Raw genomic sequence first — 88,963 nt, 5'->3', positions numbered from 1 at the left:
CACATCGATCTGTGATTTTTAACGTGACACAGAATTTTGAACACCCTCGTATAAGTATGTAGATCCGGATGGGGAATTTGCTGTTGTGGCTGTACCTATTGTTGTTGGTATAATTGCTACGGCTGGAATGACACACCAAAGCGGTGGGAAGGTTAAAACTCCAAATATAACTAAGCATGACGCAATCGCTGGTGTTGCGAAAATTGCTGGAGCTAACAACCCCGTAATGGCTGTCGTTTCGATTATATTGACAGCGAAGGAAAAATCTGAAGAGCAAGATACACCTGATGAAGATAAATCCGCTGAAGAAATTCTTGAAGAAAAACGAACAAGAAGACAAGAAACCATAGATGACTATGCTGACGGATATTTGCCTGATGTTCATGATAATCATGGAATAGAAAGAGAAAATAATAAAAAAGAAGATCAAGAAATGCCTAAAAAAGATCCTGAAAGTGATAATAAGTAAATAGATTTAGTTATTTGCAGTAGAGGAGTGAGCTATACTCATCTACTGCAAATTTTAATAAGGAAGATTGTTTTTAAATTAGTGTGAACATAAGTGTTTTTGATTGGAATAGAAAGATAATTTTTATGGTTTTATAATTAACAGAGGGTCTTAGATGTTTTTGAAAAGTGTGGAATTGAAGCGTGAAAAAATTAACAATTGGGATCTATACCCATTTAATATTGCATCAATTTCAAAGCTTCATAAGTTGACATTTACTTCTAATTTAACTTTTCTCGTTGGAGAAAATGGAAGTGGGAAATCAACAATGATTGAGGCTTTAGCTATAGCATTAGGATTCAATAGTGAAGGTGGAACTAAAAATTTCCAATTTTCGACGCGCCAAACTCATTCGGAACTATATCAATATCTTAGACTTTGCTTTAATTTGCAAAAACCACAAGATGGATTTTTTTACAGAGCAGAAAGCTTTTATAACGTCGCTTCCAATATAGATGAATTGAACATGTATGGATTAAAGTCACTGTTACCAAGTTATGGAGGAAGGTCATTGCATGAACAGTCTCATGGGGAGTCTTTCTTGAGTTTAGTGCTTAACAGGTTTTCAGGTAACAGCTTGTTTATTTTAGACGAACCTGAAGCTTCACTGTCACCAACTAGACAGATGACATTCATGGCAACCATTAATCAGCTGATTCAAAAAAATTCACAGTTTATCATAGCCACACATTCCCCAATTCTTCTCTCTTATCCCAATTCTACTATTTATCGAGTATCTGAAGATGGATTTAATCTCATAAACTATGAAGAAACAGATGCCTATCAAATAACACAAGCTTTTTTAAAGAATCCTAATCGTATGTTTAGAGAATTGTTTAAATAAAAAATAAATTTATCGATGACTTAGCTAAATGTTATTGCATTACTTTGAACTAAGTCTTTCGATGTGTTGATGTAAATTTATGCCCTCATCTTTTTCACTTGGGAATGCGGTTTTGTATATTTCTCTAATCTTATTGTATTCAGATTCTCCGCCACTCATTATGTTAAAGCTTACATCTTTTTTACCTACATAATCATGAAGTTCTAAACTATTAAATAATAGAGATTTTGTAGCGTTCAAAAGCTCTTCTTTATACTTCTCTGAAATGCTGTCATCATTCTTTATTTCAGTAATTGCAATATGAAAAACTCTTTCTAATGGCACTGAAAGATTTGCTAATGATTCAAACAATGCACGAATATTAGTCGGATTATTCAAGATTACTACCTATTTGTTGTGTACTTGGGTGAGCTTAACCTAACATATATATTAAAAAGAATGAAGTAATAAAAGGCAAATATAAAAGATGGGACATTCAAATCTTTCATAAGCCCTGAAAAATCTATAAGTAGGTCTGTAAATTGTGGCCAGTTTTGGCTTTGTTGCGTAATTCGGACAGGAAACCAAACCGCCTGAAATTGAGCAATTCCTATACAACATACTGAGTTTCAGGCATACCAAGCCCTGTAAGCTTGTTCAGCGCTTTGATCATGGCGTAAGTCTCGCCAACCTGAGCATTGTAACTTCTTAAGCTTAATTTCCCACCTAGCAGCTGTTTTACTCGGTACATTGCTGTCTCTGATAGCGAGCGCTTATGATAGCCATACCGCTTTTTCCACTTCTTGTTGGAGCCGTAGAGCTTTTGGCAACCTACCGCTAAGTTACGAGGATGCCCTTGTTCCCAGAAGGCTGCTCCCTCTCTTGGCGGGATGAGCGCAACAGCTCGCTTGACCCGTATGGCATCATGGCAATTCCTTGTGTCATAAGCACCATCTCCTGATATCTCAATGATTTTACGACGTGTCTGCTTAAGCAAGTTGGGAAGTACTTCGGCATCGGTTACGTTAGATAAGCTCAGCTCTGCTGCGACTATTTCGTGGGGAAAAAATACAGGACAGCCATATCTTTTTGATGTTTCACACAGCTTTGACTAGGCTTTGAAATACCCATCAAAGCTCAGTCGAGGTTGGTTATGACCACTGCCCGTCGCCAGTTGATAGATGCTGAAAGTACGCCCTTTTACCACGTGATTAACCGTTGCGTCCGAAGGGCATTTTTGTGTGGTGAAGATGCACTGTCGGGGCGCAGTTACGAGCATAGACGTGGCTGGATAGTGGATAAAATCAGGCAGTTGTCGTCAATATTCTGCATCGACGTTTGCGCTTATGCGGTTATGAGTAATCACTACCATTTGGTGCTCAAAATCGACCTTGCAGCGCAACAATCGTTGTCACCATTTGAAGTCATTGAGCGTTGGACAGGGCTCTTTAGTGGTAATCCTGTGGCGGCAAAGTTCCTCAAAGAAAAATACAGGACAGCCATATCTTTTTGATGTTTCACACAGCTTTGACTAGGCTTTGAAATACCCATCAAAGCTCAGTCGAGGTTGGTTATGACCATCGCCCGTCGCCAGTTGATAGATGCTGAAAGTACGCCCTTTTACCACGTGATTAACCGTTGCGTTAGAAGGGCATTTTTGTGTGGTGAAGATGCACTGTCGGGGCGCAGTTACGGGCATAGACGTGGCTGGGTAGTGGATAAAATCAGGCAGTTGTCGTCAATATTCTGCATCGACGTTTGCGCTTATGCGGTCATGAGTAATCACTACCATTTGGTGCTGGCATCCAAATTCATCCACGGATAAGGTCTGCTCACCATCCTTGGCTCACATAAGCCCACTCGCCGCTGGCCACTTTAATTTGCGTCAACAGGCTCTCGGCAACGCCCAAGTGCAGCGCAATTTTGTAAGTCTAAATTCGTGAGTTTAGGATGTGTGTCTATTCCTCGGTGCAGGTTCGCACCTTCCTTAGTTTCAATACAGCTTAAAAAAGACTAGGATCCAGTAGCTTGTCTAGTTTTTAACAATTGTTTCGACAGGCCTTGGAGGCCTTGCGCCGCTGCGCAGCAAGGTTAACTGGTGGCCGACAAGCGAGGATGATATCCTTTTTGCTCAGGAATTAGAGTTTTTACTCTAGGGGTGTAGATGAAATTGACCAAATTTGCCTGGTTGCTGTTGTGGCCGCTGGCGGCTCAGCCTGCGCTTGCCGCAGACTATAGTTTTGCCTCGGCCTGGCAACAGTTGCTGGAGGTGAGCGATAAGCTGGCGGCCGAAGGCCAGGAAGTCAGCCGCGCCGAGGCGCAGCAAGAGGCCGGGCGCGACCTTAATCTGCCATCGCTCAACATCAACGGCAGCTATACCAGGCTGGAAAAACCGATAGAGCTGGATCTTAGCGATCTCAATCCACTCGCCTCTATGGATCCCGCCACTCTGCCGCCGGCCATAGGTGGCATTATCGGCTCGCTTCCCGGCTCGATGTTTGTGACTCCTTTCACCGAGCAGGATGTGTTCCGAGCCAGCTTACAGGCGATGTGGCCGATTTATACCGGTGGCCAGATCTCTGCCGCTCAAGGCATTCAGGCGGCTCAGGTGGCTGAGAAGAAGCAGCAACTGGAGTTGGCGCGGCGTGAGCTGTTTACCACACTGGTAGACAGATATTATGCCGTCACTGTGACCCAGGCTTTGGTGCAAACCCAGGCTCAGCTGGTGGCATCGCTGGAAAAGCATTACAGCCACGCTGAAAAACTGGAACAACAGGGGCAGATCGCCAGAGTCGAGCGCCTCAATGCCCAGGTGGCACTGGATCAGGCCAAGGTCGACCTCGGCAGTGCCAAACGCCGCCATGAGATGGCGCTGATAGCCTTGTCACGCCTGTTGCACCAGACTGATATCGCCACCAAGTCACCGCTGTTTATGGCGCCAAACTCCCCTTCATTGCCGCAGTTGACTGAGCTGACACTGAAGCAGCATCCAGCCTTGCGCTTGCTGGAAGCGAAAGAGACCCAGGCTCAGGGCCTGGTCGATATGGAAAAGGGAAAATACTTCCCCACGGTTTTCCTCTACGGTAACTACACCCTCTATGAAGACGACAGCCTGTTTTCCAAGGTCGAACCCGACTGGATGGTAGGCGTCGGGGTCAAGGTGCCGCTGCTGTCCCGTGATGGTCGCAGTGGCAAGGTGCAGGCGGCCAAGAGCGCCCTGCTGCAGGCCAGATACACCAAGGCACAAACCCGTCAGGATCTCAGTCTGTTGGTGGATCAAAGCTATCGCCAACTGCTGCAGGCCGAAGAGGAGGTCAATGCCTTGAACAGTTCTCTGGCGCTGGCAGAGGAAAACCTCAAGCTGCGGGAACTGGCTTTCAATCAAGGGCTGTCTACCTCTATCGACAGGGTGGACGCCGAGCTCAAGCTCAGTGCCGTACGCACCAAGCAGTTGGCGGCTCAATATCGTTATGTTCAGGCCTATGCCCGCTTGATGGCGGTCAGTGGCCAGTTGGATGAATTTATCGGACGCAGTGACAAGCAGGAGATACAGGATGCGGGTTAATCCTTTAGTGGCCATAGTGGCCCTGGTAACCATAGTGGCGGCGCTGGTATATGGGTTGATCCTGGCTTACTCCCCCAAGCCACAGCTGTTACAGGGGCAGATAGAGGCCAGGGAATACAATGTGTCTTCCAAGGTGCCGGGCCGGGTGGAACAGGTGTTGGTGCGCCGCGGAGACAGTGTCAGTGAAGGGGATCTGCTGTTTGCCATCGACAGCCCCGAGCTCAACGCCAAACTGATGCAGGCCGAGGGTGGCCGTGATGCCGCCAAGGCGATGCAGCAGGAAGCCGACAGCGGTGCTCGTAAGCAGCAGGTTGCCGCCTCCCGCGAGCAGTGGCTCAAGGCCAAGGCCGCCAGTGAGCTGGCCAAGACTACCTTCGACCGGGTAGAAAACCTGTTCCGCGATGGCGTACTTGCCCGGCAAAAGCGTGATGAAGCCTTTACCCAATATCAGGCCGCCAAGTATACCGAGCAGGCCGCCTATGCCATGTACCAAATGACCGAAGAGGGCGCCCGGGAAGAAACCAAGGCCGCCGCAGCCGGTAATGCCCGTATGGCCGAAGGCGCGGTGAAAGAGGTCAGTGCCATACTCGCCGACAGCCAGATGCGCGCGCCCAAGGGCGGTGAAATCACTGAGGTGCTGTTGCAGGTGGGCGAGCTGGCACCCAGTGGTTTCCCTGTGGTCAGTTTGGTGGATATGACAGATGCCTGGGCCGTGTTTCAGGTGCGAGAGGATCAACTCAAGCAGTTCAAGAAGGGCGAGCGTATGACCCTGACACTGCCGGCGCTGCAACGCAGTGTCGAGTTTGAGGTCAGCCACATCAGTGTGCTGGGCGACTTCGCCACCTGGCGGGCGACCGAGAGTGGCCACGACTTTGATATGCGTACCTTTGAAGTGGAGCTCAGGCCGCTGGAGCCGGTGGCCGATCTACGGGTGGGCATGTCAGTATTACTTGAAAAGTCTTGATTATGAATAAGTTGCTTCGGCGAGAGTGGCAGGCTGTCTGGCGCGATCCCTGGCAGCTGGCACTGATAAGCTATCTGCCGCTTATCGGTGTGCTCTGTCTTTGGTGGTTGTTTTCCGCCGGGTTGCCCAGGCAGTTGCCGGTGGCGCTGGTGGATCAGGACAATTCCAGCCTCAGTCGTGAGCTGGGGCGTCATCTTGAGGCTAATCCTGTCACCGCCCCCAGGCGCTATCTGGCGCTGGACGAGGCGGTCGAGGCGATGCGCCGCGGCGAGGTCTATGCCTTGGTTATCTTGCCCTATGGTCTGAAACAGGAACTGCTGACCGGGCATACTCCCACCATAGACCTGCGCTACAACGGCCAGTTTTTGCTGGTGGGCAAACTGCTGGCCAGTCAGTTGCAACTGACCCTGGCCGATGGTTTGCAGCAGGTGGCCAGGCTCAAGCAGCTGGCGGCCGGTGTCAACCCGTCCCAGGTTGAGGTTCACCTCAGCCCTGTAAGCACCCAAACCACGGCACTGTTCAACCGCAATAACAACTATGTCGGCTTCCTGGTGCCGCCTGTGCTGATAGCTCTGTGGCAGTTATTTGCCATGCTGGCCTTTGCCGGCAGTCTCAACCGTGAGCTGCGCCAGGATACTCTGGGCGAATGCTTCCGCCTGGGTATGCCCTCGGTGCTGCTGAGTAAGTTTATGGTCAACGGCGCCTTTATGTTGCTGCACGGCGGCTTTATTTTGGTGCTGCTGTATCAGCTGCTGGGGCTGCCGATTGCCGGGCAACTCCTGTGGCTGCTGCCGATGCAACTCTTGATGTTGATGGGCGTTTGGCTCTGGGTGCAGGGGATTTTCTTTATGCTGGCCGACTGCGCCAGGGTGATCAGCTTTTGCACCGCGCTGTTTGCACCCGCCTTTGCCTTTATGGGCATTACCTTCCCGACCGGAGAAATGCCGCTGCTGGCGCAGTGGTGGCGTCTGTTGATGCCATCAAGCCACTATATAGAGTCCCATGTTGCTTTGGTGAGCTATGGCGCCGGGCCGGCCAGCTTGCTGCCTCAGGCGCTGGGTTATCTCGGCTTTCTGCTGCTGTTGATCCCCAGTTGGTTCTTTGCCCGTCGTTATGCCAGGGTGCTGCAGTCGCAGTTGCCGCTTGAGGAGAGGTTATGACAGCCAAGTCCCTTTCGTTATGGCAGTTGATCTGGTTGGATTTACGCGCCTTGGTGCGTGACAAGGCGATCTCTTTGACCCTGTTTGGCGGCGTGCTCTTCTATGCTGTGCTCTATCCCTTGCCTTATCTGCATCAAGTACCCACAGAGCAGCAGTTGGTGGTGGTGGATCACGATAACTCTTCGCTGTCACGGCGGCTTATCCGTCACGCCGATGCCAGTGCCCGTATTCAGGTTGTCGGCCGGGTCGGCTCCATCGACGAAGCCAAGGCCTGGGTCACCGATGGCCGCGCCCATGGTTTATTGGTGATCCCGTTTGATTTTCGCCGCGATCTGTTACTGGGACGGGGCGCGACCTTGAGCTTCGGCGGTGATGCCAGTTACTTCCTGATTTATTCCGCCGTGGTAGAAGGTTTGGTGAGTGTCGGTATGGATGCCGGCAAGCAGATCCAACTCAAGGGACTATTGGCCTCGGGCCAGAGCCCGGAGACCGCTGCCCAGAGTCTGGCGCCGATTAAACTCAATGCCGTGCCCGCGTTTAATAAAGGTTTGGGTTATACCCCCTATGTGGTGCCCGGCTTGTTTCTGCTGATTTTGCACCAGACCTTGTTGATAGGCGCAGGCATACTCGGCGCCGGGCAATGGCGTCAGCCGGGCTATTGGAACCGGGTCAGCCCCTTGATGCTGGTCAGTGCGCGGGTGTTGGCCTTCAGTCTGCTCTATTGCCTGTTCAGTGCGCTCTATATTGGCTGGTGTTACTACGTCTATCAGGTGAGTCTGCAGGCGAGTCTGGGGCAGGTGTTGTTGCTGATGTTGCCTTTTCTACTGACCACGGCCAGCGCCGGGGTGGCACTCAGCTGCCTGTTTGTGCGGCGCGAATTGCCGACCCAGGTGATACTCTTGGTTTCTATGCCTATTCTGTTTGTCAGCGGCTTTGTCTGGCCCTTGGCGCTGATCCCTGAGCCCTTGGTGTGGCTGTCGCAGGTGATCCCGGCGGTACCGGCGATTATGGGAATGTTGCAGTTGAATCAGATGGGAGCCGAGTGGGCAGCCATAGCCCCCAAATGGTTACAGCTGTGGGGGCTATTGTTGCTGTTCTTCCCTCTGGCGGTTTGGGGCGTTAGTTGGCGTCGGCGTCAGCTGCCAGCAGCGGCGCACTGATCCGCTTCAGCACCCCACTGGCCTTGGCTAGTACCAGCCCGTAGTTGGTGATGGCGACGCCGCGGCGGCGACATTCGAGAATGCGCCGCTGCATCTCTGCCCGACCCAACATACAGGCGCCACAATGGACTACCAGTTTGTAGCGTTCCAAATCGGCCGGAAAGTCATGACCGGCACAGACGCTGAACTGCAACTGCTTGCCGGTCAATTTGCCGATGGCCGCCGGGATCTTTACTCTACCTATATCTTCATCCTGCACCTCATGGCTACAGGCTTCGGCGATCAATACCCGATCGCCATCCTCAAGTTTTTCGAGCATCTCGGCGCCTTGCAGCTGCGCCGGTAGATCGCCCTTGGCCCGGGCAAACAGGGTGGAGAAGGTGGTCAGCGGAATACTGTCGGGTACCTGAGCGGCCACTTGTCTCACCGCCTGGGCATCGGTTACTACCAGTGCCGGTGGCGTGGGCATGGCGGCCAAGGCCGTGGCCAGCTCAGACTCACGGCAGATGCTGGCGATGGCACCGTTATCCAGCGCTTCTCTGAGAACCTGCACCTGGGGCAAAATCAATCTGCCCTTGGGGGCGGCTGAATCTATCGGGGCGACCAGTAGCAGCTGCTCTCCGGTGCGGTAACAGTCGGCGGCCAACACGGGATCGCGGCGAAAATCGGCCGGTACCAGTTGAACCAGCAGCTCGACCAAGTCTTCCCGGTGTTTTGCCTCTTGGGTCGACAGGCATAAGAACTTGATGCCTTGGTCGTTGAGCCAGTGCTGATGCTCTGCGGGCAACGGCGCCAGATCTTGCTTGTTCGCTACCACCAGGATCGGCAGTTGCCAGCTTTGCAGCAGTAACAGCCAGTCGCGGTCAAACTCATCCAACCCCAGTTCATCCAGCACATAGACGGCGATATCGGCCTGTTGCAACGCCCGGCGACTGGCGGCTATTCGCTGAAGCCCCAGGGCGCCGGTATCGTCCAGTCCGGCGGTATCTATCAGGGTAGCGGGGCCGACCGGATGCAGCTCAAAGGGCTTGCGCACCGCATCTGTAGTGGTGCCCTTGGTCTCAGAGACTATGGCACTCTGCTGGTTGGATAAGTAATTGAGCAGGGAGGATTTCCCGGCGTTGCGACGACCACACAATACTATGTGCAGTCTGACTCCGCGGGGGGCTGCATTGGGGGCCGAATTACACATTAATTTGTCTCCTGGCGTTGCCTCTGTCCGCAGAGCAATGCAAGCCGCGGGCTTTGAGGCTGAGTTTGATATCGGCGAGACGCTGTTCCAGCGGGCAGCCGGAGGCATTCTTGCCGGGGTAAATAAGGTATTTACTGCTGTCTTTCTGTGGTGTGAACGAGGGCATAAGCACATTGCAGCCGCGGCTCAGGGAGTCGAGCCTAGCGCCGCTTTGCAGGGCATCCAGGGCGCTGGTGGCCGGTATGTTGGCACCGGGGTTAAGCAATCTGAGTATGGCGCAAGCCCGTTGGCACTCAAGCACATTGCCATTGGCCGTGTTTGCCAGCGGGGTTTGTGGATGACTGACGAAGGGGCCGACCGCCAACATCTCCAATTCCATGGCTGAGAGCGCCAACAGGGCGTCAGCCAGGGCATCGCTCTTGCTACCCGGCAGGCCACAGATAATGCCGCTACCTGTCTCATAACCCAGGCTCTTGAGGGTTTCCAGTAGCTTTAGGCGTTTGTCCAGCACTCTTCCCGGACGCAGGCGGCTATAGAGCTCGGCATCCAGGGTTTCCAGTTTCAACAGATAGCGGTCGGCGCCGGCTTCGCGCCAGAGCGCCAGTTCACTGTGGCTGCGTTCACCCAAAGATAGCGTGATGGCCAACTGGCTTTGCTGTTTGATAGTGCTGAGGATGCGGCTTATGCCATCCTGGCGAAAGCGGCTGTCTTCACCGGATTGCAGCACCAGGGTACCGATGCCGGCTTTATCTACTTTGAGGGCCGAGTCGATGATTTCCTGGTGGCTGAGCCGGTAACGCTCAATGTCGCGATTGGCGGCTCTCAGGCCACAGTAGTGACAGTCGCAGCGGCAATAACTGGAAAACTCCACTATGCCTCTGAGCCAGATCTCTTTGCCAAAGTACTGGCGCTTGACCTCATCGGCACGGGCAAACAGCCAGTCATCGGCCTCTCCTGCCAATAACGCCTTGATTTCCAATCTTCCGAGAGTCTCTGCCGGTTTCATGCCTGGGCTCCTGCCTGTTTCAGCACTTGTGCCAGCTCATCGGCGTAGCGATATAACGCCTGTTGCCAAGGCGTGGCAGCGACCTTGGTGCGGCCTTGCATTCTTTGCCATAGGCCTGCCGGTGGCAGCCCCAGCTCGCGGCTGTCCAACTTGAGCCACAATCCCAAAGGCGCCAGATGTGGACTATGGGCATAGTGGCCGACAAACAGTTGATCATCGAGCAATAGCAGCGGCGCGCTGGCGGCCAGCTTACTGCTGACTGCTGTCACCTGCTCAGGCCAGGAGGAGGCGAGTTGCTTGCTCCAATGCTGAGACACCCGGTATTCCTCGAGGATTTCCATCTCGGTGGACTCAGGACGCAACATTTTGCCAAACGCCAGCCCGGCTTCGCTTTCCAGTTCTTGCGTCACTATCAACAGCTGCGACAGCTGGCGGCTTTGCAGTCTTTGTCGCAGCAGCTGATCTATCGCCCCTTCACTGAAATTGGCATAGTGGCCGGCATGCAGGGCCACTCGCCGGGCGCGGCTCAGTGCCGATTTCAGCTGTTGTTTTGGCAGCCCGGCATAGAGACGGCAGCCGGGTGCCAGTACCAGGGTACGACCTTTCACAGATAGATGTCCCTCTCGCCCGCATCGGTGCGCGTGAGGCAAGCCTCGATATTACGTCTTCTGGCAGGGCTGAGTTTATCCAGCTCGGCGGCTATCAAGGCTTCGCCGGCTTTGCGGGTCTGCTCGCTGGCGTAGTCGTTGAGGTATTCCTTGAAGGTGATCAGGGCATTGGGTTGGCAGAATTTGCCAATAAACTGCTGCTTGGCCAGGCCGATAAAGTGATCGCCGGTACGACCCTTACGGTAACAGCCGGTGCAGAATGAGGGGATGGAATGGCTATGCTTGACCAGATCCAATACCACTTCATCCATGCTGCGGTGATCGCCCAGGCTAAATTGGGCTGCATCGTCTTCCTGGTTGTAGCCACCTGGGGTGGTCCGTGAGCCGGCACTGATCTGTGAAACCCCCAGGCTCAGGAGTTCACGTCTGAGTTCGGCATTTTCACGGGTGCTCATAATCAGCCCTGTGTAGGGCACTGCCAGGCGGGTAATGGCTACCAGGCGCTTGAAGGTGGCGTCATCGACGACATAGGGAGGCTGCTCCGACAAGCTGGAGCCATCGGCGGGTTCAATCCGCGGGAAGGAGATGGTATGCGGGCCTATGCCGCAATCCTGCTCCAGTTGCTGTACATGGGCGAGCATGGCCAGCAGCTCGAATCTGTGGTCATAGAGACCAAACAGTACGCCAATGCCCACATCGTCGATACCGGCTTCCATGGCTCTGTGCATGGCGTAGAGGCGGTAGAGGAAGTCCTTCTTGCGGCCCTTGAGGTGCACCTGTTCGTAGGTCGTTCTGTGGTAGCTTTCCTGAAAACACTGATAGGTGCCTATGGCGGCTGTTTTCAGCAGCTTGAAGTCTTCTGTGTCCATGGGGGCGCAGTTGACATTGATGCGGCGGATCTCACCACCTTTGCCTTTGCGCACGCTGTACATGGTCTTGATGGAGTCGACTATGGCGCGGGCGTTATTGCGCGGGTGTTCACCGTAGACCGCCAGGATCCGTTTGTGGCCCATATCTTCCAGGGTTTCCACTTCGGCGATCAGCTCCTGCTCGCTCAGGGTCTTGCGTGGCAAGTCATGGTTGTCGGCGCTGAAGCCGCAATAACTGCAGGCGTTGGCGCAATAGTTGGAAACATACAGGGGTGCGAACAGTACAATGCGATTGCCATAAATGGCATCTTTGATGCCACGGGCAACGGCAAACAGCTCTTCGTCTACAGTGGCGTCCTGGTTTTGCAGTAAAACCGCCACTTCCTCCAGTGTCAGCCCCTGCAAACTGCGGGCTTTTTCCAACACCTGACGTACGATTTCTTTGTCGGGTTGTTGATTATTGTTGAGCAAGGCCCAGATGGCGTCATCATCAATAAAATTCACGGCGGGGTTATAGTCTTTGACTTGAATCGTCTCGGCATGGCCCGATACAAGCGGGTCTGATATCAAAGGGCCTGACATTTGTGGCTCTCCTGTGAAAAAAGGAGCACAGTCAAACTGCGCTCCTTGGAATTTGAAGAAGGGGAGGGTTACTCGGCGTGCTTGGTAGAGACCGGAACGACCTCCTCCTGTACCCATAGTGGCGTGTATTCGGCGGCGTCGTGATAAGGCACTTTACCGTGCAACATCATTGCCTTGAAGTCGTCGAAGCGGTAAACCGCCAGGAACAGGTGCACGGGCAAAAACGCTGTCAGCAGCAGGCCACAACCCAGGTGGATCATGCCCAGCAACCAAGCGGTATCACGTGGGATTGCATAGGGAACCAGCCATAGCGCCAGACCTGTGATAATCAGTGCAGTACCGCCGAGCAGAACGCAAACCCCGAAAAGCTTCTGTCCTGAGTTGTACTTACGCATAGGAGGTACGGCAACTTTCTTGCCCAGCAAAAACTTCTGTGGATAGCCACCGAGTACCTTGAACCAACCAACATCGTTGCCACCGAAGGTGAACACCCGGTTGGTGAACAGCACGACACGGTCGAATGCCATCAGGGTGAAAGCCACCGCATCCAGTGACATGATGACACCGGCGACAATATGAATGTCATAGGTCAGCCCCATGGCGCTGTCGCTCAAGGGTTTAAAGAACAACAACAGCCCGGTAGCCGCCAGTGGCAGGAAGCTCAGCAGCAAGATGTAGTGGAACACCCGAACATTCAGCGGGTGCTTGAGAATGGGACGATTGTCCTGATGCATAGCCGACTCCTTAGGACTTCAGTTTAGTGCGATCGACAAAATGGGTGTGCAGCAACTCGTGCGACAGATGCCCCAAGGGTTCACCGCCAAATTCGCTGTAATAGCGGGCAATGGCTGGGTTGGCGTGGCTGACGCGGTACTTGGCGATGGCATCATCCATATAGAGGGCATCGGCCCTGGCCTTGATGTATTCGTTGCGCTTGGCGATACGGCTGCCGAGCCAGCCCACAGGCAGGGCCAGTACCGCCAGAATGGCTGCGCCCACAGCCATGAAACGGCGCCGAGACAACAGAAAACCGTCTTCGGTAAATTGATACTTGTCTGTCATGAGCAACTCCTTACAGTTGGGCAACCCAGGATGTGCCTGAGCCGTTGATAGGTTGACCGCCACCGTTGACACAACCACCGGCGCAGTTCATCACTTCGATAAAGTGGTAGGGAGACGTGCCGGCCATCACCTGTTCCAGCAAGGGGCGGATATTGCGGCCCATGTCGTGCACCACGGCGACTTTCAGCTGCACATCTTGCTTAAGCTGTTTGTCATGAATGGTGAGTTCGGCTTCCTTGACGCCTTCCAGACCGCGTACCGGAGTCAGTTCCAGTTTGGCCAGTTCTTCGCCTGTGAGCACCTTGTGCGCAGTACGCACCGCGGCTTCCATCACGCCACCTGTGTTACCGAAAATAGTGCCGGCCCCTGTGTATTGGGAAAACAGGCTATCACCCTTATATTCGGTCACATCGGGTAGGTTGATGTTGAGGCGCTTGAGCAGCTCGGCCATCTCGCGGGTGGTCAGCACAGCATCCACATCGGCGTAAGGTGCGGCATCGTTGTCGTGTTGTTGGTGGAATTGCCAGGCTGATTTGAACTCTGGACGTGATGCTTCGAGTTTTTTCGAAGTGCAAGGCATAACCGCTACAGTGAAGATCTTTTCCGGAGCCATATCGTAGACTTTAGCGCCATAAGTTTTGGCGACAGTACCGGCCATCTGCTGCGGCGACTTGGCGGTAGAAAGATGTGGCAACAGGCTGGGGTATTCGATTTCCAGGAAGCGAACCCAGCCCGGACAGCAGGAGGTGAACTGCGGCAGCTTACCGGCATTTGGTTCCTGGCGCACATTGGCGTGCAGCCTGTGAATGAACTCAGAGCCTTCTTCCATAATGGTCAGGTCGGCGGCGAAGTTACAGTCGAAAATTTTAAATCCCGCTTGGTGCATGGCGCCATAGAGTTTATTGGTCAGCAGTTGCCCCTTGGGCAGATTGAAGGCTTCACCTATGGCAACCCGTACTGCTGGAGCCAGAATGCCGACCACTTCAGTGTTGGGATCCTGGAGCTTGGTTAATACTGTATCCAAGGCACTCTGGGTTTCATGAATGGCACCGAACGGACAGTTGATCAAACACTGGCCGCAGCTCAGGCAACGCTCTTCATCAATCTTATGGGGGGCACCGGATGCGCCCTCAATAGCATGGGTGGGACAGAACTGTTTGCAGGCGTCACACCCTTTGCATTTGAGCGCATCTATCTGGATCAGTCCGCGGATCTCTCCTGGCTGATAGCTGGTTGCTGTCATGGCAATGCGTTCCTTTTTACGTGAGAATGTTCTTATTTTCTAATTGCTTATGTAAAAGCTATGCCCCTTGGGAAAGGGCGGAAGGATTATAGGAAATAGCTGGCAGCTATCTGTGATCCAAAGCCGAACAAATTGGAGATTTCACAAGTTTTTACATGAAATATGATGAAATTAGCCAGTGAAACAGGGGCATGGGACTTTTTGACTTAGGCCCTGTTTCAGTTAATTTCACAGATGTGACGCGGGATAACACGGATATATCTAGTTGGGATGAGTGTTAGAAATAGAGGTTTTCGACTGTTTTACCGTCAACCAGAATCTCACACTTGTCACCATTGCTGGATTTTGAGGATTGTACCGCGCTGGCAATAATGCCAAATGCGCCGCCTTGACTGCCGAGTACAGACCCAAAGTAGCACTTGCCATCGATTTCCATCTCTTGATAACGACCACCCAGATTTTGGGTTGGAGTATAAGGAGGGAAGGTGCCGCGCATTATCGGGTCACCATTGACTGTCAGTTCCAGTTTCTTCTTATCGGAAAAGTAGCGTCCACCGAGCTTCAGCGTTTGGCCTTTCACTTCGACAGTTTTTTCCTGGGCTATGATGGGTTGCGGGGTTGAACTACAGCCTGCCAGCAGAGCGCCGGCGCAAGCTAGTGAGGCAAGGGTCAATTTACGCATTAATCCGTCCTTTGTTGGATTGTAAGGTATTACTTTTCCGTGTTATCCGCGCCGGATTATAACTTCTTGGCAACAAAGAACGCCAGCATCCTGGTTTAATTCCTTTTACTAAGTTGATCATTTTGATGAGCGTCGTTTTCATAACAAGGCATGCAACTGTTAGGGAAGGTGCGAATCAAGGTACCGTTTGCTTTGGCTAATACATGCTCCTGATAACACTTGAGCTGTAAACTTAAACAAATTGCGAGAGGGGGCGGGATTTTGCTTTGCCAGATAAAAAGAAAGGATCGAGTATTTCTCCGCTCGATCCCCATTATTCCGACCAAATATCCATCTAGATATCACTGTTAATGCTCATCTGAACATTACATAGAGCCGGCTTTGGAGTCTGAAAACGGCAGTCATAAGGCATTAGGTACGACAATAACCAGCAGACTCGTTACGGTATCAGTTGATTGTCGGTGCTGATTTTTTATTGTGCAGCACTTCCAACATTCTATCTTCCAACTGGAAGCGGGTCTCCAGGGCGTGCACCAATTCGGCGAGATCTTTATCCAGTTGATAGAGTAGATCGTCGCTTTCCAGCTCGGAGTATTTATCACTGAAGTCCAGAGCTTGATCTGTCGTCTCGACAATCTTGGGCAGTAATTGCTGTGCCAGTGCCTTGTTCGATTGCCCTTGTTCGTCACAGGCATCGACGACTCTATTGAAGACCTCGAAATGACCTTCTGAAACGTAATCCACCAACAGATTACAGAAGCCGCGAACCTGATCGACGCAGGGCAGGGACTTGTCACGGTTTTCATAGGGGGCCAGTCCGGCTAATTTGCAGTAATAAACCAGCAATTTCCTGCGGTTATTCAACCATTGATCCACCAAAGCATTGGCTCCGCCCCATTTTTGCTCGGCCTGTTCAAGTTGTTTCAGCATGATCTTCTCATCCTTATCGCCGCACCTGTACCTAATTTAGGTGACAAGTTAACCAGTGATCAACTCTTTTCGGCGTGTAAATGGTTTTTTTACTCATGGACAAACCAGTTGTTTTGTATACAAAAACAACTCAAATGTTAAATTGTGTATCCGGATGCGGATTGGAAAATAAAAAGCCCAGCGGTAGAAACTACAGCTGGGCGAGGAAAGTTTTAACGGGCTCGATGTGACGAGCTTCTTGATTGTTCTTGCTAGCGCAGACTTTTTATACCAAAGGGTGGGAACCTGTGCAACTTTTTTCTGTCATAAGACGTTCGGCTGACGCCTGGATCTTTATACTTTTGTTGTAAAAATGTGAGCTGGCGCAATTGCGTTGCCGTGTCTCGCGGCGCATTAAGTCTGTGGTGGCCGAGTCGTTAGTCTCTATCGTCAATTCGGTCATAAATTTGTCCATTTCAGTTGCCCAATAAAGCTTGGATGGGGTCAAACTCTTCTCCGGAATGGTATTTATCCATGCCTCTGGTCACATAAATACTCAGACACAGGTTACAATGCAGCCGCAAATGCTAAACTAGCGAACCAGCAGATCTCAATCGGAGTAGGAATAAGCCCAATGGCAGAATTAAAAAACGATCGTTATTTACGTGCGCTGCTCAAGCAACCTGTTGATGTTACACCAGTTTGGATGATGCGCCAGGCTGGCCGCTATCTGCCAGAATATCGCGCTACCCGCGCCGAGGCCGGTGACTTTATGGCGCTGTGCCGTAATGCCGAGCTGGCTTGTGAAGTTACCCTGCAGCCGCTGCGTCGTTTTGAATTGGATGCGGCAATCCTGTTTTCCGATATTTTGACTGTGCCTGATGCCATGGGTTTGGGCCTGTATTTTGAAGCAGGTGAGGGGCCTCGCTTTGAACGCCCAACCGATACCATTGACGCCATCAAGAAACTGGCTATTCCGGATCCGGAAGATGAGCTCGGTTATGTGATGAAAGCCGTTAGCACCATTCGCCGCGAACTTAAGGGCGAAGTACCGCTGATAGGTTTTTCTGGTTCACCTTGGACACTGGCTACCTATATGGTTGAAGGTGGTTCCAGCAAGGCCTTCGAAAAGATCAAGCGGATGATGTATGCCGAGCCTGCAGCATTGCACATGTTGCTGGACAAGCTGGCCGACTCAGTGACCCTTTATCTGAACGCCCAGATCGCCAATGGTGCACAAGCCGTGATGATCTTTGACTCTTGGGGTGGGGCGCTGTCACATGCGGCTTATCGCGAATTCTCCCTGCGTTATATGCAGAAGATCATCGATGGTTTGAACCGTCATGCCGAAGGTCGTCAGGTTCCTGTGACTCTGTTTACCAAGGGCGGTGGTCTGTGGCTTGAAGCTATGGCTGAGACAGGTTGTGATGCCCTGGGGCTGGATTGGACCATAGACATAGGCGATGCCCGTAAGCGTGTCGGCGATAAGGTTGCCCTGCAGGGCAATATGGATCCTTCGACTCTGTACGCATCGCCTGAGCGTATTCATGAAGAAGTGGCGCAGATCCTGGCCAGCTATGGTCAAGGTACAGGCCATGTATTCAACCTGGGTCATGGTATCCACCAGCACGTGGATCCTGAGCATGCCGGTGCCTTCGTTAAGTCGGTACATGAGCTGTCTGCCCAGTACCATAAGTAAGTTAGTATTCGTTTATTAAAAAGGCCCGCAGTGCGGGCCTTTTTAATGTTAAAACAATAACATGTTGTCCGGGCTTGCACCCTTGGATAACATTAATGCGACTGAGTGGCTGTGTCTTAGGGGGAGGACTAACCTGATTCTGCGGTGGACAGGAACCCATGCTGAATTACCCGGAATACAGATTTAGTTCCTTACCATTGATATTTTCAATTTGACAAATTGTGCTCCAAAGCACGTATCTATCTCTTTTTTCCTGCGCCAAATCAACACAAGCCTGTAAGAGTCAGGGCAAGCTGGTGCAGTTTGTCGCGGGCAAAGGGCGGCAAACTGGCGATGATGCCAGTCAAGAGTTTTAACCGGTCATTAAATGAGGTATGTTGCCTGCCGGAGTTCGGTCACTCTTGATATCCGATCACAATCAGCCGTGGTTTAAGATGCACATTGGCAAAAAAATAGGCGTGTTCATTCTGGGGTTCTGTATTCCGGCCCTGCTTGTGGTCGCCTACTGTTTGAATTTTTGGTTTGAATACAGTCTGGGTCAGTTCCGGCAGCAAACGCTGGAACATGAGTATGTCGGTATTGAACAACAGTTTACCCGAGAGTCCCGGCGTCTGCTGCAGCTGGCGCGTCTCTATGTCCCCATTCTCGAAATGCCGTCAGATTCATTGTTAGCCGGTTGGGTTGAGGGGTTACAGTCATCCAATATCAGTCTGTTTCATCTACATCAGGGCAAGGTAACGGCGCTGGCCAACGGCAAGACCCGGGTGCTTGAGCAAAAAGTTCCTCCTGCCGATATGTTTGCTGCTTTGGATAAAGAAGCGTTTGGCGCTGCTGTCGTCAATGGTCAACCGCTGCAGATTGGCTTCTATCGTTTTGACGATGACGAGGCTTTGATCGTCACTCGTTTGCTGACCCCTGTGCACCTGCAGAGTCTTGGGCAGACCAATCTTATCCAATCTGTGACCTTGGTTCCGCTGCGACAGCCTGTGAGTATAGGGCAGCATCTTAAGCTTTTCAGTCAAGTTCCCGTACCGACACTGTTGGACGAGCCTTTTGTATTACAGATCAGACAACAGAGCGATGCCTTTGAACGTCTGGAGTGGCAGAGTTTACTTGTGGTGATGCTGCTATTGCTCGGTGGCATGCTGATGGTCGCCATCGGTTATTTGTGGTTACGACGCGGGTTGCTAAAACCTTTCGACCGACTGATGACAGAGCTTAAGGAGATAGATCCCAGCGCCAGGCGTTATACCCATATTAGTGGTTGCGGCGGCGCTGAATTCAAGGTGTTGGCTGACAGGATCAACAACTTGTTGTTGCGGATATTTCAGCAAAACGAACGTTCCCGTATCACCCTTGAATCCATTGCCGAAGCGGTAATCCTCACCAACAATAAGGCCAAGGTTATCTACCTTAATCCGCAGGCTGAATGCCTGCTTGGGCTGCGCAGTCAACAGGCATTGGGGCGAACGCTGGATTCTCTACTCAAGAGTGACGATCAACTGGATGAAGAGTTACTCGCCTTTATGTCCAGTGGTAACCGACAGCCCGAGTACAGTAAGGTCACTCTGCAGATGCAGCAGCCGAGGATTATGGAACGGGCTGTGAGCAATCTCTGTAACCACAAAGGTAAAGTGATAGGTGCGGTGACAGTGCTGCGGGACATTACCCAAGAAGAAACCCTCAAACAGCAACTCAGGTTGAAGGCCAGTGTCGATGGTATTACCGGGCTTTATAATCGTAGCGCCTTTGAGGAACGCTTGCCCGGCTTTGCCGAAGGCGCCGATACCCTGGCGCTTTGTTATCTGGATTTGGAGCAGTTCAAGCTTATTAATGATAACTGTGGTCATGACGCCGGCGATCAGATGTTGGTGATGGTTGCCAGAGCCATAGAATCCTGCTTGCAGGGCGATGAAATGTTGGCCAGACTCGGTGGTGATGAGTTTGGCTTGGCTGTCCGTAACCGCAGTGCTCTTGAAGTCGCCAAGCTTTTGAAGCAGTTGGTGAAGCAAGTTTGTTTGCAGGTATTGCCTTGCGGCGGTGCCCATTACCGGGTGGGTGTCAGCAGTGGTGTGGCCTTCCATCGAGGCCCTTGCATGGCCCCGGCCGAACTGCTCAAGGATGCCGATATCGCTTGTCTGGCGGCCAAGCGCAAGGGCAGTAATCAAATTCACTTCTTTGATGATCGCAATAAAGAGCTGGCTAATGAGCGCAATGCCCCCAAGTGGGCTGTGCGTATTGCCAGAGCCATAGAAGACAAAGAGTTATTGCTCTATTTTCAGCCAATTAAAGGACTCAATGGTTGTTGTCGCCGTCAAAGGTTGGAGATCTTGCTGCGGATCCGCGACAACAGTGGCCGAATCTTGCCTCCGGCCCAGTTTATTGCGGCGGCGGAACGCTTCAAGTTAATGCCCGATGTCGACCGGGAAGTGATCCGCAAGGCTTTCCTGTGGCTCTCTGAGCATCCGCAGCTGTGGCCTGAGATCAGTATCTCTATCAACCTCTCGGGTAATAGTCTGGGCAGCGAGGGCATGCTGGACTATATCGCCGAGATGCAGGGGCGTTATGGTATTCCCAGCTCCTGTGTCTGCTTTGAGATTACAGAAACCAGTGCTATCCAGAACCGAACCCGGGCGATGGAAATGCTCAACCAATTGCGCCGCTTGGGATTTGCCTTCGCCCTGGATGATTTTGGCAGTGGCTTTGCTTCTTACGGTTACTTGCGGGAACTTCCGGTGGATTATGTCAAGATAGATGGTTGCTTCGTTCGTCATCTGGCCAGCAATGCCAAAGATTATGCGATAGTTAAATCCATTCATGATGTGTGCCGGGTCATGGGGATAGAAACTGTCGCCGAGTTTGTCGAAAACCAGGAAATAGTGGACAAGCTGTTGGAGATAGGGGTTGATTATGCTCAGGGTTACGCCATAGGGCGCCCCAAACCTCTGGAGCAATTTTATCAGTGGCAGAAGGCTCATGAGCAGCAGTTGCAGGGATTGCACTTGCAAGAGGAGTATGCGAGCTTAGCCTGATAACTTCGACTGACAATGGACTGTAGATGGAAGGACTCGCTAATAAGGTCATAGTGATTACCGGTGCCTCGGAAGGTATTGGACGGGCGCTGACGCTGGCATTGGCACCACTCGGTGGACAACTGGTGCTCAGTGCCCGCAACGAACCCAGATTACGTACCCTGGCGATGGAGGTCGAATCGGTCGGCGGTGCGGCGCTGGTGGTCTGTGGTGATGTCGGGCGACAACAGGACTGTGAAGCCTTGATAGCCACGGTAATCGAGCGCTTTGGTCGGCTGGATATATTGATTAATAATGCCGGCATGACCATGTGGAGCCGCTTCGATGAACTCAAGCAACTGGATATTCTTGAACAGCTGATGCGGGTCAATTATTTGGGACCTGCCTGGCTGACCCATGCGGCGCTGCCGCATCTGAAGGCTTCCCAAGGGCAAGTGGTCGTGGTGGCTTCCGTGGCTGGTCTCACTGGGGTGCCAACCCGCAGTGGTTATGCTGCTTCCAAACATGCTGTAGTGGGGTTCTTTGACTCTCTGCGTATCGAATTGGCCGAGGATGGTATTGCAGTGACAGTGATCTGCCCTGACTTTGTGGTTTCCGAGATCCATCGGCGGGCGCTGGATGGTGAGGGTAAGCCACTCGGGACTTCTCCCATGGCGGAGAGCAAGATCATGACTGCCGAAGAATGCGCGCAGATGATGCTGCCTGTCATAGCCGGGCGGGGCAGGATGCTAATTACCTCCTGGCGTGGTCGTCTGGGACGTTTTGTTCGCCTTATTGCTCCAGCATGGGTGGATAATCTTGCCCGCAAGGCAATAGCGTCCGGGCACTAGCCCAAAAATAGATAAGCCTCCGCAGTGGAGGCTTATTTAGGTTATTTTAGAGATTACTTTTTGTCGTTGAGGTGCTGGACTATGGTGGCCTTCGCCTCTTCATGGCTAGCCTTGGCAGCTTTGGCTTGAATATGGGCTGTGGCTTTGTGGCCGGTTAAATCCTCGGCGATATGTAGCCAATCCGGATGCCAGTAAAACTGGCTGCCTTCCAGGGTTGACCAGTTGTGTACTCCATGAGTTTCACCGTTATATACCAAGTCTTTGATTGAATATCCCATAGTCAGTCTCTCCAAGTCGGAATGGTATTATCATGCGGCCGTTGTGGCCGCTTGATTGTGACAAAGATCTCATTTTAGGTGCGAAAACGGCTGATCAAATGCGCCAGATTGTGGGCTAACTGACTCAGCTCCTGGCTGGATTGAGATACCTGCCCTGTTCCCATTGACACCCTGGAGGCGGCATCACTGATATTGGTGATGTTGACCCCCAACTCGCCGGTAACCGCTGTCTGTTGTTCGGTGGCACTGGCCACCTGAATCGCCATATCGTTGATGATACTGATGGCGGCACTAATCCTTTCAATCGCATCACTGGCCTCATTGGCACAGCGGACACTGCCTTGCATCCGCTCACGGCTCTTTTGCATCACTTCATTGGCATGTTGAGCCCTTTGTTGCAGCTGCTCTATAGTGCCTTTGATTTCCAGCGCCGAGCTTTGGGTGCGGCTGGCGAGGGTGCGTACTTCATCGGCCACTACTGCAAAGCCTCTGCCGGCTTCACCGGCCCTGGCAGCTTCGATGGCGGCATTGAGGGCCAACAGGTTGGTCTGGTCCGTTATCTGGGCGATCACTTCCAGCACCATGGCTATGGAGTCTGAGTCTTTCTGTAATTGATTTATCACTTCGCTGGCGGCGGTGATTTCTGCATCTGAACTTTGAATGGTATCCAGAGTTTGCATTACCACTTGCTGGCCTTCAGTGGTGGCTTGCACCCCTTGGTTGGCTTGATCGGCGGTTTGTGTGGTGTTGCGGGAGATGTCGGCAATCGAGCTCTGTAGCTCTGTCATAGCGGTGGCTACCTGATCGACCTCAGAGCGCTGCTGTTGCATCTCCTCGGCAGATTCAGCGGCGACAGCAGTCATCTCCTCCACAGCCGCAGCCAGTTGTACCGAGGCGGCGCCTATCTGGGAGATCATTTCATGCAATGTGGTACGCATCTGTCCCAGAGTTTCTGCCAAATGTTTGAATTCGCTGCCGCTGAATTTCTCCATCGGGATGGCGCTGGCGAGATCGCCCGAAGCGATTTTTTCCAGCACTTGCGTGGTGGCGCCAAGGGGGATAAAGATTCGTCGCAGCAGGAACCAGCCGGCTCCCAGTGCCAGGGTTACAAAGAGACAGAAGACGATAACCAGACTGCTGCTGAGGGATTGAATCGCCTGTTCACTGGCGCTTCTGGCAGAGCTGACCTTATTGGTTTCCAGCTCCATCAAGGCTTTGAGCTCGGTCTCGACATTGTTGTAAATATGCCAGGATTCCATGGAGGTCAGCATGTTGGCGGTGTTTTCCGCAAGGTCGTTGCTGTCTTGAGCCAAAAACTGCTTATGCAGTCCCATAAAGGCCTGCAGCGGCGCATCCAGCTTGTGCAGCTGCACCAGGGTATCTTGTCCGGCACCCTGTTTAAGTTGCTGTAATGCCGAGTTGATCGCCAGAGTCTGATCTTGAAGGTACTGACGTGACTCCTCACTCATGGGAGCATTCAGTACCCGTCTCAAGCTGTAACCCAGCTGTTCCCGTCTGAGGCCGGATACCAGTTGCAGTAAAGAGGCGGCCTGATCATTGCTGTGGTACTCACGTTCCAGCAGGCTTATTTGGCTTTTCACCTCCTCTAGGTGATAGCCAATGGTGCCCAATGACAGGCAAAACAGTGCTAAAAGCGCAGCAAACAAGGTGATTAACAACTTGCGCAAAGAAAGATTGGAAAAGATGGCTTGGTTCAAAACCCGGCTCCCAAACAAATGCATGAAAAATATAGTGAATGTTTCAAGATCCTAGGTCTTTGCTCTGTTATAAACTGTGAGTTGTGGCAATTTAATAGGTAAATGTTTTAACTTTTAGTATTTTTGATTGTTAATATTATTAAGTCGTTATTTAGTAATGATTTAATATGAACTTTTGAGACTGTATTTTGTTTTTGAACAAAGTAGGGGAAATACCGATGAAGCCGACTCTGTTTTGCCCTCTTACCTTGAGTCCGGTTCTATCAGTAGCCTGCCAAGGCGCGTAGGAGCAATGGGTCTTTCCTGCTATAATGCGCGCTCGTTTTTGTGGAGGCGCGAATGGACGTATCTTCTTTATTGGATGGCCTGAATGACAAGCAGCGTGAGGCGGTAGCCGCACCTCAATCGAGCATGCTGGTGCTCGCCGGAGCCGGTAGCGGCAAGACCCGGGTACTGACTCACAGGATTGCCTGGCTGCTGCAGGTGGAAAACCAGAGCCCGTACTCCATTATGGCGGTGACCTTTACCAATAAGGCGGCCGCCGAGATGCGGGAGCGGCTGGAGAAGATAGTCGGCAACCATATGGGCCGCATGTGGATTGGTACCTTTCATGGTCTGGCCCATCGTCTGCTGCGTACTCACTGGCAGGATGCTGGCCTGCCGCAGAATTTTCAGATCCTCGACTCGGATGATCAGCTGCGCTTGCTCAAGCGTATTCTCAAGAGCCTGAATTTGGATGAGAAGCAGTATCCGCCGCGGATGGTGGCCAGTTATATTAATGGTAAAAAGGATGAAGGTTTACGCCCGAAGCATCTTGATGGTGGGATTTTCCCCATGGAACAGAGGCTGATTCAAATCTATCAGGTGTATCAGGAATCCTGTGATCGTGCCGGGCTGGTGGATTTTGCCGAGATACTCTTGCGGGCTCACGAGCTGTTTCTCAACAAGGAACATATTCTGGCCCACTATCAGGATAGATTCCGCAATATTCTGGTGGATGAGTTTCAGGACACCAACGCCATTCAATATGCCTGGATCAGAGTACTGGCAGGCAAGAGCGCCAATGTGATGATAGTGGGCGACGATGACCAGTCCATCTATGGCTGGCGCGGCGCCCAAGTGGAAAATCTGCACAAGTTTTTGCAGGACTTTCCCAATGCTGAAACCATTCGCCTGGAGCAAAACTACCGCTCCAGCGGCAATATTCTCAAGGCCTCCAACGAACTTATCGCCAACAACCCGGATCGGCTGGGTAAACAGTTGTGGACCGAAGATGTCGATGGTGAACCCATCTCAGTTTATTGTGCCTTCAATGAGATGGATGAAGCCCGCTTCATCATAGGCCGCATTGGCGACTGGCAGGACAAGGGCGGCAGTCTCAGTGACTGCGCCATCCTCTATCGCAGTAATGCTCAATCACGGGTATTGGAAGAGGCCTTGCTGCACAAGGGGCTGGCTTATCGTATCTATGGCGGTTTGCGCTTCTTCGAGCGTCAGGAGATCAAGGATGCCATGGGGTACCTGCGTCTGATTGCCAACCGCGATGATGATGCCGCCTTCGAGCGGGTGGTCAACACTCCCGCCAGAGGTATAGGCGATCGCACCCTGGATATTCTCAGAACCACAGCCCGGCAGCAGCAACTCACTCTGTGGCAGGCCTGCGTCCGTTTGTTGGAAGAGAAGGTCTTGGCAGGCCGCGCCGCCAATGCGGTGCGTGGCTTTATGGACTTGATAGTGCAGCTGCGCAGTGACACCGAAGAGCTGCCTCTCTATCGCCAAGCGGATAGAGTGATCCAGGATTCCGGGCTCAAGGCCATGTATGAACAGGAAAAGGGCGAAAAGGCCCAGGCCAGAGTGGAAAACCTCGAGGAACTGGTCACCGCGGCGCGCACCTTCGAAGTGCCGGAAGAGCTGGTGGACATGGGGGAGTTGAACGCCTTCTTATCCCATGCGGCGCTGGAGGCGGGAGAAGGCCAGGCTGATGCCCACACAGATGCGGTGCAGTTGATGACGCTGCACTCGGCCAAGGGGCTGGAGTTCCCGCTGGTGTTTATGGCCGGTGTTGAAGAAGGGCTGTTTCCCAGTCAGTTGTCGCTGGAAGAGGGCGATCGTTTGGAAGAAGAGCGGCGCCTGTGTTACGTGGGCATGACCCGCGCCATGCAGCAGCTGTATATCACCTATGCCGAGTCGCGCCGCATCTATGGCCGTGAAAACTATTCACGGCCGTCGCGCTTTATCAAGGAGATCCCGCCTCAGTACCTGCAGGAAATTCGTCTCAAGGCGCAGGTGGCCACCCCCATGGCCAATAACAGGTTCAGCAAGTCGCAAAGCAGCTTCAACGACACGGGCTTCAATGTCGGCCAACGGGTGCTGCATCCCAAATTCGGTGAGGGGATAGTGACCAATTTTGAAGGCCAGGGCGCACAGGCCAGGGTGCAGGTGAATTTTGATGACTTCGGCAGTAAGTGGTTGGTGGTGGCCTACGCCAAGTTAACCGCGTGCTGACAGCCCGCATAGGAAAATTCGCGTTTTGCGGTGTCAATCACACTGTTGCTGAGTCATAATGCTTGGCAAATTTAAGGCTGAGATGTGTTGGAGAGCCTACCGATGAACTTGAGGGAAAAAATTGACGTCTATGCCCGTCTGTCGCGACTGGACAGACCCATAGGGACTTTTCTGCTGTTGTGGCCCTGTTTAATGGCGCTGTGGTTGGCGGCCGGGGGCTTACCGGATCTCAAGGTGTTGATCATCTTTATCATAGGTGTGTTTGTGATGCGCGCCTGCGGCTGCATCATCAACGACTATGCAGACCGTGAATTGGACACCTATGTCGAGCGCACCAAGGCCAGACCTTTGGCCAGTGGCGAGGTCACAGTCAAAGAAGCGCTGGGCTTGTTTGTCGTCATGGGGCTGTTTGCCTTTGGTCTGGTGTTGCTGCTTAACCCTCTGGTGGTGAAGCTCTCCCTTGTCGGTATGCTGCTGACTATCATCTATCCCTTCACCAAACGCTACACCAATATGCCGCAGATGTTCCTCGGCACAGTGTGGAGTTGGTCGATCCCCATGGCTTATGCCGCCCAGACAGGTGAAGTCCCTGTCGAAGCCTGGTGGCTATTTGCCGCTAACTGGTTCTGGACTGTAGCCTACGACACCATGTATGCCATGGTGGACAGGGACGATGATCTCAAGGTGGGGATCAAGTCCACCGCGATTCTGTTCGGCCGTTACGACAGGCAGATCATCGGCCTGTTTCAGCTGGCGGCGCTGGCCTGCTTTATGACTGCAGGTTATGTGGCCGAGCGAGGAGCCCTTTATCTGGTAGGGCTACTGGCCTTTATCGGCTTTGGACTTTATCAGCAGAAGCTGATTTATGACAGGCAGCGGGCACCCTGCTTCAAGGCGTTTCTCAACAACAACTGGGCGGGTATGGCTTTGTTTGTCGCCTTGGGGATGGATTACCTGCTCTGAACGACATTGAGTTTGACTATCAACGCCGCGATTCTCGCGGCGTTTTTGCTGGTGCAAACCACTGCCAACCGTTAGTCTGAACAGCCGGGTTAGTAAACCAAGCAGCGGCAAGAGGTGCTGCTGAGGACTGAAGCAAGAAGGAGTCTTGGTATGTTGATAGAACAACTCTTTGGTATTGAATTACCGCTTATTCAAGCACCTATGGCCGGTGCTCAGGGAGTGCCGCTGGCTTTGGCGGTCGCTTCTGCCGGTGCGCTTGGCTCCATTCCCTGCGCCATGTTATCCCATGACAAACTCAAGCTGGCAATAGAAAGCTTCAGGCGTCAGAGTGACCGGCCGCTGAACCTTAACTTCTTTTGCCATAAGCCACCCGAGGAACAACCCGAGCGTTTGCGTACCTGGCTGCAGCAACTGGCGCCTTATTACCGTGAATTCGAGGTCGAAGAACTCGGCGGCGGTGCTGAGCGGCGTCCCTTCGATGCCAAGGTTGCCGCGGTTATAGAACCCTTTCGTCCCGAAGTGGTGAGTTTTCATTTCGGGCTTCCCTCCACCGAACTGATGCTCAGGGTCAAGAGTTGGGGCACCAAGGTGATTGCCTCGGCAACCAGCGTCGCTGAGGCCAAATGGCTCGAATCCAGAGGCGTGGATGCCATCATAGCCCAGGGATTGGAAGCCGGTGGTCACAGAGGCCATTTCCTCAGTGATGACTTGACTGAGCATAGCGGTACTTTTGCCCTGTTACCGCGCCTGGTACAGGCGGTGAAGGTGCCCGTGATTGCCGCCGGTGGTATTGCCGACGCCGCCGGAGTGCAGGCGGCCATGGCTTTAGGGGCGGCCGGGGTGCAGGTGGGTACGGCCTATCTCCTGTGCCCGGAGGCCGAGATCAGTGAACTGCATCGCCAAGCGCTGAAAGATCCGCAAATGAATCGCCATACGGCACTGACCAATCTCTACAGTGGCCGTCCGGCCAGGGGCATAATGACCCGTTTGATGCGTGAGTTGGGGCCTTTGGGGCAAGCGCCGGACTTTCCACTGGCGGCCAATGCCATTGCGCCGCTGCGCGCCGCGGCAGAAGCACGCGACTGCTGTGACTTCAGCCCGCTCTGGTGTGGTCAGAATCCGGAGGGATGTCGGGAAATTCCCGCCGCCGACTTGACCCGTGAGTTGATGGCGGCCTTTATCAGGGCTTGAGCTTTTTCTGGTCTAGTGTATGTAACTGGTTGTATCATTGCGAATTAGTCACTCCTGCAACCGGTGGAGTGACCCTATCTTAAGATGGACTGCAATCAAAGCTTTGACTGCGGCGTAGAGCCGCAAAAGGGAGATATAGATGAAAAAATCACTTGCTCTGGCGCTGCTGGCCCTAATGGTCAGTGCCAACGCCGCGGCGCGAGATACCATAGCCCAATATCCGGTGCAGGAACTGCTGCAGACCGAGAAGGCCAAAGAAGCCCTTTACGATGTGCCACTGTATTTTGCCACTCAGGCGCATCCGGAGATCAGCAAGAGCTATGGCGAGGTGATCACCAATAAAAAGACCAATGCCTTTGGCAAGTCAGATCGCGAAGCTTGTGAGTGGGTGATGTTGAGTGCCCTAAAGGCGTTGCAGGAGCGCGCCGAGCGTGAGGGGATGGACGCTGTGGTCAATATCCAGTCCTATTACAAGAAGCGTGAGTTTGCCAGCGAAACTGAATATGAGTGTGGTGCCGGGGCTATCATGGCCGGGGTGGCGCTGAAAGGGACCTTGGTGAAGTTCTAACGATGAAGCACTCACAGTTTTGAACGCTGAAAAAGCAGACCTGGAGTCTGCTTTTGTGGGCGAGCGGTTGGGAACCTGTTTGGTTCCCCAAAGGCGAGTGCCAGTTTAGGATTGAACGCCGAGCGTTACACCAGAACCTTGAGGTTGGCTGGACGATAATAGACAGACTTGAGCACCTTGCCCTGGCGCACTGTTTTGCCGGTCATTTCCACATCTTTGGCGCACTTGGCTATCAGGAAGTCACCCTGACGGCTACCGACAATTTCCACCCCTTGCTTGGCATAGTGGGCCACGGTGTCGGCCAGTTCTTGCTCATTGCGGCACACCTTGCTCATGTTGCTGGCATGCACTTCATCCCAGCAGGGCTCAAAGTCGATAGCTTTGTTGGCGGCAACCTGCAGCAGCAGATCTATCAGGTAGCTGATCTCCAGTCGCTCCCCGACTTGGGTGCAGCCCAAGTGCACCAAGCGTCCCATCAATACATACACGCTGTCGACTATGGCGTCGGCCTGTTCAACCTTGTCGTCGGCTTCGGCCAGTTCGGTCAGCTCTTCGCTGATAAGTGAGGTGTGCAGAGTGTCTGCCTTGGCATCTAGGGTCTCAGGAGAGTCGACCGGCAGATCGAAGGTGGTTCGGAATTCGTGAATATCCCGGTAGAGCTTGCTGTATAGCTCTTGAGTCAGCAGAGTCAGTTTCATTGCTTGGGTTCCAGCTTGGGCAAAGGAGGGGATGATAAAGAATTACCGGGTTTGAGGCAAAGTTTGGCTACTGTGCCTGTTTAAAATCTGCCTTTGCTCGGCTTGATGCTGACACCCCAGGTTGTCACCTTTGGATTTTGTGCCAAGCTGAACTTTGTATCTGGAGTTGCCCTCGGACCGTTTTTTGGGCCCTTCCCCTGAGAAGCATTAATCACACTTGAGATACAAAGTTTGAATTTTGTACATAATTACATACAATCAAATTCATAGCTTTCGGGGATGTGACATCATGGATTTGAGTGAATTTATCCTGTTGGTTGATGACGATCAGGAATTAACAGAGCTGCTGAGTGGCTTTTTGACCAAGAATGGCTTTGAGGTCCGAACCGAAGCCAATGGTGTAAATGCCGCCAGACGCATTATTGACGAACGCCCCCGATTGGTGGTGTTGGATGTCATGCTGCCAGAGATGGATGGACTTTCTATCTGTCGCGAAGTTCGTAGTCGTTATCCCGGCCCCATCCTGATGTTAACCGGGTTAGGGGATGATATTGATGAAGTTGCCGGGCTTGAAACCGGAGCGGATGACTATATTGCCAAGCCGGTTCGTTCCCGGGTGCTGTTGGCGCGTATTCGCAGCTTGCTGCGCCGCTCGGAACGACAAGAAAGCCAAGTTCAGGAACCAAGAGCAAATCAGAGTGAGACCCATTTGGCTGTCAATGGTTTGCGTCTGGACAAGCTGGAGCGGACTGCAAGTTTGAATAACCAAGATCTTGAACTTACCCTGGCCGAGTTTGAACTGCTGTGGCTTTTGAGCAAACATGCTGGCCGGACTCTCGCGCGGGATGCTATTTGCGAACACTTTAAAGAGCTGGGTTATGACAGCACACCGCGCACTATAGATCTTCGAATTTCTCATCTGCGACGCAAGATGGATGATGATCCCAAAGAACCCTCCCTAATTAAAACGATACGTGGTCAAGGCTACGTACTGACCCTGAGTTAAGATGAAAGTCTTCTTGGTAGTTTCCAGATTTCAAGGCCGTTCTGGGGCGTTAATGCCCTGGCTCTTGGGATTGTTACTGCTGATATTGCTGCCATCTTGTCAGGAAGCGGAACGTTCATCTTTGGTCTCGGATGAGCATAGTCAAATCCTCGAACTGCTTGATTTGGCTGCCGCCTCACGCCATCAAGACCCAATCAAAACCATAGACTACAGTACACAGGCTCTGCGACTACTGGAAATTGAGCCTGACCCAGGTTCCGAGGTGATGGCGCTCAGTAATCTGGCCTGGGCGAAAATGATGTTGGGGGAGTTTGCCGAGGCTGCGGACTTTGGCGAAGCTGCGTTGACTTTGGCCGAGGAGCAGCAGCAAGCTGAGATCTTGGTGGTACCGCTCAATGTCGCCGGTCTGATTTATTGGCGTCAGAGTCAGTTGGATAAGGCTCTAACCTATTATCAGAGAGCGCTTACAGTTGCCAATAGCCTGAAAAACAGTTCTTTTGAAGCGACCACCTACAACAATATGGGTCTTATCTACAGTGATAAGGCTGAATATCAGTTGGCACTGGAGTGTTTTACCAAGGCCAGGGATCTACATAGAGGACTGGACGACTCAAGAGCATTGGCGCTGGCGTTGAATAATATTGCAGGTATTCATGCGACTTTGGGCGATTTTGGTGAAGCGCTGGCAAATCAACAGGAGTCTTTGAGGATCAGGGAGCAGTTGGATGATAAGTCAGGCGTGGCGGAATTGCATCACAATATGGGGATCACTTATGAGCACATAGGTGATTTGCAGGAGGCTATGGCGCAGTTGCAATTGGGACTGCAGGGATTCGAGGCCTTGGATGACAAGACCGGAATGGCACAGGCGCTGACAGCTCTCGGGACAGTGCAGCAAAAATTGAATAGAAAGGTGGCGGCCAAGGCTGCCATGAAACAAGCTCTGATCTATGGTGAAGAGCTTAAAGACGGTAATGTCACTGCCACGGCTTTAATGAGTCTTGGTAAGCTTTCCTTGGACATGGGCGAGTATCCTATTGCCCGGCGTTATCTGGAGCGAGGCCTGGCTACAGCCGACCGATTGGGGCTGGTCGCCTTGCAAGCCCAGGGAAGGCTGAGTCTCGCTGATTATTTTTTGGCGACCAACGATGTGGATATTGCCCGTGAAAGAGCCGAGCAGGCATTGCAATTGGCGCTTGCCAGTGGCGATCGTGGTCAGCTCAGAGATACCTATGAACTCTTGTCAAAAATACATGAACGTAAAGGTAATTATCGCCAGGCGTTGTTAAACCATAAAGAGTTTAAAAGTATCAATGATGCGCTTTTTAATGCCAACTCCAGTGAGCGTCTGGCATGGCTGCGCAGTTCATTTGAAGATGAAAAACGCCAGCGACAAATCACTTTGCTGGAAGGCGAGAAAGCCTTGCAACAAGAGGTTATCAAACAACAAAAGTTTACCCGCAATCTTTGGATCGTGGCGCTGGTAGCGGCTGCGGCTATTCTGCTGCTGCTCTATGGTCGTCATAGTCAATCGCGGGTAAATCAAGCCTTGCAACGTTCGATAAAGATGCAAAGCGATCTAATGCAGGCAGTGGCGCACGAGTTCAGGGCGCCACTGGCCAGGGTGCAACTGGCTTTTGATATGCTCATCGAAGCCGAGGTGGACGAAAGGCCGCAATTGGAAGACAGGGTACTGCGGGGCCTGGAAGAGTTGGATGAGCTGATCCGTGAAATCGTCAAGCTGATTAAAGCCGAAGGCAGTCCGAGGCGAGCGCCAACAGAGTCTTTGTCGCTGGCGCCATTATTGCAAACTTTGGTGGTAAGGCAGCATCCCTTGTTCCCCGAGAAAAAGATCACCTTAACGCCAGTCGATCCTGAAATATCTGTCATTGCCAGTAAGAAGCATTTGGAATGGGCAATAAACAACTTGCTATCCAATGCATTGCGACACTGCCATCAAGAGGTTCGGCTCAGTTGTCAGCTTGAACAAGGGCAGGTGAATATCATAGTGGACGATGATGGTCCCGGGGTGCCGACTTCAGAAAGAGAACGGATTTTTGAACCTTTCATCCGTCTCGATCCCAGTCGCACCCGTGCCACCGGCGGTATAGGCTTGGGGTTGGCCATCGCCCGACGATTGGCCGAAAATAGTCGGGGGCAAATTCGTGTCGGCGATAGTCCAATGGGCGGGGCGAGATTCGAACTCGTTTGGCCCTGTTAACTTCTTGTTCCTGCTAAATATACCTGCCATCAAATTGTATTTCTTTAGATACACTTCATAACATTCCTTGCTGTTTTTAAGCGGATCTTAGCGTTCTTCAGTTTTTTACCCTGGTGAGACTCAGCTAGTTTTTGCTGCTGAGGATCCACTTTGCTTGGAGTGATGGTGTAAGAACGCTATTGTTAAAAAAGTTTCTTTTTTGTTTGAATTTTGTTTGTTTCGTGTCTAGATTGTATGTGTTCGCATACATAACGATTATAGCGAGCACTCTTAATCACAGGAGACTACAAATGAGAAAGCCGCATACTCGCTTGAGCCGATTGACTTTGGCCATGCTCTCTACTTCCCTGATGGCAGTGACGGTTCCGTCACTTGCCGCCAAGAAACTGGAACCCAAACAAGACTTCGATAATGCCTCTGTTATTGTTAAATTCAAAGAAACCGCAAAGAAAGCGGACCGTAAGCAGTTAATGGCTCAATTCGGTTCTTCATTCAAAGATAAAAACCATGATGGCGTTGATGATCGATTTCGCCATATTGCCAAGGGTCGACTGGCTGAATTGACAGTTCCCCGGGGGCTGGATGCCCGCGCTATGGTGGAACGGCTCAAGCACAACCCCCACATCGAATACGCTGAACTCAACCACAGATTTTATCCTTCGGTTATCCCCAACGATCCAAGCTACGGCCAGTTGTGGGGTATGCCAAAAATCAATGCGGAGCAGGCCTGGGAGATGGAAATGGGCTCGCGAGAGGTAGTCGTTGGGGTGATAGATACAGGTTTTGACTACACTCACCCGGATCTGCGAGACAATATTTGGGTGAATCCCAATGAGGTCCCCAATAACGGTATCGACGACGATGGCAACGGTTATATTGATGATATTCACGGTATTTCAGCCATTAATGATAACGGCAATCCGCAGGATACCCATTACCATGGTACTCATGTTGCGGGAACCATAGGGGCGACCGGCAATAATGGCTCGGGAGTGGTTGGGGTCAACTGGAATACTGCCATGGTAGGTTGCTCTTTCCTGGGTAACCAAGGTGGTACCACGGCAGATGGTATTCAGTGTATTGATTACATGGTTGATTTGAAAAACCGTGGCGTAAATATCCGAGTGTTGAACAACTCCTGGGGCGGTGGCTCATTCAGCCAAGCTTTGGAAGATGCTATTACGGCAGCCAATAATGCCGATATTCTGTTTGTCGCCGCGGCCGGTAATGATGCGATTGATAATGATGTCAATGACAGCTGGCCCGCCAACCATGATGTACCCAATGTGATGGCCATTGCCTCTACTACTCGCGATGATGAAATGTCTTACTTCTCTCAGTGGGGGCTTAATACGGTTGATATGGGGGCTCCAGGCTCGGATGTTTATTCCACTGTTCCAGGGAGTGATTACAATACCCTGAGCGGGACTTCCATGGCGACTCCCCATGTGGCAGGGGCTGCCGCTTTGATTTTGGCCGCCGATCCAACCCTGACTACGGCCGATGTCAAGAATATCTTAATGTCTTCCGGTGACCCCATTGCCGCATTGGAAGGTAAAACCGTGACAGGTAAGCGCTTGAACCTGGAGAGTGCCTTGAACATGGCCGGTGCCGGTGGTCCTGGTTATTATCTGCTGGTGAGTCCTGCCAGTCGCACTGTGAACCAAGACTCGTCTGTGACCTTTGATATCGACATGAACGCCGTGGGTGGCTATAACGGCAATGCCAGTTTCAGTGCTGATGTGCCAGCGGGCTTGAATGCAGCGGTGAGCTTCTCCAGTAACACAGTACCGGCCGATGGTCGCACCACAATGACAGTCTCCACAGATGTCAATACTACCCTGGGCAATCACATCATTACTATTAATGCAGTTGATGGTGATATCCACAAGAGTATCGATGTCAGTCTGCTGGTGTATCCTGCCGGTACGTTCAGCACTACCTACAGCAATGAAAATCCGCTGGCGATCCCCGATGACAATGCCGATGGTGTAAGTAGCGTAATCAATGTACCAATCAACCTGACATTGACGGACCTCGTGGTCAATCTGGACATAGCACATACCTATATAGGTGATTTGCTGGTGACTTTGACTTCGCCCAGCGGTCGCACAGTTACCCTGCATAATCGTACCGGCGGCAGTGCTGATAACCTGGTAGCCAGTTATGCAGTGGAAGACTTTGATCTGGAAGAGGCTTTAGGTGATTGGATTCTTCACGTCACAGATTCAGGATTCCGTGATACCGGTACTCTCAAAAGTTGGAGCATGGATGTTACAGGTGGATCTCAGCCTGGTACCAATCTGCCTCCTACAGTGACTATAGGTGCTAACCTGCAAAATGCTCTATATTTGCCGGGTGATGTAGTCAATTTCGTTGCTGATGCAACCGACTCAGAAGATGGTGATGTTCGTGCCTCACTGGTGTGGACTTCCAGCCTCGATGGTCAAATCGGCACAGGTGGAAACTTCTCCCGCTCGGATTTGAGCCAGGGGACTCACCAGATCACAGTGACAGCCTTTGACAGTCAAGGTGTGGTGAGCAGCCGTGAGTTCTTTCTGTACATTGTTAGTGACGGCACCGTTGTTTCCTATGAGGACAGCAGGGTTCAATCCATCCCTGATATGGGAAGTGTGGTAGCTGAGATTAATGTTCCCCTTGGTGTGAAGATCAAGGACATGAGCCTGTTTGTGGATATTATGCATGGCTTCAACAACGACTTGTTGATCCATTTGGTGTCTCCGAACGGTACTACGGTTGAGATCTTCGATGTGCGCGGTCCGAACGATAACTACCGCGATCTGATTAAAACATTCTATCCTGTTGAGTTTAATGGAGAAGTAGCTACAGGTATTTGGCAATTGGTCATTAGGGATGAATGGAGCGGTGACGCAGGTCGACTGAACAAATGGAGTTTGACTTTTACCCACGACGGTATTGGTAGCACACCTGTTAACGCAGCTCCGGTTGTTGGTATTAGCGCTCCAGTGGGGGGCAGCAGTTTTATTGAGGGTGACACTGTGGCCTTTATGGGCTCTGCCAACGATGCGGAAGATGGTGATGTAGCTAATACCCTGGAGTGGACATCCGATCTGGATGGCCTGATTGGTCAAGGCGCGTCCTTTAGCACCAACAGCCTGAGCGTGGGGCAGCATACAGTGACGGCCAGCGCAGCCGATAGCCAGGCTGCCAATGGTGTGGCCCTGGTAACTTTGACAGTGGAAGCTGCGCCTGTGAATGAATTGCCAAGCGCAGAGTTCAGCTTCCAGGTGAATCATCTGGATGTGAACTTTGCCGATGCTTCCGGTGATAATGATGGGGCTGTGGTCGCTTGGGCTTGGGACTTCGGTGATGGCAATATTTCATCACTGGCCAATCCAAGCCACAGTTATGCCTCTGGTGGTAGCTATGAGGTGACGCTGACAGTGACAGACAACAGTGGCGCCAGTCACAGCATCAGCAAGCAGGTGAGCGTTGCCGCGGCTATCAGCCTCAGTGGTGCCGGCAGTACAGACGGTAGCAAGGTGAATGTCAACTTGAACTGGAATGGCTCGTCAGCCCGAGCTATCGACATTTATCGTGATGGTCAACTGATCGACAGTACCCGAGATAGAGGCAGCTATAAGGAACGTTTCAACAGCAGTGCCGAAAGCTTTGAATACAAGGTATGTGAAGCTGGCAGCAATATCTGCTCTGAACTTATCACTGTGACCCCTGAGTTAAGCCGCAAAGGAAAAGGTAAGTAACCTATTTGGTTTGTATTGAAAGCCGCCTTAGTTAAGGCGGCTTTTTTTGTTTTCAGTGTTAAGACCGGCTTACAGAATGAAGCGACTCAGATCTTCATCCTGAACCAGGTTGTCCAGGTGAGCATCGACATATTCGGCATCGATAACAAACTTGCTGCCGGACTTGTCGCTGGCCTCGAAAGAGATGTCTTCCATCAGCCGCTCCATCACAGTGTGCAGCCGACGGGCGCCAATGTTTTCGGTACGCTCGTTGACTTGCCAGGCGGCCTGGGCGATACGGTCGATACCCGACTCGGTAAATTCGATGCTGACTCCTTCGGTGCCCATCAAGGCCACATACTGCTCGGTGAGCGAGGCGTGGGGCTCGGTGAGGATCCGTTTGAAGTCGGAGGCGGTCAGGGCATCCAGCTCGACCCGAATCGGCAGACGGCCCTGCAGTTCGGGGATCAGATCCGATGGCTTGCTCATCTGGAAGGCGCCGGAGGCGATAAACAGAATGTGGTCTGTCTTTACCATGCCGTGCTTGGTGTTGACTGTGCAGCCTTCCACCAGCGGCAAAAGGTCACGCTGTACCCCTTCGCGGGACACATCCGGGCCTGAGGTTTCGCCGCGCTTACAGATTTTGTCTATCTCATCGAGGAACACTATGCCGTGCTGCTCGACCAGCTCAATAGCCTGCTCTTTGAGATCTTCCTGGTTGACCAGCTTGGCGGCTTCCTCTTCGACCAGTTGCTTGTAGGCATCCTTGATCTTGAGTTTCTTGCGCTTGCTCTGTCCCTGACCCATGTTCTGGAACAGGCTCTGCAGCTGGTTGGTCATCTCTTCCATACCGGGAGGCGACATGATTTCGACGCCAATTTGCGGCGCCGAGACATCGATTTCGATCTCTTTGTCGTCCAACTGGCCTTCACGCAGTTTCTTGCGGAACACCTGGCGGGTGTGGGACTTGTCCTCGGTTTCCGGATCCCATTCACTCTTTGGCTTGGGCAGCAGGGCATCGAGAACCCGCTCCTCGGCGGCTTCTTCGGCGAGGGAGCGGCACTTCTTCATCTGCTGCTCGCGGGTCAGTTTGACCGCGGCGTCGGTGAGATCGCGGATGATCTGCTCCACTTCCTTACCCACATAGCCCACTTCGGTGAACTTGGTCGCTTCAACCTTGATGAAAGGCGCATTGGCCAGCTTGGCCAGACGGCGGGCGATCTCTGTCTTACCGACACCGGTTGGGCCTATCATCAGAATATTCTTCGGGGTCACTTCCTGGCGCAAGCCGGCATCCAGCTGCATGCGGCGCCAGCGGTTACGCAGGGCTACTGCGACAGAGCGTTTGGCCTTCTGTTGGCCTATGATGTGCGCGTCCAGTTCGTGGACGATTTCGCGGGGTGTCATTTCAGACATAATACTTCCTCACGCTCGGGATCAGTAATTCAGTTCTTCTATAGTCTTGAACTGGTTGGTAAATACGCAGATATCGCCGGCTATGGTCAGCGACTTCTCGGCAATATCACGGGCACCCAGTTCGGTGTTTTCCAGCAGCGCCAACGCCGCGGCCTGGGCATAGTTGCCACCTGAGCCTATGGCGATAAGATCATGCTCCGGCTGCACCACATCGCCATTACCTGTGATGATCAGTGAGCTTTCATGATCGGCCACCACCAACATGGCTTCGAGTTTTCTCAGGGCTCTGTCACTGCGCCAGTCTTTGGCCAGTTCGACCGCCGACTTCATCAAATGCCCCTGATGCATCTCCAGTTTGGCCTCGAAGCGTTCAAACAGGGTAAAGGCATCGGCGGTGCCACCGGCAAAACCGGCCAATACTTTATTGTGGTACAGGCGGCGTACTTTGCGGGCATTGCCTTTCATCACAGTGTTGCCCAGAGACACTTGGCCGTCACCGGCGACAACAACCTGATTATTACGGCGTACAGATACGATAGTGGTCACGATAGATCCTCTTCTCGGGCGGACGGCGCGTCCGTCATGGGTCAAATCCCCAGGGGCTGCTGCATGAAACGGCCCATTGGGGGCACAGCAAGGCCAACTAATGAGGTGATAGTTTTCTATATGGGGTTGGGGACAGGAATATCAAGTGCCCGGCAGCGGCTTTCGTGCTGAAAAACAAAAAGGCTGCAAATCTTATTGTTTGCAGCCTTTAAATTGAGGAGGGGAGTTTAATCTTCCCAGAACCAGATCATACAGCCGTTGAGACCGGCTCTTTGCAGCACGTGGCGCTGCCGCTCGGCATCGCGCTTGCTGTCATAGGGGCCGAGTACCACCTTGTACCAGACACCACTGGTGCCTTGCACCTTGCGCACCTGGGCTTCAAGCCCCTGGAAGGCGATCACGGCTTTCATCTCGTCGGCCTGGGATTGCACCCGGAAGGAACCGCACTGCATCTGATAAGGGCGAGATGGCTTGTTGCTCTCTTCCGGCAGATCCACTTCTACCTGTTTGTTTTCCAGCTCCTTGAGGTAGGTCCACTCCTCTTTGGGCTTGGGCGGCAAGGCGTTGGGGTCTTTCTTCTGTGGCACCGGCTTAGTCTGTGGCTGAGGCTTAGCCACTTCGGCCTCGGGGGCGCTGCTCTTCAGGCTCCAGAGGAAATAGCCAAAGCCGGCCACCACGGCCACTACCACCACAAGCAACAGCACAGGAAAGCCTTGCCTGGGCTGCGGTTGCTTGCGAGCGCCTCGCTTGGCTGGCTTGCGGGGCTTGGGTTTGCTATTGGCGTAATCGCGTCCCATGGATTACATGCGCTCCAGAGTCTCGATACCCAGCAGTGACAGGCCCTGCTTAAGGGTCTTGGCGGTCAACTGAGACAGCAGCAGACGGCTGTGCTTCTGGGTTTCGTTATCGGCCGCCAGCACGGGGCAGGCTTCGTAGAAGCTGGAGAAGGCTCCGGCCAGTTCAAACAGATAACCACAAAGTACATGGGGTTGGCCCTTGTCGACCATACGGGCAAGGATTTCACCGAACTGGGCCAGCTTGTTGCCCAGCTCTTTTTCCTTGTCGTGTTCCAGAGCGATAACGGCATTGCTCAGATCCACATCTTCGGCCCGCTTGAAGATCCCGGCAACCCGGGTATAGGCGTACAGCAGGTATGGCGCTGTGTTGCCTTCAAAGCTCAGCATCTGATCGAAGCTGAAGATATAGTCGCTGGCGCGGTTCTTCGACAGATCGGCGTATTTCACCGAGGCGATGCCCACCACTCGGGCGATTTCGGCCAGAGTGTCTTCGTCCATGTCGGGGTTCTTGCTGCGTACCAGCTCCAGCGCCCTGACATTGGCTTCATCGAGCAGGTCCACTAGTTTCACCACCCCGCCGCTGCGGGTCTTGAATGGGCGGCCATCTTCACCGTTCATGGTGCCAAAGCCCATGTGTTCCAGTGTCATTTCCGGGCGCACAAAACCTGCGGTGCGGGCCAGGCTGAACACTTGCTGGAAGTGCAGCGCCTGGCGCAGATCTACGAAGTAGAGGGCGCGATCGGCATGCAGGGTACCCGAGCGATAGCGCATGGCCGCCAGGTCTGTGGTGGCATAGAGATAGCCGCCATCGGCCTTCTGAATGATCACCGGCAGGGCTTCACCGTCTTTGTTACGGAATTCTTCCTGGAATACCACCTTGGCGCCGTTACTTTCAGACAGCAAGCCTTGGGCATCCAGATCTTTGACCACCTGTTCCAGATCGTCGTTGTAAGCACTTTCACCATGGACATCGGCGCGGGTCAGGCTGACGCCCAGGCGCTGATATACGTCATGGCAGTGGCTCAGAGAGATATCGTTGAACTCACGCCACAGCTTGTTGCAGTACTCGTCACCGGATTGCAGCTCGACTACCAGCTGGCGGGCGCGGGTGGCAAATTCGGCCGACTCGTCGAAACGCAGTTTGGCAGCACGATAGAAGCTTTCCAGATCCGACAACTCCAGGTTGGCGTTTTCGCCATTTTGCGCCCGCAGCTCTTCCATATAGGCCAGCAACATGCCGAACTGGGTACCCCAGTCGCCGACGTGGTTTTGGCGGATCACCTTGTGACCGAGAAACTCCAGCGCCCGCACAACGCTGTCGCCAATGATGGTGGAGCGCAGGTGACCTACGTGCATCTCTTTGGCGAGGTTAGGGGAGGAGTAGTCCACTACCACGGTTTGCGACTTGGGCAGACTCACACCCAGATGCTCGTCGGCCAGTGCCGCCTGCAGCTGTTTGGCCAGGGCATTGTCATCTATAAAGAAGTTGATAAAGCCGGGGCCGGCTATCTCTACCTTGGCCACATGGCCTGAGGCAGGCAGGTTGTCGATGATCAGTTGTGCCAGTTCCCGAGGTGGTTTGCCGGCAGCCTTGGTCAGCATCATGGCCAGGTTGGTGGCCAAGTCGCCGTGACTCTTATCCTTGGTTCGGTCTACCTGAATCCTTGGCGCAGTCTCTTCGGGGATCAACCCCTGTTGTTTCAAAGTGGCTACTGTCTGTTCAAGCAAAGATTGGATATGTGATTTCATTGGCGTTTTATCGACACTGACTGATAAAGGTTAAAAGGGGAATAACCGCACATTCTAGCGCTTTCGGCAGTAACATTGCTATCACCAGTATGGTTTTATCAGCAAATTTTGTTGTTGTCTGGGTTTGCGGTTGCCTGTGACCTTTTAAGATCACTGTTATTGATAAAGAGGGATGAATCTTTGTTTAAGAATCACTGATTTTCGTTTTTGGGGAGTATGATGTCGATCCTGTCTTCCCCCCAAGTGCCGATTTTGCTATCGGTATGTGTCGATAGTTTCAATGGAGATATAGATGCTGGACTCCATCACCACAGTGTTACAAGCCATTTGGCAACAGGATTTTACCGCGCTGCATGCTCCGGGTATCGCCCTGAGTATCTATGTGTGCATCTTCAGTTTTATTTTCCTGGAGAGTGCTTTGCTGCCGGCGGCCCCCTTGCCTTGCGACAGTGTGGTCATACTCTCAGGCACCCTGGCGGCCATGGGGATCCTCAACCCTTGGCTGGTGTATCTGTTGCTGTTTGCGGCGGCCGCAGGCGGCAGCTATTTGGCATTTGTTCAGGGGCGGCTGCTCAATCGTCTGCCCAGGGTGCAGGGCTGGGTCTACAAGGTGCCGCCCGACAGTCTGGCGGCAGTGGATAAACTCCTTGGTCGTCATGGGCTGGTGGCACTCTTCTGCGCCCGTTTTCTGCCGTTGGTGCGTTCGCTGCTGCCTTTGGTGATGGGCGTGCGCATGGCCTGTATCAAGACCTTCTATTTTTTTGCGGCCCTGAGCGCCTTCTTCTGGGTGGGACTGTTGGTATCACTGGGCTATATGATGCCGTTTCTGCCGGAGCGGATCAGCAAGCTGTTGACCATGGCGTTGATGGCGGCGCCGGTGATTACTCTGGTATTGGTGCTCGGCAGTTGGCTGACCTATAAGCTGCTGCGCAAGCCGCAGGATAGGCAGGGGCCTCACGGTCAATTCTGAGCTGGATTAAAGCTGTTAAAGGGAATTGGAGCAGATCCTGCGGACTCTTATCAGTTACAGCAGATCCTGCGGATCTCGATCCAGACTCCAGCGGCAGCGCTTGGCCTCGGGCAGCTGTTCGGCCTGAGGTAACAGCTGTTCAAACACCTGTTGCAGCCTGCGTCTGTCCTTGGCCTGGGCCAACAACTGGCGCCGATACTTGCCGGCCTTGCGATCCAGCGGCGCCGGCAGCGGGCCTATCACTTCAAAATCCTTGTCCATGGGTAACATGGCGGCAAAGGCCGCCAGAAAGGCATCAGCATCCTCGGCGCGGTGGGATTCGGCGCGGATCAGCACCATATGCCAGGCCGGGGGCAACAGTGCCTGCTGGCGCTCATTGAGCTGGCTGCGGGCAAACTCGCCATAGCCTCTGTGAAGCAGGTCCCTGAGTAAGGGGTTGTCGCTCTGATGAGTCTGCAGCAGCACAGTGCCCGGCTTGCTGGCGCGACCGGCGCGACCGGCTACCTGGGTATAGAGTTGGCCGAAGCGCTCAGGGGCCCGAAAATCGGCGCTGAACAGGGCGCCATCCACATCGAGTAGTCCCACTAGGGTGACATCGGGAAAGTGATGTCCCTTGGCCAGCATCTGGGTGCCTACCAATATCTTGTATTCGCCGCGATGAATGGCGTTTAAGTGCTGTTCCAGCGAGCCTTTGCGGCTGGTGGTATCCCGGTCGATTCGCACCACGGGATACTCGGGAAATTCCTTGCTGAGCGCCGCCTCCAATTGCTCCGTGCCTATGCCCTGCCCCTGCAACATGGTGCTGCCGCAGTTGTGGCACTGGCGTGGAATTGCATACTGGTTGCCGCAGTGGTGGCAGCGAATTTCGCCGAGGGATTGGTGCAGGGTGAAAAATGCATCACAGCGATCGCACTCGTGCAGATGGCCACATTCGTGGCACAGCAGGGCAGGGGCAAAGCCGCGGCGATTGAGAAACAGCAACACCTGGTTACCGGCCTGCAGATGCAGGCGCATCTCGTTCAGCAGCGGTTGTGACATGCCCGCCTGCAGGGGTTGGTTGCGGATATCTATCAGTCCCTGGCGCACCTTGAGGGCATTGCCGGCACGCTCTCCCAATTGCAGATGCTGATAGCGGCCGCTGAGGGCGTTTTGCAGGCTCTCCAGCGACGGTGTCGCGCTGCCCAGCAGTACAGGAACCTGCTCCAGGTGGCCGCGCATGACGGCCAGATCCCTGGCGTGATAACCCACGCCTTCCTGCTGTTTGAAACTGCTGTCGTGTTCCTCATCGAGAATGATGATCCCGGGCCAGGCCATGGGAGTGAACAGCGCCGAGCGGGTGCCGATTATGATAGCCGCCTCGCCACTGCGGGCCAGGCGCCAGGCGTCGAGGCGCTGCTTGTCGGTCAGGCCGGAATGGATCACGGCAACCGTGACTTTGAATCTGCGTTTGAACCTGTTAATGGTTTGCGGCGTCAGGCCGATTTCCGGCACCAGGATCAGCGCCTGCTTGCCAGCCTTGAGTATGGTTTCCAGTACCGCCAGATAGACTTCTGTCTTGCCTGAGCCTGTGATCCCTTCCAGCAAGCTGCACTGATAGCCGCTCTGGGCATTGAGGCTGGCGACCGCCACGGCTTGCTCCGGGTTGAGCCTGTGAGCTTCTTCCCCCAGTTCAAGCTTTTGCCGCCATTCAAGATTGGCGCTGACTGACCGTTCTCTCTGCTCGGCCCAGCCCTTGTCCAGCAGCCCCTTGATGGCACTCTTGCTCAGCTCCAGCGCGTTGACCTCTTCAGTGGTCAGTTCCCCCAGTTTGAGCTGTTGCAGCAGTTTGCGTTGGGCGGGAGCCCGTTTCAACGACTCCAGTGTGGCCTCCTGGCCCGCACTGGTCAGACACAGATAACTGATTTTCTCCGGCGCGGCATCGGCACCCTTGCGCAGCGCCACCGGCAGGGCCTGGGTCAACATCTGCCCCTGGCTGCAGAAATAGTATCTGGCGGCCCAGAGGGTCAGTTGGTACAGCGCCGGTGGCAGCAATGGCGCGCTGTCCAGCACTTGATATACCGGCTTGAGTTGTTTGGGCTCGAGTTCGCACTCATCACTCAGGCCTGTCACCAGGCCTATGAGTTGCTGGCGGCCAAAGGGCACCCGCACCCGCATCCCCGGCTCGAGTGGCCAGGGACAGGCTTTGGGCATCAGGTAACTGAAGTTCTGCCGCATGGGAACGGGAAGGGCAACTTCGACAAACTGCGGCATAGTCAGAATTTTCGCAAATGATCACGGCACATGTTGCCCGTCAGTTTACTCAGGCTAGAATGAGAGAACCAGCCCCGGAAACAAAAAGCTGCAAAAACCGCAGCTTGAATCTGCTGACTTAACGAATCCAAACCAAAGAACTTAAGCCAGAGAACCTAAGCCAGAGAGCCTAAGCCCGAGGATCCAAGCCGGATAGCTTAAACTGGGTAATTTAAAATCAAACAGAGAGGATAGGGATGAGAGCGGGTTTACTGATGCTTGTACTCATGTTGCTAACGTCTGTTACCAGAGCAGAAACCGCCCATGTCAGTATCAATCAAAGAATGTTTGAGCTTGGGCACCTGCCCATGCTCAAGGTCAATGTGGTGGCCGACAGTGAGGATATGACTCGGCTGGAGTTTATTGTCAGGCAGCAAGGTGCGGCGGAAAAACTCATGGTGCAACCCATTAACCGTTACATGGTGTTGCTGCTGGGGATAGATGAAGTGACCGACAAGCAGGCAGAATTGTTGGTGCGGGAATACCGAATCAATCGCTGGCATGAACTCAAACGCTTGCCCTTGTTCGATACCTCAGTGCCTGTGGCGCTGCGTTCCAACCGTGCCCGGGTCTTTGGTGAGCAGATGCCGAGTGAGTCACAGCGGGCTGCAGTGCAAGCCACAACAGGAGCAAGCGAAGCTGTGCAATTGTCAGCCGTTCAAGCTCAAAGGGTTCAAGAGGTCGCCGTTCAAGCCGATGCCGAGCCTCAAAGTCCTGGTATGTCCTCGGCCTCTCAAGCCGTTGCCGCGCCAGACTCACAGGTGAAGGCGCCGCCAATTGAGAAGCGTGAGCAGGGATGCATGCTGGATTTCGATGGTACGGAAACCCTCTGGCGGGTGGCCAGCCGCTATGCCGAGAACAACCATACCCATGTCTATGGCGCCATGCTGGCTATTTTTGAGGCCAATCCCAAGGCCTTCAGCCGCGGTAATATCCGCAACCTTCGCAGTGATGCCAAGCTGCACTGCCCCAGTAGCCGCTTGCTGCAGTCCTATGAGGATAAAGCCGCGGCCAAAGAAAAGTTCGAGCAGATGTAGTCACCTACTTGTCAGCGCTGGGCAGATACTGTACTATTCTGCGCCCTGAACTTTTGATATTAACCGCATGTGGTGTCCGACTTCGGGTTGGAAGAGCGACATGGCCTTAACTTGAGGTAACCCCAATGAAACCAGGTATCCATCCTGAATACGCAGAAATCACTGCAACTTGTACTTGTGGCAATGTCATCAAAGTAAACTCTACTGCAGGCAAAGCTCTGCACTTGGACGTTTGCGGTGCATGTCACCCTTTCTACACTGGTACTCAGAAAGTTGTTGATACCGGTGGTCGTATCGACAAGTTCAACAAGCGTTTCGGTATGCTGGGCAAGAAGTAATTGCCACTGCAACCAATCGAAAAGGCGTCCATGGGACGCCTTTTTTGTTGCTTCAGGAGTCATGCTGTTGTGACTCAGTTCGGAGGCTTCCTGGTTAATGAGAGTTTGATGTTGAGTAGTGTTTGCCGTCGGGCCTGTTATCTAGAGATGTGAGTGTTACACCCTGGGTTCTAGGGGAATTGCAGTGAGCCACGCATTGCATCCAGTAGCCGATGCAGGGCACACATGGGACTTGTTCACAGCTTCCTTATGTTCAATATTTACGGGAGTGATACCTCTTATTTGCATGCTTTTTATCCCATCCGACAAGTTAACTCAGAGTGCTGATGGAACTTGTTAAAACCTTTCTTATTCCTAATCCTGAAAATAAAGTTATTTATTAAATAATAAAATACTTATCAATAATTGAAATAATATATGTCCTATATGATTTTCATTCTCATATTCGTTGTTTATGTTTTAATAATACATATTTTTTGAGTCTTTTTAAATTGTGATTCATATCAATCATGCAATTATTATGCAGCTATTTCGTTGTTACATTCTTTTTCGTTAATTATTTCAATATCTACCCATTTGGTTAACGACTTTGTTTTTTTTAATTGTTATTCAAAATGTTATCTTTGGTCAATTTATTGGCTTTTATTGGTTGTAATGTGGTTTTGAGTGATCTGTGTCATATTGTTGTGTTGTTTTATACGTTCATCCCAAATTTGAGATATGGAAATGCAACATTTGATAATTCGAAAAGTGAATGCCTTAGAATTGTGTTTGGGAGAAAACTGTCTCCTTTTTAAGTGAAATAGATAATAAAGGCCGGAGAATGATTAAATCTATCAATAAAGGCTGGAGTTTTTGCCTATATGCGCTAAGCGCTGTCTTATTGTTTTCAACTGCTTTGGTTCAGGCTACCCCTTGGGATAATTTAACTGCAACCGAGCTTGAACAGCAATTAACTGAAAAGTTCAGTGATGGGAAATATTCCCCTAAAGGCGCTGATTCCTGTCTGATGTGCCATAAAAAAGATCCCAAAGTTATGGCGCTGTTTAAAGGAACCCATGGCGGGATGAATAATAGCCGTTTACCTATGGCTGGACTTCAATGTGAAGCTTGTCATGGCCCCATGGGTAAGCATAACCGTGGCGGTAAGGAGCCTATGATAAGCTTCGGCCCGGAGTCCAAACTCTCAGCTGAAAGTCAGAATAGTGTTTGCCTTGATTGTCACCAGAATACGGAACAGATGGCTTGGCACAACAGTTTGCATAATCTGGAGCAGGTAGCCTGCGCCGATTGCCATCAGGTGCATGCCGCCGAAGACCCCATGCTCAATCCTTTGCGGATTAACGAGGCCTGCACCAGCTGCCATACTCGTGCCAAGGCCGATATGAGCAAGCGTTCATCCCATCCGCTCAAGTGGGATCAGATGACCTGTATCGATTGCCACAACCCTCATGGTTCCTTGACCGAAAGTGCACTGAAACAGAGCAGTATCAATACCACTTGCTATGAATGTCATGCCGACAAGCGTGGCCCTGTATTGTGGGAACATGCTCCTGTGGTGGAAAACTGCGCCAACTGCCACAACGCTCACGGCAGTGTGAACGAAGCCTTGTTGAAAGCCCGGGTACCCCAGTTATGTCAACAATGCCATGCCGACGATGGTCATGCCTCAAGAGCTGTATCTCAAAGTGGTATTAACGCTTTTGGCTCCGGCAAGAGTTGTTTGAACTGCCACAGCCAAATCCATGGTTCTAATCATCCAGCCGGCAGTGTGCTGTCCCGTTAAGCAGGAGTGTTGAAGATGAGATTTCCTTTGAATCTGTTGACTGTGGCACTACTGGGTGTTTCAGGAACTGTTGTGGCTGCCGATTTTGGGGTTAGCCGTGCCAATACAGATAAGGTCAATACTGCCGGTTTTCAATGTCGGCAGTGTCAGTTGACGCCAGGCTTGGCCGGTGAGGCTACAGTGAATGCCGGGTACAACGACAGTGATGATATCCACAGCGGTAATGCTTTTGGTGATGATCATGATGGTATCGTCGCCAGTGTCGATGCTGCACTTGGTTACCGCACCGAAAACGGGTATCGCAGCCAACTGCGGGCCCATAATTTGGGTCAGGATAACGGCTTTGTCAGCCTTAAAAGCGGTCGCCCCGGCAAGTACCAGATGACGCTGGATTATCGCAGCTTGACCCGTTATGAGAACGGCAACGTTGGCACCGGACTTTGGCATAACCAGGGTATGCTGCAACCCGATGATACCCTGCGTTACCTGGATCTGGAACTGGAGCGGCAGCAGGCTGGAATAGGCTTTCGCTATGACTTCGGTCAATTGGCCCAAATCGGTGACCTGAGCAGCTATGTTCGCTATGACAGAGAAGAAAAACAGGGCCACCGCAGTGCCAGTTTGATGACTCCAAGGCCGGTCAACTTCGCTTTGCCGGTGGATGAGAGCAACGACAAGTTGCGGGCCGGGTTACAGCTCAGCGGCGACAATTGGTTTACTGAATTGGCGTATCAAGGTAGCCAATACAAGAATGACATCAACAATTTAAGTCTGCCTTATGCCAGTGATATCTACAGCGCCGCACCGGACAATCAGGCCCATCAACTGACATTGAACGGCCAGTACCGGTTGAGCAACACGGTGATCAGCGGCCGGGCAATTGCCGGACGGATGATCCAAGATGAAGGCCTGATCCAGATGACGGGAAATCCGCTGCAAAGCTGGGATGGTCAGGTAGATACCCTGGACGCCAATCTGGCCGTCAGCACCTTGGTCAATAGTCGTTTGCGCCTGGGGGGACAATTGGATTACCGCAAGCGCGACAATGATTCTACTGTTGCCGAATTTGTGCAGCTTGAATTCAACCCAGTCAGTGGCGCTATTCGGCAAAATCCTTTGCTGGATTCTGAACGTCAGGCACTGAAACTCAATGCCAGCTACCGCTTGGCGCCGGGTTACCGACTCCAGACTGGTTACGACTTCAAACAGCTTGATCGCAGCTATGGTGAGCGGGAAGAAACCCGTGACCACAACCTGTGGGCCAAGCTGGGTATGCAGCTTTTTACTCCGCTGAAGCTTGATCTGAAAGCCAGTTTTGGTGAGCGGGATGGCAGCCGCTATGAGGCGGCCGAACTGACCTCCAGCGAAACCCAGAGCCTGCTGCGCAAGTATCACCTGGCTGATCGACGCCGGACCGCAATGGAACTTGGGTTGCAGTACACACCGTTGAGCTGGATGACGTTGGACCTGAACAGTCACTATGCCTTTGATGATTATCAAGAAACAGTCATTGGTCTTACTGAATCCCGCGATTATGGCTATGACCTGAACCTGACAATGCAGTTGAGTAAGCAACTGAGTGTTTACGGTTTCGTTGGCCAGCAGTGGATTGCATCGAAACAGAGTGGCGACCAAAGCGCGACTTGGTATGGCGACATCGATGACAGCTTTATCAACCTTGGGGCAGGTATCGCCTATAGCGGCTTGCTGGACGACCGCCTGACCTTGGGGGCTGACTATCAATTTGCCGATTCCGAGGGGGAAACCTGTATTGGAAGCGCTCAGTACGATGACTATTACAGTTTTAATCATAGTGTTGAGCTATACGGCCGCTACCACTTGAATGATGCCATGGCTCTGAAAGTGTCGTACCGGTACGAGCGTTACTTCGATACCGATGGCAGCGATGTCGGTATTGATGCCGTCACCGGCCTGACTACTTTGGGCGTATTGAATTATAACTATAACGCCCATCAGCTGATGTTCTCTTTCAGCTACCTGTTGCCTTGAGCAAACTTAAATCGTGAGGATAAATATAATGGAACGCAGAAGTTTCTTGAAAATGAGTGCCGCCCTGGGTTGCGCTGCAACAGTGTCTGGCTGTAATTCCAGCTCTGATGACGCCAATGTTGTCCCGCCAAAGCCACCTGTCAGTGATGAGCAGATAAACTGGTCATCCTGCTTGGTTAACTGTGGCTCCAACTGTCCGATTAAAGTGTTCAGTCGTGATGGCATTATTACCCGGGTAGAGACAGATCATGAGGTAGAAGATGTCTACGGTCTTCATCAAATTCGTGCCTGCGCCCGTGGTCGTTCGTTGCGCCAACGTGCATATGCACCGGATCGCCTGAAAACACCAATGAAACGGGTAGGGGAAAGGGGAGAAGCCAAGTTTGTGCCGATCACCTGGGATGAAGCAACTCAAACCATCGCAGATAATTTGCAGCGGGTGATTAATCAATATGGTAACAAGGCCGTATTCCGCAGTTATGGCTCAGGCGCCTATTATGGCTTTGCCTCCAATGCCTGTTTTAACCGCTTGTTTAACCTGGTAGGTGGTTGCCTTAACGCTTACGGCAACTACTCTTGGGCTCAGCAGATGGAAGCGGCCAAACATACTTTCGGGACAGGGAGTACTCAAGGCTCGTCGACCATAACTCTGGAACACAGTGACTTTTTCCTGGGCTTTGGTTACAACCCAAGTGAAATTCGTCAATCCGGATCGGGTGAAGGGTACGACTACCTGCAGGCCTTGATGAAAAATAATGGCCTTAAAGTGGTGATGATTGATCCTCGCTATACCGATTCTATGCTGGGCAAAGAGTCCATGTGGTTGCCTATTCGTCCCGGAACCGATGCGGCGTTTGCCGAAGCTGTTGCTTTCGAGATGATCAGCACTGGTTGGGTAGATGCCAATTCACTTGGCTTTATCAATGAATATGCAGTGGGGTATGACGCGGCCTCCATTGAGAAACAAAAAGCACTGTTTGCTGCCAGCAGTGATGCCAAAGAGCAAGAATATGCGGCCTGTATGGACAGCAGCGATAACTACCATGATTACATCATGGGGGTTGGTAAGTTTGCCGCTCAAGGCGCGCGCACGCCCGAATGGGCCGAGAAAATTACCGGCATCAGCGCTGCTTATATCCGTCAGGTGGCCGAAGATCTGATGAATGCCAAGGCTCCCTATATCGTGGCCGGTGCCGGGGTTAACCGCCAGGCCAACGGTGAACAGAGTATGCGTGCCCTGTATATGCTTTCTGTACTGACAGGTAAGCTGGGTACTCTGGGGGCGTCCAATGGTGAGCTGCCTTATATGAGCAGCATGTCACGTGCAGGTATTCCTACGGGTTCCAACCCGGTTAAGGAAGCTATCTCCTTCTTTACCTGGACTGAAGCGATTGAAAACGGTGAGAATTTTACTGCACGTACTCACGGTATTCGCGGAACTGCGGATCCCGATGAGAAACTGGGCAGCAATATTCATTTTGTGTTCAGTGCCTCGGATAGTTCTTTGCTGAACCAGCACGCTGAAATCAATAACACAGCGCGTATTTTACGTGATGCTGAAGACTTGTTTATCGTTTCCTGCGATTGCTGGATGACTCCAGGGGCTAAGTTTGCCGATATCATACTTCCCGATACCAGTTGGCTGGAGTCCAATGACTTGGTGAATGACTCATATGCCTCAGGTTCGCTTGGGTATTTGACCGCCATGTCTGCCGCGGTAAAACCTATGTGGGATTGCAAGTCCATGTATGAAGCCGCTGCTATGATCGCAGAGAAAATGGGTGTTGGTCAGCTGTTCACTGAAGGCAAAACCGAAGCTGATTGGTTGGAAGAACTTTATCAGAAAACCAAGAGTGCCAGTGCAAACCTAGGTGTCAGCCCGGCTTTCCCTGCCAGCTATAAAGAGGCCCAGAAGATAGGGGTATTCCGCAAGAATATGGGCGACAAATATGTTGCTCTGGATAGCTATGTCAATGGTGGTAAAGCGTTATCTACGCCTTCAGGCAAGATAGAGATTTATTCTGCAGAGCTGGCTTGGCGCGCCAAAAACTGGGAACAGAACAAGGTAAAAGGTGACTCCATTACAGCCATTCCTCAGTACACGGTGACTTGGGATGGTTATGAGGATCAGGACGCCATAGATGCAGGCTTCCCGCTGCAACTTGCAGGTTATCACACCAAGGGGCGCACTCACTCCAGCTACCACAACGTGCCTTGGTTGCGTGAGGCTGTGGAAGATGCTGTGTGGATTAACCCCATCGACGCGGCTGCCTATCAGTTGACTGCCGGTGATGTGGTCGAAATGTACAACGAGCGGGGATCTATTGAGGTCAAGGTTCGGGTTACTCCTCGAGTGGCGCCAGGCGTCGTGGCATTGGGGCAAGGGGCCTGGTACCTGGCTGATGCCAATGGCCGCATTGGACAGTCCGGAAAAGTGATCGATGTCGGCGGGGCAATCAATACTCTGACCCGTTATATCCCAAGCCCGGTGGCCAAGGGGAATCCTCAACACACCAACCGTGTTCAGCTCATCAAAAAAGCGTAAGGGAGCACTTGTAAATGAATCAATCTACTCAATACGGCTTTTATGTCGATACCACCAAGTGCACTGGTTGCAAGGCCTGTCATGTATCTTGCAAAGACCGTCAGGGTGATTTGCTGCGCGCCAATAATAAACCTTTGGCCAATGGCGTCCCCAGCCTGAAAGGCGTCACCTGGCGCCGGGTTTATGAATATTGTGGTGGTAGCTGGTCTGTGGATCCCAATACCCAGACTTATAGTCAGGATGTATTTGCTTATTATATGTCCATTGGCTGTAACCATTGCAGCGAACCTGTGTGCGTCAAAGCCTGTCCAACCGGTGCTATGCACAAGCGTCGTGAAGATGGTTTGGTGCATGTCGAAGAGTCTCTGTGTATTGGCTGTGAAAGCTGTGCCAGAGCTTGTCCGTACGACGCACCACAGATAGATAGAGAGCGTAAAGTGATGACCAAATGCGATGGTTGTCACGAACGCTTGGCTGAAGGGCGCCAACCTGTCTGTGTTGAGTCCTGCCCAATGCGAGCGCTGGACTTTGATACCATGGACAACTTGCGCGCCAAGTATGGTGACGGTGATGGTCATATCGCCCCCTTGCCCAGTGAATCGATAACTTCCCCTAACCTGATCATCAAGGCAAACCGCCATGGTCAACCCGCGGGAAGTGGTGCCGGCAAGGTGCTTAACCCTACTGAGGTGTAACTGGAAAACAGGCGCCCGTGGGCGCCTGTTTTTGTCCATCAGGAGATAAGATGTCTAAGTCTTTGTCTAATATATATTTCATTCAATATCAAGGGATAGCACGTCTTCTGCATCATCTGCTTTACGGCTACCCTAAACCTGAGTTGATCACCGAATTAAAGGTCAATCAAGTTGCCGAGACTTGGCCTGAGCTGGCTGCTCGAGACGGTAACAGGATCGGTAGGGAAGCACTGGCTAACTATTTGCAGCAATGGGACGAGACTCAATTTCTGGATCTGCAACTTGACTATGGACAACTGTTTTTCGGTCCCGGTGAGCCTAAAGCTGTACCTTATGGTTCTGTTTATTTGGGTGAAGAACAAGTGTTGAATGACAGAAGCACTCTGGCGTTGATGGATTTTTATCAGGTTCATGATGTCAGTTTGCAGTTACCGGCAAGGGATCCGGTCGATCATATCGGCCTGTTCTTTAGCGTGTTGGATGCCAGTTTTGGACGCTTGGCAGCAGAGCCGGATAACCAGAGATTAGTGCGTTTTACTCAGGTATTACTGCAACAGCATCTTCTTCCTTGGGCGGAGCGCTGCCTTGAGTTGGCTGCCGAGCATGCACAAACTGAGTTTTATTTTGCAGTTGCATTGCTGGCCAGGGATTTTTTGCTGCAGCTGACAGAGGATTTTAATCTCATACCTATGCCTGCAAGATTGTTTCGGTAAGAGGAGTCTGGGGTGAGTGTTATTCATGCTTTGGGAGCTCAGTGGCAGAAGGCCGAATTTGCAGAGCATTTGGCTAAGGCCCTGGCAACCCGTCCTGCGGTTTGCGAGTTATCCGGTGGGGCTACCTCTTTGACCACCCTGTGTAACCTGGTAGCGGCCATCAGTTATCGGCCCGATGATCCCCGCTTTAGCCAAACACAGATAGATGATGGTCTACTGTTATCTGTATTTTTTGATTGTTTCAGGCTCTTGTTTATCAAGGAAGTACAGCAAGAATCAATCACTCAGGCCGAGCAGCAGATACTGCATTTGGCCCCCAAGTTGGCAGCCGAGCTGTCCGTCGGGGCCTTGAGCGAATCTCAGCAACTGCAGCGGCAGCAATTGTTGGAGATCAGCTCTCAGTTGGAGTCCTTATATACGCAGCGACGCCAACTCAGTCGCAATATGGGGTGAAGTTAAACTGAGAGTTTAATCGAGCACAAACAGGGTTTGCTGTAGCCCTACCGCTTCACCGTTTTCTGCCAGTATGGCTTTCACCGTGCCGCTCTGTTCTGCCTTGACCGGATTGAGGGATTTCATGGTTTGCACATAGCCCAGTACTGTGCCCGGCTCAACTTCTGTGCCCAATTCCACCAAGGGGACGCCATGGTCGCCGGCGCTGCGTAAAAAGGTGCCGGCGACAGGCGCCAACACTTGCACGCTGTCATTACCAATACTGAAACAGGCTTGGGGTTGTTGTGGGCCAAAACGGCGGATACGCACGGCTTCCTGGCCTTCAGTGATTTCCAGCTCATTGATGCCGGATTCCTGCACCAATTCGATCAGTTTTTTGATTTTACGTATGTCCATCGTCATTCTCAGTACTAAAGGGTGACAGGACCTTCCTTTGCTCAGCCTTGTTTGAGCGCCTCTATGGCGGCTTCCAGGGCAAATTCATAACCCTTTGGCCCCAGTCCCACTATCACTCCTTTGGCCTTGTCGGAAAAGAAGGAATGATGGCGAAACGGCTCCCTGGCATGCACATTGGAGAGGTGCACTTCAATGAAAGGAATGGCGACCCCCAGCAGGGCATCTCTGAGTGCCACGCTGGTGTGGGTAAAGGCGGCCGGGTTGATGATCACAAAACCGGCATCTGTGTTGTGGATAGCTTCTATGAGCTGGTATTCGGCATTGGACTGAATATGCTCCAGTTTTACTCCGGCGGCAAGCGCCTTGTCCTGCAATCCCTGCACCAGTTGCTCCAGCGTCCGCTGGCCGTAATGTTCCGGCTCTCTGCGACCAAGCAGGTTGAGATTGGGGCCATTCACCAAGAGTATTTTTGCCTGACTGCTCATATTGTTTTCCTTGCCTTAAGGGAGTTCGCACCTGAATTTGTGCCTCCCTGATTTCAGCAAAAGCTGTCGAATTTGTCGACCAATAGCCGCACAATCGCTGCACATTCCTTTCAGTTGCCAGCAATTATTGTCTATTCCGGCGGCAAGACTGGTCTTATCAGAAGCGGATCTTATTCTGCCGCAGCAATTTCACTTCACCGCGTTGCTTTTTGCTGTCGACCCGGCGCCTTTGGCTGGCGCGGGTGGCCTTGGTGGGAATACGTTTCTTGGTTACTTCGCCGACCGAAGCAACCAGTTCGATAAACTGTTGTAAGGCTGTCTGGCGGTTGGCGTCCTGGCTGCGGCTCTGTTGGCATTTGATAATGATCTTGCCGCTTTGAGTAATGCGGTGATCTGTCTTGGTCAACAGCTTTTCCTTGTAGAAGTCCGGCAGCGATGAGGCCTTGATGTCGAAGATGAGTTGCGCCGCCGTGGAGACCTTATTCAGGTGCTGGCCTCCGGCACCACTGGAACGGACAAATTGCCATTCGATTTCATTTTCTGAAACTTGGACACGGTTTGAGATCTTTATCATGGCAAAATAATTGTTTTTTGAGGCAGTCGCTATATTACCATCCCATGGAAGCGTTTACTTCCTCCATAGTGCGGAGAGTCTTGTAAGGCTAAACTTCCTGTACGGGATAACCCATAGTCATCAGATACCGTGCCATAAGCCGGTATCGAAGGTTCAATGGAGCTTTACTTATGTTGTGTCAAATTCCGGATATTGCCAAGGGCGTGATCAGCTTGTTTGCCAGTGGCCGTATCACTGCCGAGGATTACCGCACATATCTGCGTCCCGCCATCAAGAGTTACCGCCAGGAGTGGGGCCAGGTCTGTCTTTATATAGAGGCAGATGTATTGTTGGAAGGCTGGGAGATGGCCTCCCTCTCGGGAGCCGGTGAAGTGCAACTGCCTCCATTTGATGCCTTGGTGTTTGTCGGTGGCCCGGATTGGGTCGGCAATGCGGTGCGTCTGCTGGGGCCCTTTGTCAGCGCTGAACTGGCTTGGTATCCGCTGGAACATAAAGACGAGGCTATTCGTTGGATAGCCAAACGTTCGGCCTGCTAGTTGTCAAAACCGCCTATAGGGTAAAGCCGGTTATTCTGCTATTCTGTGGCGATTAAGTAACTCAGATAAGGAAATTTCGATGTCATTATCCAAAATTTTTGCTGCATCTTTGGCGCTGGCTTTTGCCGCTGGATTGAGTGCTTGTGCCCCTGAAGTGGGCAGCGAAGCTTGGTGTAAGCAGATGGATGAAAAGCCCAAGGGTGATTGGAGCGCCAATGAAGCGGCCGATTACGCCAAACATTGTGTGTTTAAATAACTGAACTTTATCTTGGCCTGTAGGTCTATTTGGGCACGGGCCATTTTTTACCCTTAACCGGAATTATCCTTGACTGTATTTGTCCGCAAACTGACTCATATGCTTATCGCCTTGGTGGTGCTGCAATTTTGCGCCGCTAATCTTGGCGCGCATCAGTTGCATCTGGGCAATCCGGCCGAGGAAGAGAGTAACCATCCTCATCTCAAGTTTGTCACCGAAGTCACAGTGATCAGCCAGTGTATCGAATGTACCTGTGAGTCAGAGACTTCATCCGGGATGGAGGTTTCCCGAGTGACTCACAGTCATCTGCATTCTCATACTGAGTCCCAACAGTTTGATCTCTGCCTCGACTGTCAATGTCATGGTGGTCACCTGTCTTTGCCGGTGACTCTGGCTCAGAGCCTGACTCCCTTGATGCACGCAAGGCCCCAGAGTCTGGAGCCCGCTTTCCAACCCTATTTCTCCACCCCAGATTACCGCCCCCCAATAGCTTGATTAACTGATTTCAGTGTTTGTGGTGCCCAGGCATGGTTTGCCTGTATTCCATGGCGCTTGTCTTGAGCTGTCTGTAGTCAGAGCCTTTAACCGCTTTATTTCAACAGCTTGAATCATCTCATGCGCTTTGGCTGATATAGCCGCAGCATTCTGATCAGTATTCGACTCAACACACAAAACGTTAACCATTGACTTTAGATTTAACTCTAAGGTTTAACCTTTGGTCACACGATTTCATCGTGGCCATATAGGTCTTTCCCAAGGAAAGTTTATGTTGAAATTTATAGTCTCCATGAGTCTATTTGGGCTGGGAACACTAGTCTCGCAACCGGCGTTTGCCGCCGAGAAGCCGGATACTTCCTATCTTGTTGGTGGCACCGAGTCCGAAGTGTCATTGGCTTGGCTTGAGCAGCTGATGCGGCAGATGACGACTTTACCCGAGTTTCAGGCGCAGGAAGCCAGACTCCGTGAGGCCCAATATCTGGCAAAGGGCGCCGATCGCGCCATCTACAACCCCGAGTTGGGCTTGAGTTATCAAAATGCACCGGAAGATGACACCTACAACCTGTCTCTCAGCCAAACCATTGACTGGGGTGATAAGCGCGCCGCAGCCAGTGCATTGGCGCTCACACAGTTGATGTTGCTGAAGAGTGATATCGCTATTGAACGTTCCCGCTTGTATGCCGAGGTATTGCAGGCCCTGGTCGATCAGAGTCTGGCCAAGAAGAAGCTGATGTTTGTGCGGGCTCAGAATAATTATGGTGAGCAGCAGTTGCAGATAGCCAGGCAAAGAGCCGAAGTCGGTGATTTGTCCCAGGCAGAATTGAATCTGATGGAGTTGGAACAGGCCAGTGCCATCAGTGATCTGGCTTTGGCCCAGAAAGCGTTGCTGGATGCCGATACCCGTATTCTGGCGCGTTTTGGCCGGGCAGAGCTGCCCTTTGGCAGCTTCGCCGACCGGCTAGAGTTGCCCGCGACCGAGGCGCCCGTGCCGGCACTGAATAGTGCCGGGTTGCAACTTGAGTTGGCGCGGCTGCAAGTCAATCAAGCCAAGGCTCAAGCAGCGGCTGACCCCAATATCAGCCTTAGTGCCGAGAGAGAAGGTTCAGATAACAAGTTGGGGATTGGGGTATCTGTGCCACTGCAACTGCGTAACGACTACAGCGAGTCGATCAAGGCGGCAATGGAGGCGGTTACCGCCGCCAGCGCCCAGTTCCAAAGCATTGAGATGGCACTTAAACAGCAGCAACAGCAGTTTAGCTACAGTTTACCCAGGTTAAAACAGAGCTGGCTTGACTGGCAACAGCAGGCTTTGGTGGCCGGTCGCAAGGCGGCCGAGCTTTTGGGGCAACGCTGGCGCAGCGGCGATCTTAGCACCAGCGACTATTTGACCAGTCGGCGGCAATTGGCCAGCAGTTTTCAGGCCGGTCTCGAACTGGAAGCCGCCCTCTATCAAAGTTGGCTCGAGTGGATGGGCGCTTCCGGGCAACTGCCCGGCGCACTGCCGAAAATAGCCGTATCCCAGGAGAATGCCCAATGATAGCCCCATACACACTAAGGTACCGGACAATGAACAAGACTTTACAATACCCACGGCTACAGGCCGCTTTACTGGCGCTGATGTTGGGGCTGTCCAGCCCTTTGACTGTCGCCGCCGAAGATGGACATGAAGATGAGCATCAGGCGCTGCAGCTCTCAAGTGAACAACGCCAACTGGCTGGCATTCAGATCCAAGAGGTCAGCGTCGGTGGCTTTAGCCTCAATGCTGTTGCCAACGCCACCTTACTGGTGGATCGCGAGCGTACTGTGGTGCTGACGCCGCAGCTGGAAGTACGGGTGTTGGAACGGCATGTGGTGCCGGGGCAAGAGGTAAAGGCGGGGGATCCTTTGCTGACCTTGGGTGGTGCCGCGGTGGCCCAGGCTCAGGCCGATTATATCAATGCCGCTGCCGAGTGGAGCCGGGTTAGCCGCATGAGTGAGAGCGCCGTCAGTGCCAGTCGTAGGTTGCAGACTCAGGTCGATGCCAGTCTGAAACGCGCCATTCTCAAGTCATTGCAGATGACGGATCAACAGATAAAGGCGCTGGAAAGCCGGCCCCAGGAGATAGGTCAATATCAGTTGTTGGCGCCCATTGATGGCCGGGTGCAGCAGGATGAGGCGCGCCTCGGGCAGTTGCTCGGCGCCGGTAGCCAACTGTTGCAGCTAACCGATGAGCGCTCGCTGTGGGTGGCCGCCGAGCTGACTCCTGCGCAGGCCGAAGGCTTGGGTGAAGGTAGTGAGACTCTGGTGCGGATTGGCGATCGCAGTGTCAGTGCCAGCGTGATAGGCCGCTCCCATGAGTTGTCCAGTGTGACCCGTACCGAGCGGGTGCTGGCGCGGTTGGATAACACTCAGGTGCGTTGGCATGCAGGTCAGTTTGCCGAACTGTTTTTGCCCGATCCCCGCGGTGAAGGTGTGATGTTGCCGGATGCGGCATTGAGCCGGAGTGGCGATGGCGACTGGCAGGTGTTTATCGAAGATGATGACGGTTTCGAGGCCAAAGAGGTGCAACTGCTGGCCAGTGAACGCGGCATGAACCTGGTATCCGGCATAGAGCCTGGAACTCGGGTTGTTACCGCCGGAGCCTTCTTCCTGGCATCCGAGCTGGCCAAGTCTGGCTTCGACATCCACAACCATTGAGGAAAGCACTATGCTGCAATCGTTAATAGATTGGGCTATCCGCAACCGCTTTCTGGTGTTGCTGGCCTTGATTGTTGTTTTGGTGGTGGGGGTGTTTGCCCTGCCAAAGCTTAATCTGGATGCCTTTCCCGATGTGACCAATGTGCAAGTCACTGTCAATACCGAAGCCGAGGGACTGGCGGCCGAAGAGGTGGAAAAACTCATCTCTTATCCGGTGGAGTCCAGCATGTACTCACTGCCTGCGGTGACAGAAGTTCGTTCACTCTCCCGCACCGGACTTTCCATAGTGACTGTGGTGTTTGAGGAAGGCACAGATATCTACTTTGCTCGTCAGCAGGTGTTTGAACAGCTGGCCACCGCCAAGGAGATGATCCCGGATGGAGTCGGGGTGCCGGAAATCGGCCCCAACACCTCGGGTCTTGGGCAGATTTATCAGTACATTCTGCGAGCCGAACCGGACAGTAATATCGGCGCCGATGAGCTGCGTAGTCTCAACGATTATCTGGTGAAGCTGTTGCTGATGCCGGTTGGTGGCGTGACCGATGTGCTCTCTTTCGGTGGCGAAGTGCGTCAGTATCAGGTCAGGGTCGATCCCAATAGGCTGCTGGCTTACGGTTTGTCTATGTCACAGCTGGAGCAGGCGCTGAATGCCAACAACCGCAATGCCGGCGGCTGGTTTATGCCCAACGGTCAGGAGCAACTCGTGGTGCGTGGTTATGGTCTGTTGCCTGCGGGTCAGGCCGGGCTGGACGCCATAGGCCGCATTCCGGTGAGCGAATACCAGGGCACGCCGGTCACAGTTGCTGACTTGGCGGAAGTGGGCTTTGGCAGTGAAATCCGGGTCGGCGCCGTCACCATGACCCGTCGGGACGACAATGGTGAAGCCAAGGCTTTGGGCGAAGTGGTTGCCGGGGTGGTGCTCAAAAGAATGGGCGCCAACACCAAGGCGACTATCGATGATATCGCCGAGCGCGAACAGTTGATCAGCCAGGCGCTGCCAGAGGGGGTGACCTTCGAGGTGTTCTACGATCAGGCTGACTTGGTAACCAAGGCGGTGACCACAGTGCGTGATGCCCTGTTATTGGCCTTTGTGTTTATCGTGGTGATCCTGGCACTGTTCCTGGTCAACGTACGGGCCACCTTGCTGGTATTGCTGTCAATTCCAGTCTCCATTTTGTTGGCATTGCTGGTGATGAGCTATCTGGGAATGTCGGCCAACCTGATGTCGCTCGGTGGTTTGGCGATCGCCATAGGTATGCTGGTGGATGGTTCTGTGGTGATGGTGGAGAACATCTTCAAACATCTGAGTGAGCCGGATAGGCGCCACCAAGACCAGGCGCGGCAGCGCAGCGATGGCGAGGAAGCCCCTTACCATGGCGAAGAAGACCAACACAGAGGCTCGATTGCCATGCGGGTATGGCAGGCCGCCAAAGAGGTGTGCAGCCCGGTGTTCTTTGCCACGGCGATCATCATAGTGGTGTTTGCGCCACTGTTTGCCCTGCAAGGGGTCGAAGGCAAGCTGTTTCAGCCGATGGCGGTGAGTATCATTCTTGCGATGATCTCGGCGCTGCTGGTGGCATTGCTGGTGGTGCCGGCACTGGCCGTTTATCTGTTCCGCAAGGGGGTGACTTTCCGGCAAAGCCCAGTATTGGCACCGCTTGAGCGGGTCTACCGCCCGCTGCTGCAAAAGGTGTTGACCTCGCCTGGCAAGGTGGGGCTGGTGGCGGTAGTAATGCTGGGCATGAGCCTGTCGCTGTTGCCAAGGTTGGGTACGGAATTTGTACCTGAACTGGAAGAGGGCACCATCAACTTGCGGGTCACCTTGGCACCCACCGCGAGCCTGGAGACCTCTCTGGATGTGGCGCCCAAACTTGAGGCCCTGCTGCTGGAGTTCCCTGAGGTGGAGTATGCCCTGTCACGCATAGGGGCACCTGAGCTGGGCGGTGACCCTGAGCCGGTGAGCAATATTGAAATCTATATCGGTCTCAAACCTTTGGATGAGTGGACTTCGGCCGAAAACCGCGCCGAACTGCAACGCTTGATGGAGCAGAAACTCAGCGTCTTCCCCGGATTATTGCTGACCTTTTCCCAGCCGATCGCGACCCGGGTCGATGAACTCCTGTCCGGGGTTAAGGCGCAGTTGGCCATCAAGCTGTTTGGCCCGGATCTCGATGTGCTGGCGGAAAAAGGTGAGCAACTGTCGAAATTGGTGGCCCAGGTGCCCGGCGCCGTGGATGTGTCTCTTGAGCAGATCACCGGCGAGGCGCAATTGGTGGTGCGGCCCAACAACGCGATGCTGGGACGTTACGGCATCAGTGTCGATGAGGTGATGTCGCTGGTGAGCACAGGCATAGGCGGCAGCAGTGCCGGTCAGGTGATCGACGGCAACGCCCGTTACGATATCAACCTGCGTCTGGCCAGCCGTTTCCGCCAGAGCCCGGATGCAATAGCCGATCTGCGTCTGGTAGCTGCCAATGGGGCGCAGGTGCGTTTGGGCGAAGTGGCCGATGTCAGCATAGAGATGGCGCCGCCCAATATCCGCCGTGACGATGTGCAGCGGCGAGTGGTGGTGCAGGCCAACGTCTCCGGCCGGGACATGGGCTCCGTGGTGCAGGATATCTACAACCTGGTGCCCGAAGCCCAACTGCCGCCGGGCTATACCGTGATGGTGGGCGGCCAATATGAGAACCAGCAGCGGGCCCAACAAAGGCTGAGTATGGTGGTGCCCATCTCTGTGGCACTGATCGCCTTGCTGCTTTACTTCTCCTTTGGCTCCATCAAGCAGGTGGCGCTGATCATGGCCAATGTGCCATTGGCATTGATTGGCGGCGTGTTGGCGCTCTGGCTCAGCGGTACCTATCTATCTGTGCCCAGCTCTATTGGCTTTATCACTCTGTTTGGGGTGGCGGTGCTCAATGGGGTGGTGCTGGTGGATTCAATCAACCAGAGGCGCAACAGCGGCGAGTCGTTGGAACAGGCGGTGTTTGAAGGCACGGTCGGCCGACTGCGCCCTGTGTTGATGACGGCACTGACTTCGGCGCTGGGGCTGATCCCCATTTTGATGTCAACCGGTGCCGGCAGTGAGATCCAAAAGCCGCTGGCCGTGGTGGTGATAGGCGGCCTGCTGAGCTCAACCGCATTGACTCTCTTGGTATTGCCAACCCTGTATCGAGCCCTGTACCTCAAGAGCGACAAGGAGCTGGAAACCTTGGAATAACAGCTGATTTACTCCGATAGAGAAGCATTGTACAGATTGGAGCGTGACGCCCTAAAGTGGAAGATGAGAGCCGCTTTGGGTTATGGCCGGACTGCCTACCTGGCCTGCGTCTAAGGCCTGCCGCTTTGCGGTAGGCCTGGGCAGGGATGCCCCCTTTTATAGGGAAACATGCTATGCAAAAATCTTCTCAAGAATGGCAGGCACTGGCGTTGGAGAATACGGGGCACTTCCACCAAGATAACCCGGATCATGGCGGTCGTCTGGGATTGGCGGTGATCATCAATATGTTACTCACTCTGGCGCAGTTGTTTGGTGGTATTTGGGCTGGTAGTTTGTCATTGATTGCCGATGCTCTGCATAACTTCGGTGATGCCATAGCAATCTTGATAGCTTTAATTGCCCGTAAATTAAGTCGGAAAACCAGTCACCCAGGGATGAGCTACGGCTATAAACGCGCCGAAGTGCTGGGTACCTTTATCAATGCGGCAATCTTATCGTTGGTAGGTGTGTACCTTGTCTATGAGGCTCTGCAGCGTTTCTGGAACCCGCAATGGAGTCAGCAGGCTGTGGACGGTTTGCTGATGTTTTGGCTGGCTGCCCTGGCTTTGATTATCTATATTGGCACTGCTATGTTGACTTATGGTGTCGGGGCCAAGGACAAGATGAATATCCGCGCAGCCTTTGTTTATAATGTATCGGATGCCATGGCATCAGTGGCTGTGTTGGTAGCCAGCGGGCTGATTATCCTTTACCAATGGTATTGGGTCGATCTCTTGGTCACTGTATTGATCTCTGTTTACGTGATCCACCATGGCGCACTGCTATTGGCGGAGTCCGGGCGTATTCTGATGCAGCAGGCTCCGGCTGACTTGGCCCCGGAACTGTTGCAGGAGCAGTTGGCCGCCAGACCTGAAGTGGTCAGAGTCGAGTCGATGCACCTGTGGCGTTTGGATGAGAAGCAAAACGTGTTGACTGCGGTGGTCTACCTGGAGCCAGGGTTGGACAGTGCATCGCCCTTGGCGCAGCAGCGGCTCAGATGTTGGTTGAGCCGGCGCACTCAGGGGGCAGAGATAACGCTTGAATGCAGGTTTGCCTGAATCAGCAATCGTCGGCGCCGAGCATGCGTTGCAGTAATTGGCTTAGCCTGGTTATTGTTTCTTGTGGTGTGGCATGGCCGCAGGCTACGGCATTGGCGACTTCATTGATGGCACCATGGATGGCCCAGTACAGCAGTTTACTTTGTGGCGCCGGCAACTGGATGTAATCGGCAAAGAGTTCGCTGTAGAAATCGGTGAAGAAGTCGCGAATATCTGTAGTGATGTTCTGATACTCAGGATAGCCGCGCAGCGCCGCAACTATCGCCTCATACTCGGGGCCGCAGCGTACGGCGCAGTCCAGATAGGCGCAGCAGACCAAAGTGCAAAGCTCTGCCAGCGAGGTTTTTTGCTCCGCTTCGGCTTGTTTCACCGCCTCGACAAATTGACTGTCGTAGTGGCGGTACATCTGTGCCAACAATCCTTGTCGGGTGGCGAAGTGACGATAGGTCAAAGGCTTGGTTACTCCGGCTCTTTGAGCCAGGGTGTTCAAGGTCAGCGCATCGGTACCGGCTTCGCGGACAATCTCACAGGCAACTTCGAGCAACTGTTCCCGGCGCTGATCTTTGAGCATTCTCTTCTTCACGTATCCCCCACAGATAGCTGATTGAATTTAAATTGAAAAAGCGGCAATGCATAGCATTGTCGCTTCTCTTTTGTTACTCAGTATAGGGTTGCAGTGGAACCTTTGGAAAGTCGATTTTTGGCTGCACTGTGTTGTTAACCCAGTTGCTGAAGTTATTCAGACCACTCCAGGCGCAGACTTGCATCACCTTGGCCTCACTGAACCCGGCATCCAAACAGGCCGTTAGCAATGAGTCCGGCAGTTTGCCTCTGTGTTGCAGCAGTGCCAGGGCAACATCCAGCAGCAGTTGATCTTCGCTGTTATCGGCCTTGCCTTGCTGCGCCTTGATGCAGGCGTCGGGGCTGAGTCCGGCACGTTTTCCGGAAAAGCTATGGCCGCTGACACAGTATTCGCAGCCGTTATAGTTGGCAACCGCCAGGGAGATCATCTCCCGCTGGGCCAGGCTCAGCAAACTGTGCTCTTCCAGATTGGCCTCAAACTCCAGATAGCCCTTCATGACCGCGCCATCTATGCCCAGGGCTGAATAGAAGTTGGGGATCACTCCGTAGCGAGCCTTGATCTCCTGCAATATGGGTTTGGCCAGTTCATCGGCATTGTCCAGAGTGCACTTGGTTAACCTTTCCACACTAAAACTCCTGTTGCTGTTATTGGCCGTTTACGGCTTAAGCGCAACGGCAAAAATACCAAGCTGTGCCGGTCGGCTGCTTTGCCTGTCCTCGAAACGGACGGCCTCGAAACGGATACCCTTGAAACAGATATCCATGAAACGACAGCCACTAACGCTTGGTTGACTAAGTTACTTATGGTAACAAGTGCAAAGTTACCATTAGTAACTTTTGTTTGCAATCTCCAGCCAGCATGTTTTTCAAACAAGATTTGAGACATTGACCATGACTCCTTGCCGGATATCGCTGATTTTGTTGTTGGCATGGCCTAAAGCCGCTGGCGGTTTCAAGGCCAATCAACCGCACTCTATGGGTAATATGGCGTCATCCCGGGGAGGCTGGATCACACTTGGCGGCATTGAACTGTAACTGAGTGTTTTGTAAGCGATATTGTTTTTGTGTTTCCGTTAGAATTGCCCTTCCTCGTCCGAAAAGGAGGCTCGGCCGCCAGCTTAAGCAGGTGTTTACTGAATGTCTGCTATTGGGGGAAGGAAGACATATTTGCTAATGACTCAAGGAATATGAGAGATGCTGGACGTATTAAAAAACAAGCTTGAAGCCTTCACTCGCCCCAATACAGACAAGTTACTGTTAGACGCTTGCCGGATTATCGATGAGCAGCAAACCGGTTTGGCACAAGCCGTCAGTCAGTATATTTTGACCGGTGAACCTGTGGCGTGCCTGTCGCAGCTCCAGCAGCTCAGTGCCAGAGAAACACTGGCGCGGCCGGGTGTTTCCTATGGCTACGGACAAAATGATGAGCGGCTGGTTCAGGCCCGTGATGCCATCAATCAGTTTGTGGCAACCGGTGCCTGTAATGAAGCGGCCGTTATGCGCCGTCTCGGCTTGGTGTGTCATGCCTGCAACCCAGATATAAGCACCTACGGCGTGCAAAACAGCTCGAGCGGCTGGCTCAATGGCGTGCTGATGCTGTTTAAAGAGTTGGCGGAAGAGTATTACGGTTGCCGTTTGGCGGGCAAAGATCTGCCCGGTCGTGATTATCTGGCGTCGCTGGTCGCGCAATATGAACACCCGCCCCATGAGCTGGAAGCCTTTATTCTAGAAGGTTCCGACTCTTATTATCACGATACATTCCGCACCGCGCTGAGGAAGAGTACCGACTGGCTCAAGCTCAGTGAAGATCCTGAATATCTGCAGCTGTTGAAACAGTTGCATTTCAGCGGCCGCGAAACCTTTTGTGCTTTGCTCAATAAAGCCTGTCAGACCCTGTCACAGGCGCAGCTGCCGCTGGTCATGGCGTTGGCCGCCGATGGTTCGGCGACTGTCCGTGAAGAGGCCCTGAAACTGCTGAAAAAGAGCTCGCAACAAGAGCTGCTGACGTTTCTGGAGCGGGAATTTCCGGGTGCCAAGGCGGCTACCCGTGGTCACTGGCTGGTTGTGGCCGACCGCTATCCTGAAGCGACCCCCTTGCTGCAGCGCTGGCACAGTGAAGAGAAATCCGCCACGGTGAAAACGGCACTGGCGAAAATGCTGGATAACACTACCCGGCAGCAACAGAGTGAGCAGTTCAGCTGGGATATTCCGGCCGTTGCGGCCATTGATAATAAGGTCAAAGTGCCTGAAGAATGGCTCGGTCTGTGTGAAAAGCAGTTGGCTAAAGAGATCAAAGAGTTCGAAGAAGATATCGCTGCAGCGGAGCACCCAGATGCCCCCAGCTACCGAAAAAGTTATTTGGCCGACTACCGGAAAAGTCTGCAGCAGTGGCAGCAGATCAGTAGTGCCAAGCTGCAAGCGGCGCTGATGGATCTCGAAAATGGCCGGCAATCATCTCTGTCAGGGTTTTATTCTCTGATCAGCCACGCCGATCTCGACGAGCACCCCAAAGCCTGTTTGCGGCTTATTTTGCGGATGGAACGTCATGAGCTCTCCTGCCATTCCTGGGAACGTATGCTGGGGCAGGAACATATTCTGAAAAGTCTGCAGGGAATGACGGATTTACGGCAACTCTTGAGCCTGTGCAACCAAGAGAATCAACCCGCCGCGGCCTTGGTTGAAGCCCTGTTTGGTTACGAAGGCCGCGAAGATGACTGGTTGCCTGCCGCCTGTGAACAACTGCTGATCTGGCCCTTCTTTGCCGAAAACCCCGACTATATAGAGCATGGCCTCAATGGCCGGGTGCTCAATGGCACCTATCGACACGATGCCAATCAGGTATTGATACAGACCTTGGCGATTCTGGCCGAATTTCCCAAGCTGCCGCAGCACTGGCAAAGAAAGGTTCATGAACATGCCTTCCATGGTCGCAAAGCCATACAGGCGGCGGCTCAGTACTGCGCCGAACGCCACGGCGCCGATATCAGCCTTATCACTCCCGAACTGGCCTCCGGCAGCAAGGATAACCGGGTACTGGCCGCCACTTGGCTGGGTCGCCTCAAGGCGGCTTCGGCGCAGGAGGCATTGAGTCAGGCGCTGAATAAAGAGAAAGATATGCCAACCCGGGTGGTGCTGCTGGAAGCCTTGTTGCAAACCGGCGCCGATATCAGCCAGTTTCTCGGCAAGGAAGCGCTGCTGGCCGAAGCCAAGGCCGGCCTTAAAAAGGCGCCACCCAAGTCGATGGATTGGTTCCCGCGTGAATCGCTGCCCGCATGCCGTTTTGAAGACGGCAGCCCGGTCGAGCCCGAACTTGTGTTGTGGTGGGTAGTCTTGGCGGTGAAGCTCAAGCAGCCTCAGGGCAACCCATTGCTGAGTCACTATCTGTCGCTGCTAGATAGCGAAAGCCGTCAGCGTCTGGGGCATTTTATTCTGTCGGCATTTATCGCCCAGGATACCAGTGGTCCTTCGGATGATGAGGCGCTGGCATACGCCAACGCTCAGCAACATCAACAGTTGCAAATTTTCCAGCAATGGGCCCGGTATAACTGGGGTAAAGAGTATCAACACAAGACCCTTGAGGATGCGTTTCAAACCTGTTTTGCCGAGAAAAAGAATGAGCTCTTGGGCTCGGCCATCAAAGACAAGGGGATGTTGGCCCTGATCGCTGGCGGCGATGCGCAAACCCTGCTGGGCATGATCCAACCCTTTATGAAGAAGCGCTATGAGCGGCGGGCACAGATAGAGGCCATGTTGCAGGCCTTGGCCAACTCGGACGATCCTGTGGCGATCCAGTTTCTGCTGAGTATTTCGCGGCGTTATCGTACCAACTCGGTGCAGGAGCTGGCACGGGCGCAAGTCAGTCAAATTGCGGCCCGTAACGGCTGGACTCAGGATGAGCTGGCGGATCGCACTGTGCAGACGGCCGGGCTCGAACATCTGACCCAGCCCAGCCCGTTTGAATTCGGCAGCCGTACTTTGGCGCTGGCACTCGGGGACGACCTCAAGCTGAGATTGCTCAACGAAGAGGGCAAGCTGCTCAAGAGCTTGCCGCAACCTCGGCAGACGGACAACGAAGGCGATATTGCCGAAGTGAAAAAATGGTTCAGCAACTGCAAGAAAGAACTCAAGCAGGTGGTCGAACAGCAAAGTGCCAGATTGTATGAGGCCATGGTCACAGAGCGGCATTGGCTCGCCGCAGACTGGCAGCAATACCTGCATCAGCATCCGGTCATGTATCGGCTGTTGCAGCGCACCCTCTGGCAGGTGGAGATTGATGGTCAATGGCAAACCTTCAGACCCACGGAAGACGGCGCCTTTATCGATATTGATGATGAAGAGCTGCAACTGCCCGCTGCGGCGAGCATACGCCTGGTGAGCGGTAACCTGTTACCGGCGGCAGCGCTGGATGCCTGGCGTTCACATCTCAAGGATTACAAGGTCAAGCCGTTGTTCGAACAACTGCGAAGTGCCGAAGTGACGCTAACTGAAGGTCAGGAGGCTCTCAATGACCTGCGCGGCCGGATGACCGACTGCTATACCCTGCGAGGCCTGTTGACCAAGAAAGGTTATCAGCGCGGCGAAGCGGAAGATGGCGGTTTCTTTGATCACTACTTCAAGCGTTTCGATACCCTGGGACTGAGAGTGGAGTTCGGCTTCAGCGGTAACTGCGTGCCGGAAGAAAACGAGGCCGCCGCCATCTATGACATCAGGGTCATGGAGCGGACTAACCCCCGCGGCCGTTATGCCCGCTACCGTCAATTGCCGTTGGCCGAGGTGCCGGTCAACCTGCTCAATGCCATCGCCGTTGACTATCGTGAAGTCGGCGACAAGTGTGTGGCAGATCCGGACTGGGAATCGAAACTGCCCTGGTAAAGGTCGATAACGGATGGATTAGGCTGCTGCCTTGGCGGTGGCAGCCAATAAGGAGAAGCAAACAGGATGGAACAAGTCATTCGGGCTTATGCCGAGCAGCGTTATCAGGATGAATTGCAACGCTTGATGGCGGCCGACAAGGGGGTTATTCCGCCGGGCTGGGCCATGTCGGCCGGGGCGGTGCGACGTTTTATCTGCGGCGATGCGGCGCTTGATATCAGCCGAAAATACTACGGGGAAGATGCCCTGGTGGAGCGGGCCATTGTCAGCCTGATGGGCAACAATGGTCTGATGCTGGTCGGTGAACCCGGTACCGCCAAGTCAATGCTTTCTGAGCTATTGAGCGCCGCCATCAGCGGCAGCAGTGAGTATCTCATTCAGGGCACAGCTGGCACCACGGAGGAGCAGCTCAAGTACAGCTGGAACTTTGCCCTGTTGCTGTCCGGTGGCCCCAGTCTGGAAGCCCTGCTGAAAAGCCCAGTCTATCAGGCGATGGAGCAGGGCAAGCTGGTGCGTATCGAAGAGATCACCCGCTGCCCGCAGGAGGTGCAGGATGTGCTGATCTCGCTGATGTCGGAAAAAAGCCTCAGTATCCCCGAGCTGGGCGTCTCGATTCAGGCCAAGCCCGGCTTCAACCTGATAGCCACCGCCAACCTGCTGGATCGTGGGGTCAACGAGATGTCCAGCGCGCTCAAGCGCCGTTTCAACTTCGAGACAGTGCCTGTGCTCAGCGATCCTCTGCTGGAGCGCCAGCTGATTTTGGCTCAGGTGAGCCAACGTCTGGCGGACAGCGGCCAACAGGTGCAGCTGGATGAAGCGCTGGTGGACTTGCTGGTGCGGGTATTTCACGACCTTCGCAGCACAGTCGGCCCGCAGGCGATGGATGCCACTCTGTCCACCGCCGAGGCGGTTAATATAGTGCATGGCTGCGCCCTGCACAGCCTCTATTGGCAAGAGCCCATGAGTGCCGCCCGGTTGGTGCAGCAGATGCACGGCACGCTAATCAAGGACAAGGTCGACGATGTGAAGAAGCTGGCTCATTACATGGATGTGGTCGCCCGTGAACGCCAGGGCTGGCAAGCCTTCTTCCAGGCAGGAAAAGCGCTGTGGATGAGGTGATGCTCCTTAGAGAGGAGTTTGGCGAACTGCTCAAGGCCGCCGCGGCCGATCCCGGGGTGTGCTGGTTGCCGCTGCGGCATCACAGCCCGGCCTGCGCCGCCATGGCGCTGGAGCAGTTGCAGCGCCGGCAGCCCCAGGCTGTGTTAATAGAAGCCCCCGGCAGTTTTATCCGCCATCTGTCGCTGCTGCAGCGCGATACTGTGGTGCCGCCTATTGCCATCTATCAGAGTGGCAGCTACTACCCTCTGGCCGAGAACAGCCCGGAGTGGCAGGCGCTGCGCTGGGCGACGGCGCAGGGCGTTGAGGTGATCTTCATCGATCTGGATGAAAAGGCGCAGGAGGGCGGAGTAAGTAACCGTTGGAGTGATAGCCGCTTTTTAAGCTCGGACTACAGCCGCCGCCTACAGCAGCAACTGGGCTGCCGGGATGCCGACGAACTCTGGCAGCGTTTGTTTGAACAACAAAATTTCGCCTCGGCCGAGAGCTTCTTTACCCAGGTATTGTTGTTCTGCGCCGCCAGTCGTGCCTGCTTTGGCACAGACAGCCTGGAAGAGATGGGCGATCTGGCCCGTGAAACCCAGATGCGGGCCCATATCAAGGCGGCCCGCCGCCGCTATGAGCGAGTGGCCGTGCTCACAGGTGGTTTTCATACCCCGGCGTTGATTAACTTTGCCGATGAGGCCGAGGCGATCGTCGTCGATGACACGCAAGACAGCTTTGTGATCCGTTTCAGTGACGCCTTGCTGGATGCCCGCAAAGGCTACGGCGCCGGTATGCCTTATCCGGCCTTTTGTCGCTGGCAGTTTCAGCAGCGGCAATTGAACGCCGATGATTGGTTGCTCTACCTCTTGGAGCAGATGCCGCAACTGCCGCTGATCTATAAGAAAAACTGCTTTGAACATCTGCAGGCCCTCTGTAGTTTGCGTGGCTTGGCGCGCCCCGGCAGCTATGATCTGCTGGATTCTTTGGGCAGCTGCCTGATTAAACAGCAGCTGTCGGCATCGACACTCGAACCCTGGCAAAAGTTGCTCAGCGGCGATGCCCTGGGGCAGTTACCGGCCGACCAACCCAGTTTACCGCTGGTGGAAGAGGTGTTGGCGCTATGTCGCAAGGCCAGATTGCAGACGGATAAACCGGGACGCTGCCACTTCGATCTCTACGCCATGACGGACAAGCATATTGAGCGCCGTCGCCTCCTGTGTCGGCTGCTGTTTGTGGGCAGCGGTTTTGCCAGGCCACAAAATGGTATGCCGGTCATCCGGCAATTGAAGTTCAACCATCGCCATGAACATTGGGACTATCATTGGACTCCGGCGGTGGAAGTGGCACTGGCCGAGAAATCCAGCCTGGGGCTACGTCTCGAGCTGGTGGTGAAACGGCGGCTCAGTGAGTTGCCCCAGGAAGATTTGCAGCAACTGGTGGAAAAACTGGTGTTGGCACTGCATCTGGGGATGCCGGAAGAGCTGAGCGCCCATGCCATTGCGCAGCAGATAAGCCAATGCAGCGACATTCAGCAACTGGCCAATAGCTTTATGACCTTGCTGGCGGCAGCGCATCATCCACTGTTTGCCGATATTGAGCTGCTGGCTTACCAAAAAGCCCTGTGGCATCAGGTGGGTTTTCATTTACCGGCAATCAACCGTCTGAGCGATGAAGAGGCGCTGAAGTTACTGTTGGATCTGCAGAGCGTAGCTGTCTTGCATCAGGACGAGCTCGAGTCTCCCTGGCGTGACAGACTGCGCTGGTTGACAAGTCATAACGCCCATCGACCCGTGCTCTATTTTGTCCTGCAGGCCTTGGCTATCGAGCTGGACAAGTTAGACCCGGCGCCACTGCTGCAACAGTTGCAGCTGCAAAACGATCCCTTCCCTGTGATTGAGTCGCTGCTCAAGGTGGTGCCGCACTGGTTGCGGCAAGACCATGGCCTGTTGCCCATGCTGAATCACTGGCTCAGTGAGCTGAGTGAGGCGCAGTTTATCGACAAGCTACCGGCCATGAGGGGCTTGTTCTGCGCGCTGGATGCCAGAGAGGTGGATGAGCTCTGCCGCCGTTTGCTGCAGCTGAATCAGTGGGATAACGGCCTGAATTGGTTGCAATACGGGATATCTGAGCAGGACTTTCAACAGGGGCTGGCGCTGGAGCGGCAGCTGCGCAGTGACCTGGAGCAACAAGGATTGAGTCAATGGATGAGCAACTGAAGCAACGCTGGCGTCTGGTGTTGGGGCGCTATGCCAACGCGCTTGATACCCGTCTCAGCGCCCGGCAACAGCAACAGGATGAGGTGTTGCAGCAGCTCTATCAGGAGGGCCAGCTGCAGCGTGGCTTCAAGGTAAGCGCTGGCTTGGGGGAAAGCGAGTTGGCAGTGACCAACTGGCTGGAGGCGGCGGAGACCCTGTTTCCCCGTTCGGTCAACGACAGGCTGCAGTCCGATGCGGTCGAGCGCTTTGGGTTGCATCAGGTGTTGCAGCAGCCGCAGGTGCTGGAAAAGATCACTCCCAGTATGGGGGTGCTGAAGCAGTTGCTGAAACTCAATGCCCATCACAAGCCGGCCATTCGGCAACAGGTAGAGCGAATTATTCAGGGAGTGGTCGAGGAGTTGCTGCGTCGCCTGCGGCCGACCTATATCAACAACTTGAGTGGCAGGCTCAACCGCCAGGCCCACAGTCCGGTGAAACGGCTGGCCAATCTGGATTGGCAGACCAGTATTCGCCGCAACCTCAAGCATTTTGATGGCGAGAAGGTCTGTTTCGAGCGGGTCTATTTCCATGCCCGCCAGCAGCACCAACTGCCCTGGCACATAGTGCTCTGCATAGATCAGTCCGGCTCCATGGCGACTTCACTGATCTACTCGGCAGTGATCGCCGGGATCCTGACCCGCTTGCCATCGGTGAAGTTGTCGCTGGTGGTGTTCGACACCCAGGTGGTGGACTTGAGTGAGCAGGCCCAGAACCCCGTGTCTGTGTTGCTCAATTGCCAGTTGGGCGGCGGCACCCTGATCTCCCAGGCCTGGCGCTATTGTCAGCAACTCTGTTCTGAGCCGGGGCGCTCTGTGGTGGCAACCGTGTCCGACTTTGAAGAGGGCGGTTCGATGCAGACCTTACTGGCCCAGGCTCAAGGGATGATAGACAGTGGCATCAAGATGTTGGGGATGACCGCCATGAATCACGATGCCGAGCCTTTCTACAGCACTTTTAGTACCGACAACCTGCAGCGCCTGGGGATGGAGATAGGCTCACTCAGCCCGGATAACTTTGCCGAATGGCTGGCGCTGACTATGGGGCTACGCCGATGAATGAAACCATACTCACCAGCCTCGGCAGTGCAGGTTTGGTGCGCCGGGCCCGCAAGGCGTTGGAGCAAAGCCAGCCGCAGATGCAGGATTATGGCTTTGAGTTTGAAGGGCAAAAGGGGCAGCTGGATTGGGATAACCCGCTCGCCAGTCGCTGCGATTGCGGCGCCTCCGGCCTGTGTAAACACATAGTGGCAGCGGCGCTTTATCTGCTGGAGCGGCCCGCATCCCCTGAGACTCGCGCCGAAGATCCGCCCCGGGTGGAACTCCATCTGGCCGAGCTTTTGAATGATGCCGGCAAGACTCAGGTTCGCCGTCTGTACCAGCAGAGTCAGCGCCGCTGGGCGGTGGATATTAAGCTTGCGCAAGGCACAGTCTGCGTCGAACTGGAGGGGCAGCAGCTGTATTTTCGGCGTGTACAGGGGCTGCAGGATATTATCTGCACCGAAGAGGCGCAGCGTTATGCGCTGCTCGCCGTCTGGCTCTATTGCCAAGAACAGGCCATCGCCTTTGAATGGCCGCAATGGCTGCTCGATGAGCAGGCGCAGTTGCAGTATCTGGGGCAGCAGAGCCGCGATCAGTTAAAGCGCCGTTGTCTTAAGTTGCTGGAGCAGATGACTGAGCTCGGCATCGAGAGGTTGCGGCCCTCGTCCCTGATAGAGTTGGAACTCCTGCTGGTGCCCATGGACAGGCAAAATCTGCCGCTGACCGCTTTGAAACAGCTGCATGGCACGCTGGAAAAATATGTCTCGGGCCAAGGCGTCAGGGACCGAAAATTGCTGCTCAGCTGTCTGGCCCGCTCCTTGGCGGCCCTGGAAGGCAGCCAGGCTCAGACGCAAAGACCCTATCAACAAGCGCCGGAGCAGGTGCTGGGGCTGGGCGCTTTTCCCTGGCAAAGCGAAGGGGGCGCCCATGGTGTGACTCAGGTATTGCAGGATGAGCAGGGGCGCTTTATCACCCTGGCCGAGAGCCGCCCCAAAGCCGAGCAGCGGCTGGATTATGCCAGCGTATTTCGCGGTCTGCCCATGCTGGCAGGTGCGCCGTCGGCCCTGGGTTGGCAGGGTAAGACCCAAACCCTGGCTCAGGCCGAACTCAATGCCTGGGGGCGCCTGCGGCGTTTGCAGGATACCCGGGTCTACCCCGCGACCCAGCCGCTGGAGCCCGTGAGTCTCTCTGTTGCCGGCGAGATAGACTGGCAACAGGAGTACCTGTGTTTCCGGCCAAGCGGTCTCTACCTGAGTGGTTTCAATCAGGCCAGTCAGTGTATGGAACTGCACTATTGGGACAGGGAGCAGGCGCTGCTGAGTTTCTCGCTGCCTTACAACAAGTTGAGTCAAAGAGCCGTGACCAATCTGGAGTTGCTGGGTGAGCGGGTACCCGAGCTGATAGTGGCGCGCATCGAGCGCACTGCCAGCCACTTATACCTGCGACCTGTGTCCCTGCTGCTGGATAACTGGTTCAGCCTCTTTTTCGATACCTTGCCCCAATCCGGCGATCAGCAACTACTCGCGCAGGCGCTGGCCGAGCCTTCAGCCCCCCAGGCGCCGCAGCCGCGCCTGGGCCTGATGCAACAAACCCTGCATGGGGTGCTGGATGAGCTGGCCGATGGCCTGCCGGCACCAAGGCCAACATTGGCGCAAAGGGCCGAGCGTCTCGGGCTGATGACGCTGAGTCACAACCTCAAGGGAGCTAAAGCGCGGGACTATCTGCGCGCCGCCTATTGCGCCGAGAAAATGCTCGCCATGTGTCTGATCAAGCCGGTGCATTACCCGGAAGGCTAGGATGAACCTAAAAAAAGCCCCGCTGCAGGGGCGGGGCAAGAGTTTGGGAGTTGCTAATTATTATTATGGTGAGGAATTAGTCGTTAACTAGCTTGATTAGAAGTTGAACGCGAGTCCTATCATATAGTGGTCGTGCTCAAACTCCTGATAACTGGCTTCCAGCAGCAGATCCAACTGTGACAACAGGGGATAGCTGTAGCGCAGTGCCAGATCGTAGGCGCTGTTTTTAAGCTCCCCCTTATCTTCAAAGCCCATGGTTTCGGCATCGAAGTAATAGCCGCCATGGATCACCAGTTCGCCATATTGTGCCAGCGGCAGCGCATAGTTGGCCTCGCTGTACCAGGTTTCAAAGTCCTGATCATAGTTGAGCGCCAAGTTTAAGCTGTTGTAGTCCATGGACAGTGTGTATTCGAGATTGGAGTGATTGTCACCATAGGTGTAACGCATGGCATTGAAGCCAAAGCCCAACTCGTCGTTGACCGTCAGGTAGTAACCCGCGTAGTAGTCGATTTCATAATCTTTCTCTATGCCCTCATCGCCTTGATACCTATAGGTTTCAAAGGCGACTCCGGCATAGAAACCGGTTTCATGTTCCAACATGATATCGGCCTGCAGTGAGGGTTTGTCGTCGCTGATGGTCAGGCCGCGCCACAGATAGTTGCTCAGCCCCATGATCACTCCTGAGGTCTGAAAGGCGCTTTCCTGGGCCTGCGCGTATTGCATACTGCCAAGACCGCACAGCAGTAAACTGATTATCATCTTATGTTTCATATTCGGCTCCTGGGCTCAGTGTTTGGGTAAACGTTCTTTAGGGACTATCCATTGGCTTTCTGAGACGGGATCTGTTTCTCCTAGATGAACGTCACTTTCTTTGAGGAAGATATCCTCATCAGTGTTGTGGCAGTTTTCACACATGCGCCCACTTTCGCGTGCCTGCTTGGTCGCCAGAGGGTTCTTGGCGGTAAAGTGAGTAGAAAAGGGCACCCAATAGGATTTGGTGGCCGGATCTTTGAGATCCACCTTGACCCCGGCATCGATACTGATCCCGGCCGAATGGCTCAGCGGAATCAATTTGCTGTTTTTATCATTGGCTATGCTGAGACCCAGCTTGATGTTCTGCTCCGGAGTCTCGGCAGTCTTGAGACTCTGCCAGTTGCCCAGAGACAAGGTGTCGTCCTGGTGGCAACCGAAGCAGTTGCTGTAGGGCTGGGTGTGGCAGGCGGTACATTTCAGCTTGGCATTGTGATCTATGGGAGAGGCCTTACCGCTTAGAAGTTCGGTGTGATCGGCGACTTTATCCTGGTGGCAGTCTTCACATTTCACCACGATAATGTCGCGTTTCTGAGTCTGCTCATAGGGGCCGGTCTTGTTACTGTTCGGGCCTTCGCTGTAGAGTCTGCCTTCGGGGATCTGCTTGATGTCCCGACCGTGGAATTCCTGTTGTGCACTGTGACAGTCGATACAGCTCATATTGTGCTTGGTGACGTGCACATCTTGCTCTTTGTGCTGCTCGGCATTTTCATAGTGACAGGTTTCACAGGTCTTGACCGGATCCGGTGTACCGATAAAGGCGTGCTTGTTCAAAAGGCCGCCACCGGCGAAGTCGGGAGCACTGACATGGCACTGGCCGCAAGTTGCGTGGCAACTGGCACAGCCTTCTTCGCCGTTGTGCATCTGTTCAAACAACTGGGCCCGCTCTGGGGTCTGCTGCAACCTTTCCATCAAGCCCTTGGCAACGCCATTGACAGTGAAGTGCAGTGAGTGGCGGAAGTTGGTAATCATCTCCTCACCATGGCAGTCACCACAGACACTGCCGCCATCGGCACTGGGATCGGCCAGAACGCCTGGGTGCCAGGCTCTGCCCTCTGGTTTGTCGGCCTTGCTGTGGCAGTCGCGACAGCCGAGTTCGGCATGACTGCCCATATCTGTTTGGCTTACCAAAAGTTGCAGAGATTGTTGCTCGACGGAGAGCGACTCTTTTTCCAACTGATGTTGCTTTATCAGCGCCTGTAATTTGGCTTGATCACTGTGACAATTCAGGCAGCTGTCTGCCGCCTGAACCCCTTGTCCCAGCAGACAAAGGAGCGCAGCCAACCCTGCCGAATATGTGGCCATATTCAGTATTTTTGGTTTCATCTTGTTATCCCTTAGGTAATAGCTCCCCCTGACAAGAGCGAACTCTTGCCATGTTCATTCCGGGAGACTTTTTGTTATGAGTTGGGTTTTCCTGGGAAGGTGCGAACAAGCCTCATGTGTGCTCTGCGTCGGCTTACAGGCCTGGATGCAAGGCGTGGTTCGCAGCAAATGGCCCTAGTCCTTTGCAAGAAACACAACACAGCAGGCAGGTCCGTAAGCCACGCCCTTCGGGGCTTTCACAGCAATCGGCTTTCTGCGTTATCCGACTTTGACAGGCCCCGGCATGCCTTCAGTCAGATGCCTTGAACGCCAATTGCTGTGTAAGCCAGAGTGCCACTAGGACTTATTTGCACCTTCCCCTATTCCATTCGCTTTTCAGCTCTCTGATCAATACCTCCTTAAGCCAGTCTCTGGCCTGTGATTTATTTAGATCACTGGCCACGACATAATGGCCTATATCTCTGTTGGTGTTTATTTCGCTTAGCAGCGTCTCACTTATTTCGAGAGGCAGTTTTCTATAAATAAGATTGGGAAAGCTGGCGATATAATCTGTGGTAAATAGATTGCAGGATATGGAGTAGTAAGGCATATCCAGCAGTACACAGGCGAGGCTGGCCAGACTCCCGGTAGAGCCGGCAATGACACAATCCTGGTTGCGCCGTCTGGCTGCCGAGACAATTAAAGGCTCGGGTAGGTCGCAGAAATTATCCATCTCATAATAAGGGTATTTGAACAGGTCTTCCAAAGTCACCTGCACATTATCCTGCAAGAAAGGATGTTTACGGCTGCCCAATAAATACAGGTTTTTCACTTCGGCAAATAGATTGCCCTGTAAATGGGCGCCGGTATAACTTTCTGACATCACGGCAATATCTATATTGCCGTTTTCCAGTTCTGTGGTGTATTCGTGGGAAAGAATTCGAATATCAAAACTCATGTCAGGAGCGAAAGGACGTACCTTATTATTGAGTATTTTGTGAATAATCGGACTGAAGTCATCGTAAACGGAAATAACAAAGTGCTCCCGTGACTTGGCCGGTTGATACTCGGTGAACTGATTTTCCAACTCCTGATAGCGCTGACACAACTCCCTAATCATGGGCAGTAATTGACTTGCTTTATGGGTGGGAATAAAACCACTGGCACGGCGGATGTACAGGGTGTCATCAAAAATTTCTCTTAGCTGCTTGAGGTACCTGCTCATAGCAGAATTGCTTATCCTCAAGGCATGGGCCGCATTTTGGCAATTTCTATGCTCATCTATGGCGATAAGCACCTGCATTAATTCATAGTCCAGTCGTTTTATATCTTTCATAGCTGGGTAAGTGCTTCCAAGGTATGTCCGAATAATGGCGGGATAACTAACAGGGGAAAGTGAACTGAGTCACATCTGACTTGAGTGAGTTAACCAAAATGTTACATAGCGCCCAATGTTGCCGAATCGAAAAAAGCGAATCCCAAAAGTGGAAAAACTCTATTGTGAACCTCTGTGACCGGCATGGACGTCGTGCTGAAGAGATCAAACAATTGTGTGCTGTGACTTAAATCAGCCAAGGTGGACAAATGTCCTTAACTTGAGCTTTGCCATCTGCTTACATTGGCCCAAAACACAATAATGCAAGGAATAGATGATGGATATTGCCGCTTGGTTTGATATCAACAATACTCTGGTGAACATTCCCATTGGCAGTGGCTATGCCATGTCATGGATTGAAGCCGTGGGCACAGTATTTGGTTTGCTCTGTATCTGGTTTGCCAGCCAGGAAAAAACGATTAACTATCTGTTTGGGTTGGTTAATGTCACTCTGTTTGCGATTATTTTTTATCAAATACAGCTCTACGGCATCTTGCTGCTGCAGTTGTTTTTCTTCTGCGCCAACCTCTATGGCTGGTATGCCTGGACCCGGCCGGATCAGCAAACCGGCGACACCCTCAAGGTGCGTTGGCTGTCGAAGCAAAAACTGGCCTTTACCGCGGCGGTCTCAGTGCTGGGTATCGGCCTGATGACTGTCTATATCGATCCGGTATTTGCTCTCTTTGCCCAGGTCAGTGTCGATACGCTCAACCTGTTTGGTGCCGAGCTGGCCCAGCCAGTGCTGGAGCCGGATGCCTTCCCCTTCTGGGACTCAGTAATGACAGTGCTGTCTGTGGTGGCGCAAATTCTGATGACCCGAAAATATGTCGAGAACTGGATCCTCTGGGTACTTATCAATGTGGTCAGTGTCGGCATTTATGCCGCCCAGGGGGTTTATGCCCTGTCGATTGAATACATCATTCTGCTGTTTATTGCCGCCAACGGCACCCGTCAGTGGATGCGTACCGCCAAAGACAATGGCAGCCGTCCGGCGGAGGCTTGCTGATGAGCGCCGATAAACAGCCGCATATCTGTCTGTCTCCGGCGCAGGTGAGTGAGCGGGTGATCCTTTGCGGTGAGCCACAAAGGGTCAATCGGATTGCCGCGCTGTTGGACGATGGCCGGTTGCTGGCAGAGAACCGCGAGTTTCGCAGCATGGGCGGATTTTACCAAGGCGTGGCTGTCACTGTTTGCAGCACAGGCATAGGCGCACCATCGGCGATTATCGCCCTGGAAGAGTTGTATCAGTGTGGCGCCCGCCGTGTTATTCGGGTCGGCTCCGCCGGCGCGCTGCAGCCGCAGATAGCCTTGGGCGAGTTGATTCTGGCCGAGGCCGCAGTGCGCGATGACGGTGGCTCAGCTTGTTATGCACCGCCCGGTTACCCGGCGCTGGCGAGTCGGCAGCTTATCAATGCCATGGCGGCCTATTTGCAGCGCCGCGATTGCCGCTTCCACTCCGGCATAGTGCGCTCACACGACAGTTTTTACCGGGATGATGAGCTGGAGATTTGCCGTCATTGGCATCGACTCGGAGTCTTGGGGGCCGACATGGAAACAGCCGCGCTGCTGACGCTTGGCCGCCTGAGAGGCCTGGAAGTGGCTGCGGTGCTCAATAATGTGGTCTTGTATGGTGAAGATGTACAACAGGGCATCAACCAGTATGTCGACGCCGATAGCGCCATGATGCAGGGGGAGAAGCTAGCGTCTTTGGCGGCGCTGCAGGCGCTCTGTTGTTGAAGTTTGTGCCCGTAAGGCTGATGGGCTAGCATGAGCCATCATCTTTACGGGAGCTTGTTGTTATGCAGCTGCAACCATACAGCACCGGGCGTTTCAGTGCGCATCTAAAGCAGTCTCACCAGGCGTTTTGCGACGCCATGCTCGAGTGCTGCGTCCAGAACCAATTGCTGCAGGCCGGTGAAGATCTCTTGTCTCAGGGGCGGGAGTTGACCCATATGTGCCTGGTGCCCGAAGGCCGGGTGTCGATGAATATCTGCGCCGTCAATGGCCGCAGGTTTCAATTGGGGGAGCTGGATTGCGACTGGCACCTTTTCGGTGAGATGGAGTTCTTTACCGCCACCAGTTGTCAGTGGAGTGTGGTGGCCGAAGAGCCGATGGAAATCCGCCGGTTATGCCTGAAGAAAGTCAGGCAGATGCTGCTGCAACAACCCGAATTTACCCTCTTTTTTGCCAGCGCCCTGGCCTGGGATTATCAGGACTCGCTGGACATCTACACCAATAGGCTCTTGCACCCCATCAGCTACAACATCGCTTTCGATCTGCTCAGGCGTCAACACGAAGAGGTGATGCTGGGTTCCTGTGGCAGCCCGGCTCAGGAAGCGGAGCGATTCGGCACCTCAGGCCGGGTCTATCGCAGGGCGGTAAAAGAGCTTATCGACAAAGGCCTGGTCATAAAACAGGGCGCCTTGCTGAAAATAGCCAACCTGCAGGCATTGCAGGATTTTGTCGATAAGGCTTAGTAGCCAACTTATTGATCTGACATTTAATTCAGCCAGCGGACAGGCGACGGGTTTTAGACTAGGATTAGTTTGCGCAAAGGCTTTGGCAGCCGCGAGTAGATCTAGCGAGAAGATTAAGGAGCAAAAATGAGTTTGGGGACAGTTTCACAGGCAGGGCTTGTACTGGCGTTGGTCGCCGCGGCGACGCTCAGTGGCTGCGGGCAGCAGGCACTGGATAACAGCCAGGATGTTGCCGCCGCATTGGCTACAGGTGATGGCTCAACCTCGCCCCAGGGGGCGGAGCGGGAACTGCCGACATTTGATTGCAACGCCTTGGGCGAGCGGGCCTCCAGCATAGAGATGCTTATTTGTCAGGAACCCGAGCTTGCCAAGCTGGATCAGCAGCTGGCCGAAGTTTATGCCAAGGCCAGTGACAAGGCGGTCAATGAACAGCCACCCCTGCTCAAGGCCGAGCAGCGCGGCTGGATCAAGGGCCGCAACGAATGTTGGAAGAGTGAAGACAAGCTGCAATGTACCAAGGATTCATATCAAAGGCGGATAGTGGAACTGCAGGCCCGTTATCACTTGGTGGAGTTTAGCGGCCCGGTATTCTTTGCCTGTGACGGCAACCCGGCCAATGAGTTGGTGACTACTTTCTTCGAGACAGAGCCGGCAACCATGATTGCCGAGCGCGGTGACAGAAGCATTTTGATGTTCAGTGTGCCAAGCGGTAGCGGCGCCAAGTATCAGGGCGGTGACTACAGCTTCTGGGAGCATCAGGGCGAGGCCAGGGTGACCTGGGGCTATGGCGCCGAGGAGATGCTTTGCAAGCCCACAACCCAAGACGATAAGTAAACCACTGACCCAAAAACGCCCGCAATCGCGGGCGTTTTACTGCAAGTGCTCTTTTAATCCAACAGTACTTTTACGACTACCTTGCGGACAGCAACGGCCTTGGCCAGCGTACCCGGCATATGCATGTCTCCGGGGAAGAAAATGGCAAACATGCCGGCCTTCAAAGGGATAAATGCTGCGGCTTGGCGGTTGGATTGATAATCAAACTCGGCATAGTCGTGCGTCTCATGATAGGGGCGACTGGGCGTTTGGGCTCCCAGCGGCAGGTAGCCAAACTCCTCTTCACCACTGACCACATACTGCACGTCCAGATAGCGTCTATGTACCTCGAATGGCTCAGTCTCTCTGGGCTTGGTGTGGTAATCGTTGACTATGGCAAACAGCTTTTTACCATCCAGTTCATAGCTGCCGGGGGCCAGTTGGCTGAAGTCTGTTGCGGCCAGATAATCCAGGGCTGCCTGAATACGCGGGCCCAGCACTCGGTAATGGCCACGGTTGGCCAGAGTATCCACTATCATTTTGTATCTTCTGGGGAAAGAGGGTTGGCTCAGTATAATAGCATTCCTGCTGGAAGTTTGATCTCTTTGAGAAGCAGCAGGCGCCAGACAGACGCTTGAGCCGCCAAGCGGCCGATATCAGCGGCATCAGCGCCAAAAAGCACAAAGGCCGGCGATATCGCCGGCCCCCATGTTTCCCTGCAAATATGTTTCCCTGCAAATGTGTTTCCCGGTAAATCAGTAGCTGTATCTGGCTTCGAGGAAGTAGTAACCGCCGTTGAAACCAAAAGGTGTGTTGGTCAAGGGGTAGACGAAGATCCCGTTGAAGTTGTTGTCGTCCGGACGTTTTTCCGGATAGGTATCGAACAGGTTCTGCACCCCGGCGGTGAAGCTCAGGCTATCTGTGGCCGCATAGGTCAGCGACAGATCCACGGTGAACTTACCGTCGTACTCCACGTCTTCACGGGAATAACCTATGGTGTAGGGGCCAAAGTAACTCAGGCGCAGATTGGTCTTGAAGTCGCCCAGGCTGTGGGTCAGCCCCAGGTTACCTGTGTTCTTCGGATTGGCCTTGGTCATCCGGGTCTGCTCTATACGGTCAAACAGCTGGTCTTCCAGGCCATCCAGAAGGTTTGGCAGATGAATATCGCGGATTTCCGTGTCGTTATAAGCATAGGCCAGGCTGGCGCGCAGATCGCCGTAGCTGCCGAGATCAAAGTCCTGGGTCACCACCAGATCCACACCTCGGGTGCGGCTATCGACGGCATTGATAAAGAAGCGTGCCGACTCGGCGTTGGTACCGGCCAGTGCATCTGCCACCACCTGGGAGTCGGCCGGTGTCAGTGAGCTGGAGAGCACGATTCTGTCATCTATGCTGATCTGATAGGCATCCAGAGTCACCGCCAGACCGGAATCATTGGTGTACACCAGTCCCAGGCTGAAGGACTCTGACAACTCGGGTTGCAGCTTGCCTACCTGCAGCGCCTGGGTCACGGAAGACAGGTTGTTGAAGGTGCCCGATTCGGTCGGTACCAGCTGGCCTGTCACGGGATCCGGGTTGAACAGGGTCGAGATATTGGTGAAGTACAACTGCTGCACGCTGGGGGCACGAAAGCCGGTGTTGGCAGTGGCTCTGAGTGCCAGGTTGTCGGTCAGATCGTATCTGGCTGCCAGCTTCCAACTGGTGTTGTCACCAAAGTCGGAATAGTCTTCATAGCGCACCGCGGCGGCCCAGTAGAAGTCGTCGGTCAGTTGGTTTTCCACCTCGAGATAGACACCTATGTTGTCTCTATCCTCATCTACCGCCGATTCTGGGGTAAAGCCGCCGAAGCCTTGGCTGCCACCGGCCTTGTTCTGATAACCGCCATTGATATAAGAGGCTTGCTCTCCGGCTTCCACCTGATAAGCGTTCTGGCGCCAGGCTGTGCCCATAGCGACCAGGAGCTCTGAGTCATTGTAAAAGTCGAAGTAACGTGAGGCATCCAGAGTCAGGTTCCACTCTTCGGTGGACAGGGTACCTGCGTTGAATTCGGTTTGGCTGCCGGGGCCCAAAGAGGCGTTGAGTGTGTTCTCGACCCGGTACTTAAAGCGGTTCTTGCCGTATCCGGCCGAGGCATCCAACTGCCACTCGCCCAGGTTAAATTCATAACCCAGCAGCAGCGACTGATCTGTGATCTTGGGGGTTATCTGCGGCAGGAAACCATCGGGATAGATTTCGGCAACATTGCGGCTATCCAGTGGACGGCGGAAGAAGGCGCCTGAGCGGGTCTCGCGCTGGCTCAAGCCACCGAAGGCGTACAGTTTGCTGTCATTGGCAAACTCCTGAGCGGCATTGAGAAACAACCCCAGGTTGTCATATTCGGCGTCACCCACATGGTGATTCTTGCGGTTAACGGTTTGTTCGCGGGGATCCGGGCTGCCATCGGCCAGCAATGGATATTGCTGACGCGGATCCAAACCGGCGCGATTGGTGCTGTTCTTGTGATGCGCTTCCAGCGACAGATTCACAAAGCCAGTGTCACCTATGCTGAGGCCGTGGTTGAGGCCGACACGCCACTGCTCGCCATCACCCTGATAGGTTTGACCGGCTTGGGCCGATACCATGCCACCTTCACTGTTGTCTTTGAGCACTACGTTGATCACCCCGGCTATGGCGTCAGAGCCATATTGGGCCGAAGCGCCATCACGAAGAATTTCGATGCGTTTGATGGCCGTCATAGGGATGGCGTTCAGGTCGACGTTGGACGAGCCCTTGCCCACAGTCCCTGAGAGGTGGACCAGTGCCGAGCCATGACGGCGTTTGCCGTTAACCAGCACCAGGGTATGGTCCGGTGACAGGCCGCGCAGACTGGCGGGACGCACCGCATCTGAGCCATCGGTGACCGAGGAGAAGGGGAAGCTGTAGCTAGGTGCGGCAAACTGCAGCGCCTTGGCGGTTTCCGTCATGCCAGTGGCTTCAAGTTGTTCGGCCGTAATGATATCGACCGGTGCCACGCTGTCGGTGGCGGTCCGCAGGGCGATACGTGAACCTATGACGGAGATGGTTTCGATACTGGGCTGCTCTTCGGCAGCAAAGACGGCAGGAACAGTCAGTTGACTCGCCACTGCCAGTGAAATAAGAGCTAAGCGCATACGACCTCTTGAATGATTCAAAACTGCATTTTTATTGCGCGGATAGTAGCATTGTTACAATTGATGCATTTAGACGTAAAAGTGATAACTCAGAGCGCAGCGTTCTAGAAACATTTGGTTTTTTTCGAGAAAATCTTTCCCTGAACTTGGTTGTTTGGGGAGCTGCCTATTTTGGCGATATCTGCTGATATTGGGTTTATTTGGGGGTTAATTGGCTGTTTTGCTTTTATTTATACAGTGGTTTTTGAGTTAACAGCCTATTTATGACTATCTCTACTTTCAAATCTGTCTTTAGAACATTTTCTTGGACATTTAAACAAGGGCTATCCCGGCCGTTTTCGGAGCCGTCGGGAGGAGGGGAAATACTGAGTCAAACTTGGCTGCCGTGCAAGGCTGCGGTATCTTGCCTGTGACTTTTGCGGCTCAGGGAGTGACTTTTTGGCTAACTTGCGATTTCTTGCCGGTACAGACGCCCATCAGACATTGATGGAACAGGGCTTAAAGCCTGAGCATTTTACTCAACTATTGGCGGCATCCGGTGGTCCCAAATGGCTGGGGATTGCCGGGCTAGATAAATACCTGTTTGGTGAGTTTTTCAAACAGAGGCAGACTCCGCTCTACACTATTGGTGCTTCATCTGGCGCCTGGCGTTTGGCCTGTCTGGCTCAGGCAGATCCGCTGGCGGCTTATCAAAGGCTGGAACAGCTCTACATAGGCCAGCGCTATGAAACCCGTCCGAGTCGGGAAGAGGTCAGCCGCCAGGTCCGCGGTATAGTCAGCGGGATTTTAGGCACCAGCGGCGCCGAAGAGATCCTCAAACAGCCGCATATTCGCAGTCACATAGTGGTATGCCGCGCCCGTCACTTGAACCGCGCCGGCAGTAAGTTGGCGCTGGCGGCAGGCCTGGGCGCTGCCGCCATGACCAACCTTGTCAGTCGCCGCACCTTGGGGTGGCACTTTGAGCGTCTGGTATTCGCCTCTGCCATAGAGGGTTCCCCCTTCGCTCAGTTGAAAGATCTCCCGGGAGACAGCGCCTTGCTCAGCAGTGACAATATCGAAGCCGTGTTGCTGGCCACAGGTTCTATTCCGTTGCTGCTGTCACCGGTAACCGAAATCCGCGGCGTGACCAACGGGCACTTCTATGATGGCGGCATCACCGATTACCACTTCGACCTGCCGCTGTCACGGGCGCCGGGGTTGACCCTGTATCCGCATTTTTATCCCCATATGGCGCCGGGATGGTTCGATAAATCCTTGCCTTGGCGCCGGGCCAAGCGCCGTTATCACAATGCTTTGGTGTTGGCACCCACAGAGGAGTTTGTCGCTTCGTTACCCTATGGCAAAATTCCAGATCGCAAGGACTTTGAAACCTTGGATAGTGCCAGTCGAATTCAATATTGGCGCCGCGCCGCCGATATGAGTAACAGATTGGCTGATGAATTTGCCGAGGTATTTCTCGGCGGCAAAATAGCCCAAAGGCTGGAGCTTCTATAAATACGCTTGCAACAAAATCCACTCAACGCCTGTCTAACTCATTAGCAGACCTAAGGACTAGCCTAAATTGCCAATGGATGAAATTTCAGCAACTGCTAGACTTTAAAACGAATGTTGAACCTCAGGTTCGCTTTCGGTTGCTCACTCCCCGAGGGGAAGGAGGTTGCTATGCATACACAGGAAATGGCGTTACTGACCTATGATGCCTTGTTGTTGCCAGGTGGACGGCTTGAGATCAGGATCCTTGACCCCATTACCTTGAGCATGGTGGCCGATGTCCTGAAGGGGAAATATCCGCTGGCTTTCGGAATGCGTAATAACGTTGCCATGCCGCCCAGTTTTCCCATTGCCACTCGCTGCGAGCTCATCGACTTCAATCAGCTCGAAGATGACTCGCTGAGTATCACCCTGGAAGGCAAGCAAAGGGTCAAAGTCCTGTCCGCCAAACAGGAAAAAGATGGCCGCTGGCTGGCAAAGGTAATGGATTGTCCCAACTGGGCCGAGGAGCCTATTCGGGGCGAGTTCACCCTTATCAGCGCGGCACTGGAGCAGTTTTATGAGGTCAACCCGGATTTGCGCGGGCTCTACTCATCAGAAGTGCATCTGGATGATGCCGCTTGGGTGAGCCAGCGTTGGTTGGAGGTTTTGCCCTTATACAACAAGGACAAACAGCTGTTGTTGAATCAACCTGATTGCCACAAGACCATGGACTTTGTGCTCAAGTTGATTAAGTCCCATGTTCAGCAGCAGCTTTGAGTGTACTCGCCTCGAATAATCTGAGGCAGATAGAGTAGAATGGCGGCCCCGAGTCGCCATTTTTTATTTTGCCGGAAGAGTTATGAGCCAAACAGACAGAGCCGCACAGCCCTCCTATGTTGTCTTGCCAAGGGATGTGACCGATAAGCCCACTGTATTGGCCTTTCTTATCGACCATTTCAGCCGCATCGATGCCGATGTCTGGCGTGAGCGGGTCGCAACCGGCAAGGTACACTGGCAAAATGGCGAGCCTATCCAGGCCGATACCCCTTATCGGCCTACCGCCAGGGTCTACTATTACCGTGAAGTCCCCAAAGAAACCCGGATCCCTTTTGAAGAGCGGATCCTGTTTCAGGACGAGCACAGTATTCTGGTATTCAAACCGCACTTTTTGCCTGTGACTCCCAGCGGCAACTATGTCAACGAGTGCCTGGTGCACAGGTTAAGGCGCCGCACCGGGATAGAAACCATAGCGCCGGCACACAGGCTGGACAGAGAAACGGCCGGAGTCATGCTGATGTCCACAGATCCCGAAACCCGGCATGCCTATCATGCGCTGTTCCGTGAAGGCCAGATACGCAAGGACTACCAGGCGCTGGCGCGGCTGACGCCAGAGCTTCAGGCGGGATTGGCAACTGGTGAACTTAGCCTGCCGCTGCACTGGACAGTGAAAAATCGCCTCATCAAGGGCGAGCCCAGTTTTATCATGCGCTTGGCCGAGGGGGAGGCCAACAGTCACTCGGAAATCAGTCTCATCGCCGTTAATGGCGATATGGGGCTGTTCAGTCTAAGTCCAATTACCGGTAAGACTCATCAACTCAGGCTGCATATGCAGAGCCTCGGAATGCCACTGCTGAACGACAGGTTTTACCCTGAGTTGCAGCCCAGGAGCGAAGATAACTTCAATAAGCCCCTCAAGCTGATGGCTTGTCGCTTGCGCTTTATCGATCCCATCAGTGGCAAACAACAGGATATAAAAGTGGATGGTTTTGAAACTGAATTGGTCGATACAGCGGCATTGTTGCCTAAATCAAATTGAACCATTTTGCTCATCTGTGATCTGATCGTGAAACCTTACCATCAGGTCGCATCATGGGCAAAGCCAAGGGCAAAATCACCAACTGGAAGCAATACAATCAAGCGTTAACTCAAAGAGGTTCGTTAACCTTTTGGATGGACGATGCTGTTATCAAGTACTGGTACAATCAACACCCTTCTAAATAAGTGTTCCTAATTGTGCTCCACGTTCATGAGACCATGCCCGCCACCAGGGAATGGTGAAGCATGGTCCATAA

Annotated in this window: 72 protein-coding genes and 4 pseudogenes; 47 read left to right on the top strand and 29 right to left on the bottom strand. The window is 53.3% G+C overall.

The features are described 5' to 3' along the window. The first annotated feature begins 85 nt into the window (after positions 1-85). Both RC73_RS12005 and RC73_RS12000 read left to right on the top strand, forming a co-directional pair. Positions 86-469 carry a hypothetical protein gene (locus RC73_RS12005; protein WP_039034854.1) on the top strand — a complete coding sequence of 128 codons (384 nt, stop codon included), beginning with the start codon at positions 86-88 and terminating at the stop codon, positions 467-469. Between the two features lie 154 nt (positions 470-623). After that, on the top strand, positions 624-1,352 hold the full coding sequence (locus RC73_RS12000; RefSeq protein ID WP_039034853.1) for an AAA family ATPase: 729 nt from the start codon (positions 624-626) through the stop codon (positions 1,350-1,352). A gap of 39 nt (positions 1,353-1,391) precedes the next feature. Here RC73_RS12000 and RC73_RS11995 read toward each other — a convergent pair whose 3' ends face one another. Continuing rightward, on the bottom strand, positions 1,392-1,730 hold the full coding sequence (locus tag RC73_RS11995; RefSeq protein ID WP_143078461.1) for a hypothetical protein: 339 nt from the start codon (positions 1,728-1,730) through the stop codon (positions 1,392-1,394). A 211-nt stretch (positions 1,731-1,941) separates the two neighbouring features. Further along, a pseudogene (locus RC73_RS11990) lies at positions 1,942-2,391 on the bottom strand (IS5 family transposase); the annotation flags it as partial. 93 nt (positions 2,392-2,484) lie between these two features. Between RC73_RS11990 and RC73_RS20130 the strand changes: the two are divergent. The 6 genes and pseudogenes from RC73_RS20130 to RC73_RS11970 form a co-directional block, all read left to right on the top strand. Beyond that, positions 2,485-2,725, top strand: a pseudogene (locus RC73_RS20130) (alpha-amylase family glycosyl hydrolase); the annotation flags it as partial. A 179-nt stretch (positions 2,726-2,904) separates the two neighbouring features. Further along, positions 2,905-3,132, top strand: a pseudogene (locus RC73_RS20125) (alpha-amylase family glycosyl hydrolase); the annotation flags it as partial. A 363-nt stretch (positions 3,133-3,495) separates the two neighbouring features. After that, a complete protein-coding gene (locus tag RC73_RS11985; protein ID WP_039034851.1) occupies positions 3,496-4,896 on the top strand; it encodes a TolC family protein in 1,401 nt (466 codons plus the stop codon). Next, complete coding sequence (locus RC73_RS11980; RefSeq protein WP_028781331.1) at positions 4,886-5,860, top strand: HlyD family secretion protein; 975 nt, start codon at positions 4,886-4,888, stop codon at positions 5,858-5,860. The genes RC73_RS11985 and RC73_RS11980 overlap by 11 nt, the downstream gene beginning before the upstream one ends. A gap of 2 nt (positions 5,861-5,862) precedes the next feature. After that, a complete protein-coding gene (locus RC73_RS11975) occupies positions 5,863-7,020 on the top strand; it encodes an ABC transporter permease (protein WP_052248166.1) in 1,158 nt (385 codons plus the stop codon). After that, a complete protein-coding gene (locus RC73_RS11970) occupies positions 7,017-8,180 on the top strand; it encodes an ABC transporter permease (protein ID WP_039034850.1) in 1,164 nt (387 codons plus the stop codon). Before RC73_RS11975 ends, RC73_RS11970 begins: the two co-directional genes overlap by 4 nt. On the opposite strand, the gene hydF is transcribed toward RC73_RS11970, so the two are convergent. The 9 genes from hydF to RC73_RS11925 all read right to left on the bottom strand — a co-directional run bounded on the left by hydF (position 8,140) and on the right by RC73_RS11925 (position 16,354). Further along, positions 8,140-9,372 (bottom strand): [FeFe] hydrogenase H-cluster maturation GTPase HydF, encoded by a 1,233-nt coding sequence (gene hydF / locus RC73_RS11965; protein WP_039034849.1) that lies wholly within the window; start codon positions 9,370-9,372, stop codon positions 8,140-8,142. The two genes, RC73_RS11970 and hydF, sit on opposite strands and share 41 nt — an antisense overlap. Next, positions 9,365-10,378, bottom strand: coding sequence for a [FeFe] hydrogenase H-cluster radical SAM maturase HydE (hydE, locus tag RC73_RS11960; RefSeq protein WP_039034848.1), 1,014 nt, complete (start codon positions 10,376-10,378; stop codon positions 9,365-9,367). The genes hydF and hydE overlap by 8 nt, the downstream gene beginning before the upstream one ends. After that, entirely contained in the window at positions 10,375-10,986 is a 612-nt protein-coding gene (locus tag RC73_RS11955) for a hypothetical protein (protein ID WP_052248165.1), read from the bottom strand. Before RC73_RS11955 ends, hydE begins: the two co-directional genes overlap by 4 nt. Then, entirely contained in the window at positions 10,983-12,437 is a 1,455-nt protein-coding gene (hydG, locus tag RC73_RS11950) for a [FeFe] hydrogenase H-cluster radical SAM maturase HydG (RefSeq protein WP_039034847.1), read from the bottom strand. Before hydG ends, RC73_RS11955 begins: the two co-directional genes overlap by 4 nt. A gap of 68 nt (positions 12,438-12,505) precedes the next feature. Beyond that, the gene (locus tag RC73_RS11945) at positions 12,506-13,171 is read right to left on the bottom strand and encodes a cytochrome b/b6 domain-containing protein (RefSeq protein WP_039034846.1); all 666 of its coding nucleotides are present in this window, start codon (positions 13,169-13,171) and stop codon (positions 12,506-12,508) included. 10 nt (positions 13,172-13,181) lie between these two features. Further along, positions 13,182-13,499, bottom strand: coding sequence for an iron hydrogenase small subunit (locus RC73_RS11940; protein ID WP_039034845.1), 318 nt, complete (start codon positions 13,497-13,499; stop codon positions 13,182-13,184). Between the two features lie 10 nt (positions 13,500-13,509). Next, positions 13,510-14,742, bottom strand: coding sequence for a [FeFe] hydrogenase, group A (locus tag RC73_RS11935; RefSeq protein WP_039034844.1), 1,233 nt, complete (start codon positions 14,740-14,742; stop codon positions 13,510-13,512). 277 nt (positions 14,743-15,019) lie between these two features. After that, positions 15,020-15,424, bottom strand: coding sequence for a hypothetical protein (locus RC73_RS11930; protein WP_039034843.1), 405 nt, complete (start codon positions 15,422-15,424; stop codon positions 15,020-15,022). A gap of 447 nt (positions 15,425-15,871) precedes the next feature. Then, the gene (locus RC73_RS11925; RefSeq protein ID WP_039034842.1) at positions 15,872-16,354 is read right to left on the bottom strand and encodes an Rsd/AlgQ family anti-sigma factor; all 483 of its coding nucleotides are present in this window, start codon (positions 16,352-16,354) and stop codon (positions 15,872-15,874) included. Positions 16,355-16,967: 613 nt separating this feature from the next. Here RC73_RS11925 and hemE point away from each other — a divergent pair. From hemE to RC73_RS11910, 3 genes are all read left to right on the top strand, one after another. Next, positions 16,968-18,032: a uroporphyrinogen decarboxylase gene (gene hemE, locus RC73_RS11920; RefSeq protein WP_039034841.1), complete on the top strand. Its 1,065-nt coding sequence runs from the start codon at positions 16,968-16,970 to the stop codon at positions 18,030-18,032. Positions 18,033-18,466: 434 nt separating this feature from the next. Beyond that, positions 18,467-21,064: a putative bifunctional diguanylate cyclase/phosphodiesterase gene (locus RC73_RS11915; RefSeq protein WP_052248169.1), complete on the top strand. Its 2,598-nt coding sequence runs from the start codon at positions 18,467-18,469 to the stop codon at positions 21,062-21,064. Between the two features lie 26 nt (positions 21,065-21,090). After that, complete coding sequence (locus RC73_RS11910; RefSeq protein ID WP_039034840.1) at positions 21,091-21,894, top strand: SDR family oxidoreductase; 804 nt, start codon at positions 21,091-21,093, stop codon at positions 21,892-21,894. A gap of 53 nt (positions 21,895-21,947) precedes the next feature. Here the strand turns inward: RC73_RS11910 and RC73_RS11905 are convergent, their stop codons facing one another. Further along, positions 21,948-22,172, bottom strand: a complete 225-nt coding sequence (locus RC73_RS11905) for a hypothetical protein (protein WP_039034839.1) — start codon at positions 22,170-22,172, stop codon at positions 21,948-21,950. A 74-nt stretch (positions 22,173-22,246) separates the two neighbouring features. Beyond that, the gene (locus RC73_RS11900; protein WP_233962916.1) at positions 22,247-23,890 is read right to left on the bottom strand and encodes a methyl-accepting chemotaxis protein; all 1,644 of its coding nucleotides are present in this window, start codon (positions 23,888-23,890) and stop codon (positions 22,247-22,249) included. A 339-nt stretch (positions 23,891-24,229) separates the two neighbouring features. Between RC73_RS11900 and uvrD the strand changes: the two genes are divergently transcribed. From uvrD to RC73_RS11880, 4 genes are all read left to right on the top strand, one after another. Then, positions 24,230-26,395, top strand: coding sequence for a DNA helicase II (uvrD, locus tag RC73_RS11895; RefSeq protein ID WP_039034838.1), 2,166 nt, complete (start codon positions 24,230-24,232; stop codon positions 26,393-26,395). Positions 26,396-26,497: 102 nt separating this feature from the next. Beyond that, positions 26,498-27,358 (top strand): 4-hydroxybenzoate octaprenyltransferase, encoded by an 861-nt coding sequence (gene ubiA, locus RC73_RS11890; protein WP_039034837.1) that lies wholly within the window; start codon positions 26,498-26,500, stop codon positions 27,356-27,358. Positions 27,359-27,508: 150 nt separating this feature from the next. Beyond that, the gene (locus RC73_RS11885; protein WP_039034836.1) at positions 27,509-28,549 is read left to right on the top strand and encodes an NAD(P)H-dependent flavin oxidoreductase; all 1,041 of its coding nucleotides are present in this window, start codon (positions 27,509-27,511) and stop codon (positions 28,547-28,549) included. 139 nt (positions 28,550-28,688) lie between these two features. After that, positions 28,689-29,117: a hypothetical protein gene (locus tag RC73_RS11880; RefSeq protein ID WP_025009251.1), complete on the top strand. Its 429-nt coding sequence runs from the start codon at positions 28,689-28,691 to the stop codon at positions 29,115-29,117. A gap of 125 nt (positions 29,118-29,242) precedes the next feature. On the opposite strand, the gene RC73_RS11875 is transcribed toward RC73_RS11880, so the two are convergent. Next, positions 29,243-29,815 (bottom strand): nucleoside triphosphate pyrophosphohydrolase family protein, encoded by a 573-nt coding sequence (locus RC73_RS11875; protein ID WP_039034835.1) that lies wholly within the window; start codon positions 29,813-29,815, stop codon positions 29,243-29,245. Positions 29,816-30,104: 289 nt separating this feature from the next. Between RC73_RS11875 and RC73_RS11870 the strand changes: the two genes are divergently transcribed. The 3 genes from RC73_RS11870 (at position 30,105) to RC73_RS19895 (ending at position 36,788) form a co-directional block, all read left to right on the top strand. After that, on the top strand, positions 30,105-30,821 hold the full coding sequence (locus tag RC73_RS11870) for a response regulator transcription factor (protein ID WP_039034834.1): 717 nt from the start codon (positions 30,105-30,107) through the stop codon (positions 30,819-30,821). A 52-nt stretch (positions 30,822-30,873) separates the two neighbouring features. Next, positions 30,874-33,042 carry a tetratricopeptide repeat protein gene (locus RC73_RS11865; RefSeq protein ID WP_160289574.1) on the top strand — a complete coding sequence of 723 codons (2,169 nt, stop codon included), beginning with the start codon at positions 30,874-30,876 and terminating at the stop codon, positions 33,040-33,042. Between the two features lie 290 nt (positions 33,043-33,332). Beyond that, the gene (locus RC73_RS19895; protein WP_052248163.1) at positions 33,333-36,788 is read left to right on the top strand and encodes a S8 family serine peptidase; all 3,456 of its coding nucleotides are present in this window, start codon (positions 33,333-33,335) and stop codon (positions 36,786-36,788) included. Between the two features lie 69 nt (positions 36,789-36,857). Here the strand turns inward: RC73_RS19895 and hslU are convergent, their stop codons facing one another. From hslU to argS, 4 genes are all read right to left on the bottom strand, one after another. Beyond that, entirely contained in the window at positions 36,858-38,183 is a 1,326-nt protein-coding gene (gene hslU / locus RC73_RS11855; RefSeq protein WP_039034832.1) for an HslU--HslV peptidase ATPase subunit, read from the bottom strand. Positions 38,184-38,204: 21 nt separating this feature from the next. Beyond that, positions 38,205-38,729 (bottom strand): ATP-dependent protease subunit HslV, encoded by a 525-nt coding sequence (gene hslV / locus RC73_RS11850; protein WP_025009255.1) that lies wholly within the window; start codon positions 38,727-38,729, stop codon positions 38,205-38,207. Between the two features lie 227 nt (positions 38,730-38,956). Continuing rightward, positions 38,957-39,526, bottom strand: coding sequence for an SPOR domain-containing protein (locus RC73_RS11845; protein WP_039034831.1), 570 nt, complete (start codon positions 39,524-39,526; stop codon positions 38,957-38,959). Between the two features lie 3 nt (positions 39,527-39,529). After that, positions 39,530-41,275, bottom strand: a complete 1,746-nt coding sequence (gene argS, locus RC73_RS11840; RefSeq protein WP_039034830.1) for an arginine--tRNA ligase — start codon at positions 41,273-41,275, stop codon at positions 39,530-39,532. A 292-nt stretch (positions 41,276-41,567) separates the two neighbouring features. Between argS and RC73_RS11835 the strand changes: the two genes are divergently transcribed. Next, positions 41,568-42,245 carry a DedA family protein gene (locus RC73_RS11835; RefSeq protein WP_039034829.1) on the top strand — a complete coding sequence of 226 codons (678 nt, stop codon included), beginning with the start codon at positions 41,568-41,570 and terminating at the stop codon, positions 42,243-42,245. Positions 42,246-42,299: 54 nt separating this feature from the next. Here RC73_RS11835 and priA read toward each other — a convergent pair whose 3' ends face one another. Beyond that, positions 42,300-44,495, bottom strand: a complete 2,196-nt coding sequence (gene priA / locus RC73_RS11830; protein ID WP_039034828.1) for a primosomal protein N' — start codon at positions 44,493-44,495, stop codon at positions 42,300-42,302. A 254-nt stretch (positions 44,496-44,749) separates the two neighbouring features. Here priA and RC73_RS11825 point away from each other — a divergent pair, with 254 nt between their 5' ends. From RC73_RS11825 to RC73_RS11790, 8 genes are all read left to right on the top strand, one after another. Next, on the top strand, positions 44,750-45,571 hold the full coding sequence (locus tag RC73_RS11825; protein ID WP_160289573.1) for a FimV/HubP family polar landmark protein: 822 nt from the start codon (positions 44,750-44,752) through the stop codon (positions 45,569-45,571). 125 nt (positions 45,572-45,696) lie between these two features. Then, on the top strand, positions 45,697-45,909 hold the full coding sequence (gene rpmE / locus RC73_RS11820) for a 50S ribosomal protein L31 (protein ID WP_025009259.1): 213 nt from the start codon (positions 45,697-45,699) through the stop codon (positions 45,907-45,909). An 823-nt stretch (positions 45,910-46,732) separates the two neighbouring features. Continuing rightward, positions 46,733-47,695 (top strand): DmsE family decaheme c-type cytochrome, encoded by a 963-nt coding sequence (locus RC73_RS11815; protein WP_082014310.1) that lies wholly within the window; start codon positions 46,733-46,735, stop codon positions 47,693-47,695. 15 nt (positions 47,696-47,710) lie between these two features. Continuing rightward, positions 47,711-49,705: an MtrB/PioB family decaheme-associated outer membrane protein gene (locus RC73_RS11810; RefSeq protein WP_039034826.1), complete on the top strand. Its 1,995-nt coding sequence runs from the start codon at positions 47,711-47,713 to the stop codon at positions 49,703-49,705. 28 nt (positions 49,706-49,733) lie between these two features. Beyond that, positions 49,734-52,250: a DMSO/selenate family reductase complex A subunit gene (locus tag RC73_RS11805; protein ID WP_039034825.1), complete on the top strand. Its 2,517-nt coding sequence runs from the start codon at positions 49,734-49,736 to the stop codon at positions 52,248-52,250. 14 nt (positions 52,251-52,264) lie between these two features. After that, the gene (locus RC73_RS11800; RefSeq protein WP_039034824.1) at positions 52,265-52,945 is read left to right on the top strand and encodes a DMSO/selenate family reductase complex B subunit; all 681 of its coding nucleotides are present in this window, start codon (positions 52,265-52,267) and stop codon (positions 52,943-52,945) included. A 50-nt stretch (positions 52,946-52,995) separates the two neighbouring features. Continuing rightward, the gene (locus RC73_RS11795; RefSeq protein ID WP_052248162.1) at positions 52,996-53,658 is read left to right on the top strand and encodes a TorD/DmsD family molecular chaperone; all 663 of its coding nucleotides are present in this window, start codon (positions 52,996-52,998) and stop codon (positions 53,656-53,658) included. A 12-nt stretch (positions 53,659-53,670) separates the two neighbouring features. Further along, positions 53,671-54,111, top strand: coding sequence for a hypothetical protein (locus tag RC73_RS11790; protein ID WP_039034823.1), 441 nt, complete (start codon positions 53,671-53,673; stop codon positions 54,109-54,111). Positions 54,112-54,126: 15 nt separating this feature from the next. Here RC73_RS11790 and RC73_RS11785 read toward each other — a convergent pair whose 3' ends face one another. The 3 genes from RC73_RS11785 to arfB form a co-directional block, all read right to left on the bottom strand. Further along, the gene (locus tag RC73_RS11785) at positions 54,127-54,507 is read right to left on the bottom strand and encodes an acetyl-CoA carboxylase biotin carboxyl carrier protein (protein ID WP_039034822.1); all 381 of its coding nucleotides are present in this window, start codon (positions 54,505-54,507) and stop codon (positions 54,127-54,129) included. Between the two features lie 41 nt (positions 54,508-54,548). After that, positions 54,549-54,992, bottom strand: coding sequence for a type II 3-dehydroquinate dehydratase (aroQ, locus tag RC73_RS11780; RefSeq protein ID WP_039034821.1), 444 nt, complete (start codon positions 54,990-54,992; stop codon positions 54,549-54,551). Positions 54,993-55,149: 157 nt separating this feature from the next. Continuing rightward, positions 55,150-55,566 carry an alternative ribosome rescue aminoacyl-tRNA hydrolase ArfB gene (gene arfB, locus RC73_RS11775; RefSeq protein ID WP_039034820.1) on the bottom strand — a complete coding sequence of 139 codons (417 nt, stop codon included), beginning with the start codon at positions 55,564-55,566 and terminating at the stop codon, positions 55,150-55,152. 170 nt (positions 55,567-55,736) lie between these two features. Between arfB and RC73_RS11770 the strand changes: the two genes are divergently transcribed. From RC73_RS11770 to RC73_RS11740, 7 genes are all read left to right on the top strand, one after another. Beyond that, positions 55,737-56,102, top strand: coding sequence for an STAS/SEC14 domain-containing protein (locus RC73_RS11770; RefSeq protein WP_025009267.1), 366 nt, complete (start codon positions 55,737-55,739; stop codon positions 56,100-56,102). Positions 56,103-56,181: 79 nt separating this feature from the next. After that, a complete protein-coding gene (locus RC73_RS20120; protein ID WP_039034819.1) occupies positions 56,182-56,358 on the top strand; it encodes a DUF3012 domain-containing protein in 177 nt (58 codons plus the stop codon). 99 nt (positions 56,359-56,457) lie between these two features. Beyond that, positions 56,458-56,853 (top strand): hypothetical protein, encoded by a 396-nt coding sequence (locus RC73_RS11760; protein WP_039034862.1) that lies wholly within the window; start codon positions 56,458-56,460, stop codon positions 56,851-56,853. A 271-nt stretch (positions 56,854-57,124) separates the two neighbouring features. Then, positions 57,125-58,393, top strand: coding sequence for a TolC family protein (locus tag RC73_RS11755; RefSeq protein ID WP_039034818.1), 1,269 nt, complete (start codon positions 57,125-57,127; stop codon positions 58,391-58,393). Positions 58,394-58,473: 80 nt separating this feature from the next. Continuing rightward, on the top strand, positions 58,474-59,532 hold the full coding sequence (locus RC73_RS11750) for an efflux RND transporter periplasmic adaptor subunit (RefSeq protein ID WP_224866486.1): 1,059 nt from the start codon (positions 58,474-58,476) through the stop codon (positions 59,530-59,532). Positions 59,533-59,542: 10 nt separating this feature from the next. Beyond that, on the top strand, positions 59,543-62,749 hold the full coding sequence (locus RC73_RS11745) for an efflux RND transporter permease subunit (RefSeq protein WP_039034817.1): 3,207 nt from the start codon (positions 59,543-59,545) through the stop codon (positions 62,747-62,749). Positions 62,750-62,922: 173 nt separating this feature from the next. Then, positions 62,923-63,846, top strand: a complete 924-nt coding sequence (locus tag RC73_RS11740; RefSeq protein ID WP_082014308.1) for a cation diffusion facilitator family transporter — start codon at positions 62,923-62,925, stop codon at positions 63,844-63,846. A 1-nt stretch (position 63,847) separates the two neighbouring features. On the opposite strand, the gene RC73_RS11735 is transcribed toward RC73_RS11740, so the two are convergent. Continuing rightward, entirely contained in the window at positions 63,848-64,429 is a 582-nt protein-coding gene (locus RC73_RS11735; RefSeq protein ID WP_143078327.1) for a TetR/AcrR family transcriptional regulator, read from the bottom strand. Between the two features lie 73 nt (positions 64,430-64,502). After that, positions 64,503-65,054, bottom strand: coding sequence for a carboxymuconolactone decarboxylase family protein (locus tag RC73_RS11730; protein ID WP_052248157.1), 552 nt, complete (start codon positions 65,052-65,054; stop codon positions 64,503-64,505). A 568-nt stretch (positions 65,055-65,622) separates the two neighbouring features. Here RC73_RS11730 and RC73_RS19890 point away from each other — a divergent pair. From RC73_RS19890 to RC73_RS11705, 5 genes are all read left to right on the top strand, one after another. After that, the gene (locus RC73_RS19890) at positions 65,623-69,300 is read left to right on the top strand and encodes a DUF4132 domain-containing protein (RefSeq protein WP_052248156.1); all 3,678 of its coding nucleotides are present in this window, start codon (positions 65,623-65,625) and stop codon (positions 69,298-69,300) included. Between the two features lie 66 nt (positions 69,301-69,366). Next, a complete protein-coding gene (locus RC73_RS11720; RefSeq protein ID WP_039034816.1) occupies positions 69,367-70,419 on the top strand; it encodes an AAA family ATPase in 1,053 nt (350 codons plus the stop codon). Beyond that, positions 70,407-72,617, top strand: coding sequence for a DUF5682 family protein (locus RC73_RS11715; RefSeq protein WP_039034815.1), 2,211 nt, complete (start codon positions 70,407-70,409; stop codon positions 72,615-72,617). The genes RC73_RS11720 and RC73_RS11715 overlap by 13 nt, the downstream gene beginning before the upstream one ends. Then, positions 72,602-73,711, top strand: a complete 1,110-nt coding sequence (locus RC73_RS11710; RefSeq protein ID WP_039034814.1) for a VWA domain-containing protein — start codon at positions 72,602-72,604, stop codon at positions 73,709-73,711. The genes RC73_RS11715 and RC73_RS11710 overlap by 16 nt, the downstream gene beginning before the upstream one ends. Further along, the gene (locus RC73_RS11705) at positions 73,678-75,489 is read left to right on the top strand and encodes an SWIM zinc finger family protein (RefSeq protein ID WP_160289572.1); all 1,812 of its coding nucleotides are present in this window, start codon (positions 73,678-73,680) and stop codon (positions 75,487-75,489) included. The genes RC73_RS11710 and RC73_RS11705 overlap by 34 nt, the downstream gene beginning before the upstream one ends. A gap of 96 nt (positions 75,490-75,585) precedes the next feature. On the opposite strand, the gene RC73_RS11700 is transcribed toward RC73_RS11705, so the two are convergent. The 3 genes from RC73_RS11700 to RC73_RS11690 form a co-directional block, all read right to left on the bottom strand. Continuing rightward, positions 75,586-76,260 carry a TorF family putative porin gene (locus RC73_RS11700; RefSeq protein WP_039034812.1) on the bottom strand — a complete coding sequence of 225 codons (675 nt, stop codon included), beginning with the start codon at positions 76,258-76,260 and terminating at the stop codon, positions 75,586-75,588. 15 nt (positions 76,261-76,275) lie between these two features. Continuing rightward, positions 76,276-77,625: a hypothetical protein gene (locus tag RC73_RS11695; RefSeq protein WP_039034811.1), complete on the bottom strand. Its 1,350-nt coding sequence runs from the start codon at positions 77,623-77,625 to the stop codon at positions 76,276-76,278. 343 nt (positions 77,626-77,968) lie between these two features. Further along, positions 77,969-78,940 (bottom strand): LysR family transcriptional regulator, encoded by a 972-nt coding sequence (locus RC73_RS11690; RefSeq protein WP_082014307.1) that lies wholly within the window; start codon positions 78,938-78,940, stop codon positions 77,969-77,971. A 313-nt stretch (positions 78,941-79,253) separates the two neighbouring features. Here RC73_RS11690 and pnuC point away from each other — a divergent pair, with 313 nt between their 5' ends. The 4 genes from pnuC to RC73_RS11670 all read left to right on the top strand — a co-directional run bounded on the left by pnuC (position 79,254) and on the right by RC73_RS11670 (position 82,290). After that, positions 79,254-79,985, top strand: coding sequence for a nicotinamide riboside transporter PnuC (pnuC, locus tag RC73_RS11685; RefSeq protein WP_274380979.1), 732 nt, complete (start codon positions 79,254-79,256; stop codon positions 79,983-79,985). Beyond that, the gene (locus RC73_RS11680; RefSeq protein ID WP_039034808.1) at positions 79,985-80,716 is read left to right on the top strand and encodes a nucleoside phosphorylase; all 732 of its coding nucleotides are present in this window, start codon (positions 79,985-79,987) and stop codon (positions 80,714-80,716) included. The genes pnuC and RC73_RS11680 overlap by 1 nt, the downstream gene beginning before the upstream one ends. 62 nt (positions 80,717-80,778) lie before the next feature. Beyond that, positions 80,779-81,456 (top strand): Crp/Fnr family transcriptional regulator, encoded by a 678-nt coding sequence (locus RC73_RS11675; RefSeq protein ID WP_039034807.1) that lies wholly within the window; start codon positions 80,779-80,781, stop codon positions 81,454-81,456. A gap of 126 nt (positions 81,457-81,582) precedes the next feature. Next, entirely contained in the window at positions 81,583-82,290 is a 708-nt protein-coding gene (locus RC73_RS11670) for an MliC family protein (protein WP_082014306.1), read from the top strand. Between the two features lie 53 nt (positions 82,291-82,343). Here RC73_RS11670 and RC73_RS11665 read toward each other — a convergent pair whose 3' ends face one another. Further along, positions 82,344-82,808, bottom strand: coding sequence for a YhcH/YjgK/YiaL family protein (locus RC73_RS11665; RefSeq protein WP_039034806.1), 465 nt, complete (start codon positions 82,806-82,808; stop codon positions 82,344-82,346). A gap of 216 nt (positions 82,809-83,024) precedes the next feature. Further along, positions 83,025-85,418 carry a TonB-dependent receptor plug domain-containing protein gene (locus RC73_RS11660; RefSeq protein WP_039034805.1) on the bottom strand — a complete coding sequence of 798 codons (2,394 nt, stop codon included), beginning with the start codon at positions 85,416-85,418 and terminating at the stop codon, positions 83,025-83,027. 438 nt (positions 85,419-85,856) lie between these two features. On the opposite strand from RC73_RS11660, the gene RC73_RS11655 reads away from it, so the two are divergent. The 4 genes and pseudogenes from RC73_RS11655 to RC73_RS21155 form a co-directional block, all read left to right on the top strand. Continuing rightward, positions 85,857-86,912, top strand: coding sequence for an alpha/beta hydrolase (locus RC73_RS11655; RefSeq protein WP_039034804.1), 1,056 nt, complete (start codon positions 85,857-85,859; stop codon positions 86,910-86,912). A gap of 168 nt (positions 86,913-87,080) precedes the next feature. Then, positions 87,081-87,668 (top strand): LON peptidase substrate-binding domain-containing protein, encoded by a 588-nt coding sequence (locus tag RC73_RS11650; RefSeq protein ID WP_039034803.1) that lies wholly within the window; start codon positions 87,081-87,083, stop codon positions 87,666-87,668. Positions 87,669-87,750: 82 nt separating this feature from the next. After that, positions 87,751-88,707 carry a pseudouridine synthase gene (locus RC73_RS11645; protein ID WP_052248155.1) on the top strand — a complete coding sequence of 319 codons (957 nt, stop codon included), beginning with the start codon at positions 87,751-87,753 and terminating at the stop codon, positions 88,705-88,707. Positions 88,708-88,760: 53 nt separating this feature from the next. After that, positions 88,761-88,877: pseudogene (locus tag RC73_RS21155) on the top strand (IS5/IS1182 family transposase); the annotation flags it as partial. Positions 88,878-88,963: the final 86 nt, after the last annotated feature.

The sequence above is a fragment of the Shewanella sp. ECSMB14102 genome (assembly GCF_000813075.1).
Lineage (GTDB): Bacteria > Pseudomonadota > Gammaproteobacteria > Enterobacterales > Shewanellaceae > Shewanella > Shewanella indica.
This window is presented reverse-complemented; position numbering and strand designations above follow the sequence as displayed.

What these genes read in the sequence shown, in the direction of transcription:
- RC73_RS12000 (WP_039034853.1), top strand. Translation starts at nt 624, where the DNA reads ATGTTTTTGAAAAGTGTGGAATTGAAGCGTGAAAAAATTAACAATTGG.
- RC73_RS11985 (WP_039034851.1), top strand. Translation starts at nt 3,496, where the DNA reads ATGAAATTGACCAAATTTGCCTGGTTGCTGTTGTGGCCGCTGGCGGCT.
- RC73_RS11980 (WP_028781331.1), top strand. Translation starts at nt 4,886, where the DNA reads ATGCGGGTTAATCCTTTAGTGGCCATAGTGGCCCTGGTAACCATAGTG.
- RC73_RS11975 (WP_052248166.1), top strand. Translation starts at nt 5,863, where the DNA reads ATGAATAAGTTGCTTCGGCGAGAGTGGCAGGCTGTCTGGCGCGATCCC.
- RC73_RS11970 (WP_039034850.1), top strand. Translation starts at nt 7,017, where the DNA reads ATGACAGCCAAGTCCCTTTCGTTATGGCAGTTGATCTGGTTGGATTTA.
- hydF (WP_039034849.1), bottom strand. Translation starts at nt 9,372, where the DNA reads ATGTGTAATTCGGCCCCCAATGCAGCCCCCCGCGGAGTCAGACTGCAC.
- hydE (WP_039034848.1), bottom strand. Translation starts at nt 10,378, where the DNA reads ATGAAACCGGCAGAGACTCTCGGAAGATTGGAAATCAAGGCGTTATTG.
- hydG (WP_039034847.1), bottom strand. Translation starts at nt 12,437, where the DNA reads ATGTCAGGCCCTTTGATATCAGACCCGCTTGTATCGGGCCATGCCGAG.
- RC73_RS11945 (WP_039034846.1), bottom strand. Translation starts at nt 13,171, where the DNA reads ATGCATCAGGACAATCGTCCCATTCTCAAGCACCCGCTGAATGTTCGG.
- RC73_RS11940 (WP_039034845.1), bottom strand. Translation starts at nt 13,499, where the DNA reads ATGACAGACAAGTATCAATTTACCGAAGACGGTTTTCTGTTGTCTCGG.
- RC73_RS11935 (WP_039034844.1), bottom strand. Translation starts at nt 14,742, where the DNA reads ATGACAGCAACCAGCTATCAGCCAGGAGAGATCCGCGGACTGATCCAG.
- RC73_RS11930 (WP_039034843.1), bottom strand. Translation starts at nt 15,424, where the DNA reads ATGCGTAAATTGACCCTTGCCTCACTAGCTTGCGCCGGCGCTCTGCTG.
- RC73_RS11925 (WP_039034842.1), bottom strand. Translation starts at nt 16,354, where the DNA reads ATGCTGAAACAACTTGAACAGGCCGAGCAAAAATGGGGCGGAGCCAAT.
- hemE (WP_039034841.1), top strand. Translation starts at nt 16,968, where the DNA reads ATGGCAGAATTAAAAAACGATCGTTATTTACGTGCGCTGCTCAAGCAA.
- RC73_RS11915 (WP_052248169.1), top strand. Translation starts at nt 18,467, where the DNA reads ATGCACATTGGCAAAAAAATAGGCGTGTTCATTCTGGGGTTCTGTATT.
- RC73_RS11910 (WP_039034840.1), top strand. Translation starts at nt 21,091, where the DNA reads ATGGAAGGACTCGCTAATAAGGTCATAGTGATTACCGGTGCCTCGGAA.
- RC73_RS11905 (WP_039034839.1), bottom strand. Translation starts at nt 22,172, where the DNA reads ATGGGATATTCAATCAAAGACTTGGTATATAACGGTGAAACTCATGGA.
- uvrD (WP_039034838.1), top strand. Translation starts at nt 24,230, where the DNA reads ATGGACGTATCTTCTTTATTGGATGGCCTGAATGACAAGCAGCGTGAG.
- ubiA (WP_039034837.1), top strand. Translation starts at nt 26,498, where the DNA reads ATGAACTTGAGGGAAAAAATTGACGTCTATGCCCGTCTGTCGCGACTG.
- RC73_RS11885 (WP_039034836.1), top strand. Translation starts at nt 27,509, where the DNA reads ATGTTGATAGAACAACTCTTTGGTATTGAATTACCGCTTATTCAAGCA.
- RC73_RS11880 (WP_025009251.1), top strand. Translation starts at nt 28,689, where the DNA reads ATGAAAAAATCACTTGCTCTGGCGCTGCTGGCCCTAATGGTCAGTGCC.
- RC73_RS11875 (WP_039034835.1), bottom strand. Translation starts at nt 29,815, where the DNA reads ATGAAACTGACTCTGCTGACTCAAGAGCTATACAGCAAGCTCTACCGG.
- RC73_RS11870 (WP_039034834.1), top strand. Translation starts at nt 30,105, where the DNA reads ATGGATTTGAGTGAATTTATCCTGTTGGTTGATGACGATCAGGAATTA.
- RC73_RS11865 (WP_160289574.1), top strand. Translation starts at nt 30,874, where the DNA reads ATGCCCTGGCTCTTGGGATTGTTACTGCTGATATTGCTGCCATCTTGT.
- RC73_RS19895 (WP_052248163.1), top strand. Translation starts at nt 33,333, where the DNA reads ATGAGAAAGCCGCATACTCGCTTGAGCCGATTGACTTTGGCCATGCTC.
- hslU (WP_039034832.1), bottom strand. Translation starts at nt 38,183, where the DNA reads ATGTCTGAAATGACACCCCGCGAAATCGTCCACGAACTGGACGCGCAC.
- RC73_RS11845 (WP_039034831.1), bottom strand. Translation starts at nt 39,526, where the DNA reads ATGGGACGCGATTACGCCAATAGCAAACCCAAGCCCCGCAAGCCAGCC.
- argS (WP_039034830.1), bottom strand. Translation starts at nt 41,275, where the DNA reads ATGAAATCACATATCCAATCTTTGCTTGAACAGACAGTAGCCACTTTG.
- RC73_RS11835 (WP_039034829.1), top strand. Translation starts at nt 41,568, where the DNA reads ATGCTGGACTCCATCACCACAGTGTTACAAGCCATTTGGCAACAGGAT.
- priA (WP_039034828.1), bottom strand. Translation starts at nt 44,495, where the DNA reads ATGCCGCAGTTTGTCGAAGTTGCCCTTCCCGTTCCCATGCGGCAGAAC.
- RC73_RS11825 (WP_160289573.1), top strand. Translation starts at nt 44,750, where the DNA reads ATGCTTGTACTCATGTTGCTAACGTCTGTTACCAGAGCAGAAACCGCC.
- rpmE (WP_025009259.1), top strand. Translation starts at nt 45,697, where the DNA reads ATGAAACCAGGTATCCATCCTGAATACGCAGAAATCACTGCAACTTGT.
- RC73_RS11815 (WP_082014310.1), top strand. Translation starts at nt 46,733, where the DNA reads ATGATTAAATCTATCAATAAAGGCTGGAGTTTTTGCCTATATGCGCTA.
- RC73_RS11810 (WP_039034826.1), top strand. Translation starts at nt 47,711, where the DNA reads ATGAGATTTCCTTTGAATCTGTTGACTGTGGCACTACTGGGTGTTTCA.
- RC73_RS11805 (WP_039034825.1), top strand. Translation starts at nt 49,734, where the DNA reads ATGGAACGCAGAAGTTTCTTGAAAATGAGTGCCGCCCTGGGTTGCGCT.
- RC73_RS11800 (WP_039034824.1), top strand. Translation starts at nt 52,265, where the DNA reads ATGAATCAATCTACTCAATACGGCTTTTATGTCGATACCACCAAGTGC.
- RC73_RS11795 (WP_052248162.1), top strand. Translation starts at nt 52,996, where the DNA reads ATGTCTAAGTCTTTGTCTAATATATATTTCATTCAATATCAAGGGATA.
- RC73_RS11785 (WP_039034822.1), bottom strand. Translation starts at nt 54,507, where the DNA reads ATGGACATACGTAAAATCAAAAAACTGATCGAATTGGTGCAGGAATCC.
- aroQ (WP_039034821.1), bottom strand. Translation starts at nt 54,992, where the DNA reads ATGAGCAGTCAGGCAAAAATACTCTTGGTGAATGGCCCCAATCTCAAC.
- arfB (WP_039034820.1), bottom strand. Translation starts at nt 55,566, where the DNA reads ATGATAAAGATCTCAAACCGTGTCCAAGTTTCAGAAAATGAAATCGAA.
- RC73_RS11770 (WP_025009267.1), top strand. Translation starts at nt 55,737, where the DNA reads ATGTTGTGTCAAATTCCGGATATTGCCAAGGGCGTGATCAGCTTGTTT.
- RC73_RS20120 (WP_039034819.1), top strand. Translation starts at nt 56,182, where the DNA reads ATGTCATTATCCAAAATTTTTGCTGCATCTTTGGCGCTGGCTTTTGCC.
- RC73_RS11760 (WP_039034862.1), top strand. Translation starts at nt 56,458, where the DNA reads ATGCTTATCGCCTTGGTGGTGCTGCAATTTTGCGCCGCTAATCTTGGC.
- RC73_RS11755 (WP_039034818.1), top strand. Translation starts at nt 57,125, where the DNA reads ATGTTGAAATTTATAGTCTCCATGAGTCTATTTGGGCTGGGAACACTA.
- RC73_RS11750 (WP_224866486.1), top strand. Translation starts at nt 58,474, where the DNA reads ATGTTGGGGCTGTCCAGCCCTTTGACTGTCGCCGCCGAAGATGGACAT.
- RC73_RS11745 (WP_039034817.1), top strand. Translation starts at nt 59,543, where the DNA reads ATGCTGCAATCGTTAATAGATTGGGCTATCCGCAACCGCTTTCTGGTG.
- RC73_RS11740 (WP_082014308.1), top strand. Translation starts at nt 62,923, where the DNA reads ATGCAAAAATCTTCTCAAGAATGGCAGGCACTGGCGTTGGAGAATACG.
- RC73_RS19890 (WP_052248156.1), top strand. Translation starts at nt 65,623, where the DNA reads ATGCTGGACGTATTAAAAAACAAGCTTGAAGCCTTCACTCGCCCCAAT.
- RC73_RS11720 (WP_039034816.1), top strand. Translation starts at nt 69,367, where the DNA reads ATGGAACAAGTCATTCGGGCTTATGCCGAGCAGCGTTATCAGGATGAA.
- RC73_RS11710 (WP_039034814.1), top strand. Translation starts at nt 72,602, where the DNA reads ATGGATGAGCAACTGAAGCAACGCTGGCGTCTGGTGTTGGGGCGCTAT.
- RC73_RS11705 (WP_160289572.1), top strand. Translation starts at nt 73,678, where the DNA reads ATGGCTGGCGCTGACTATGGGGCTACGCCGATGAATGAAACCATACTC.
- RC73_RS11700 (WP_039034812.1), bottom strand. Translation starts at nt 76,260, where the DNA reads ATGAAACATAAGATGATAATCAGTTTACTGCTGTGCGGTCTTGGCAGT.
- RC73_RS11695 (WP_039034811.1), bottom strand. Translation starts at nt 77,625, where the DNA reads ATGAAACCAAAAATACTGAATATGGCCACATATTCGGCAGGGTTGGCT.
- RC73_RS11690 (WP_082014307.1), bottom strand. Translation starts at nt 78,940, where the DNA reads ATGAAAGATATAAAACGACTGGACTATGAATTAATGCAGGTGCTTATC.
- pnuC (WP_274380979.1), top strand. Translation starts at nt 79,254, where the DNA reads ATGATGGATATTGCCGCTTGGTTTGATATCAACAATACTCTGGTGAAC.
- RC73_RS11680 (WP_039034808.1), top strand. Translation starts at nt 79,985, where the DNA reads ATGAGCGCCGATAAACAGCCGCATATCTGTCTGTCTCCGGCGCAGGTG.
- RC73_RS11675 (WP_039034807.1), top strand. Translation starts at nt 80,779, where the DNA reads ATGCAGCTGCAACCATACAGCACCGGGCGTTTCAGTGCGCATCTAAAG.
- RC73_RS11670 (WP_082014306.1), top strand. Translation starts at nt 81,583, where the DNA reads ATGAGTTTGGGGACAGTTTCACAGGCAGGGCTTGTACTGGCGTTGGTC.
- RC73_RS11665 (WP_039034806.1), bottom strand. Translation starts at nt 82,808, where the DNA reads ATGATAGTGGATACTCTGGCCAACCGTGGCCATTACCGAGTGCTGGGC.
- RC73_RS11660 (WP_039034805.1), bottom strand. Translation starts at nt 85,418, where the DNA reads ATGCGCTTAGCTCTTATTTCACTGGCAGTGGCGAGTCAACTGACTGTT.
- RC73_RS11650 (WP_039034803.1), top strand. Translation starts at nt 87,081, where the DNA reads ATGCATACACAGGAAATGGCGTTACTGACCTATGATGCCTTGTTGTTG.
- RC73_RS11645 (WP_052248155.1), top strand. Translation starts at nt 87,751, where the DNA reads ATGAGCCAAACAGACAGAGCCGCACAGCCCTCCTATGTTGTCTTGCCA.